The following is a 111658-nucleotide window of genomic DNA, read 5'->3' as shown; positions in this document are numbered from 1 at the left end:
ATCGCCCTGGGCTACAACCTCCCCGGTGTGCCGGAGCTGACGCTGGACGCGGCCACCCTGGCCCAGATCTTCGACTCCAGGATCACCCGCTGGGACGACCCCGCCGTCGCGGCGCTCAACCCGGGCGTCGACCTCCCCGACCTGGCGATCACCCCGTTCCACCGTTCGGACGGCTCCGGCACGACCGAGAACCTCACCAGCTATCTGAACGAGAGCGCGCCGGAGGACTGGCCGCACGAGCCCAACAAGAGCTGGCGCGGCCGAGGCGGCCAGTCGGCGGACGGCTCCTCCGGCCTGGTCGGCATGGTGCAGCAGAACGAGGGCGCGATCAGCTACTTCGAGCTGTCCTACGCGCACCAGAACAACCTGGACACCGTGCGGATCGACACCGGCGCCGAGGAGCCGGTCGAGGCCACCGTGGAGAACTCCTCCAACGCCATCGCCGAGGCCGAGGTGATCGGCGAGGACGGGGATCTGGCGCTCCAGCTGGACTACGGGAGCACCGCCGAGGGCGTCTACCCGATCGTCCTGGTCACCTACGAGATCGTCTGCGACCGGGGCAACGAGCCCGGCACCCTCGATCTGACCAGGGCCTTTCTCAACTACACCGCCGGCGAAGAGGGGCAGCGGGCGCTGGCCGAGATCGACTACGCGCCCATCTCCGACGACATCGTCGAGCAGGTGCGGCAGCGCGTCGAGGCGATGGACTGAGGGCCGGAGATGACAGCGAAGAGCACGGACGTCGAGCCCGCCCCCCGTCCGCCCGAGGGGTCGGGCGGGAGCACCACCCGCCTGGGTGACCGGGTGTTCAGCAACCTCTCCAAGGGCTCGGGCATCGCCCTGCTGGTGATCATGGGCGCCATCGCGGTGTTCCTCACCATCCGCGCGGTGGTCGCCATCAGGGCCAACGACGGCAACTTCCTGACCACCTTCGCCTGGGAGGCCAACGCCGACCCGCCGTACTTCGGGATCGCCGTGCTGCTCTTCGGCACCGTGGTCAGCTCGGTGATCGCCATGGTGATCGCGGTGCCGATCGCGGTGGGCATCGCGCTGTTCATCTCGCACTACGCGCCGCGCCGGCTCTCCACGCCCATCGGCTATCTGATCGATCTGCTGGCCGCCGTGCCCAGCATCATCTACGGCCTCTGGGGCGCGCTCTATCTGGTGCCTCGGATGACCGGCCTCTACGACTGGCTGGACCAGTTCCTCGGCTGGACCAAGGTCTTCTCCTACGACGGCAGCCCGGCGCGTTCGCTGATGACCGTCGGCATCCTGCTGGCCATCATGATCCTGCCGATCATCACCTCGGTCACCCGTGAGGTGTTCAAGCAGACGCCCAAGGCCAACCAGGAGGCGGCGCTGGCGCTGGGCGCCACCCGCTGGGAGGTGATCCGGGTGACCGTGCTGCCCTTCGGGCGCTCCGGCGTGATCAGCGCCTCGATGCTGGGCCTCGGCCGGGCCCTGGGCGAGACCATGGCGGTGGCCACCGTCCTCTCGCCCAGCTTCCTGATCAACGCCAGCGTGCTGGAGTCCGGCGGCGGCACCTTCGCGCAGAACATCGCCAGCCAGTTCAAGGAGGCCGGATCGATGGGCCGGGACGCGCTGATCGCCTCGGGCCTGGTGCTCTTCCTGCTGACCCTGCTGGTCAACGGCGCGGCGCGGCTGATCATCGCCCGCCGCAAGGAGTACTCGGGGGCCAACGCATGAGCAGCGACCTGTCGAACCCGTCCACCCAGCCGAGCCGGCCCACCGGCGCCCTCGACGTGCGGCCCAAGACGTTGCGCCCGCCGAGGCTGCCGCGCTGGTCGGTGGCGGCGCTGCTGCTCGGCTCGGTGGCGTTCGGCGTGGCCGCCGGGCTGCTCGGCGGCCTGGACAGCCACGTGCAGTGGGGCCTGATCGCCGCGCTGGCCTTCGTGCTCTCCCGCTTCCTGCTGACGTCGGCCGTCGAGGGCCGCCGGCAGGCGGTGGACAAGCTGGCCGCCACGCTGGTGTGGGCCAGCTTCGTGGTCGCCGTGCTGCCGCTGGCCTCGCTGATCTGGGAGACGGTCTCCCGGGGCGCCCCCGGCGTCGACTGGTACTTCCTGACCCACTCGATGAACGGCGTGCTCAGCTGGCAGGACGGCGGCGGGATCTACCACGCGCTGCTCGGCACGGTGCAGCAGGTCGCGCTGGCCTCCGTGCTGGCCATCCCGATCGGCCTGCTCACCGCGGTCTATCTGGTGGAGTACGGCTCGGGCCGGCTGGCGAAGGTGATCACCTTCTTCGTGGACGTGATGACCGGCATCCCGTCGATCGTCGCCGGCCTCTTCGTCCTCAGCCTGTGGATCATGATGCTGGACCTGGGCTACTCCGGGTTCGCCGGGGCGCTGGCGCTGGCCATCCTGATGATGCCGATCGTGGTCCGCTCCACCGAGGAGATGCTCAAGCTGGTCCCCGGCGAGCTGCGCGAGGCGTCGCTCGCGCTCGGCATCCCGAAGTGGCGCACCATCCTCAAGGTGGTGCTGCCCACGGCCATCGGCGGCATCACCACCGGCGTCATGCTGGCGCTGGCCAGGATCGCCGGCGAGACCGCGCCGATCATCCTGCTGGTCTTCGGCAACAACATGATCAACGCCAACGTCTTCGAAGGCGCCCAGTCCTCGCTGCCGCTCTATGTCTACGAGCAGTGGTCGTACGGCACCCAGTCCGCCTACGACCGTGCCTGGTCGGCGGCGCTGGTGCTGATCGCCTTTGTGATGATCCTCAATCTGGTCGCCCGCGGCATCGCCCGCTGGAAGGCCCCCAAGACCGGTCGTTAGGAGAGGTGCCACCATGGCCAAGCGCATCGATGTCAGCGGGCTCAATGCCTACTACGGCGCCCACCGGGCGATCGAGGACATCACCATGCACATCGAGCCGGGCGCGGTGACCGCGTTCATCGGCCCGTCGGGCTGCGGCAAGTCCACGTTCCTGCGCACCCTCAACCGGATGCACGAGGTCACGCCGGGCGGGCGGGTCGAGGGCAAGGTGATGCTGGACAACGAGGACCTCTACGGCCCCGGCGTCGACCCCGTCTCCGTGCGGCGCACCATCGGGATGGTCTTCCAGCGGCCCAACCCGTTCCCCACCATGTCGATCTACGACAACGTCGCCGCCGGCATCAGGCTCAACGGCGGCGCGCGGCGCAAGTCCGATCTCGACGAGCTGGTGGAGCGCAACCTGCGCGCCGCCAACCTGTGGAACGAGGTGAAGGACCGCCTGGCGCGCCCGGGTTCAGGGCTCTCCGGCGGTCAGCAGCAGCGGCTCTGCATCGCGCGTGCGACGGCCGTGGAGCCGGACGTGCTGCTGATGGACGAGCCCTGCTCGGCGCTCGACCCGGTCTCCACGCTGGCGATCGAGGATCTGATCGACAAGCTGAAGTCCGAGTACACCATCGTGATCGTCACCCACAACATGCAGCAGGCCGCCCGGGTCTCGGACCGCACCGCGTTCTTCAACCTGGCGGCGATCGGCCAGCCCGGCCGGCTGATCGAGATCGACCAGACGGAGAAGATCTTCTCCAACCCATCCGTGCAGGCCACCGAGGACTACATCTCGGGCCGCTTCGGCTGAGCGGCGCCCACCACGCGCGGCGGCCCGCACCTCTCCCTGGCTGGAGGGGTGCGGGCCGCCGGTGGTGCGGGGTGGTGTTCAGGTGGTGCGGTAGGCGTCGATGATGGTCTGGGTCAGGGTGTTGCCGTCGTTGTCCTCGACCTCGGCGCGCAGGGAGACGGTGCCGCCGGCGTCGGGGCTGAGGATCTCCACGGCTCCGTCGACGATGTCGGCCTCTTCCCAGGTGTCGCCGCCGTCGAGGGAGGCGGAGACGGTCAGTGAGGCGGGTTCGTCGGCGGCTGAGCCCTGGACGGTGACGGGCACGGTGAGTGTCTCACCGGCGGGGGTGGTGCTGTCGAGGGCCAGTTCCGGGGTGTAGCGGACGGCGCTGAACGGCAGGGCCGTCAGCTCGTCCGTGCTCGCGGAGGTGAAGGTGAACGCGGAGGTGACCTCCGTGCTCACGGTCGAGACCGACGGGCCGCGCGTGATGCTGGTGACCAGCTCGTAGTCGGCCTCGTCCGCCGGCACCTCGAACTCGACCCAGTCCAGCGGCTCGTCCACGACGGCGTACTCCTCGCCGTCCCGGTAGAGCGTGGTCTCGGCCGAGTCGTAGTCGCTGGCGCTGTAGTTGCCGGCGCCGTCGTTGAACGCGTTGGTCCAGCCGTAGAGCGTGTCGCCGTCGCGGAAGATGTTCCCGCCCTCGTCCACGGCCGGGCCGTGCACGCCCACGTTGATCGTCAGGTCATAGACCTCACCCGCGGCGTACTCGGCGAAGTCGACGAAGGTCAGCGTGGCGAACCACACCTCGGGGGTGTCCTGGTACAGATCGAAGCCCCAGGCGACGCCCTCCTGGAGGTACAGCTCCGCGGTGCGCGGCAGCGGGTGCTCCCAGGCCGACGCGAAGAACGAGGTCTCCGGGTAGACGAAGAGCGGGCCGCTTGAGCCCTCGACCGAACTGCCGATGGCGGCGTTGACCTGGGCGGTCTCGGCCAGTTCCAGGTGCTCGGTCAGGCCGGTGTAGAACCCGTCGGGGTTGGAGTGCGCGCCGTAGTACTCCTGGCCTTCCTCGCCGAGCCAGCTGGCGGTGGCGTCACCCCTGACCGAGAAGGACCCGGCCTCGCCCAGCTGGGCGGTGCGCAGGCCCTCGGGCAGCCCGGCGGCGCTCCAGCCGGAGACGAAGAGCAGCTCGCCGTCCTCGTCGAGGAAGCTGACGGTGGGGGAGAGGTCCGTCTGCTCGGCGGTCTCGTCCTCCAGCGTCCAGTCGATCAGCTCGGCGTCGTTGGCGTCGGCGGTGACGGTGGCGTCCTCGTCGACCTGGACGCTGGGCGCGACCAGCCAGTCGACGCCGGCCAGCTCCTCGCCGTCCTCCGACACCTGGTAGAGCGAGACGTCGACGACATACTCGCCCGGGGGCACCCGGACCGTGCCGCTGCCCTCGGTCCCGACCAGCTCGAAGCTCTCCTGCGTCTCCAGGTTGAGCACGCTGGCATAGAACTCGTCGGCCGGGGCGCCGGTCCTGTCGGTGGATTCGACGGTGAGGTCGAACTTCTCCTGCTCGCGTTCCACGGCGCCGGCGGTGGTGACGGTGGTGGTGCCGTCCGTCGCGGTGATGTGGAGGGAGTGGACGCCGAAGAGGGTGCCGGCGGAGGTGTTGGCGGTGACCTCGACGGTGGCGGTGTCGCCGGCGGGGATGGTGACCTCGTCGGCGGAGAGGCTGAAGAGCCCTTCGGGGGCCTGGGCGCCCTCGGGGTCGGTGGCGGTGGCGCTCAGCTGGAGGGTGACGTCCTGGTCGCCGAGGTTGGCGTAGGTCAGTTCCTTGGTGACCGGCTCGGCGTCCTCGTGGGGGAAGGGGACGATGCCGAAGCTGAGGTTGGCCGGTTCGGCGATCACCGTCTGGGAGATGGCGGCGGGTACGTCGATGCGGCCGGAGCCTTGTTGGATGGCGCTGTAGCCGTCGGCGGTGATGGCGGAGCCGGAGAGTACGGCCTTGACCTGCTGGCCTGTCAACTCCGGGTTGGCCTGGGCGACCAGCGCCGCCGCGCCGGCGACGTGGGGGGTGGCCATGGAGGTGCCGGAGATGGCGACGTGGGTGTCGTCGACGGGGGTGCCGTAGTCCCAGATGGCGGCGTTCTCGGCGCCGGCGGCGGCGATGTCGACGCCGGGGGCGGTCACGTCGGGCTTCAGGGCGCCGTCTCGGACGCGGGGGCCGACGGAGGAGAAGTCGGCCAGCTCGTCGGCGTCATCCACGGCGCCCACCGTCAGCGCGGCGTCCGCCGTACCGGGGGTGCCGACGGAGCCGGCGGAGGGGCCGGAGTTGCCGGCGGCGATGACGAAGAGGGCGTCGCTCTCGGCGGAGAGGGTGTTGACGGCTTCTTCCATGGGGTCGATCTCGTTGCCGGCGTAGCCGCCCAGGCTCATCGAGACGATGTCGGCGCCCTCGTCGACGGCCCACTGCATGCCCTCGATGATGTCCGACTCCCAGCCGCTGCCGAAGTCGTCCAACACCTTGCCGTTGAACAACTCCGCACCCGGCGCGACGCCGTTGTACGGGTCACCGACACCGGCGACGGTCGACGCCACATGGGTGCCGTGGCCGTCCCGGTCCGTGGCGGAGTCGGATTCGGAGAAGTTCTGTTCGGCGGTGATCTTGTCGGCGCCGAGGTCCTCGTGTTCCTTGGCGATGCCGGTATCCAGCACGGCGACGGTGATGCCCGTGCCGTCGAAGCCGGCTTCCCAGGCGTCGGGGGCGCCGATCTGCGGCACGCTGACGTCCAGTGACTTGGTGACCAGGCCGTCCAGCGCGATCGAGCCGACGCCGGGTGCCGCGTCCAGGGTGCCGACGCCCTCGGCGGGTCGGGTCAGTTCGGCCCACAGGGCGGGGATGTCCTCGGCCGCGACGGTCAGCGCTTCGCCGTCCACGGCGTCCAGGGTGGCGTCGACGTCCGGGTCGGCGTCGGCGAACAGTTCGGCGGCGCCCTGGTCGGTTCCGGTGTAGGAGACGATCAGCCGCAGGCCGTCGACCTGTCGGTACTGTTCGCGGCTCAGCTCGGTGACATCGAAGAGACGGCGGTCGAGCGTGCCGTCGTGGAGCAGTGGGATCACGTCGGCTGGCAGCACTTGGAGGTTCTCGCCGACCTTGGTGGTGCGTACCGGGATGTTCTCCCGGCCCTCGGCCGGGATCAGCCCGGTGACCTGACCGTCCTGGCCGAGCACCACCTGATCACCCGTGATCAGCGTGATCCGCTCACCGACGGCCTCCCGCTCGGAGACGGTCGGAATCCCACCCCTGGCGCTCTCGTCGGCGCCGGCCGTCGCCGCGAGCCCCGCCGTCATGGCGAGCGCAACGGCCGTGGCCCCGGCTATCCGAAGGCGTGCCCTCTTGGAATCTTTCTTCAACTGTCCCCCATATGACAGAAGTTGACAGGGGGCGTCGTCCATCCCCCCGGTTCGATCATCGGCTGAGAAACAGGCGACAAGTCATGTCGTCAGGGGTGGGGACTGTGAGAGGTTCGTGGCCCGGCCGTGACCGTGGAGGCCATGAGCGGCGCCCACCACGTGCGGCGGCCCGCACCTCTCCCTGGTTGGAGGGGTGCGGGCCGCCGGTGGTGCGGGGTGGTGTTCAGGTGGTGCGGTAGGCGTCGATGATGGTCTGGGTCAGGGTGTTGCCGTGGTTGTCCTCGACCTCGGCGCGCAGGGAGACGGTGCCGCCGGCGTCGGGGCTGAGGATCTCCACGGCTCCGTCGACGATGTCGGCCTCTTCCCAGGTGTCGCCGCCGTCGAGGGAGGCGGAGACGGTCAGTGAGGCGGGTTCGTCGGCGGCTGAGCCCTGGACGGTGACGGGCACGGTGAGTGTCTCACCGGCGGGGGTGGTGCTGTCGAGGGCCAGTTCCGGGGTGTAGCGGACGGCGCTGAACGGCAGGGCCGTCAGCTCGTCCGTGCTCGCGGAGGTGAAGGTGAACGCGGAGGTGACCTCCGTGCTCACGGTGGTGAGGTCGGTGCCGCGCGACACGGTCGTGACCAGCTCGTAGTCGGCCTCGTCGGCCGGCAGCTCGAACTCCAGGTAGTTCAGCGGCGCGTCAGCGGACGCGTACTCCTCGCCGTCGCGGTAGAGCGTGGTCTCGGCCGAGTCGTGGTCACCCCAGGTGGGGTTGTCGGCGCCGTCGTTGAACGCGTTGGTCCAGCCGTAGAGCGTGTCGCCGTCGCGGAAGATGTTCCCGCCCGCGTCCACGGCGGGGCCGTGCACGCCCACGTTGATCGTCAGGTCATAGACCTCACCCGCGGTGTAGGTGGTGAGGCCGACGAGGTTCGACGTGCCCCTGAAGGTGTCCCAGTCCCTCTGGGAGAGTTCCAACTCCCAGGAGACGGTGTCCTGGACGTACACCTCCGCGGTGCGCGGCAGCGGCAGTTCCTCGGCGATGGTGAAGCCCGGGGTCTCCGGAAGGACGAAGAACGCGCCGCTGGCGTCCGCGACCGAGCTGCCCAGGCCGGCGTTGATCCGGGCCAGCTGGGACAGCTCCACATGTTCCGTGAGGCCGGTGTAGAACGCGCCGGGGTTGACGTGTGCCGCGTGGTACTCCTGGCCTTCCGTACCCGCGAAGGCCACGGTGGCGTCGCTGTCGATCGGGACCGACCCGACCTCGCCCAGCTGGGCGGTGCGCAGGCCATCCGGCAGGTCCATCACACTCCAGCCGAGGGAGAGCCTCGTCCTCCCCGACTCGTCGAGGAAGCGGATGGTGGGGGAGAGGATCGTCTGCTCGGCGGTCTCGTCCTCCAGCGTCCAGTCGATCAGCTCGGCGTCGTTGGCGTCGGCGGTGACGGTGGTGTCCTCGTCGACCTGGACGCCGGGGGCGACCAGCCAGTCGACGCCGGCGAGCTCCGCACCGGTCTCGTCCAGGTGGTAGAGCGAGACGTCGACCGCGTACTCGCCCGGGGGCACCCGGACCGTGCCGCTGCCCTCGGTGCCGAGGAACTCGTAGCGCTCCTGGGTCTCCAGGTCGTAGGCGTACCCGTAGAACTCCTGGGTCGGGGCGCCGGTCCTGTCGGTGGATTCGACGGTGAGGTCGAACTTCTCCTGCTCGCGTTCCACGGCGCCGGCGGTGGTGACGGTGGTGGTGCCGTCGGTCGCGGTGATGTGGAGGGAGTGGACGCCGAAGAGGGTGCCGGCCGAAGCATCAGCTGTCACCTCGACGGTGGCGGTGTCGCCGGCGGGGATGGTGACCTCGTCGGCGGAGAGGCTGAAGAGCCCTTCGGGGGCCTGGGCGCCCTCGGGGTCGGTGGCGGTGGCGCTCAGCTGGAGGGTGACGTCCGCATCGCCGAGGTTGGCGTAGGTCAGTTCCCTACTGACCGCGTCCTCGTGCGGGAAGGGCACGATGCCGAAGCTGAGGTTGGCCGGTTCGGCGATCACCGACTGCGCGATCGCGGCGGGTACGTCGATGCGGCCGGAGCCTTGTTGGATGGCGCTGTAGCCGTCGGCGGTGATGGCGGAGCCGGAGAGTACGGCCTTGACCTGCTGGCCGGTCAACTCGGGGTTGGCCTGGGCGACCAGCGCCGCCGCGCCGGCGACGTGGGGGGTGGCCATGGAGGTGCCGGAGATGGCGACGTGGGTGTCGTCGACGGGGGTGCCGTAGTCCCAGATGGCGGCGTTCTCGGCGCCGGCGGCGGCGATGTCGACGCCGGGGGCGGTCACGTCGGGCTTCAGGGCGCCGTCTCGGACGCGGGGGCCGACGGAGGAGAAGTCGGCCAGCTCGTCGGCGTCATCCACGGCGCCCACCGTCAGCGCGGCGTCCGCCGTACCGGGGCTGTCGACGGAGCCGGCGGAGGGGCCGGAGTTGCCGGCGGCGATGACGAAGAGGGCGTCGCTCTCGGCGGAGAGGGTGTTGACGGCTTCTTCCATGGGGTCGATCTCGTTGCCGGCGTAGCCGCCCAGGCTCATCGAGACGATGTCGGCGCCCTCGTCGACGGCCCACTGCATGCCCTCGATGATGTCCGACTCCCAGCCGCTGCCGAAGTCGTCCAACACCTTGCCGTTGAACAACTCCGCGCCGGGAGCCACCCCGTTGTACGGATCGCCGCTCCCGGCGACCGTGGCGGCGACGTGGGTGCCATGGCCGTCGAGGTCGGTCACGACATCCGACTCGGAGAAGTTCTGTTCGGCGGTGATCTTGTCGGCGCCGAGGTCCTCGTGTTCCTTGGCGATGCCGGTGTCCAGCACGGCGACGGTGATGCCCGTGCCGTCGAAGCCGGCTTCCCAGGCGTCGGGGGCGCCGATCTGCGGCACGCTGACGTCCAGTGACTTGGTGACCAGGCCGTCCAGCGCGATCGAGCCGACGCCGGGTGCCGCGTCCAGGGTGCCGACGCCCTCGGCGGGTCGGGTCAGTTCGGCCCACAGGGCGGGGATGTCCTCGGCCGCGACGGTCAGCGCTTCGCCGTCCACGGCGTCCAGGGTGGCGTCGACGTCCGGGTCGGCGTCGGCGAACAGTTCGGCGGCGCCCTGGTCGGTTCCGGTGTAGGAGACGATCAGCCGCAGGCCGTCGACCTGTCGGTACTGTTCGCGGCTCAGCTCGGTGACATCGAAGAGACGGCGGTCGAGCGTGCCGTCGTGGAGCAGTGGGATCACGTCGGCTGGCAGCACTTGGAGGTTCTCGCCGACCTTGGTGGTGCGCACCGGGATGTTCTCCCGGCCCTCGGCCGGGATCAGCCCGGTGACCTGACCGTCCTGGCCGAGCACCACCTGATCACCCGTGATCAGCGTGATCCGCTCACCGACGGCCTCCCGCTCGGAGACGGTCGGGACCTGGCCCGCCGCCCCTTCCTCAGCTCCGGCCGTCGCCGCTAATCCCGCCGTCATGGCGAGCGCAACGGCCGTGGCCCCGGCTATCCGAAGGCGTGCCCTCTTGGAATCTTTCTTCAACTGTCCCCCTGGTGACAGAAGTTGGCAGGAGGCGTCATCCGTCCTCCGCCAACCGATCATCGGTTGGGGAACTGCTGTCAAGCCACACCGTCAAGGGTGGGGACCGTGAGGGAATGGTGGTGTGACCGTGGTGATGGAGGCTCGTGATCCGGCTCCGGGCCCTCCCTAGCCGACCGCGAGACGCACCAGCCAGTAGCTCAGCGCGGCCACCCCACCGGCCGCCGGCATGGTGATGAACCAGCCGCGCACGATGCTCCCCGCCACCCCCCAGCGCACCGCGCTCACCCGACGGGTGGCGCCCACGCCCATGATCGCCGAGGTGATCACATGGGTGGTCGAGATCGGCGCGTGGAAGAAGTACGACGCCGAGTACAGCACCGAGGCCGCCGTGGTCTCCGCCGCGAAACCGCGCGGCGGGTCCAGCTCGATGATCCGCCGGCCCAGGGTGCGCATGATCCGCCAGCCGCCCGCATAGGTGCCGAGCGACAGCATCAACGCACAGGACACCTTCACCCAGATCGGGATGGCGTCGCTCTCGTCCTGCACACCGGCGATCACCAGCGCCATCACCACCACGCCCATGGTCTTCTGGGCGTCCTGTAGCCCGTGGCCCAGGGCCATCCCCGCCGCCGAGACCGTCTGCGCCATCCGGAAACCCCGCTGCGCGCGGTGCGGGTTGGCCTTTCGGAAGGCCCACAGGATGCCGACCATCACCAGATAGCCCAGCACCAGGCCGATCAGCGGCGAAAGGATCATGGGAATCACGATCTTGGTGAGCACGCCGTCCCAGTGCACGGTCGAGCTCCCGGCCAGCGCGGCCCCCACCAGGCCGCCGAAGAGCGCGTGCGAGGAGGACGAGGGGAGACCGTAGTGCCAGGAGACCAGATTCCAGGAGATGGCCCCCACCAGCGCGGCGAACAGGATGACCATGCCCTGTTTGCCCGTCGGGGTGGCGATCAACCCCTCGCTGACGGTCTTGGCCACGCCGGAGCCCAGAAACGCCCCGGCCATGTTCATCAGCGCGGCCATCGCGAGTGCGATACGTGGCGTCAACGCCCGGGTCGAGATCGAGGTGGCGATCGCGTTGGCGGAGTCGTGGAAGCCGTTGGTGTAGGTGAAGAAGAACGCCGCACCGATGACGACGAGCAGAGCGAAGGTGTCCACAGTGGGCTCAGGACTCCTTGACCACAATCGTCTCCACCGTGTTGGCGACCGACTCGAAGGCGTCGGCCGCCTCCTCCAGCACATCCACGATCTGCTTGAGCTTCATCACCTCGATGGCCTCGAAGCCCCCGCTGAACAGCTGCGCCAAGAGCTTCCGATGCACCTGGTCCGCCTGGTTCTCCAGGCGGTTGACCTCGATCCAGTACTCGTTCAGCTCCCGCATGGTGCGCAGCCTCGGCATCGCCTCGGCGGTCAGCTCGGCCGCCCTGCCGAGCACCTCTATCTGGCTCTCCACGCCCTTGGGCAGTTCGTCGATCTTGTAGAGAACCACCAGGTCGACGGCCTCTTCCATGAAATCCATGATGTCGTCGAGCAGTGAGGCCAGCCGGTAGATGTCCTCGCGGTCGAACGGGGTGACAAACGACGAGTTCAGCTGATGGAAGATGGCATGGGTCACATCGTCACCGGCGTGCTCGGCCGCGCGCATCCGCTCACCGATTTCCACCCGCGCCGCCGCATCGGCGCCCAGCAGCTCCATCAGCAGTTTCGAGCCACTGAGCACATTGTCGGCCGCGGTGGCGAACAGCTCGTAAAAGCTGGTCTCCCTCGGCGTCAGGCGAAAGCGCACGGCAGTTCCTCTGGCATTCAGCGGCTGTTGTCCCGACGATGCTAAGGGCAGAAACCAGCCACGGCTAACCTCTCTGGGAGAGCCTCGCTCAGCGGTTGCCGTTGTAGGGACCGTAGGGGCCGTCGCTGCTGCTCCAGCCGCCGCCACGGCCGCCGCCGCGCGTCACGGAGGTGACCGCGGGCTTCACATCCACCAGATAGACGACGGTCGCCACCGTGCCGGCGAGCACCAGCAGCAGATGCGGGATGGCCAGCTGTACCGCCACCGTGACGCCGAGGATCACCAGCCAGAACGGCTTGGTCTGCTTGTTGGCCGCGCGGAACGCGTCCTCCCGCTGGAGCGCCGCGTGCACCAGCGCGTAGACGCTGAGGACGAGCAGCGCGAGGAAGAGATAGAACCACAGCGACATGAACTTCTCGAGAAACATGCTCGCCACCCACTATGTCCGTTTGCTGAAGGTCGCCTTCCACGCTACCCGCCGAAAGCCCACGTCGGTAATGCCTGCTCCCGCCCGGGGTTGCCGAAACCATGCCCGGGCCGGCCCGGCCCGGCCGGGCCAGCGGCTGCGCCGTGGCCGTGGCCGGTCGTCGGCGGTCAGTCCTTCGGGGGCATCTTCTTCGGTGCGCGGGGGGCGGCCTTGCGGGCGCTGGGGGAGCGCCGCGCCCGGGGGGCCGCCTTGGCCTTGTCGGCCGGTGCGGGGGCCTCGGCCTCGGCCGGCTCGGTCGCGGGCTCGGGCTCGGTCACCGGCTCCGTGATCGATTCACCGGCCGGGTCGGTCACCGGCTCCGTGACCGGCTCCGTCACAGGCTCCGTCACCGGCTCGCGTTCGACGCGGACCTCTGACCAGGGCTCGCCGTCCTGGTCGGCCTCGTCCGCCGCGCGGCGACGTTCGACGGCGGTCTTGCCGCGTTCGGCCAGCTCGTCGTACGTCTCGCGCGCCTTCACCGCGTACTCAAGGGCGAGGCCCACGCCGGTGAACGCCACATGCTGGGCCTTCTCGCGCAGCTTGGGCAGCCGCTCGGGCGCCTCGGCGCGCAGCCGCTCCAGCGCGGCGGGCAGCTCACGCAGCTTCTCCGCCGCGAGATCGGCCGTGCCGGCCGCGACATAGAGCGGCGTCGACTCGCTCAGGGTCTTCCGCAGGTCATCGGTGATGGTCATGGTCGTTCCTCCCCTTGTTGGTGCTCGCCACGGAACGAGGCGTAGATCTGGAGCAGGGCCTCCTTCTGCCGGTCGGAGAGGTCCGGATCGGCGAGGATCGCCTCCCGCACCCCGACCGGCGGGGCCTCCTCCGCCTCGTCCCGCACGCGTTCGTCGAGAAAACCGGCCTGGACGTACAGCGTCTCGGCTGAGATCCGCAGCGCCTTGGCCAGCTGTTGCAGGATCTCCGCGCTCGGTCTGCGCAGTCCGCGCTCGATCTGGCTGAGATAGGGGTTGGACACCCCGGCGGCGTCGGCCAGCTGTCGCAGGGACAGCTTGGCCTGCTGCCGCTGCTCCCGCAGGAACGCCCCCAGATCTCCCACACCGAGTGAAGCCATGGCCCCAGCGTGCCCCAGCTTGCTAACTATTGCAAGCGAGGTGCTTGCTCCAGGCTGTCGGGTGTGTCACACAGCGCGCGGTCGACGAGGTCGCTGGCGGCCCGCTCCTGGCTGAGCATGCTCTCGAACGAGTCGCCCAGGGCGGTGGACATGGAGACGGTGACGGTGCGGCTGCCGTCGTCGGTGGCGCCGTTCAGGGTGATGTAGCCGCTCTCGCCGCCCTCGTGGCCCCAGTAGTGGCCGCCGCAGGACAGCGGCCGGTTGACCAGGCCCAGGCCATAGCCTCCGCCCGGCCAGAACGTCCGCATCTCCTCGTCGACCGGGACGGTCTCCCGCATCTCCGCCAGCCGTGCCCCGGACAGCAGTTCGCCGCCGAGCAGGGCCTGGAAGAAGCGGTTGACGTCCTCGGTCGTGGAGACATAGCCGCCCGGGTCGGGGACGATCACGCTGGTGACGTCGACCCGTTCGCCGGACGGGAAGACCTCGTAGCTGTTGGCGTGGGGCTCGCGGATGGTGGGCGTGCCGTCCGGCAGATAGGTGTGGTCCATGCCCAGCGGGTCCAGGATCCGGTCCGCCACCTCCTCGTGCCAGGGGCGGTCGGTGATCTCCTCGATGATCAGGGTGAGCAGGACATAGCCGGCGTTGGAGTAGCCCCAGCCGGTGCCGGGCGGGAAGTCCGGGCCGTGCTCCATCGCCCGCGCGACGATCTCCCGGGGGGTGTGGGTGTCGTGTCGGTGCTCCAGGTACTCCTCCGGGGTGGCGTGGCCGGGGAGGTCGTCGTGGATGCCGCTGGTGTGCTGGAGGAGGTGGCGGACGGTGATCAGCCGTCCGTCGTTGCCGTTGCCGTCCACCAGGCCCGGCAGCCAGTGGTCCACCGTGTCGTCGAGCGTCAGCTCGCCCTCGTCGACCAGCCCTAGGACCACGGCCGCCACCAGCGTCTTGCCGGTGCTGGCCATCCGGAAGTAGCCGTCGTCCGGCACCGGGAGGTCCGTGTCCACCTCGGCGACGCCGCTGGTCGCGACCAGGTCAGGCCCGTTGCCCGTGGTCACCCGGGCCTGGACGCCGGTGACGCCCAGCGCCGTGATGGCGTCGGCGTCCCGGCGCAGGTCGTCCTGCCCGTACTCGGGCGCGCTCGACTGCCGCGCGTCGGCCGGCAGTTGGACGGCGACGGCGACGCCGGTGAGGACGAGGGCGGCCGTCGCTGTGGCGAGCCACCGTTTGCGCATGCGGGTGATGGGGTTTCTCATGACCGGAACGCTAGGTAGGCGGTCGGTCGCTGGTCGCTACCACAGGCTGCCGAACGAAAGCTACAGCTGCCTGTAGTGCCGGTGGATCGCCCGCTCCCTAGGGTGAATCACGTGAAAGATGTGTCTGGCGTGCTCGGCGCGGTCCGTGCGCGGTCGTTCGGGGCCTGGCGCGGCGGACGCTATCTGCTGGGCACCCTGCTGGCCGCGACGGTGACGCTGTTCGCGGCGCCCCTGCTGTGCGTTCCCACGCTGGCCCAGCCCTGGGCGGAACGGCAGCGCCAGCGCGCCGGGGCGCTGCTCGGGCGGCCGGTCGAGCAGCGTCGGCGCGCCACCCGCCGCAACCTCCTCGGGCTGCTGACCCAGGTGGCCACCGGTCTGCCGGCCGGTGGCCTCGCGCTGATCTGTCTGGGCAACCTGCTGCTCGCCCCCTTCATCGTGGCGTTCTGGTGGGCCTTCGACACGGCGCCCTGGCTGCCCGTGATCAGCGTTCCCCTCACCGGCTGGGGCACCGCGCTCTGGCTCGGACTGGTCAACGTCGTGCTGCTGGCGGCGCTGTGCGTCATCGTTCTCCCGCCGCTCGCCCGGCTGCACGCCCGCTGCTGCCTCGCGGTGCTGGCGCCCTCGCCCGCGGAACAGCTGGTCGAACGCGTCAGCGAGCTCACTCGCACCCGCACCGATGTCCTCCAGGCGCACAGCGCCGAGCTCCGCCGGATCGAGCGGGATCTGCACGACGGCACCCAGGCCCGGCTGGTGGCCATCGCGATGCGGCTCGCCGTGGTCGGGCAGCGCCTCCCCGGCGATCCGGACGATCCGGACGATCCCAACGGCGCCGCCGCGCTGGTGCGGCAGGCCCAGGCCGAGACGGAGGAGGCGATGACCGAGCTGCGCTCCGTCATCCGCACCATCTATCCCCCGGTGCTCGCCGACCAGGGCCTGGCCGGCGCGCTCACCACCCTGGCCACCAGGGCGGGGGTGCCGACCCGCATCGATGTCGGCCCGCTCGGGGCGGTGCCGGCCGCGGTCGAGGCGGTCGCCTACTTCGCCGTGACCGAGGCCCTGGCGAACGTCGCCCGCCACAGCCGGGCCACCGAGGCATCCGTCCTGGTCACCCGCGACGGTGAGCTGCTCCGCGCGCGGATCACGGACGACGGGGCCGGCGGGGCGGACGCCGTCCGGGGTTCGGGGCTGGACGGAATGCGCCGCCGCGCCGCCGCGCTGGACGGCACCATGGGGATCAGCAGCCCGCCGGGCGGGCCGACCGTCATCACCGTGGAGCTGCCGTGCGCGTAGTGCTCGCCGAGGACAACGTCCTGCTGTCGTCCGGGCTCGAACTCCTGCTGAACTCGCAGGGGTTCGAGGTCGTCGCGATCGCGGCCGACGCCCCCGCGTTCCTCGCGGCGGTCGAGACCCACCGGCCCGACGTCACCATCGTGGACGTGCGGCTGCCCCCGACCTTCCGCGACGAGGGCATCCGGGCCGCGATCCGGGCGCGCGGCGACCATCCGGGGCTTCCCGTGCTGGTGCTGTCGCAGTATGTGGAGCAGGAGTACGCCGGCCGGCTGCTCGCGGACGCCAGGGGCGGCATCGGCTATCTGCTCAAGGACCGGGTGAGCCGCATCGCCGAGTTCACCGACGCGCTGCGCCGGGTGGCCGGCGGCGGCACCGCGATGGATCCGGAGGTCGTCGCCCAACTCCTCGCCGCGCGCGCCGATCCCGTCGCCTCCCTGACCGCGCGGGAACGCGAGGTCCTGACGCTGATGGCCGAGGGCCACGACAACGCGACCATCGCCGGGCGGCTCGTCATCACCGACAACGCCGTCCACAAGCACATCGGCAACGTCTTCCTCAAACTGGGCCTCTCCGTGGGCGACAGCGGCCACCGCCGCGTCCGCGCCGTCCTCGCCCACCTCCGTCACCACGCCACCGGCGCCGAGGGGCCCATGCCCCCCGGCGCCGGCGGTCGCCAGGTCAGAGGGGCAGGTTGGTGAGGATGGCGGTCAGGGCGGTCGGGTCGAGGAGGAAGCCGGTGTGGCTGGTGCGGAGGGTGTGGACGTCGTACGGGTTGTCCGGGGTGAGGGCGTCGGACTCGGCGATGAGGCGGTCCTGCATGGCCACCGGGAGTGAACGGTCCTCGCTGAGGCGGACATAGCTGCGCGGGATCGTGCCCCAGGTGTCGGCGTGGCCGCGCGCGTCGGCCGTCATCACCGCGAGGGACTCGTCCGGCTGGAGGATGTTGAGGAAGGCCAGGAACTGCTCGTCGGTGCCGTCGGCCATGACGGCCGCCTTGAGGGCGGCGAGCAACTCCGGGTCCGCCGTGCGGTAGTTGGCCCGGCCGACGCCGAGCGCCGCGGGGTCGCCGACGTTCAGCGCGGCCAGTTCGCCCAGCAGGCTCGCGCCGAACTCCGGCTCGGTCATGTACTCGACGGGGCTCGCCTTCCGCACACAGGACCAGGCGGAGACATAGACGAGCCGGTCCACCAGCTGGGGCACCGCGTTGCCCACCCCGGTGATGGTGGTGCCGCCGAGGCTGGCGCCCACCAGCACCACGGGGCCGTGCTCGGCGACCTTCCGGACGACGCCGACGACATGGTCGACGTTGTCCCGCAGGGTGACCCCGGCCAGGGGTGAGGGGACGGCCGCCCAGGCGTCGAGGTCCTGCGGGGCCTGGTAGGCGACGGGGTAGTGCGCGTCGAAGCCGTGCCCTGGCAGGTCGACGGCGTAGCTGCGGTGGCCGAGCAACGCCAGCTCACGCTGGACGGGCGCCCACATGAACGCGTTGGAGCCCGAGCCGTGCACCAGGACGAAGGTGGCGCTCCGGCCTTGGGAGTTGACAGAAACGGATGACATACGGATGTGATCCCATGCTTGAGTGGCGGCGCGGCGCGCCGCAGGGGGGGAGAAGCGGAAACAGGCGGGCCCGTCTCAGCTGGCTCGACACCGCACAAACATGAAACACATGCTCTCGACCGTACCGTAGGGCCTCGGGCGTCAGACTTCGGGTCTCAGACGTCGGGCTTCGGGCCTCAGGCGAGGGCGCCCGCCAACAGGTCGGCGAGGAGGGCCGCGCCGGAGGCGTCCGGGTCGAGATCCGGGTCGTAGATGGTCAGGTTGAGGCCGACGCAGCGGGGGGAACGGGTCAACGCGCCGAGCAGCGCGGCGAGTTCGTCGGGCAGCAGGCCGCCGGGGTCGGGGCTGTCCACGGCGGGCATCACGGTCGGGTCCAGCACGTCCGCGTCCAGATGCACCCAGAACCCGTCCGTCGCCGGCTGCTCCAGGGACGCCACCACGGCCGCCAACTCCGTGTCCCCCCAGGCCCTGATCTCACCGGCCGTCGCATGGGAGATGCCCAGCGCGGTGAGTTCCGCGCGGTCGGTGTCGTAGTCCCGCATGCCGAAGAGCCTGATGTCCTCGTCGCGGAGGTAGGGGCCGAGCCCCTCCAGGTCGGTGAGGTCCGACTGGCCCCGGCCGGTGCTCAGGGCGAGTTCCTCGCCGCCGGCCGCGCCGATCCTCTCCCGGTCGGTGTTGCCCGGATGCCGGAAGTCAGCCGAGCCGTCGATCGCGGCGAGCCCGTAGCGGCCGATGCGGCGCAGGGCCAGCGAGGAGCCCAGCTGGATGGAGCAGTCGCCGCCCAGCACGAGCGGGAACTCCCCGGCCCGCAGATGGTGTTCGATCCGGTCGGCGAGTGTCCGGGTGTAGCCGGCGATGGCCGCCGCGTGGAAGACGCCGTCCCCCGGCCGCCATTCGCCCCTGTCGTAGCGGGGCGGGACGACGACACCGCCCTCCCGCGCGCCGAGCCGCGCCGGCAGCCGCTGCTCGCGGAGTGCGCCGGCGAGCTTGTGACAGCCGGGCACCGCGCCTTCGACGGGTGGGCGAAGGCCCAGGTTGGATGGGGCGTCCAGAACCACGATGTCTCGCATCGGGCCATTGTCGCCCGGCCGCCGGGGACGGGGTCAGGCGCCGCCGAAGTGCGGGCCGCGCCGGTGGCGGGCGCGGTCGCCGCGTGGCCGGGCGAGGTCCGGGCGGTCGCCGGGCGAACCACGGGCCGCCAGGGCCTGGAGCCGGGCCAGGCCGGCGAGCAACTCGTCCCGGTTCCCCGCCCGTTTCATCCAGACCGGGAGGCGGGCGAACATCGACGTGGTGGGCCGCACCGGACCGCGTTCGCGCAGCCGCGCGCCGACATAGGCGGTCAACTCCACGACATGCGACTGGTTGTAGGCCCAGAGGACCTCGCCGGCGCAGCGGGTCTGGAGCCAGAGGGGGTGGCGGAAGAACGGGTCCTCCGTGCCGCCGAGGCTCACGCCGATCAGCGCCCCGCCGATCCGCTCGGGCTGCCAGGCGGCCACGGCGCCGCAGCCGGCGCAGCTCAACCGGCGTTCGGCGACGAGGAGTTGACCGGCGTAGGCGGCCGGGGGCAGATCGGGCGCCGGGGTCACCAGGGCGCGTCCGGCGCAGCGCGGGCAGACCACCAGCACCCGGTCGACGAACCGGCCCAGCCAGCCGCCCTCGTCGCGGTGACGTGACCCGTCGTGCCCGCCCATGGTCCCCCCCGGTGCCGGGCACCAGGGTAACCGGGCGCCGGGCGGCCTCAGCTGTCGTCTCCCGCACCGCGCTCGGGCGCGCTCATGTCCCCCGTGCCCGGGGTGCCGTCGGCGAGCCCGTAGCGCAGGTAGACGGTGCCCTTCGGGCTGGCCACCGGCGGTTCGAGAAGGGTGACGTTCGTGGGCACCGCGCCCCCGTCGAACACCTTCTTCCCGACGCCGAGCACGACCGGGTGCACCCAGAGGTCGAGGCGGTCGAAGAGCCGCTCGCGCAGCAGGGTCTGCACCAGGTTCAGGCTGCCGACGACCCTCACCCGCTCGTGCCGGTCGCGGAGCTCGCGGACCGCGCCGGCCAGGTCGGGGCCGAGCTGGCTTGAGCCGGCCCAGGAGAGGTCGGGCCGGCCCCGCGACGCCACGTACTTGGGGACGCTGTTGAAGAGCGTGGCGATCTCGTCGTCCTCGCCGCCCTCGTGGTGCGGCCAGTAGGCGGCGAAGATGTCGTAGGTCCGCCGGCCGAGCAGCAGGGCGTCCGTGCCCTCGTACGCGGCGCTGATCTGCGCCCCGGCGACCTCGTCCAGCAGGGGCGCCTGCCAGCCGCCGAACGGGAACCCGGCCGGGTCCTCCTCGGGGCCGCCGGGCGCCTGCCCGACGAGGTCGAGGGTTGCGAAGAGTTCGATCTGGATGAGGCCCATCGCCTTGGCTCCCGCCGTTCTGGTCGTCTCGGTCGGGAGGTAGACCAGCGGGCGCCGCCGGACTCATCGCTGCTCCGGCGGTCGGTTCATCGGCGGTCGGTTCTTCGGCGCCGGCGGTCAGGGGCCTTCGGGCGGCGCGTCCCGGCCGAAGGCGCCGGCGTGGGCGGCCAGCGCGGTGGCCCGCGCCGCCCGGGCGGGCAGCGCGGGGTCGGGGGCGGTGCGCAGCAGGGTGAGGTGGTGGTAGACGGGTGCGGAGGCGGCGATCAGCAGCTCCCTGGCGTTGGTGCGGGCCGGGAGTTCGCCGCGCTGGACGGCGCGGTCGACGACGGTGGCGCAGCGGTCGTAGCGGTCGTCCCAGAAGTGGGTCAGGGCGCGGGCGGCGTCGGGGGAGCGGAACGAGGTGGCGATCAGCGCCATGGCGAGCGGTGGGCTTTCGGTGAGCCCCTGCTGTACCTCCGTGTTGAGCGCGGTGAGGTCGCCGATCAGGGATCCGGTGTCCGGCGGCTGCCAGGAGTCGTCGGCCGCCGCGTGCAGCAGGTCGGCGAGCAGGCCGCCGACGTCGCCCCAGCGGCGGTAGACCGTGGTGCGGTGCACGCCGGAGCGCGCGGCGACCGCGTCCACGGTGAGCCCGTCGTAGCCGTGCTCCAGCAGTTGGGCGCGGACGGCCTCGTGCACCTGGGCCCGCACCCGGGCGCTGCGCCCGCCGGGGCGGCGGGGCGGCTGATCGTCCGCCGGGCCCGCCGAGCCCGTTGGGTCCGCTGCGTTCGTTGCGTTCGTTGACGGGGGGTGCGTGGCCATGGCAGCATGCTAACGCAACTGTTGTCGCTTTAACGAGGTGTCCTGTGCTCTTCCGAGGTGTTCGTCCGGTCTCCCGGGCCCATGCGGCCCGTCCGTCCACGCCATCCTCGGAGGTCGCTTTTGTCCACCCGGAAGTCCACCAGCGAGTCCACCCAGATCACCGCCCTGAACATCACCAAGTCCTACCGGGGGCGGCTCGTCCTCGCCTCGGTCAGCTGCTCGTTCCCCAGGGGTGAGCGCGCCGGGATCGTCGGCGAGAACGGCTCGGGGAAGACCACCCTGCTGCGGCTGCTCGCCGGCCAGGAGCGGCCCGACGAGGGGGAGATCGTGCTGCGGGCCGACGGTGGCGTCGGCTACTTCGCGCAGGCGGTCACGCTGCCGCCCGAGCTGACCGTTCAGCAGGTCATCGACCAGTCGCTCGGCGAACTACGCGCTATCGAGGCCCGGTTGCGTGCCCTGGAGGCCGCGATGGCGGCCGGGGACGCGTCCTCGCTCGTCGCCTATGGCGAGGTGCGAGACGCCTTCGAGCTGCGCGGCGGCTATGCGGCGGAGGCCAGGCTGGAGCGGGCCCTGGCCGGGCTCGGCCTGAGCCGGCTGCCGAGGGGCCGCCGGATCGGCGCGCTCTCCGGCGGCGAGCTGAGCCGGCTGCGGCTGGCCGCGCTGCTGGCCACGGGCCCCGAGGTGCTGCTGCTCGACGAGCCGACCAACCACCTCGACGACGAAGCGCTCGGCTGGCTCCAGGACCAGCTGCGCGCCAGGCGCGGCACCACCCTCGCCGTCTCCCACGACCGGGTCTTCCTCGAACGCGTCGCCGACAGCCTCTGGGAGGTGGACGCCGACCGGCGGCAGCTGGTCAGGTACGGCGACGGCTATGCCGGCTATCTCGCCGAGAAGGCGGCGGCCCGCCGCCGCTGGGCGGCGCGACACGAGGAGTGGCTGGCCGAGACCGCGCGGCTGCGCGAGGCGGCGGCTGTCACCGCGCGCCGGGTCGCCCCAGGTCGGGCCATCAGGGACGGCAACAAGATGGCCTACGACAGGGCCGGCGGCCGGGTGCAGCGCTCCGTCGCCGGCCGGGTCCGCAACGCGGAGGAACGCCTGCGCCGGCTGCTCGCCGAGCCGGTGCCCGCCCCGCCCGAGCCGCTGCGCTTCACCGCCACCCCACCCGGCACCGGGGCCGGCGGAGCCGGCGTGGCGCTGCGCGCCGACGGCGTCGGCGTCACGGGGCGGCTCGCCCCGCTCGACCTGCGGGTCGGCGCCGGCGAGCGGCTGCTGGTGACCGGGCCCAACGGGGTGGGCAAGAGCACCCTGTTGCAGGTGCTCTCCGGTCGACTCGCCCCTGACCAGGGCGTGTTCACCGGGCGGGGGCGCGTCGGGCATCTGCCCCAGGAGCCAGCCCCTGGACGGCCGGGGGTGACGCTGCTGGCCGCCTTCGGCCGGGGCCGCCCCGGCACCCCCGATGAGCACGCTGAACAGCTGCGTTCCCTGGGGCTGTTCGCGCCCGACGTACTGGACGTTCCGGTGGCGAAGCTCTCCATCGGGCAGCGGCAACGCCTGGCATTGGCCCGGTTGGTCAGCTCTCCAGTCGACATTCTGCTGCTCGACGAGCCCAGCAACCATCTCTCGCCCGCCCTGGTCGAGCAGCTGGAGGAGGCGCTGGCCGGCTTCGGGGGGACGCTGCTCGTGGTCAGCCACGATCGCGCGCTGCGCGCCCGTTGGCGCGGCGCCGAGCTGCGCCTCCCCATCCGCTGAACCCCCCGCCCACGCCTGGAGAGGACCCTCGCCATGCCATCTGCCTCCCCTTCCTCCCCGTCTCCCACCTCCCCCACCGCTCTCACCCTGGTCCCGGTCGCCGACGCCGCCGCCGGCCCCTACGCACTCGCCCAGGGGCCCGACGGCGCGCTCTGGTTCACCCTGGTGCACGCCGGCCGGATCGGCCGGCTCGCCGGGGACGGCCGGGTGGAGTTCCACTCGCTGGACTCGCCGGACTGCGGTCCGATGGTGATCACCGAAGGGCCCGACGGCGCCCTCTGGTTCACCCGGGGTCTCGACCATCGGATCGGCCGGATCGACCTCTCGGGGCGGGCCACCTCCTTCCCGCTGCCCACCGAGGACGCGGGGCCTTTCGGCATCGTTGCCGGACCTGACGGTGCCCTGTGGTTCACCGAGACCCGCGGCGACCGGATCGGCAGGATCACGACGGAGGGCGAGGTCACCGAGTTCCCGCTGCCGATGGCCGACGGCTTTCCCTCCGCCATCGCCGTGGGCCAGGACGGCGCGCTGTGGTTCACGCTCAACAAGGCGGACGCCATCGGCCGGATCACGTTGGACGGCACGGTCGACATCCACCCGCTGCCCACCGGGGACGCGGGCCCGGTCGGCATCGCCGCCGGGGCCGACGGCGCGCTCTGGTTCGTCGAGACCGGCGCCGGGCAGATCGGCAGGATCACGACGGAAGGCCAGGTCACGGAGTTCCCGCTGCCCGAAAGGGCAGCGCGCCCGCACGCCATCGTCGCCGGCCCGGACGGGCGTCAGTGGTTCACCGAGTGGGGCAGCGGCGGGCTGGGGGCCGTCGACGGGGAGGGGCGGATGGAGCTGTTTCCGCTGCCGCCCGCGGGCTCTGAACCTCATGGCATCGCGGTGGGCCCTGACGGTGCCCTCTACGCGGCGCTGGAGACCGGCGCCCTGGCCCGGCTGTACCCGGGCGGGGCAGCGTGCCGAGCGGCTCAGCCGGGGGCGCCGGGCAAGAATGACGCCCATGGCGACGATTCAGCTGGATGACCTTCCTCTCTGGTATCACGAGCAGGGCAGCCCGACGGGCGACCCCGTGGTGTTGTTGCACAGCGCCTTTGTCGACTCCCGGATGTTCGATGTCGCGCTGCCCCACTTGGACGTCCACTTCCGCGTCCTGACCTTCGACCGACGGGCCCACGGGCACACGCCGGATGTCGGGGGGCCGCTCTCCTACGAGCTGATGGCGCGGGACACCATCGCCTTCCTGGAGCGGGTGGTGAACGGCCCCGCGCATCTGGTGGGCCACAGCGACGGGGCCAATGTCGCCCTGCTGGTGGCGATGCGACGGCCCGACCTGGTACGGAAGTTGGTCCCCATCAGTGGGAACTTCCACCACGAGGGGCTGCTCCCCGGTGTGCTGGAGGGCTTCGGGGAGGAGGACGCGCTGCGCTATCTCGGCACCAACTACGGCGCGGTCTCGCCCGACGGCGAGCAGCACTTCCCCACGGTGGTCGACAAGGTGCTCCGCATGGCCGGCACCCAGCCGACCCTCACCGAGGCCGATCTCGCCCGGATCACCGCGCGGACCCTGGTGGTCGCCGGCGACGACGACGCGATGTCCCTCGAACACACCGTCGCCCTCTACCGCGCCATCCCGGACGCCGAGTTGGCGATCGTGCCGCGCGCCTCGCATCTGCTGGTGGTGGAGCGGCCGGCCGAGGTCTACGGACTGGTCAACACCTTCCTGACCACGGCCGAGCCGCCCCCGCCCACCAGACAGCCCATCCGCCGCGCGCGTCAGGTCAGCCAGCCTGACCGGTCGGCATCACGGTGAGCTGCTGGATGTTGACGCGCGGCGGCAGCGACGCCAGGAAGCCGACGGTGGTGGCGATGTCGTCGGCGGTGAGCCACTCCATCGTCTCCCGCGTCCCGGCCAACCAGTCGAGGGCGCCCTGATCGGTCACATGGCCCTGCAACTCGGTCTCCACGATGCCGGGTTCGAGCGCGGCGACCCGCACGTCCCGCGGGCCGAGCTCCGCGCGGAGATGGCGGGAGAGATGGGTGACGAACGCCTTGCTCGCCGAGTAGACGGCGAACTTGGGGAACACGTTCTGGGCGGCGATGGACGAGGTGTTGATCAGGTCGGCGACGCCCCGTTCCGCCGCCGCCCGCAGCAGGTGCGGGGTGAAGGCGCCGACGATGTTCATCAGCCCCGTGATGTTGAGGTCGATCTGACGCTGCCACTGGTCGCTGGCGACCTCCTCGACGGGCGCGGCCAGCATCACGCCGGCGTTGTTGAACACCAGGTCGGCGTTGCCGAGTTCGGCGGCCACCTGGTCCGCCGCCACGGACACCGCCGCCCGGTCCGTGGCGTCCACGGCGAGGGCCAGCGCGGTGCCGCCCTTCCCCTGGACGCGCTCGACCAACGCGTCGAGCCGGTCGGCGCGGCGGGCCAGCAGCGCGACGCTGGCGCCAAGGCCCGCCAGGTGTTCGGCCGAGGCGGCGCCGATGCCGCTGGACGCGCCGGTGATCACGGCGACCCGGCCCGCCAGCGGCTGCTGGGAGACGGCCGCTGAGGTTGTTGAGGTGGCTGAGGTGGTTGAGGACACGGTGTGCCCCTTTCCGATACGTGGATGCTGGGTGGGCGGGCCCGGCGGGAGACGCCTCGGCCCGCCCATCCAGCACACCACCGGCGGGCCCGCCCCCGAGCGCCTCAGCGGACCCTGACCAGGCAGGTACCGGCAGGACCACCCTGGGCCCGCCGCGCCGCGCCCGGTTCGCGCACACTGGAACCATGGCGGACGAGACGCGAGGCGGGAACGGAACCGGCGCGGCCCAGGGCGTCCGCGTCGGGATCGCCGACTTCCTGCGCTCCCGCAGGGCCAGGATCACCCCCGAACGGGCCGGGCTGCCCGCCGACGGCCGGATCCGTCGGGTGCCGGGGCTGCGTCGGGACGAGGTGGCCCGGCTGGCCGGGGTGAGCACCGAGTACTACACCCGGCTCGAACAGGGCCGCGCCCGCAACCCGTCGCCCGAGGTGCGGGAGGCGCTGGCCGGCGCGCTCCATCTCGACGCCGCCGAACGGGAGCATCTCGCCGACCTGCTCTCCCGCCACCGGCCGCGCCGCGCGCCCACCGCGCCACAGCGCGTGCGCCCCGGCGTGCGGCTGATGCTGGAGACGCTGGAGCGGGTGCCGGCCTTTGTGCTGGGCCGCCGCACCGATGTGCTGGCCGCCAACGCGCTGGCCAGGGCGGTGCTGACGGACTTCGACGCGCTGCCGGCCAACCGCCGCAACGTCGCTCGTTACTACCTGCTGGACCCGTCGGCGCGGGCCACGGTCGGGGACTGGGAGCTGCTGGCGTCCGAGACCGTGGCGATGCTCAGGCTGGAGGCCGGACGCTACCCGCAGGATCGGCTCCTCGCCGATCTCATCGGCGAACTCACGTTGGGCTGCCCCGAGTTCACCACCTGGTGGAACGACCACCGGGTGGTGCGCCGCACCCATGGCAGCAAGACCTACCACCATCCGCTGGCCGGCGAGCTGAGCTTCTCCTACGAGTCCTTCCTGGTGCCGGGCGACAGCGAGCAGACGCTCTGCGTCTACAACGTCGAACCCGGCTCCCGCACCGAGAAGTCCCTCGCGATGCTGGCCAGTTGGCACGCCCCGGCGCCCATCCGCTGAACGGGTTCCCCTGGGCAGGGGGGCCGGGCGCGGCGGCGCGCCCGGCCCCTGGGACGCGGGGTCAGAGCGTCCCGGTGGCGTAGTACGGCTTGCAGACGTCCCCGTCCCAGTCCGTCGCGATCATGAACAGCTCCCGGCCGTCGGCCGAGGGCAGCAGCGGGGAACTGTAGTTGGGGCAGTAGTTGGGCACGGCGTCCGGCACCTGGACGGGCGCGGGTGCGGCCCGCCAGGGGCCCGCGCCGTTGTCGTTGTTGACCAGCACGATCCGCCCGTTGTCGGCCGATGTGCCGCCGTCGGCGTCGAGCGCCATCTGGCCGACGATCACCAGCTGGCCGTTCGGGTTGCCGTCGGGCGCGGGGGACCAGGCCACGGTGGGCGCGGCCCGCAGGTAGGTGCCGTTCGCCGTCTCCGGACGGAAGCCGAGGTGGGTCGGGTCGCCCCAGTTCCAGCCGTCGGGCGAGGTGCGGTAGTGCACCACGCACTGGTACTGACCGCCCGGGTTGCAGATCTCGAAGATCATGAAGTACTCGCCGCTGGGCAGCTTGCGGACCACCGGCATCCCGGGGCGGTCCGGCTCCCAGGAGCTGGCCACGGTGTTCTGGCGGTCGACCCAGTTGACGCCGTCATAGCTGCGGGCCGCGGCCAGCTTCTGGTTGTGCGCCGGATCGGTCTCGTCCGCGTAGTGGCAGACCAGCGCGCCGTCGGCGGCCACGGAGAACTCCGGTTCCCACAGCCCGCCGGTCCCGCTGGCCACCGCGCAGCTCGACAGGTACGACCAGCTGCGGCCGATGTCCTGGCTGGCCCAGATGCGCAGCGCCATCCGCCGGTCGGCCTCGTCCTGGCCCGCCGACGAGGCCCAGAGCAGGGTGCCGGCCGGCAACGCGCCGACGTCCTGCGGGAGTTCGTAGAGCGTGGCGCAGCAGAGGCCCTGGCCGGCGGCGGAGTCCGGGTCGGCGACCGTGCCGACCTGCTGGAACGTCTGGCCGTTGTCGGTCGACTCGTGGATGGCGCCGAGGCCGTTGTTCTCCTGGAAGGTGACGACGGCGGCCAGGACGCGGCCGTTGGCGTCGCCGTTGTGCTCCAGGCGGATGGCGCGCGGGTAGAGGCCGGTGTCGTCCCGGAGCGGGGTGCCGTTCGCGGCCGGTACCGCCACGCCGGATTCGATGGCCTCCCTGGCGTCCTCGGCCACGGTGGCCTGGGCGGCGGCCCCTGTCCCGGCTTCGGCTGCGGTTCCGGTTCCGGTTCCGGCTTCGGTTTTGGTGAACGTGGCACTGGCCGCCGGGGTGCCCAGCAGCGCGGCCAGCAGCACGCCGACGCCCAGCAGCGTCGAACGTCTGGCCAAGCGCGACGATGTTCGGCTCATGGAGGTTTCGTCCCTGCCTAACTTTCCGTGGGGGGTCTGGGGTTGGTCGGCGGAGACGGCGTCGGGGGCCCCGTCCCTGGGAGGCGCCCCACGCGCACCGCGTCACCCTCAGCACGGTGGCAGCGCGGGCGCTGATCTTCCAGACATCAGGGGGGTTGCCATTCTCGTGTTCATCGATGTAAAAGTCGCGCTCTCCCAGCCCGTCCCAGCCCCACGGCCGGCCCCGCTTCTTCCACCGTTCCACCGCGCCAGCGGTCAGTCCCTGCGCGGCAGATGGATGTGTTGCACGCCCTGCTGGGTCGCGTTGACCGTGCCGTTGCCCAGGGCCAGGTTGATCATCCGGGCCTGGCCCGCCGGGCGTTCGGCGGGCGGGGGCCCGTCCTGGTCGGCCGCGCCGGGCGGCGGGCCGGGCGGGGCGCCGGGGAGGTGCAGCCAGGCGGGGGCGGTGAGTTCCTTCTCCTGGAGCGTGACCGGGTGGAAGGAGTCCGAGGCGATCCCCGGATAGCCGTGCGGCACGGTCTCCTCGTGGAAGTGCTGGGACACCATCAGCGCCACGGTCAGCTCCTGCCGCGCCGCGACCAGCGCGGCGCGCAGCTGCGCCGCGTCCAGCATCCGGCTGAGCACCTCCAACGGGCGCCCGGTGACCTCGCCTTCCGCGCCCAGCCGCACATCGCCGGCGTGCAGCGCGGCGCGCACCCTGACCCGCTGGTTGGGCTCGGCCCCCTCGTTGTGCTCCCGCAACCGGCGCGCCAGCGTGGGCACCAGCGGATGGATCAGCCGGGGCTTCCACACCCCGGACGGCAGCGTCAGCCGCAGCCCGTCGCCCAGGTCGTGGCGGTGGCACGCCGCCCAGTCGACGCCGCTGGCCTCGACGGACGAGTGCAGCGCGCCGAACAGCGCGTCCCTGATCCGCTGCTGTGGAACGTTGCCCCGGCCCGACGAACGCTCGATGTCGACGGCCAGCACGGCCCGGTACTCCCACTGGTTCAATGGACCTCCCTGAACGGTCGCGGGTCTGCCCCGCACATCGTCGACTCCTGTCGCCAACACGAGTCTCCGACAGCGGGGTTGACGAGCGGGGTTGACGAGCGGGGTCGGCGGGCTGTCGGCCGGCGGCACTGCCGGGGGCCGCGTCGCCCATGTCCTAGTGTGCCCAGGACGGGGCGATTCGACAGACCCGACACCCATTCCGCCCCAACGTCTCGCATCCGTGGACGGCGGGCGGTCGTCGGGGGAGTTCGGGGAAGTTCGGGAAAGCCGTGGGAAGGGGAGGGAAGGAGACCGGCATGACGGACGGATCAGGCGCGCGGAACTGGCCGGCGACCACGCTGCTCGGCGGGGTCGCCGAGCCGGCCCGCGCCCAACTCCTCGACCTGGGTGTGCAGATCGGCTACCGCCCGGCGCGGGTGCTGATGCGGGAAGGTGAACGAACCAGTTTCGTACTGCTGCTGTTGGACGGCATCGTCAAGGCGACCGGGCGGGCCGGGGACGGCAGGGAGGCGCTGCTGGCGGTGCGGATGGGCGGCGATCTGGTGGGCGAGCTGGCCGCGTTGGACGACAGCCCCCGGTCGGCCACCGTCACCACCTGCGGCCCCGTCGTGGCCCGCCGCGTCAACCAGGCCGAGTTCCAGGCGGCCATGCGGGACCGGCCGGCGGTGGCGCGGGCGGTCAACGTGGCCGTGGTCCGCAAGCTGCGCGCGGCCACCGCGCACCGTATCGACCTCACCGGCTGCGATGTCACCACCCGGCTGGCCCGGGTGCTCAACCAGATCGCCGGCACCTACGGGGAGCCGCGCGGACGCGGCGTGGAGATCCGTTGGCCCATCACCCAACCGGAGTTGGCCACCCTGGCCGCGGCGGCCGAGCCGTCGGTGCACCGGGCGCTGCGCGGGCTGCGCGAGTCGGGCGTGGTCTCCACCGGCTACCGCTCGATCCGGATCGAGGACCTGGCGCTGCTGCGCCGCATCGCCGTCGCCGGCTGAGTCGCCGACGTTCGTGAAACGGCGGCGAACGGCGGCGAACGGTGAAGTAGTTGCGCGAAAACCGTCATCTGATGGGGTGAGGACCGCGTTCGCTCACTAGCGTGGGGCACACCGTGGGCGTGCGCGATGCCGAGCCCCATGGCCTCGCCCCGGCCGGGGCGCTGGCCCGGGGGTCCTTCGGGGGGAGCATCGCGCCGCGCACGGATCAACGCGTGGCCGTTGTGGTGCGGTTGGGGTCGGGGGAACGGTCACGGGGGACGCGCGGTCGGAAGGAGCGGACGATGACGGATTCCGAGGAGGGCGGCGCCTCGCCCGAGCCGGCGGCGGGCCGCCGGCTCGGCGTCGGCGGGGACGCGACGGGCACGTTCATCGCCGGCGACCACAACGTGGTGATCAACGCGCACCGTTCGAACGTCACCCTGGCCCGCGCCACGCCGCGCCCGACCCGCAGGGAGCGGGTCGCGCTGCTCCCGCGCCGGCCGCTCGAACCCCTGGGCCGTGGCGAGGCGTTGACCGCGCTCGGCCGGGCGGTCGCGGCCGGCGGGGTGGTCCAGCTGTGGGGGCCGGCCGGCGTCGGCAAGAGCACCCTGCTGCGGCACGCGGCGCACCGGCTGCCGCCGGGGGCCGACGGGGTGGTGTTCCTCACCGCGGCCAGCCGCGAGCCGGACGACCTGGCTCAGGAGGTCTTCGAGAGCTGCTACCGCTCCGAGGACTACGCGCCCTCGCGCGCCGAACTCCGCCGGCTGATGGCCGAGGTGCGGGTGACCGTCTATCTCGACGACGCGGAGCTGACCGCCGAACGGGTGGCCGCGCTGGCCAACGCGCTGCCCGACGCGACGCTGGTGCTGGCCGGCGAGGCCCGTTCGCTGTGGGGCGAGGGGACCGCCATCGAACTGGCAGGGCTGGATCGGGAGTCGGCCCTCGACCTGGTCGCCAGGGAGCTGCGGCGCGCGTTGACGCCGGACGAACGGCAGGCCGCCGAGCGGCTGTGGCGGGCCGCGCTCGGCCGGCCGCTGCCGCTGCTCCGCGCCACCGGTCTTGCCCGGCTCGACCCTTCGGGCGAGGCCAGGCTGCCCCGCCCTGGCGATGTCGCCGAGCTGCTGCCGCTGCTCTTCGACGCCCTGGACCCCACCGCGACCGCCGCGCTCCATCTGCTGGCCTCGCTGGGCGACGCCGTGGTCGCCCCCACGCATGTGGGCGCGTTGACCGGCGCTCCCGATCCGGTGGCGCTCTGCGAGGGCCTGGCCGACCTCGGCCTGGTCGTGGCGAGTGACGCGGGCTTCCGCTGCGTCTCGGATGTGCTGCCGGCGCTGCGGGTGCGGCTTCCCGTCCCGTTCCCCGTCGACCGGCTGAGTGAGCACTTCGCCGCCTGGGCGGCGGAGCCGGGGACGGCGCCCGAGGAAGTGGCCGCGCACGGGCGGGCGTTGGAGGCCGTGACGCAGCTGGCGGTGTGGGCGGGGCGTGCGGATCTGGCGGTCGCCGTCGCGCGGGCCGCCTCGCCGGCGATGGCCAGGGGGCTGCGCTTCGGGCTGTGGGGACGGCTGTTGGGCCGTGGCTGGTCGGCCGCCCGGACGACGGGGGACCGTTCGGCGATCGCCTTCTTCACCCATGAGGAGGCCGTCCGGACGCTGTTGATCGGGCAGCGGGTCATCTCGGGCGTGCTGATGACGCAGGCCGTGCTGCTCTGGCGGGAGTTGGGCGAGTCGCCCGAGGGGGCGGGGGCGGCGGCCCAGGCGCAGCAGCCGGGCGCGGAGCCGGGGGTGGCCGAACACGGGGACGGCGCGGACGCGTTGGGCCAGGCGGAGCCGCCCGGCGGCTCCCTCGCCGGCGACCTGCCCCCACCGCCGGACCTGCCCCCGCCGCCCGAGGGTCCCCCGCCGCTCTCCGACCTGCCCACGGTCGCCGATGTGCCCCCGCCGCCGGAGGCGCCGCCCGCGCCCGAGCCGCCGGACTTCTCCGCGGCGCCGGACGCCTCCGCAGCGCCGGACTTCTCGGGGGCTTCGGACGCCGAGGTGGTCGAGCACATGTCGCAGCTGGCCAGCGACGTCGTGCCGGAGCCGGTCGCCGAGCTCGGCCAGTCCGCGCTCTGGAACTGGCCCCCCACCGGCCCGCCCCCGGACGGCTCGGCCGCCGCCGCCCCGGCCACCGGCGCCCCGGACGGCGGCGCTTCGGCCTTCGGCCTCCCGGACGGCGGCCTCTCCAGCGCCGCCACCACGGCGGGCGGCGCCGCCGGCGGCGGCGGACTGTCGACGGGCGCCCTGCTGGTGACCTCGGTGGCCGCGCTCACCGCCCTGACCCTCGGCGTGGTCCTGGTGCAACGCGCGTCGGACGACGGCCCGAACGAGACGACGGGGTCCTCCGACACCTCGGTCGCCGGCAGCTCGTCCGGCACCGACGGAAGCACCGACGGAAGCACCGGAGGCACCGACGGCGGCACGGGCGGCTTGGGCGGGACCGACGACGACCCGATCACCGAGCCGACCGAGGCCCCCGAACCCGAGGAGCCCACCGAACCCCCGCCCGACCCCGAGGACCTGGCCGGGACCTGGCAGGACGCGGACGGGTACATGGTGCGGATCGTCGCGGCCGGCTCCGGCGCCTACCGCTGGCAGGTGCTGGACCACTGCGACGGGCTCACCACCATCGAGGTCAGCGGTTCCGGCGGCGACTTCCAGGGGACCATGCCCGTCCTCGACATCGAGGACGACACCTGTGGGACGGTGGTCTTCAACGCCGACCTCACCATCGACATCGCGGCGGACGGCGAGACGGCCGCCGTCAACGTGTACGTGCCGCCGAGCGATCTCTACGAGTGTTACAACTGCGGCGACGAGCAGTGGACCCGGTTGTCCTACGCCTGACCCGCCGCACCACCACCGTCTTCTCGAAGACTTGACGAAGGGGCCTCGATGACAGCGGCAGGCGACGACAGCTACTCGGTCCACATCGGCGGCAACGCCACGGGCCCCGTGGTGGCCGGCCATGGCAACACGATCGAGACCCGGACCGAACAGCCGGCCGAACAGCCGAACGAGCGGCCGGCCCAGGCGCCGGGCCCGACGCAGACCAACCTGGCCACCGACCACGCCAGCGTCTTCACCGTGATGAACGGCGAACTCCACGTCCACCGGGGCGCGGACGAGCCGGACGAGGGGGCGTGAGAGCCGCCCCCAGGCCGCCGGTCGCCCGGTGGCCCACCTCACCCGCCGAGGCGGTGGCCCCAACCCGGGCCACCGCCTCAGCCATGCGGTCGCACCGGGTTTATCGCGATCCGTACGCGCCACGATTCCTGTGACCGACAGGGCGGAGGGGCGAGCCCCGATGGGCTCGCCCCTCCGCCGCGACCAGCCCAGGACCGGCACCAAACCTTCCGCCCATCGGCGCCGAACGCACCGCGACGCCCCGCCCACCGAACGACGAGCACCCCGCACCAAGCACCCCGCACGGAGGGACCCCAACGTGCCGCACCACCAGCTCACCGACCTCTATCCGCGCGAGAAGCTCGCCACCGCCCTGCCCCCGCCCGGCGGTTGGCGCCCCCTGCCGCCCGCCGCCGACCGCGCCGCCTGGGGACGGCTGCCGGCGTCGACACGCGGTCGCCTGCTCGACCTCACCGCCCGGCACCTCGCCGACGAGCTGCCGCCGCTGCCCCCGGACGGCTTCGCCGACTTCGGCCAGACCGGCGACCGGCAGCGCTACGAGCACGCCTACTTCGCCCGCCGCACCCGGCTCAACGCGGCCGTGCTGCGCACCCTCCTCGTCGGCCCGGGTGCGGCGACGGCCGAGCTCGACGCCGTCGTCCGGCTGATCTGCGCCGAGATCACCTGGTGCCTCCCGGCCCACGAGCTGAGCCACGACATGCGGGGAGATCCGGCGCCCGACCGGGCCCGGCCCACCGTCGACCTGTTCGCCGCCGACACGGCCGCGCTGCTGGCGCACACCCGGCTGCTGGTCGGCGACGAACTCCCCCCGGAGACGGACCGCGTCCTGGTGCGCGAGGTCCGCACCCGGGTGCTGGCGCCGTTCCGGGAGCGCGACGACTGGTGGTGGCTCGGCCGCTCGGGCGAGCGGCTCAACAACTGGACCAGCTGGATCGTCTCCAACGTCCTGCCCGCCGCCCTGCTGCTGGAGGAGAGCGCCGACACCCTGCTGGACAGCGTCGTCCGCGCCGTCGAGACGCTGGACCGCTATCTGGCCTGCGCCCCCGACGACGGCGGCTGCGACGAGGGCATCTGGTACTGGTGGCGTTCGGGCGCCTCCTACTTCGAGTGTCTGGAGAGCCTCGCCGACGCCACCGGCGATCCGTCCGCCCTCGCGCTGCCGAGCACCGCCGCGCTGGCCCGCTACCCGGTCACCGCGCACATCGCCGGCGACTGGTACGTCAACTTCGCCGACGGCCGGCCCCTGTTGGGCCAGGTCGAGCCGGGGCTGCTGCACCGCTACGGCGTCCGCGTCGGCGAGCCCGAGGTCGCCGCGCTGGCCGCCGCCACGCCGCCGGCCGACTCGCTGGCGGCCCCCGACGTCTCCCTCGCGCGGCTCGTCACCCCGCTGCTCGACGCCGACTGGCGGTCGGCCGGCCCCGGCCCGGCGCCGCTGCCCGCGCAGCGCTGGCTGCCCGACACCGAGCTACTGGTCGCGCGGGAACGCGCAGGCGACCCCGAGGGACTCTTCCTGGCCACGAAGGGGGGCCACAACGGCGAGTTCCACAACCACAACGACGTGGGCTCCTTCGTGCTGGCCCACCGGGGCCGCCCGGTCGTCATCGACCTCGGCGTCGGCACCTACAGCCGCAAGACGTTCGGCCCCGACCGCTACGACATCTGGACGATGGGCTCGGCCTGGCACAACCTCCCCCTGGTCGGCGGCCACCAACAGGCCGCGGGCGCCCGGCACTCCGCGCGCGAGGTGGCGGCCACCCTCACCGAGGCGTCCGCCGCCCTCTCCCTCGACCTGGCCGCCACCTGGCCCGAGGAGGCCGGGGTCGAACGCTGGGAACGCACGCTGACGCTGCGCCGCGCCGACGGGACCGACCCCGCCGAGGTCTCCGTCACCGACCGCTGGCGCCTGGCCTGGCCGCCCGAGTCCCTGGCGCTGCACCTGGTGACCACCCACCCGGTGGACGTCGGGCCGACCCCGGGCAGCCTGCTGCTCGGCGCGCCGGGACATCGGGTGCTGCTCGGCTACGACGCCGCCGCCTTCTCCCTCGAAGCGGAGGAACGCGCCGTCGGCGACCCCAGGTTGACGTCCGTGTGGGGGCCCACCGTGCACCGGGTGCGGCTGATCGCCACCACCCCGGCCGCCGAGGGCCACACCCGCCTCACCTTCCGGGCCGCCCCCCGGGCGGACGCCGATGCCTGACCGGCCGGCACGGGGGCCCGCGGCGGGCCCCCGTGCCATCCTCACTTGGGCCGGTGCCCGCAGGGCTTCTTGACCGTGATGGTCGCGGTGTCGGGAGCGGAGCGCAGCGCCCCGTCCTCGGTGCTCGCGACGGCGGTGTTGGTGATCCTGCCGCAGTCGCCCTTGTGCTCGCCGACCAGATACCGGCCGGTGCAGTGGGTGCTCTCGCCGGGCGCCAGCGTGCCGGACGGGCAGGTCACGTCGGCGACCAGATCGTCCGTCACGACCACCCCGGACACCGGCTCGTCGCTGAGGTTGGTGACGGTGTACCGGTAGACCACCGGCTCGCCGTGCTCATAGGGCCTGGAGTCGTCCACCGACTTGCTGAGCCCAAGACCGACCTCGGAGCCCAGATCGAGCGTGACCCGGTCGGGCGGCGAGGTGATCACGGTGTGGTCGACCACGCCGCTGGCCACCGCGGTGTTGGTGACGGTGCCCCGGCCCACGTCGTCCTGGGTGATCACATACTCGCCCGTGCAGGTCATGCTCTCGCCGGGCCACAGCCGCTCCCGGGGACAGACCACGTTCACCGCCCGGTCGTCCAGTACGGCCAGGCCGCTGATCGGGGTGTCCCCGCCGTTGGTCACCAGATAGGTGTAGGGCACCACGGTGCCGGCCGGCAGCACCTCGGGCAGCGGGGGCTCCTCCGCGATCTGCTTCACGACGCTCAGCCGGGGCAGCTCGGCGACCGGGTGCACCGCCACATTGCGGATCAGATGCACATCGGTGAAGAGCCCGGTCGAGCCGGCGAACCCGAACTTGTAGCTGTCGGGCACCGGTTGGGGCGCCGGCGTGGAAAGCACCCGCTGACTGCCGGCGCCGTCGTGGAAGTCCACGGCCACCGTCAGCACGGGGTCGGGCGTCGGCGAGATCTCCACGGTCACGGTCCGCCGCGACGGCTCCAACAGCGTCTCCGCCTCCTCGGGCGTGACATCGGGCGGCAGCGCCGTGGTCGGCCCGTGCAGCTCCCCCGGCAGGGTGGAGTTCCACGGCGGGGTGGTGGTGAGCTGGTCCGCGGTGGCGGTCAGGAAGCAGTAGCCGTCCGTCCCGTTCCCCGGGCCCCGGACCGTCACCATGTTGGGGCCGGGCGGCGGTACCCGGAACTCCGTTCCGGCGGGGGAGCGTTCGGCGCAGCCGTTGCCGCGCTGCTCCCAGTCGCCGAAGAAGTTGCCCAGCACATCGAGGCCCACGCCGAGATAGCCCTGGTTGACGCCGGGCAGGAACTCCTGGCTCGGATCGTCGTCCGGCAGCTTCTGGGCATAGCCGAGGCTGCCTCCGAACGCGCCGGGCGCGTCCAACGTGGCGGCCCCGTCGATCAGGAAGAACGAGATCCCGTCCGCCGGCGGGTCCGTGGTGCCGCCGTACTGCCACTGCTCGAAGGTCACATGGAGCCCGGCGCCGGACGGGATCGCCTGCTCGTAGAGCGCCGCGCCCGCCTGGTCGGTGGCGGCGTCGGTGAGCCGCAGATAGCCGAACGGGGCACCGTCCGGCGGCGGCACCGGGCCCGTCGAGCCGCTCGGGCAGCCACCGAGCGGCTCGGCGCCTGGCCCCGGTGGGGAGTCGTCGATGGGCGCCCCGGTCAGACAGGCGGAGCCGAAGCCCAGGAAGTCCGGGTCCGCGCTCGCCCCGGTGAACGTCTCGTCCACCAACGGCGGCCCGCCGGGTTGGGCCACCGCCGGGCTCGCCAGCAGCGGCGAAGCGCCCAGCATCAGCGCGACCCCGAGTGACCGGAGGTATCGCCCGTTTCGGATAGCGGGGATGTCATGTGCGGAGAACACCTTCACCCTGGTCACCGCAGGTAATCGACCCTCACCCGTCCGCGACGACGCGCCCGCCCGATCCCACGCCGTCGAGGAGACGCGCGTGGTCGGCCCGGTGGCGCCCGGGCCAGCGTCGCCCTTCTTCCGGCTGGGGGCAGGACATACGATGCTCGGTGATTCCGTTGGACATCGGGCGCGACGATGTGGGGGGCGTGATGGCGGACGGCTTAGCCGGGCACGGAGACGCGGCGGCGTGGCAGGCGCCACCCCCCGGGGCGCTGCGCGAGTGGGACCCTCGGGACATCTCCGGCTACCAGCTGCGGGGGCGGCTGGGCTCGGGGGGCATGGGGGCGGTGTATCTCTCGGAGACCCGGGGCGGGCAGCCGATCGCGTTGAAGGTGGTACATCCCGATCTGGCCGAGGACCCGCAGTTCCGGCGGCGGTTCGAGCGGGAGGTCCGGGCGGCGCGACGGGTGCGGGGCCGCTACATAGCGCCCGTGGCGGACAGCAACACCGAGGGCCCGACACCCTGGTTGGCCACCGAGTACGTACCGGGCCCCTCCCTGCACCAGGTCCTGAACGTGGTGGGCGAGCGGCTCGCCCCGCACGTGGTGCTGCGGCTTGTGGCCGGCATCGCCTCGGCGCTGACCACGATCCACGAGGAGGGGATGGTCCACCGGGACCTCAAACCGGGGAACGTGATGCTCGCCGCTGACGGGCCGATCGTCATCGACTTCGGCGTCGCCCGGGCCGCGGACGCCTCCATGCTGACCGGGACCCGAACCCGGATCGGCACCCCCGGCTTCATGGCCCCGGAGCAGGTGCGAGGGGGCGAGATCACCTCCGCCACGGACATCTTCGCGCTCGGGCTGACGGCCCACGTCTCGGCCACCGGCTCGCATCCCTTCGGTGAGGGGACGCCGGACGCGCTGCTCTACCGGATCGCGCACACCCACGCGGACCTGACCGCCTGCCCGCCCGGGCTGCGCCGGCTGATCGAGCCCTGCCTGCGCCACGAGGCGGCTGACCGACCGTCGGCCAGGGAACTGCTTGCGCTATGCCGGGAGTTGGGCGCCGAAATGGGCCTGGACGACGTCCTGCCCACCGCGGGCTGGCTGTCGCACCCGAGCCCCCCGACCCCGCCGACCCCCGCGACCCCGCCGGCCCAGGTGCGGCCCGTAGCGCCCCACCCGCCCGCGCCCGCGCCCGTTCCCGCACCGCAGTACGGCGTGGTGCCGACACCTCCGCCGCCCTCCGCCGGTGCCCGGCGGCGCCGGACCTGGTTGATCGCCATACCGGCGCTGGTCCTCGTCCTCGCCGTGGGCGTCGGCATCGTCGTCGTGAACACCGGGGGCGACGGCTCGGACGAACCCGACTTCCACGTGGGTGACCTCGTGGTGGCCTACGACGAGTTCCAGTACGACGTGGCCTCGGCGACGCTGACCAGCGACACCCGGGCGGAGGTCGACGTGCTCTGGCAGTACCGCGAGGAGGGGGTGGACGAGTGGACGCGCTCCCACGAGGAGACCGTGTCCATCACCCCCAACGAGGAAGTCCAGCTCTCGCACAACTTCGCCGCCAAGGCCTGCGAGACCACCTTCAAGGCCGAGATCAAGCACGAGGGCGTCACCATCGGGTCCCCCGAGGCGATCGAGTGCACCCGGGACGATACGGGGTCGGACGATACGGAGCTGGACGATACGGGGTCGGACGAAGTGTGGCCGGACGATACGGAGCTGGACGATACGGAGCCGGGCGGAGCGGGGTGGGCGCTCCATATAGCTGACTTCGTGGTGGCCTACGACGACGTCCGGTACGACGTGGCCTGGGCGACGCTGACCAGCGACATCTGGACGGAGGTGGACGTGATCTGGCTGTACCACGAGGAAGGGGAGGACGTATGGATGCTCGTCCACGAGGAGACCGTGTCCGTCACCCCCGACGAGGAAGTCCAGCTCTCGTACGCCTTCGAGTCCCTGCCCTGCGGGACCACCTTCAAGGTGGAGATCCAGCACGAGGGCACCACCGTCGACGAGGCCGAGGCGATGGAGAGCGACACCTGCTGATCGTGGTGGTTGGCCGGGCTCAGGGGTCGGGTTGGTTCGGTTCTCCGAGGATCAGGGGGCGGTGGGAGGGCTGGAGGCCGGTGGGGAGGTTGTCGGGGGTGAACCAGGCGGCTTCGAGGATTTCGGTGGGGTCGAGGGTGAGGGTGCCGCCGACCAGGACGGCCTCGTAGGCCGCTTCGGCGCGCAGCCGGTAGCCACTGTTGAGGCGGACCAGGTCGCCGACCTTCACCTCCAGGCCGGTCTCCTCACGCACCTCGCGGACCACCGTGTCCTGGAAGGACTCGTCGCGCTTGGCGTACCCCGTCGGGAGGCCCCAGTCGCGGCCCTCGGCCCAGAAGCGGTGGCGCAGCAGCAGCACCCGCCCCGCGTCGTCGCGGACCACGCCCGTCACACCGACCATGAACTTCGCGTTGAGCAGCCACGACACCCGCCACTGCACCCGGCCCCCCAGCGCGCGCCACACCCGGGCCATCAGCCTCCGCATATCTGCCTCATGCCAACCACCTTACGTAGCCACCCCGTTGCCCCACGACGGCGCAGGGGGTGGACACGGAGTCACGCGACGGTCGACGACACTGAACGTGGAACCCACCCGGCGCGCCCTGGAGCATCGCGCGTCTCGACACCGGACCGCTTTCAACCTCCGCGCCCCGCACCGATCGCCGAATCCGGCGAACCCGCCGGCGGCGCTCAGTGGTAGACGGTCACCCCCCGGTACGCCGCCCAGGATTCGGCCGCGACGGCCATGGCGTCCAGCCAGGGCTCGTCGGGCCGGCGCAACGCGCGGTGCCGGTTCATCCGGGCGGTGGCGACGACAAACGCGTCGATCGCCTCCGGGTCGGCCTCCGTCCACGCTGGGCACCCTCGTGCGAAGGATTCGGCCTCAGCAGGCGTGTACAGGCCACCGATCAGTTGGAGGACCAGCATCGCCGGATCGATAAAGGCCGCTCCCCGCGTGGGCCAGGACCAGTCCACGACCCAGTTGCGGTCGGCCCCGATCAGCAGGTTGCCAGGGTTGATGTCCACGTGCAGGAGTGTGTCGCCGCGAAACAGCTCCGGGGCCCCCCGGTCGGCCCACCAGTCCCAACGGGTCTCTGGCCAGTCCCGAGCGACTCCGGGCAGATCCAATTCGCCGATCGCGTTGACTAGTTCGACAAGCGCCGGCACGTCCGCCGACCCCTTTCCGAACTCCGCGTCTCGCGCATCAACCCTTTCGAACCCGAGAACGATCCAATCCGCGTCCTCCACCGACCACAACAACTCAGGGGCCAGGGTGCGAACAAACGGGTTGATCGCCTTCTCCCGCAGCATCTGATCACGCCGCCCGCCAGGCTGGTTCCGCATCGCCTTGACGAAGAAGGACTGCTGTTGACCTTCGACGATGGCAAGGAAATCGGTGCCATATCCATGTTTGGGTGCCAGAAATCGCTCGACTTTCCCCACGTGCGCCGCAACTAGTGCCCGGATTTCCGGGCTGGGGTTCAGGGCCTCCAAAGCCTTACCTCCGTGGATCACAATGGTTTGAAGTGTAGCCGGGTTCGCACTCGCCATTATCGGGATGACAAGCAGGAGGCAGATCCCCCTTCGGGGTGCAGGGCGTTCTCGCGGGGAAACACGGGGTCTGGTCTGGGTAGCATTTCTTGGGGGCGCATTTCAGTTCGGGTTTGGGCTTTTCGCTCCGGACGGCTTGGCGGATGGCCGCGCTCGCCAGGGCCATGGTGGGGCCGTTCAGAATGGTACCCAGCTCTTCTTGCCGCACGTCTCCCACCTTGATCCAGGTGGCGAACACGCACGGTGTGACCTCGCCGCTCGGGCCGATGGCCGCGGCGTCGGTGCCGCACCGGCCGCAGAGGTGGGCCGGGTTCGGCTCTTGCCTACCCCCTTTCTCTCCCCGGCCGAACGGCCGGACGTCGTCGACGCCGATTCTCGTCACGCCCAGCGATTCAAGATCGGCCCGGGCCTCGGTCACACGTTGGTCATCGCGACCGACGATGATCCCCGCGCGGATCGGGATGCCGAGTTCCACCGCCTTGGCGATGTTGGCCCGGGTGCGGCGATGACTTGGCCTACCGGTCAAGGCGTTGTGTTCACCCGCCTGATCCGAGTAGTAGGACGTGGCGAGCGAAACGCCAGCGCGCCGAAAACGCGCCCAGTTCGTCTCGGAGATGTGCACGAGATTGCTGAATATCTCCGTTTCCAAGCCGAGAGCCAGCGCGTGATCCAGCAGTTCCGCAAAGTGCGGATGCATCGTGGGCTCGCCCCCGATGAACTGGACGCTGCGAATTCCGGTAGTCGCAGCCTGGGTAAGGAGATCAATCCATGCTTCGCGGCTCATGCTGCCGTGATCGCCGCCAGGTCCGGACTCGTTGTAGCAGTGGTCGCATTCCAGCTGGCACTTCCGCGTCAGATCCAACCAGAGGAATCCGACCTTCGCCGAGTTCAGGGGTAATGATCCGGTCGTTGGGGACACCAAGCACCTCCATCAAACCTGTCCACAGGTGAGTCGGTCAACCTACAGGCCAAGTTACTGAACATGTGACTGCGTGCCAACCAGCCTACGGAGCCGTCCCGTTGCTCCGTCCCGGCGCACGGGGTGGGCACGAAAGCACGCACATCTGGGCTTGGACGGTTGCCGCAGGCATGGGTTCTTGGTGTGGCGACGTGGCCGCGCCCGTCGTACCAAGGTGTCGCCGGTTAAACCTCCGCGCAGGCGCGGAATTGGCCGCGGGGCGGTGGAACCTTTGGTTTGGTGACGGAAAGTGAGCGGGGGGCGCGCAAGTGGGGTGGTGGGGACGGGGCTTCGGGGGTGGCGTGGGGAATCGAACACGGGGCTCGACGTGCGGCCCCCGGTGGTGACGGAGGGTGGCGGTCGGCGGGGGCTTGGGAGGGGTGAACGGGGGCTCGGAGGGCGTGAGTTGGGGGCGTTGGGGCCCGGGCGGGCGGGTGGCGGGAGTGGCGGCACCACGCGGTGAGCGCCCCGTTTGGTCACGCTCCGTGTGTCCGAAAAGCGACGGTGGCCGAACATGCGGCGGCCCCCCGTCCGGGAGCGGACGGGGGGCCGGGGAGCGCGCGACGGACTACGGGATGAAGACGCTGGCGCCGTAGATCTCCTGGACGGAGCCCGGGCCGACGAGGTTGGTGAGGCCGCCGGAGCAGTTGGCACCCGAGTGGACGCGGGCGCCGACGTTGGTGTCGTTGGCCACGGTGAAGTAGTCGGGGGCGTCGCTCACCGGGTAGCAGCCGGACGGGTTCTCGCGCTCGACGCCGTCGATGGTGAGCACGCCCTCCGCGGCCTGGGCGGAGGTGGCGCCGGCGACGGTGAGCAGGGCCGCGGCGGCCAGGGAACTCAAGGCGGTGATGGTGGTGCGCATGCTGTGGGGTGCCTCTCTCTCGGCAGCGGAGGGTCCGCTTCCGAGAGCACCAACGACCGGAGCCGTCCAAAGGAACGGCCGGGTCAGAGCCCCGCGAGGAAGCCCGTCCAGGCGGTCCGGGTGGCGGTGAACGAGGGCCCGTCGGGCCGCTTCGAATCACGGATGGCGATGCCGGCGCCGGCCGGGAGCCGGGCCGCCTGAACGCAGTCGCCGCCTTGGTCGTTGCTGTAACTGGACGTGAACCAGCGGAGGTTCGCGGGTGTCGATGTCATGGCAACGAGGGTAGGCGGGCGGGCACCCAGGGTGAAGAGGGCATAGGGAAAGCCCCAACTAGCTACTGGCCGGCAACACAGTTGGGGCTTTCCGTTTATGCAGCCGGGCGGTCAGACGAGGCGACTGACGCCGGCGATATGCCTGGCTCGGCGAGGAAGCCGGACCAGGTGGCAGCGGAGAGACGGGGACGACGGACTGCCTAGGTCCTTCGCATCCCGCATCGCGCTGCCGGATGGAGCCTGGGCCGCCCTCCAGCGCAGCTCCCCACGTAGTAGAGAACTACGACTGGAGGGGGCCCAGTTGAGTTCGTTGGGGACGACCTCATGACCAGAACTCTAGCCCCGTCGCAGCGGGCGAAGCGCCAAATGGCGGACTGTTCACCCGAAGGTGGAACGGAGGGCGCAATAATGCCCCAACCGCCCGCGAATGGCGTCCGGTTGGGGCATCGGTCGCTCAGGCCAGGTCGTTGGACCTCACAGCGGCCAGGAAGCCGGTCCAGGCCGAGGGCCCGAAGCCGAACGCCGGCCCGGCGGGGTTCTTCGAGTCGCGAACGGCCATCCCGCCGTCCGACAGCCGCGCCCCCTGGACGCAGTTCCCGCCCTGGTTGTTGCTGTAGCTGGAGGTGAACCAGTCAAGCTCGGTGGAGGCGATGGTCGCTCGCGTGTTCATCGGTCTTAGAACTCCTTGATTGCTTTCTTGAGCAGGCCCAGGGACTCCTGGTGCCCGGGGGCGAGGGCCTGGAGGTCACGGAAGGTGTCCTCGTAGCGCTGGACGTAGCGCTCCTTACGACTGACCCAACTGTCCGCCAGACTCTCCAGGTAGACGATCGAGGGGGCGACGGTGGGCTCGTCGAACTGGAAGATCACGAAGGAGCCGTTCATCCCGGGGTGGACCCCCATCCCGAACGGCACCACCTGGACCCGGACATGGGCTCGCCCCTCCGCTGTCTTCACGATGTGGGCCAGCTGCTCCCGCATCAGCTCGGCGCTGCCCACCTTACGTCGGAGCACCGACTCGTTGATGATCACGGTGTACCGCAGTGGGTTGGGCTTCCGCAGCAGGTTTTCCTGGCGGGTCAGCCGGATCGCCACATGGCGTTCGACGTCGTCGGGGGTCATCTCCCGATGCGCCTCCTGGTAGATCGCCCGGATATACGCCTCGGTCTGGAGCAGTCCGGGGACAAACTCCGACTCGTAGTTCAGCAGGCCCGAGGTCGAGGACTCCAGGCCCAGAAAGGCCCGGAACACCGGGGTGATCAGGGGGTGATACTCCGGGTTCTGCCACCAGTCCTTCTTTTCCTTGGTGACCCGGGCGAACTCGACCAGCTCCTTCTTCAACGCCGGGCCCGCCCCGTAGATCTCGCAGAGCGCGATCACATCCGCGGGCTCCACCACCGTGTTCTCCGCGCCCTCAAGGCGGGTCAGCTTGGAGGGGCTCCAGATCAGCCGGGCGCAGACCCGGTTGGCCTTCAGCTCGGACGCGACGCGCAACCTCCGCAGCTCGTTGGCCAGTTGGATGCGGCACAGCGCCGGGGTCGCCGACTCGATGTCCGTCCTCATCCGTCAGTCCTCTCTCACTTCAGTCTTGCGCCGCACGTTCTGCGATCACAAGCAATTTTCTGAGCGTCCGTCAATTGTTTTGCGCCGACGTGGAATTACCGGCCGTAATCACCGAAACACTCAATGGATTTTGAGCTCAGAATTACAGGCTCTTCGTGGCTCCGCTACCACTCTGCCTGTCATTCTGGAGCTATGCGCTCACTCTCTGTTTCGAAACAGTGAGCGACGTCGTTCGAGCCCCTGCTCGCGACCACCCGGGGAGGCGTCAAATGACCTTGACGGAAAGGCTTGTTGCAGACGAGGACGCGCGTAACTGGCTGTTAACGGCGCGTGCCCAGGGGATCGGTGCGTGGAGGGGGCGCGTAACGGACGTCATGCGCCGGTGGCATCTGCCGGAGCCGGCGCAGGAGTTGGGTCAGCTCGGCGTCACGGAGCTGCTGACCAATGTGACCCGCCATGTGGCCGACCCGGAGTGCCGGCTGCTGCTGGCCCGGCTTCCGGAGCTGGCGATCGTCCAGGTGCTGGACCGGTCGTCCGCCTTCCCGGTGGTGGGCGCCCGGCCGCCGGACCCGGAGGCGGACGCGGGGCGCGGGCTGTGGCTGCTCAGCCGGATGGCCACCGACTTCGGCTGCTTCCGCCACGTCTGGGACGACGGGACCGTCGGCAAGTCCGTCTGGTTCGCGATCCGTTGTGGCGATGATGCCGAGTGCTGAGCACCTGGATGTTCTTTCACTGGGCATGGTTGACCCTGCTCGGTGCACCGGCATTCGTCTACCTGGTCTACCGGGCGTTGGCGGCGGCGCTGGCCTGGCTGGTGGACCAGATCCGGCGCGCCGAGGAGGCGCCGGACGAACCGCCGCCGCCGGCGCCCGATCCGCTGGACCGCCACGCGGCTCTGCGTGCCCGCATCAAGCAGCTCAACGCGGCCAGTGTGGCCAACTACCGCACCAAGAGCGGCGAACTCCCGTGACCGCCGGGGGACTCCACCGACCATCCGAAGAATCCGTCACCCATCCGCCGTGCATATCGCCGCGAAACGAGGGAACAGCGTTGACCCACCATCGGACCCATGCCTACGGGCACCGTTACCCGTATCCGGTCGCGCGCGGCGCGGACTGGTCGGTGAGCGAGGAACGCGGGCGGGGGGTGCCGCGGGTGATCTACGGCGCCGAGTGCCTGACCTGCGACGCCCGTTCGCCGGTGGTCGAAGACGACGCGCAGCCGGTGACGGTGTGGGTGATAGAGCACACCAGGGAGACGCCGGACCACGGGCGGTTCCTCATCCGTGGCGAGAAGCACTGGCGCGTCGACTGCCCCACCGCTCCGACCCCGCCGGCGCCCGAGCCGCGGCGCGGACCCGTCGCCGCCTTTGTCGACCGCGCGTTCGGGCCCACGTTCGTCGGCCTGATGTGCGTGCTGACCGTGGCCACCGGGCTCCTGATGGCCAGCGCCTGACCACCCCCACGACGAAAGAGACACCATGCACACGACGTTGAGCCGTTCGCCCGTCCCCATCCGCTTCCATGTCCTGGCCACCACCGCCACCCACCACGTGCTGATGGTGCGCGGCTCGGGGGAGAACGCGGCCTGGGTGCTCCCCAACGGCGAGGTGGGGGCGGGTCGTTGTCCGATCCTGGCGGCGCGGGAGAAGATGATCAGGGCGACGGGGTATGACCGCTCCTGCTGTGAGGCCCTCGCGTTCAGCCTCGACACGGACGAGGCGGGCCGACTCACCGCGCTCACCTACGTCCTCGACGGCGGCGAACTCCCCCGCGTCCCGGCCGACGCCAACCGGCTGCCGGAGCGCGTCGGTTGGCTGCCGCTGCGCGAGCTGAACGAGCCGCCGTCCATCGTCCAGTACGCCATCATCGCCACCAACCGCCGCCGCCGCATCCCCCTCCTCATCAACGGCGACCGCCCCGAGGCGGCCTTCCTCTGACTACGGCCCTCGCTGCCGGGGAAGAAGGATCTAGCGTGTCGGCGATCGACGTGCGGTGGGGTGGGTTGGACGCCGTCATGGCGGAGTCGGGGTACTGGCCCGAACGGTCCCCCTGGATCAGGGAGGCCGCGTGGAGCCTGCCTCGCCATGACTTCGCCGCTGACCGCCTGTGGTTCTGGGACGGGTACGCGTACCGGTCCGTGGATCGCGGGGCCGACCCCGACCGTTGGGCGGCTCAGGTCTACGCCGGGCCCCACGATGCCGCGATCACCCAGATCACCGAGGGGCGTCCGTCGTCCAGCCTGTCCGCGCCGGCGGTGGTGGCGGACATGCTGGACTCCCTGCTGGCGGAGCCGGGGCACCGGATCCTCGAACTCGGCGCCGGCACCGGCTGGAACGCCGCGCTGCTGGCCCACCGGGTCGGTCCTGGCCGGGTGACCTCCGTCGAGGTGGACGGCGAACTCGCCGCCACCGCGAGGAACCGACTCGCGCGCGCGGGAGTGCGGGCCACGGTCGAAGTCGGTGACGGCACGGCCGGCTGGCCCGGCGGAGCGCCATTCGATCGGCTGATCGTCTCCTCCTGGGCGACACTCGACGGCCCCAAGGCCACGGCCCACACCGGCGGCCCCCGCGACCTCGCCGCGGAACTCGACCACGCCTGGACCCACTGGACCGAGCGGGGAGCACCCGACATCTACGACTTCGGCATGACGGTCGAGCGTGACACGGGTCAGTTCATCTGGTGCGACGATCCGTCCACGGGCCCCTACTGGCCAGCCACCGGTTAGGAGCGCTCACCGGCGGCGGTGGGGGGGCGGAAAGCCGTGGTCGGTGTGGGGGTCGGCGTGGTAGACGGGATGGGTTCGTCCGCGACCTTCAGGAGTGCCCCATGCGTCGACTCGCCGTCTTTCTCGCCTCGTCCGACGGGCACGACCCGGCGCACGCCGAACTGACCGCCGCCGTGGGCGCGGAGCTGGCGCGGCGGGGCATAGGGATCGTCTACGGCGGCGGTCGCCGGGGGCTGATGGGGGTGCTGGCGGACAGCGCGATGGCGGCCGGCGGCGAGGTCATCGGCGTCATCCCGCGCGACATGGTCGAGCGGGAGTGGGCGCACCGCGAGGTGACCGAGCTGGTGATCTGCGACTCGATGCACGAGCGCAAGGCGCTGATGGCGGAGCGCGCCGACGCGTTCGTCGCGCTGCCGGGTGGCCTGGGCACGCTTGAGGAGCTCTTCGAGGTGTGGTCGTGGCGCCAACTCGGCTTTCACGCCAAGCCCGTTGGCTTCCTCGACGCCGGCGGCTTCTGGACGCCGCTGCTCGGCGCCCTGCGCGGCCTCGTGGACGCGGGCTTCCTCGCGGCGTCCACCCTGGACGACCTGGCCGTCGCCCCCGACCTGCCCGGCCTGCTGACCACCCTGGAGGACCGCCTGCGCGCCGTGCCCCAACCGGCGCGCGGGCGGTAGGCCGCCCGGCGTGGTGGCGGTCAGAGGTATCAGAGGTATCAGAGGTAGGGGGTGGAGGAGCGGCGTTCGAGGGCGATGGCCGTGACGTCGGTGCCGCTCGGGGTCTCGCACCAGGTGAGCAGTTTGAGGCCGGCGCGGTCGACGGTGATCTGGCGGTCGCCGGCGCAGGTGCCGGCCGCCTCGGGCAGTTCGGCGTAGACGCGGAGGGCGGCGTCGCGGTTCTCCTGGTCGAGGGCCAGGACGTCGCCCTCGTCGGTCACCGCGTAGACGATCACGCTCCGCATGACCTCGGTGTCCGGCTGGCCGCCGGCGAACGCGGCCTCCAGGGGCCTGGCCCCGGTGTGGATCTCCCGGTACTCGCGCTCGACGTAGGACGTCCGGCCGTCGGTCAGGACGGGTTCGGGCTCCTCGTCCTCCGTGGGCTCCGCCAACCAGCCGTAGAGCGTGCCGCCGTCGAGCCAGACATGGCTGTAGGGCGTGGCGTCGGTCCTCGTCGGGCGCAGCGGGAGCTCGGTGTCGGGGGGCAGTTCGGCCAGGTGGACGGTGCGGATGTCGCGCTGTTCGAGGAGCAGCGGGCCGGCGAAGTCGTCGCACCAGGTGCCGGCGAACAGGATCCGGTCGTCGCTGGTGTTGTGGTTTCGGAGCTGGTCGTCGTCGTGGACGTCGAAGTCGGTGATGTGGGGGGTGTTCGGGCAGCCCAGGGCATGGATCCTGCCGACGGCCAGCGGCGCCTCGCGGTACAGCGGGCCCTCGTGCGCTTCGAGGCCGCCGCGGAAGTCGTGGTTCTCGGGCAGGGACGGGACGGAGGTGTAGTTCGCGAGGGCGCAGCCCTGGGTGAGCAGGTACTGGGGCTGCTCCTCGTGCAGGGGGTTGGGGCGTTTGGCGGGCATGGCCAGCCGCAGGCACTCGGTCTGGACCCGTTCCACCGACAGCAGGTCACCGTTGCTCTGCCGCACCTCGATCAGGTGGTCGGGGGCCTCCAGGAAGATCTCCGGGGTGCCGGCCAGCGCGACCACGGGGCGCCAGGTGTCCTCGTGGGGGGAGGGGCTGGTGCCGGTGAGGAACGTCCAGGTTCTGGCCGGGTTGTCGAAGCGGTGGGCGGGATCGGGCAGGGCCGTCTCCCGCAGCGGCTCGCCCGAGTTGGCGTCGAGGGTGACCAGGGTGCGGGACTTGGCGACCACCAACACCCGGCAGTCGGGGGAGACCCCCACCTGTCCGAGGCGGCCAGGGTGGTCGGGCGGGCCCTGGAACTCCCCGGTGCCGCCGTGGGGGACGGTGTAGCGCCAGCGTTCGGAGCCGTCGGCCGTGTCGTAGCCGATCACGGAGTCCTCGCCGTCGCCGGCCTCGACGGAGACCAGGGTGCCGTGCAGCACCACCGGATCGCGTTGGTGTTCGCGGGCCACCCGGCCCGCGTCCGCCGGCTGTCCGAACTCGACGGGCGGGGCGGCGACGGCGCACTCGGTCAGCGCGGCGGCGCCGGGCAGGGTCTCCTGCCACCGGACCTCGGTCGGCTTGGCGTAGGGCGTCCACTCCAGGTACTGGTCCAGGGAGAGTTCGACGCCCTGGTCGCGTTCCTCGGCCGGCACCGTCCGGGAGATCGCGTCGACGCGCGGCTCCTCTCCTTCGGCGCGTTGGATCGCCTGGGCGGTGAGGCCGGAGCCGACGGTCGCGGCGCCGGCGAGCAGGGCGCCGGCGAGCGTGGTCGCGATGAGCAGCCGCGCTTTGCGCCCGGAATCGCCGGTGGGGGGCAGCCAGGGGGCGCGCCTCCGGTGCAGCAGCGCGCAGAGCGCCGCCGCCGTGAGGCAGGCGAGGGCGGCGAGCAACGGGACGACGGGGCGGCCGGGTTCGGGCTGGAACGCGAACAGCTGCGTGGCCTCCCTCTCCACCGTGCCGCGTTGGAAGCCGATCGCGCCGAGCGCGGCGGCGAGCGCCGCCAGCGCGCCGGCCAGCGGGAGGCCGCGTCGGTCGCCGAGCAGCACCAGCGCGGCGAGCAGCGCCGGCGTCGCCACCCACCAGGGGGAGGTGCCCAACTCGTCGTCGAACAGGGCGTCCGACCAGGGGGTCAGCGCGGACAGCAGCAGCGCGGCCAGCGCGGCGCCGAACAGCGCGGGGCCCGGCCACCAGCGCCCGGCCGGCTCGGCGGCTTCCTCGGGTGTCGACGGCACCGCGCCCCTCCCTCAACCCTCGCCGGTGTTCGCAATCGCCAACAACCGTAGCGGGCCCGGGGGGCAGGCCACGACCGGGGGCGCTCCGGGGTGGGCGACGACGGAGCGGCAGGCGACGTCAGGGCGTCGTGGCGCGGGTGAACTCCTCGACCAGCGTTACGGGTTCGTCCTCCTTCTCGAAGAACGCGACATGTCCCGCGTCGATCTCGGCATAGCCGCTGTGGGCGATGGCCCGGTGCGGGGCGCTGCTCCGCGTCGTGGGCGACCAGTTCGGCCCCGGGCCGACCTGACCCCTCACAGCCGGTGGTGCACCCACACGCCCGGTTCGACATAGACCGCGACGTCGTGTTCGACATCGCACCGCACCGGCACCAGCGCGCCCGGGACCACGACCTGGCCCGTCTCGTCGAACGGCAGGCCCGTCCAGGCGCGCCACTCCGCCAGCGTGCCGGGGATGACCATCGCGCGTTTGCAGGTGCCGACGATCCGGCCGCCGGCCCTGGCGTGGACCCGCAGCCATGGGTCCTGCGGTAGGCCGTCGTCGCGGACCAGCGCCGCGTACGCGTCGATCGGCATGTCGGGCACGAGGTGCTTGTGGTTCGGCCGCACCGGCGCGACCAGATGCTCGAACCCCAGGCGGGCCGCGTTCTCCCGCATCGCGGCCAGCATCCTGCCGGAGAGCCCGGTGCCCTGGAGATCCGTGGGAATGGAGATCTCCAACGCCGAGACCATGTTCGGCCGCCGGCCGATCTGGCGATCGCGCGCGGAGCGCCAGATCACGCCGTCCCAGCCGTCGGCGGGCAGCTCGCCGAGCGCCGGGTCGCCGTCCCAGGCGAACGGCACGCAGAACGCGCGGGCGACCGCCTGGTCCGGATCGTTGGCGTCATAGGCGATCAGCCCGTACTCGGGGTGGGCGGTCCTGACGTCGCTGTAGTAGAGCATGGCCATGGGGTCCTCCTCCATGAACGCGGGCCAGGGCTCGGTCTCCGCGTTCCTGAAGGAGGACTTGAGGGTGGGCCGCTCGGCGAGCGTGGCGATGCGCAGATCCATCCTCGGACCGTAGGCAACCGGGCATGCTCGGGCACCCGATTTTCGCCCCGCCACGGCTTCGGCCGCCTACCGCAGCACGGTACAGGCCGCCGCGCTGAAGAGGAGGGCACCGATGATGGTGCCGCAGCCGAGGAAGAGAAGCAGGCGTGCGAGGAGCATGGGCTGTCAACTGTCCGCTGGAGATGAGCTGTTGGGCGCGCACGCCGCCCCTCCCGCCAGAGCCCGGTGGTACCGGCGGATGTGGCGACGACGTGCGGACGACGCGGTCCTCGTGAGACGCCAGCGAGGATATCGACGCCAACCCTCCGCCCGCAGCCTTTCTTTCTCCACGAACCGCCGCTGCCGGGGGACGGCCGGTTGGGGATCCGTGACCTGAATATCCGGGATCGTTGCTGAACATCACGGTTCCCGTGCCAACCACTGGCGCCGTTGGGTAGTTTCCAGGCAGGACGAAAGGGCGGAGGCGGCGCCATGACGCAGTGGGGTGACTACAGCACAGGCGAACGAATCAAGTTGCTACGAGGGCCCGAGACCCAGGAACGGCTCGCCGAGGCAACCGGGCTGTCGGTGCACACGATCCGCAAGGCCGAGGGCGATCGGGGGGTCAGCCTCCAGAGTCTGTTGCTTATCTCGGCAGCTCTGCACGCGGACGTGTCGGTGGTCCTGGGACAACAGGCCCCCCGGCGCGCGATGCGGGGGACAGACCGGGCCATGCTGAGGGCGCTGTCGCAGACGGTGCATGACGCCTCGGCCGGGATCGGTGCCGACGTCGAGCCTTCTGGGGCGGCGGCGCTTGCGGCCGGGCTCGGGGCGGCGTGGCAGGTCTACCGGTCTGGGGACTACGTGGGCGCTGGAGTTCGGGCCGCACCGGCGCTGCGGGAGGCGGCGGCGGCGCTGCGCTCGGCCGATGCGGGCAAGGTGTGCGAGGCGCGTGGCACACTCGCGGATGCCTACCGGCTGGCCGCGTACGTGGCCAACCAGTTCGGAGCGCGTGATCTGGCCTACGCCGCGATCGGGCACGCGCAGGATGAGGCCGAGCGGGCGGGCGATGAGGTGCGAGGGGCGTGTACCGCGTCGGGGCGGTCGTGGATCTACCTGCGCGACGCCCGCTTGGAACAGGCGGCGCTGACGGCTCGGCGGTCATACGAGGCGATCGAACCGCGCTTCGGGAACCGGGACTTGGGACTGCTGGCCACTTATGGGTGGCATGTGACGCTGGCAGCCGTGGTGGCGGCACGAAGAGGTCGTGTGGAGGAGGCGGACGACCTGCTGTCGCAGGGACGGGCGGTGGCCGCCCGCATGGGCCGTGACGTGGAAGTGAACGGAACGGCGTTCGGACCGGCCGTGGTCGCGGCACAGGCGGTCGGCATCAGCGTGTCCACCGGCCGGCCGGGCAGGGCGCTGGAGTTGTTCGCCGAGAGGGGAGACACCTCGCCACTGACGGACTCCGCGCGGCAGCGCATGATGCTGGACGTGGCGCTGGCCCAGTCGGACACGCGGCAGTCGGACGCGGCGCTCGACACGCTGCTGGAGGTGTGTTCGTCGGCACCGCAGTGGGCCAGGCACCAGGCCCTGCCGGGGGTCATCGCGCAGAAGGCCAGCGCTGGCAGCGCGACAACCGGCAAGTTGCGCAAGCTGGCCGCGCTGCTCGGGACATCGGTGATCATCAGCTGACAGCAGCCGCTGATACGGGGCGTACCACTCGCGCCGGTGGCGACTTCGGGAAGTGCTACGGACCGCCGATTCACTCTCGGCGACGATGAGATCACCCTGAGGGGTATGTCGTCGGCCCGCGGCCCCCCGGCCGAGAAGTGGATTCGGCGCTCCCGGAGGTACCCGATGTTCTTCCCCTACCCCGTGATCGAGCAGATGACCGAGGACCAGGTCAGCGCCTGGAACGAACACTTCAGCGGAGATGGACACGAGCGCCGCCGCACCATCGAGGAAGGCGTCTGGCGGCGCACCCAGGAACCGGCCAACGCTGAGCAGTCCGGCTGGAGCCCGAACAGCCGGGGACGGCGTCGTGTCGTCCACTACCGCTACGAGTTCGGTATCAACCGTGTCTTCCCGGTGCCGCGCCTCACCCTCGACAACCTCTATCTGACGGTGTCGTTCACCGCTCCGGCGACGGAGATCGTTGCCTACCGCAGGCGGTTGGCGGGCTGGCTCGCCGACGGGCGGTGGCGCCGGCTGGGCAGCTGCTGGGCCAAGGGCGACCTGCGGTTTCTCGTCGCCGAGTACGGCGAACACCCCCAGGACGAGCGGGCCGGCCGACCTACCCCCGAAGGCTTCCGGTCCCTGGATGTCCGGTTCCTCACCGACGAGTTCGAGATCCCTCGCGCCGTGCGCAACCTCCCCTGGGACGTGCTCGCGGGCGGCATGCGCATCAGGGAACGGCGCGGCGACCCGACGATCGCCCCAGACCTGTCCGAGCTGCGCGACCACCTGCCGTTCCAGGTCGAAATCGGGTGCGGCACCAGCATTGAGGCAGGTGTTCCGCCCCTGCACCACCTGCACGAGGTGTACCGGGTCACCGCCCGTAAGGACAACACGGTGGGTCAGTCACACGCGTTCACCCTGAGTCCCCAGGAGGATTCCTTGGTGCGCGAGATGCTGATCAGCGCCGACGTCAAGGCTCCCGACCTGGTGGCGATGTTCCGCGCCTGTTTCTTGGCCAAGCCGACCGGAGCACACCGGGCGTTAAGGGCCTTGCAGGACACCGGCGCGTTCGTCGGCCCGGTGATCACGCACAATTTCGACGCCCTGCCCGCGCGGTCCGGCCTCCAGGAGTGCTTCGTGCGCCGCTACGACCAGAGGATCCCACCGGTGCCACTCCTGTCGGAGTCAAAGGCGCTGCTCGTCATCGGCCTGCACGCGGACCGCCGGGCTGTCCAACAGCGGGCCCGTGCGATGGGAAAGAAGATCTTCTTCGTGGACCCGGAGGGCGTGGACGAGAACGGTGTCTTCAAGGAGTACCTGATCGAGGGGGCCCGCGAAGGCGACATCGTCGTCCGTCAGGGCGCCACCCGGGCGCTGGCCCAGTTCTGTGAGCTTCTCGGTATCAGGGCCTGAGCAGCCATCAGTAAGCGGACGCCCTGACTCCGCCGGAGCGGTAGCGTCGTGGTGCGCCCCCAGGGGTGTGGGCGCTCATGACGACTGAAAGAGGAGCAGGATGCGGGTCTCCGTCATCGGGTGTGGCCATCTCGGTATTCCGCACGCCGCCGGGATGGCGCATCTCGGGCATGAGGTGTTGGGGGTCGACCTCGATCAGGCGAAGGTCGACCAGCTCAACCGGGGGCGGGCGCCCATCTACGAGGAGCAGTTGCCGGAGCTGCTGCTCAAGCACACCGGCACGGGGCAGCTACGCTTCACCACCAGCATCGCCGAGGCCGCAGCGTTCGCCGATGTCCACTTTCTGGCCGTCGGCACCCCGATCGACAGCGATGGCCGCTCCTATGACCCCGGTCAGGTCTTCGGGGCGGTCCGGGCGTTGGCGCCGGGGCTGACGCGGCCCTGCACGATCGTCGGCAAGTCCACGGTCACCGTGGGCACCACCGCCGAACTGACCCGGCTGGTCAGGCGGTTGGCGCCGGCAGGGGACGGTGTCGAGGTGGTGTGGAACCCGGAGTTCCTGCGGGAGGGGCATGCCGTCCACGACACGTTGCGCCCTGACCGGCTGGTCGTCGGCCTCAGCGGAGAGCGGGCGGAGCGGACCGTGCGGGAGGTGTTCGCGCCGATCATCGACGACGGTGTGCCGCTGATCGTCACCACTCCCGAGACAGCCGAGCTGATCAAGGGCGCGGCCAACACCTTCCTCGGGCTGAAGGTGTCCTATATCAACGCCGTCGCCGACATGTGCGCCGCCGCCGGGGCGGATGTCGCCACGCTGGTCGAGGCGTTGGGCATGGATCCGCGCATCGGGGCCGGTGGGATGCGGCCTGGGCTCGGGTACGGCGGCGGCTGCCTGCCCAAGGATGTGCGTGCCTTCACCGCCTCCGCCGCGTCGCTCGGCGCCGACGACGCGGCCACGCTGCTGCGCGCGGCCGAACGGATCAACGAGAACCGGCCCGGCACCGCGCGGCGCATGATTGAGGACGCCCTCGGCGGGCGACCGTTGGCGGGCGCGGCCGTCACCCTCTGGGGCGCCGCCTTCAAGGCGGGAACTAACGACGTCAGGGAGTCTCCCTCGCTGGCCCTGGCCGCCCTGCTCCACCGGAATGGGGCGCGGCTCACCGTGCACGATCCGCATGCCAACGCGGCGGCGCTCGTTCGTCACCCCGAGTTGGACTATGTCGACGACCTGGTCGCTTCCTGTGCGGGGGCCGACGTGTTGGTGGTCGGCACGGAGTGGCCCCACTTCGGAGACGCGGACCCGGCGGCGCTGCGCGGCGAGGTGGCGAACCCGGTGGTCGTCGACCTGCGCAACGTTCTGGACGCGCGGCGCTGGCGCACGGCCGGCTGGACCGTGCACCAACTCGGACGCCCACAGCCGGCTGTGGAGACCCCGGCGGGGGCCCGGGAGTTGGGGTGGGCCTCCGCCGGGGGGTGTTGATCAGGGTGGGGTCAGCAGGACATGGTGAGCTGGCGGCGCTTGGAGACGAAGTGGTCGTCGCCGGCGACCGTGGGGGGCGGTGGGGTGTTGACGCGCTGATCGGTCAGGGGGTGGGCCGGAGGTATGCGGTGGGTGGTGCGGAGTCGTGCTCGTGCCGAACTGGTCCCTGAACAAGAACAAGCTGCCAAGACGAAGGCTCCTTTCTGCCTGCCTCATTGGTACTACGCGGCACTGACAATCCAGCCCGACCGAAGCCGGGGCACGACATGCCCTGAGTCGCGCGAATCGATCACGGAGGTCCGATGAGTCTGTGCCACCCGTATCTCGACGCCGCCGAAGCGGCCACAGCCCTGTTGGCGGCGCCTGAGGTGGCCGCCGCGTGGGAAGGTCCCAGCGTGCTGGCGGAGATGACCGTGCACGGCCTGGCCGGGCATCTGGCCCACCAGGTGTTCAGCGTGGACCGGGCCGTCCGGTCCACCGCCGGGGCCGGGCACCGGCCGGTGCCCGTGCTGGAGCACTACGCCCGCGCCGCTTGGGTCGACGCGCCCGTCGACAGCGAGGTGAACGCGGGCATCAGGGCCAACGGGGAGCGGGTGGCCGCCGAGGGCGCGGCGGAGCTGGTGGCGCGCCTGCGGTCGGCGCTCGCCGAGCAGCGCGTCGCGCTGGCGTCGCCGCGCGGCGAGGAGCCCGTCGAACTGCCCTGGGGCGACTGGACGTTGAACCTCGACGACTTCTTGCTGACCCGGATGGTGGAACTGGCCGTGCATATGGACGACTTGGCGGTCAGCGTGGGCGTGGAGACGCCCGCTCTGCCGCCCGCCGCGTTCGACCCGGTGGCCGCCCTGCTCGCCGGCCTCGCCGCCCGCCGCCACGGCCAGCCCGCCCTCCTGCGCGCCCTGACCCGCGCGGAGCGAGCACCGTCGGCGATCAACGCCTTCTGACGGCCTGTTCCAGGGGCCTGGTCCGGGGGCCGGTGGCGCGATGGCCGTCGGGTAACCCCTCGACCAGTGCGACCATCGAGGTCGAGTGCTCGGTGCGGAGCGGCAGGATCGCCTGATCCTTCAGGTAGGCCAGCACGTACGCGCGCGGTGCCGTCACGCCGGCACCTTGTCCAGGAAGCCGTGTACGTCCTGGATCCGGCCCGACTCGTCCAGCACCAGGACGTCGAATCCGATCACCAGCGGCTCGGCTCCCTCCGGGCCCAGGCCCCAGCGGAAACGCACCTGGCGATGGTGGGCGTCGACCTCACCGACCTGGGTGAACACGAACCCGGGGAACTGCGCCTGGACGCCGTCGACGACCGCCGTGATCCCCTCGTGGCCAGAGACCTCGGCCAGCGGATCGGTGTAGGTCGCCTTGGGCGACCAGTGCTCGGAGAGCAACGTCGCCCGCTCGTCGCCGGTCGCGTTCCAGGTGGCCAGGTACTGCTGAACGACAGCTTTCATGATCAATTCTCTCCCGTTCATCTCGATCGGCTGATGTCCGGCATCCTGGCCCGGGACCGGTCGGCTGATCCATGACCTCACAGGTCATGGCCACCCGGATACGGACCCTTAGGCTCATGGGCATGAGCGTCGCAGTCGAAGCCCTGCCGGTCGGTGCGCTGTTGCGGACCTGGCGTGAACGACGCCGGTTCAGCCAGCAGGAGCTGTCCAACAGATCGCGGGTCTCCACCCGGCACCTCAGCCGGGTGGAGACCGGCAAGGCGCACCCGACGCCGGAGATGCTCATACATCTCTCCGACAACCTGGATGTGCCGCTGCGGGATCGCAACCGACTCCTGTTGGCCGCCGGCTACGCACCGCGCTATCAGGATCGCCGATGGGACGACGCGTCGATCGCGGTGGTGATGGACGGTCTGCGCCGGCTCCTCGACGCCCATCTGCCGTATCCCGCGCTGCTGTTGGACGATCACTGGGATATCGTCGACGCCAACGCCGCCGTCGACCAGCTGCTGACCGGTTGCGCGCCGGAGTTGCTGGAGCCGCCGGTCAACGTGGTCCGGGTCTGCCTCCATCCGGACGGGCTGGCCCGCCGGATCGGCAATCTCGCGGAGTGGGGCAGCCATCTGTCGCAGCAGGTGAGTCACCGTGCCGAGCGCACCCATGATCAGCGCCACCACGAGCTTGCCACGGAAATCGCCGGATACCTCGGCGAACCCGATGTCTCCACTCCCCTCACGGGGCCGGTGATCACTCTCGAAATCGACGTCGACGGCAACCCGCTCCGATTCTTCAGCACCTCCGCCACCCTCAGCACCGCCTCCGATGTCGCCTTGGAAGGGCTACACCTGGAGACATTCCTGCCGGCCGACCACGAGACCCGACGCCGGTTCGATCAGCGGTAGACCATGCCAGAAGGGTCCCGCCGCAGGCCGGGCTCACGGAATCGGCTCACGGAATCGGCGCGCGTGCGGGTCCGCGTGCGGGTCCGCGTCCGGGTCTCCAGGGGCCTGGCCCGGGGCCCGGCCGGTGGGGTCGGTCGGCAAGATCGGCGGGACAGGGCCTAGGGTCGCGGGCACCTGCCCGTGTTCAGCCCCGAGTGACGGAGTGTTCACCCGTGCGTCATCCCCGCCTTGGCGTCGCCATCCTGACCATGGGCACCCGGCCCGTCGAGTTGGCCGATCTTCTCGCCTCCGTCGCCTCGCAGGAGACGCCCGCCACGCGGGTGGTCGTCGTCGGCAACGGCGCGCCGCTGCCGCCGCTGCCCGACGGGGTGACCGGCGTCGAGCTGCCGGAGAACGTGGGCATCTCCGGCGGGCGGAACGTCGCGCTCGCCCGGCTGCGGGAGTTCGGGGACGTCGACGTGGTGGTGGACCTCGACGACGACGGCCTGCTGATCAGCCCCGATGTCTTCACCGGGCTCACCGAACTGTACGCGGCAGACGATCAACTGGGCATCGTCAGCTTCCGCATCGCCGACGAGCGGGGCCGCACCCAACGCCGGCACGTTCCCCGGCTGCGGGCGGGCGACGCGATGCGCGGGGGGCCAGTGACCACGTTCCTCGGTGGCGGGCACGGCCTGTCCATGCGGATGCTGGACCAGACCGGCGGCTGGCCGGACGCCTTCTTCTACGCGCACGAGGAGACCGACCTGGCGTGGCGGGCGTTGGACGCCGGCTGGCGGGTGCGCTACGAACCGGAGTTGGTGCTCCAGCATCCGTGGACGTCGCCCACCCGGCACGCCGTCTTCCATCGCATGGTCGCCCGCAACCGCGTCTGGCTCGCCAAGCGGCGCCTGCCCGCCGTCCTCGTCCCCGTCTATCTGGGCAACTGGGCCGCGATGACGCTGGCGCGCACCCGGTCGCTGACGGGGCTGCGGGCCTGGTTCGGCGGGTTCGTGGAAGGGCTGCGCACCCCCTGCCCGCCGCGCCGGCCGATGCGGTGGTCGACGGTGTGGCGCATGACCCGCCTGGGCCGGCCGCCCGTCATCTGAGCGCCGTCGGCTGTGCGGCGCCGACGATCATCTTGCCGAGGTTCTCGCCGCGCAGCATGCCGAGGAAGGCGTTGACGATCTGGTCGAAGCCGGTGACGAGGGTGGCGTCCAGGGGGAGTCGTCCCGACTGGATGTGCGGGACGGCGAAGTCGTACAGCTCCTGCTGGAGATGCGGGTAGTCGCGGACCAGGAAGCCCTCAAGGCGGATCGACCGGCCGACCAGGTCGAAGAGGTTGCGCGGCGCCGGTGGCGGTTCGGCCGCGTGGTACTGGGCGATCGCGCCGACCCACGCGATCCTGGCATGGTCGCGGGAGGCGGCGATGGCCGCCTCCAGATGCTCGCCGCCCACGTTGTCCACGGTGCGGTGGACGCCGTCCGGCGCCGCGGCGCGCAGCGCGTCGACGACCGGGCCGTCGTGGTAGTCGAACGCGATGTCGTAGCCGACGTGTTCGGTGAGGTGGGCGACCTTGGCCGGCGAGCCGGCGCTGCCGATCAGCCGGCCGGCGCCGAGCAGCCGGCCGATGCGGGCGGTGGCGGTGCCGACGCCGCCGGCGGCGGCCGAGACGAACACGTCCTGGCCCGCCTGGAGTTGGGCGATCCGGGTGAGGGCGACATACGCGGTGAGACCGGTGCCGCCGAGGATGCCCAGATGGGCGGAGAGCGGCACGCCCTCATGGCTGGGCAGCAGACGGGCCTCGTCCGGGCGCAGCACGGCGTGGGTGCGCCAGCCGTGCCGGTGCAGCAGAAGGGCGCCTTCGGGCAGTTCAGGGGCGCGCGATTCGATCACGCGCCCGATGGTGCGCCCCTCCAGGGGCGCGTTCAGCGCGAAGGCGCCGTCCATCATCTCCCGGTGGTAGGGGTCGACCGACCAGTAGACGTTCTCCACCAGCGCCGTTCCCCGGCTCGGCGCCGGCAGCCGGCCCTCGACGAAACGGAAGAGGTCGGCGGTGGGGAACCCGTCGGGGCGGGCCACCTGCTGAACGGTGACGGCGGTGGCGCCGGCGCGGGTGCCGGTGTCGGTGCGGGTGTCGGCGCTGGTGTCGGGGCGCTGGTTCATGGCCGGGACGGTAGGCGGGGAACAGGAACCGACGTCAGACCGTTGGGCTCATGGAACGGATGTGGTCATGAATCGCGCTCATAGTGCGAGGTGAGAGGGCGGCGGAGGTGGGGGCCATGGCGCTGGTGACCGACCGGGATCTGAGTCCGGGCGAGCTGCGGGTGCTGGTCGCCGTGGAGCGGGAGCGCGGATTCTCCGCCGCCGCCCGGGAGTTGGGGCTCACCCAGTCCGCCGTCTCGCACGCGATGCGCGGCATCGAACGGAAGCTCGGCGTGGTGCTCTTCGAGCGCGGGCGCGGGGGCGCGCGCCCCACCCCGGCCGGGGAGCGCGCGGTGGCCCACGCGCGCCGGGTGCTGCGCCTGCTCGATGTGCTGGCGCGGGAGGCGCGCGGCGCCGAGACGGGCGCCGTCTCGGGCCCGCTGCGGATCGCCGCGTTCCGCAGCGCCGCGCTGCATCTGCTGCCGCCCGCGCTCCGGCTGCTCGCCGCCCGCCACGGCGAGATCGAGCCACGGGTGCGGGTGGTGCGCGACATCGGCGCCGGCACCCCCGGCGAGGTCGCGGCCGGCCGCGCCGATATCGCCATCGCCACCATCGGGGACCGTTCCCCCGTTCCCGACGGCATGGTCGGCGGCACCCTGCTGCGGGAGCCCTACGCCATGGTCTCGCCCGCCGGCCATCCCGACCCGCGCGCGCTGCCGCTGGTCGACTGGGCGGAGAACTGCTCCTCCTACACCAGGGACTGGTGGGACACGCAGGACTGGCTGCCCGCGCCCACCGTCGAGACGGAGGACGACGGCGGGGTGTTGACGCTGGTCAGGAACGGCGACGGGATGGCCATCATGCCGGCCCTCTCGCTGCGCGACCTGCCCGAAGGCGTCCAGGTCACCGACCTCGGCCCGAGCCGCCCCAGCCGGGCCATCGGCCATGTGACGACCCCCGAACTCGCCGCGTCCCAGGCCGTCCGCGCCCTGATCCGCGCGCTGCGCGACACGACGGGGCCGCTCAGCGGGTGACGGTCCCTCAGCGCATGACCGGATTTCAGCGGATGACGGGCTTTCAGCGGGTGAAGGCGTCGCAGAAGAAGGTGCGGTTGGAGGTACAGGTCGAACCGCAGCGGGCGACGGCGTGCCGCGCGTCGTCCACGGCGAACGCGATCCCCGCCGCTCCCTGCCCCTTCGCTGGGCCCGCGTCCCTCGGCGCGAACCCGGCGAACGCCTCGGCGACCTGGGGCATGGGGAACTTCGGCACGAGCATGGGGACTTCCGTTCACTAGGCTGCTGGACCGGAAGTAGACCACGCGGCGCGCCCGCCCGAGCCCGACACCGGCGCCGACCACCCGCAGGAGGGATGCGGCGCTTGTGAGAGCGAACGGAAGGCTCACCGCGCGGCAACGGCCGAGCGCCATCGGCCCCGATACGCCGTGGACGACCTGCTCCGACCGCACCAGGGCCCGGGACATGGGCCGCGCGGGTGGACGACGTCCACAAGCGGCTGGCCCACCACCGCGAGACGGGCGGACCCGGTGGGGCGCGGCGGCCTGTCCCACGCCGAGGTGGCGGTCAGGCCCGGGGGCCCTCCTGAGCCCCGTTCGCCGGCGGGCCGTCGCTCCCGTCGCCCCGCTGGTTGATGACGTTGCCCTGCACCCAGTTCTCGATGTGGTACACCGGCGAGGCGCCGGGGCCCTGGGCCGTGGCCGCCGCGATCTCCTGGACCAGCCACTCGATATAGCCCGGGTCCGCGCTCCACACGAAGTACTTCCGGTTGGTCCAGGTGGTCAACTGGAGGCAGAACATGTCCGGATCCGCGCTGGTCTGGTGGTATCGCCAGAAGCCGAACGCGACGAGGGGCGCCCCCAGCACCACGCCCGAGGGGCCGGCGGCGCCCCCGGCGACCGCGCTGACGAGCACGCCGCCCAGCAGATAGGTGAGGAACTCGGCCATGCCCGTGCCCTTCCGGGAGGGCGCGAACCGCTGCACCACCGATGCGATGGTGTGCACCGGGAACATCTCGCCGCCGATCCAGAACATGCCGTTCGCGATGCGGACTTCCATCTGAACCTGACGCGGTGCCACAGCTACCCCCCGTGTGTCGCCGAACGCTGTGCGTCCATCCTAGGAAGGTTCCTCCTCGCGCGCCCCCATCATTCGGCCTGAAGCCGGAAGGCCGGGCTCCGTGGGCGGCGGACCGAGGCGGCGGAGGAAGGTGAGGAGGCCGGCGTCGCCGTGGGCCCAGCTGGGGTCGGCTCCCGGGGTCGCCCGGGGATGGAGCAGAGCGGCGATGTGCCGGGCCGCCGACCGCCATCGGGCGGGGCGGTCGGTGTCCTGGGCCAGGTCGAGAAGGAACGTGCCGAGGCCGGCCAGGCCGCAGCACCGGCCGACCGAGGCCATCCGGGGGGCCAGGCCGAGCGCCGCCTCGCCGGCCGCCAGGGCCAGCTCGGTTGACTCCGGCCGGTCCAACGCGCGCCCGGCGCGCGACAGCGCGCCGCCCATTCCGGCGAGCCCCTGGCACCAGGAGCCCGCCAGCGGGCGGACCAGCGGGCCGCGCGTATCGGCGATCGACCGCACGGTTCGCGCGGCGAGTTGCTCCCACCACTCGTCCAGGGCCAGGTCGAGGCGGGGCCGCCGGCCGAGCGCCGCGCGGGCGGCGAGCGCGAAGTCGAGCAGGCCCGCGGTGCCGTGGGCGAAGCCGTGCACGACGCTGGCCCCGCTCCCCGGCCGGTCGGCGTCGGGCGGTGGCTCCGCGTGGCCGTGGTCGCCGGTGAGCAGGCGGCGCAGGCAGGCGTCCGCCACCTCCAGATGGCGCGGGTCGCCGGTGAGTTCGGCGAGCCGCAGATGGCCGGCGCCGATGCCGGCGAGGCCGTGCGTGTGGTCGGCGACCACCTCGGCGCCCGGCGGCAGCGCGCCCGGGTCCGGCGGCGCCAACCAGCCGACGGCGTCCAGGAGTTCGTCGGCCACGCCTTCGGCCGCTGGCGCGCCGGCGATGGTGGCGAGGACGACGGCGGTGCCGACGCCGCCACCCGCGAGCCCGGGCGGGGGCGCGCCGGCCGGGCCCGGGCGGGCCACGCGCCGGGCGAGGCCGAGCGCGCTCCGGCGGGCGTCCCGGTCCGCCTCCCGCCACAGCGCCAACGCCACGCCGGCCGTTCCCCGGTAGACGCCGGGGGCGGCCGGCGCCGCCTCGGGGTCCACCGGCAGGTCGGCGAAACGGCGGAGGCCGGCGCGGAGCCGGGCGCGGAGCCTGGCCGTCGACGCGTCGTCGTCGGTCGCGGTGGTCGCGGGTGGCGCTCCCGCGCCGGGCGGCGGGCCGGTGACGTGCGGCGGGCCGGTGACGTGTGGCGGACCCGTGCGCAACTGGGCGGCGGCGGACGCCCGTTCGTCGGGACGGGCCGACAACAGCCGGGGCACCAGGGCCAGGACGCCGGTCGCGGAACCGTCCGCCAGGGCCGGGTGCACGGCGCCCAGGCACGCCAACGTCGCCCGCACGTCGGGGCCTTCGCCGTCCGCCAGGACGATCGGCTGGAGGCCGGTCGCGGCGTGGAAGAGGGTCGCGCCCAGGGCGTGGTAGTCGTCCTCGGGGCTGGCCGGCGGGTTCCGCCACTGGTCGGGCGGCGCGTACCCCGGAGTGTGGCCAGGGCACTGCACGCCGGCGTGCGCCGCGATGTCGAAGTCGACCAGCCGGGGCCGCCCGTCCGCACCGACCAGCACGTTCTTCGGCGCCAGATCGCGGACCACCACACCGGCCGCGTGCACCCGGTCCAGCAGCGCGAGCAGCGCGCCGGCGAGCCAGGTGAGCGTGCGCCCGTCCGCGCGCGCCGCCAGCGGCGGCCCGCTGTCCGCCGGATCGACGAACAGGCCCCCGTCCGCCACCACTTCGCCCAGCGTCTCGCCGCCGAGATCCTCGACGACGAGGAACTCGTCCTCGCCATGCCGGAAGTGGTCGACGAACCGGGGCACGTCCGGCAGCCCGTCGAGGGCGTGCAGCACCCGCCGCTCGTTCCGCAGCTGGCCCCGCACGTCATACCCCTCGGGCCGTTCACCGACCCAGGCCAACGCCTCTTTGACGACGACGAGTCGGCCGGTCTCCGTGTCCACGGCGCGGTAGACGTCGCCCCGCGCGGCGCGGCGGATGCCGGACGTCACCGCGTAACGGCCGCCGAGCAGCGGCCCGTTGACGGCGGCGGGCCGGGCCTCCTCGGCGAACGGGTCGCTCGCCCAGGGCGGGGCGTCGAACTCAGGGCCCGCGGCTCCCCGTTGCCACCGCCCGTCGGGCCCGACCATGACCAGCTCCGGCTGCCCGTCGCCGTCGAAACGGTAGCGGGCGCGGAACGGGCCATAGCGGTAGTGGACCGGTGCGTCGCCGCGCACCCGGCGATCGCTGCGGATCACCGGGCCCGTCATCCCCGTCAGCGCGTCCGCGAGCGCGTCGGCGAGCGCCCGCAGCGCGGCCGGCTCCTGCGGCGGGTAGACGGTCAGCGCCTTCCCCACGGCGCCGGGGCTGTCGTTCGACGGGGAGTTCAGCTCGGCGAGACCCGCCTCGTCCGGCACGGTCTTGAAGTCGCAGTCGGCGCGCAGCAGCAGCGGCAGGGCGCGCTCGACCGTCTCGCGCAGCGTGCTGGGGCGGGCGGCGACGTGCAGCTTCCAGCCGTGCTCGGGGAGCGCGGGCGTCTCGGGCGTCACGGGGCGGGTGACATAGAGCCAACGGCTGATCCGGACCCGGCGCCCGGCCGCCCGCGCGGCCCGGCGCACCAGCTCGGCGACGGACCCCGGGGGAGCGGAGGGCGGGGCGGTGGGGGACATCGGGGATCACATCCTGGGCGCTGGCCGGTTCGGCGGTCCCTGGGAGTAGACCCGAGGGCGCACCGAACCAACCCCGCCCGCACCGTGGTTCACCCGGACCGGTGGCGCGGCGCCGGAACCCGGCCGCCGGCCGGCACCCGTCCGCTACCCTCCGCCCCCCGCCGCGTGTTCAGCCGGCGATGGCGGCCAGCTTGCCCGGCTCGTAGGAGCCGCCCTGGTAGTTCAGGATGACGCTGAGCCGGTTGGCCGCGTTGATCATGGCGATCAGCGACACCAGGGCGACGGCCTGGTCGTCGTCGTAGTGCGCGCGCACCGCGTCCCAGGTCGCGTCCGACACCCCAGGGGCGGCGTCCGCGATGCGGGTCGCCTCCTCGGTGAGCGCCAGCGCGGCCCGCTCGGCGGCCGTGAACACCGTCGTGTGCCGCCAGGCGGCGACCAGGTTGAGCCGGTTCGACGTCTCGTCCGCCGCCTCGGCGTTCTTGGTGTGGATATCGACGCAGAAACCGCAGCCGTTGATCTGGCTGGCCCGCAACTGCACCAGCTCCTGGACGGGTTCGGGCAGCGACGACTCCTTGATCGCCGTGTTGGTGGCGTAGATCCGCTTGCCGATGGCGGCACCGAGCGGGTTGGCGAACAGGTTCATCCGGGGTTCCATGAGGTCTCCCTATCCCTATGGCTGACGACTGCTGACGGACATGGAGGCGCCGGCGGCCCCGCCCCCGTGACAGCGCGGCGGTGTGACATGGGCCATAGCCGACGGCTGTCACAGCGCGGGCCAGGCCGGCGTCCTGTGGCTGACGCGCGAACGAGCACGAGCGGCGGGAGCCAGCGATGAACGAACACGGAGAGGGGACGGCGGGCGAGGGCCGTTGGGACCCGGCGACCGAGGCGTTCGTGACCCACCGCAACCTGCTGTTCACCGTCGCCTACGAGATCCTCGGCTCCGCCACCGACGCCGAGGACGTCCTTCAGGAGACCTGGCTCCGCTGGGCGGGCGTCGACCTCGAAACGGTCCGTGACCAGCGCGCCTACCTGGTCCGGATCGCCACGCGCCAGGCGCTGACCCGGCTGCGCGCGCTGCGCCGGCGCAGGGAGTCCTATGTCGGGCCCTGGCTCCCCGAACCCCTGCTGACCGCGCCCGACGTCGCCGAACACGTCGAACTCGCCGAGAACGTCTCGATGGCGATGCTGCTGGTGCTGGAGACACTGGCGCCGACCGAGCGGGCGGTATTCGTCCTGCGCGAGGTGTTCGCGGTGGAGTACGACGAGATCGCCGACGCCGTCGAGAAGACCCCGGCGGCCGTGCGCCAGATCGCGCACCGCGCGCGGCGCCATGTCGCGGCGCGCCGGCCGCGCGGCGGCGCCGTCTCCCCGGCCGAGACGCGCGAGGCGCTGGCGGCGTTCCAACGGGCGATCGCGACGGGCGACCCACGGCGCCTCCTCGACCTGATCGCACCCGACGTCGTCCTGCTCACGGACGGCGGCGGGGCGGTGCGCGCGGCGCTCGCGCCCATCGTGGGCGCCGACCGGGTGGCGCGGGTCCTGGTCGGACTCGACCCCGCACTGTCGGTCGGCCCGACCGACATCAACGGCTCCCCCGGCCTGCTCCTCCGCGCCGACGACAGGATCGACACGGCCCTCGCGGTCCACCTGGCCAACGGCCTGATCACGAGCCTCTACGCCATCCGCAACCCCACCAAACTCCACCACCTACACGGTGCGGTGCCCTGGCCGGGCCGGCTCGGCGGGGCCCCCGGCCGGGGGCCGGGGGCGGGGGCCGATGGGCCCTGACGGGGAGGACGCGGGGCGGGGCTAGCCGGGGGGCGGGGGCTGGGGGCTGTGCCCTTGGGGCGGCGGGGTTCTGGGGCCGGGGGCCCTGAGGGGGAGGACGCGGGGGGCGGGGGGTGGTGGGCAGTTCGCACGGGCTCGGTTGGGGCCGGTGGGTCCTGATCGGAAGGGCGCTCGCCGGATCGGGTTGGTGGGGCGGGTTCCGGACGGGCCGGGGCCCGGCCTGGCCGGGCGAGGTGGGGGCCGAATCCGGCCGGCGCGGGCCCCCGGGCCGGCGGTCCGGCCGACTCTCGGCCCGGGGTGGGGACTTCCGGGTCGGGGCGGGGACTTCCCGGCCGGGGCGGGGCCCGGCGGGGGCCCGGGGCCCGGATGGGCTTCTGGTTGCGGGTCGCCACCGGAACGGCGCCCGCGTCTGACCGGCCGGAGGCGTCCGTCCGGCCGGCGGGGGCCTCAACTGGGCGCGCGGGCCGGCGGGTTGGGGCCGGGCGACCCCCGCCGACCGGGGAGGCCGCGCGGGCCGGGGTCGGGGGCGGAGCCCCCCGGTCCGAGCCACCGTTCCGGCGCCCGGTCCCCCGGTCCGAGCCACCGTTCCGGCGCCCGGCCCGGGGCGCGGGTCAGGGGGTGGTTCCCGGCAGGGGAGGGCGTTTGGCTGTGATGACCACGCCGGGGCCGCTGCGGTCGTCGGCGGGGAGGCGGAGTTCGGCGACCGGCTGGAGCCCGGCCCGCTCTATCAGGTCCGTGAGCTGCTCCGGCCGCCATTTGTGGGTCGTCCACTGGACGGGTACGCCCCCGTAGCACTCGGTGCGCGGCTTGTCCCCGTCGCCGACATGCGTGGCGGTGATGAAGTGGCCGCCCGGCTTCAGCGCGTGGGCGAACAGGGCGAGGACCTGGGGAAGGACGGGGCGGGGGAGGTTGAACAGCGACCACCAGCCGAGCACGCCGCCCAGCGACGCCTCCGCCAGGTCGAGTTCGGTCGCGGAGCCGACGCTGAAACGGCACCGCGGATGCAGGCGGCGCGCGTTCTCGATCATGCGGGGGGAGAGATCGACCCCGGACACGTCGAGTCCGCGTTCGGCGAGGTAGGCGGTCACCGTTCCGGGGCCGCAGCCGACGTCGAGAACGGGGCCGAGCCCGCTCACCGTGTCGGCGAAGGCGTCGATCGACGCCTTGAGCCACGGGTGGCGGCGGATGTCGCCGATTCCCGTCGTCACCACCATCTGGACGTAGTTGTCGGCCACTCGGTCATAGGAGTCCCGGACCGCGTCGAGGTCCGCCGGGCGGTCGATGTGGTGTGCGCGCATCGGCCAACGATAGAGCGCGCGGGGGGACGTGTGAGGAGAGCCACATCGAAACGGCTTCGTTTCGATAAGCGGATGCCCTACCTTCGAGAGAGTTCGTACGAAACGGTTTCGTACACTTAAGGAGATGCCCGTCCATGACCACCGAGAGCACGCGGCGGCGGATCACGCCCGAGCGTGAGGCTCAGCTGTACGAGGCCGTACTCGACCTGCTGCGGGAGGTCGGCTACGAGGCGTTGACCATGGACGCCATAGCCGCCCGCACCCACGCCAGCAAGGCCACGCTCTACCGGCAGTGGGGCAGCAAGCCCGAGTTGGTGGTCAAGGCACTGCACGCCGGGCGCCAAGTCCGCCCGGCCGAGATCAACACCGGCACCCTGCGTGGCGACCTCCGCGCCCTGGTGATGGTCGGCGACGACCAGTCCATGGCCGAGCACTCGGCGCTGATGCGCGGCCTCATCACCGCCACCCACAACAACCCCGACCTGCTGACGGCGTTCAGGGAGCTCGTGATCGGCCCGACCACCGCCGAGTTCGACAGCCTGCTGGAGCGCGCGGTGGCCAGGGGCGAGGTGCCGCCGGACCGGCCCGCGCTGCGCTATATCCCGCATATGGCGATCGGCGCGCTGGCCATGGAGGAGCTGGTCACGGGCGAGCTGCCCACCCGGGAGTTCCTCCTCAGCTATATCGACGCCGTGATCCTGCCGGCCGTCGGCCTCTGAGCCGAACCCCCGCGCCCCGAACCCCCGCGCACCGAACCCCCACGCACCGCAGCCCCACCCCCGCACCGCCCCCGACCCACCCCCACCCCCACTCACGCCCACTCACCCCCCCCGACCCTCCGATCTTGATCGGGAGTTTTCCTCCGTGTCCATATTCCTCAGCAAACTGGGCCGATTCGCCTTTCGGCAACGGCATATCGTCACCCTCCTCTGGCTGGCCCTGCTCGCCCTCGCCGGCGTCGGCGCGGCGACGGCGCCGGCCCCGACCAACGGTTCCTTCTCCATCCCCGGCACCGAGGCCCAGGAGGCGTTCGACCTGCTGGCGGAGCGGGTGCCGGAGGCCAACGCGGACGGTGCCAGCGCCCGGGTGGTCTTCGAGGCGCCCGCTGACAGCGACGTCACCGCGCCCGAGACACGGGCCGAGATCGAGCGGACGCTGGCCGCGCTGGGCGAGAGCTCTCCCGAAGTGGCCGCCGTGACCGACCCGTTCACCACGGGCACGGTCAGCGAGGACGGCCGCGTCGCCTACACCTCGGTGACCTACGACGCCCCGTCGATGGAGCTGGACGACTCCACCCGCGACGCCCTGGAGTCGGTCATCGACGACGCGCGGGAGCGCGGCCTCGCCGTCGAGGTCGGCGGCGACGCGCTACAGACGGTGCCCGAGGTGGCGGCCACGGAGATCATCGGGGTCGGCGTCGCCGCCGTGGTGCTGGTGATCACCTTCGGTTCGATGGTGGCCGCCGGACTGCCGCTGCTGACCGCGCTGATCGGCGTCGGCGTCGGCGTGGGTGGCATCACCGCCCTGGCCAGCGTGCTCGACCTGGGCAGCAACACCACGACCCTGGCCATGATGATCGGCCTCGCGGTGGGTATCGACTACGCGCTGTTCATCGTCTCGCGCTACCGGGGCGAGCTGCGCGAAGGCCGGCAGCGGGAGGACGCGGCCGGGCGGGCCGTCGGCACGGCGGGCTCCGCCGTGGTCTTCGCCGGTCTTACGGTGGTGATCGCCCTGGTGGGCCTGGCCGTCGTCAACATTCCGCTGCTGACCGAGATGGGCCTCGCCGCGGCGGCGACCGTGCTGATCGCGGTGCTGATCGCCCTCACGTTGATCCCGGCCCTGCTCGGCTACGCCGGCGCCCGGGTCCACCCCCGCAGGTCCCGCGAGACATCGCCGTCCGACGAGACCGCGAGCGGCCGGCCGGCGATGGGTGTGCGCTGGGCGAACCTCGTGCTGCGTCGCCCGGTGACGGTGCTGCTGACGGCGGTGGTCGGGCTCGGCGCGATGGCGCTGCCGGTCACCCAGATGGAGATGGGCCTGCCCGACGACGGGACCCAGCCGACCAGCACCACCCAGCGCAAGGCGTATGACACGCTGGCCGACGGTTTCGGCGTGGGCTTCAACGGTCCGCTGCTGACCGTGGTGGACACGGCGGACGCCGCCGACCCGCAGGGCGCGGCGGACCGGGTGACCGCCGAGGTCGGCCGGCTGCCGGGCGTGGCGATGGTCACCCCGGCCGTGTTGAACGAGGCGGGGGACGCGGCGACGATCACCGTGATCCCGGACTCCAAGCCCAGCTCGGCCGAGACCGAGGACCTGGTGCACGGCATCAGGGAGGCCGGCGACGGCATCGCCGCCGACACCGGGGCCGAGGTGTTGGTGACCGGTTCCACGGCCATGAACATCGATGTCTCGGAGAAGCTGAACGACGCGCTGGTGCCCTATCTGGTGCTGGTGGTGGGGCTCGCGTTCCTGCTGCTGACGGTCGTGTTCCGGTCGTTGCTGGTGCCGCTGAAGGCCGCGCTCGGCTTCCTGCTGTCGGTGCTGGCCGCGCTCGGCGCCGTGGTCGCGGTCTTCCAGTGGGGCTGGCTCGGCGGCCTGTTCGGAGTTGAGCAGACCAGCCCGATCATGAGCATGATGCCGCTGTTGATGGTCGGTGTGGTGTTCGGTCTTGCCATGGACTACGAGGTGTTCCTGGTGACCCGGATGCGGGAGGCCCGGCTGCACGGGGAGTCCGCGAGTCAGGCGGTGGTGACCGGCTTCCGGGACGGGGCCCGGGTGGTCACGGCGGCTGCGGTGATCATGATCGCGGTCTTCGCCGGCTTCATCGGCACCTCCGACCAGATGATCAAGATGATCGGCTTCGGCCTCGCGGTCGCCGTTCTCTTCGACGCCTTCGTGGTGCGGATGGCCATCGTGCCGGCGGTGCTGGCGCTGCTGGGCAACTCGGCCTGGTACCTGCCGCGTTGGCTGGACCGCATCCTGCCCAACGTCGATGTCGAGGGCTCGGCCGTCGTCCAGGAGCCGGCCGCCGACGAGGCGCCGGAGAGCGAACCGCGCGAACGGGACGCCGTGACGACCCGTTCCTGACCGAAGGCCGGACGCCGCCCCCGCCCACCCGGGCGGGGGCGGCGTCCCGTCATATGCCCCGCGCCAGCCCCCGGGCCACCCGATCGCCCGTACGATGACCGGATGCCCAGCGGCGGCCACCGCCGAGTCAGGCAGTGAGGGGGACACGCGTGACGGAACCGACGCCAGGCCCGGACCCCGGCCCGCCACTCGCCGACCAGGTCCGGCCGCTCCAGCCGCAGGACCCGCGCGAGGTCGCCGGCCACGCCCTGCACGGCCGCCTCGGCACCGGCGGCATGGGCACCGTCTACCTCTCCACGGACCCGGACGGCCGCCCGGTCGCGCTCAAGCTGGTCCACACCCAGCTGGCCGAAGACCCGCTCTTCCGGCGGCGGTTCGAGCACGAGGTCAAGGCGGCCCGGCGGGTGCGTGGCCGGTTCCTGGTCCCACTGGTCGCCAGCGACACCGACGCCGCCGTGCCCTGGCTGGCCACCGCGTACGTCCCGGGCCCCTCGTTGCTGACGGCCGTGGCCGCGCACGGTCCGCTGCCGCCGGACGCGGTGGTCCGGCTGATCGCCGCGGTCGCCGAGGCGCTGGCGACGATCCACGCGGCCGACGTCGTCCACCGCGACCTCAAGCCGGGCAATGTGCTGCTGGCCGCCGACGGGCCGGCCGTCATCGACTTCGGCATCGCGCGGGCCGCCGACGCCACCTCGCTGACCAGCGCCGAGTCCCGCGTCGGCACCCCGGCGTTCATGGCGCCGGAACAGATCGTGGGCCACGGCTCGGTGACGGCAGCGGTGGACGTGTTCGCGCTGGGCCTGACCGCCGCGTTCGCCGCCGCCGGCAGCCACCCGTTCGGCGAGGGCGCCACGCCCGCGCTCCTCTACCGGATCATCAACGAGGAACCCGATCTGGCCGGCTGCCCGGCCGAGTTGCGCGAACTGATCGGCGCCTGCCTGGCCAAGGACGCCGACGACCGGCCGGACCCGGCCGCCGTCGTCGAGTCCTGCCGGGAGCTGGCCCAGGCGATGGGCCTGCCCGACCACCTCCCTGGCGCCGGCTGGCTCCCCACCCACCTGGTTCCCGCCGCCCCGCCGCCACCGGCCGCCTCGGCCCCCGCCCTGCCGCCGTTCCATCCGCCGCACATCCTGTCCGCGCCGGTCCCCGGGCCGCTCACCACCGCCTCGCCGCACCGGCCGGGCACCAGGCCCGGCGGCTCGGGCCACGGCCCCCGCCGGGCCGCCCTCGCGGCCCTCGGCACCGTGGCCGCCGCCGCGCTGGCCGTCGTCCTGATCGCCGTCCTCTCGGGCGGCGGCGGCTCCGAGGACGACCGCGCCGACGGCGCCGACCCCGGCGACCGGTCGACCAGCTCCTCGCACCCGCCCTGGACCCCGGACCCGGAACCCTCCACCGCCGAGGAGACCACCTCCGAACCCGAGCCCGAGCCCGAACCCACCACCGAGGAACCGGTCGAGGAACCCGTCGAGGAACCACCCCCCACCGAGGACACCAGCGACGCCCCCGACAACGCCTCGGCCGGCATCCAGATCCTCAGCTTCGTCACGCTCTACGACGACTCCTGCGCCTGCGAGGTGGGTTACGCCGAGATCGGCGTGGACGGCATCGACGCGGACTCCTGGGTCGTCGTGGACTGGTACCTGGACGGCGCCTTCCAGGACGTCCGGATCTCCGACGACCTCACCGGACCCAGCGAGTTCATCACCCTGGAATACCCCTACCCGTCCGACGACTGCTTCCTGACCTACTCCATCGAGGCCACCCTCTACCCGTCCGACACCCCCCTCTCCACCACCGCCGACCACAGCGGCTGCGCGGACTTCCCGCCACCCCTCCTGGACTAGGGCCAGAGCAGCGTCCGCCGCCAGGTGCCGTCCGTCGACTGGTGGTAGCCGAGCCGCACATGGCGCCGCCCCGCGTCGCCCTGCCAGAACTCGACCTGGTGCGCGCGGAGCGTGAAGACGGTGTGGCCGGGCGGGTGCGCGTCCTGGTTGTTGTCCAGCTGCCGCCTCGCCGCCTCGGCCGCCGTGTCCCAGGCGGTCAGCGACTCCATCGGGGTGCTCTGCCGGCCGATCAGCCCGGCCACCCGCGAGACGGGCGAACGGTTCCTGAAGTCGGCGACGGAGACCTCGGCCGTGGCCTGGGTGACGTCCCCCCTGATCCGGATCTGCCGGCCCTGCGCCGGCCAGTAGAAGGACAGCGCGGCGGCCGGCCGCTGGGCCAGCTGCACCCCCTTGGGGCTGGCCGTGTCGGCGGCGAACACCCAGCCGGCGTCGGCCTGTTCGACATCGCGCAGCGCCACCACCCGGGCGTCCGGACGACCGTCGGCGCCGGCCGTGGAGAGCAGCGCCGCGCCCGGATCCAGCACGCCGGCGTCGGTCGCCGCGGCGAGCCAGTCGACGAAGAGCCGGCCGGGGGACGCGGGCGCGGCACCGGGGTCGAACGGCGGCAGCGGGCGCGCCATCAGCGGCGCCCGCGCCAACAGCTCCCTGGGCGTGGGCCGGTCCTGCTCGCGCGTCTCGCGCTCGTGTTCGTCGCTGCTCGTCACCCGGCGAACGTAGCCCGCGCGCGGCGGTCACCGCACGCACCCCGGCCGGCCGACCGCGCGTCAGGGAACCGCCGGGCGCCCAGCCGCGTGTCCGCAAGCGTCGCGCCGAGAGTGTCGGATGGTGCGAACGGGGGCATCGGGGGTGCGGGCATGACGGAATCAGCGCGGCAGCGGCGAAGGCGACGCCTGGCGGTGGCCGGCGCGCTGCTGGCCACGGTCGCGGCGACGGCCACGGTGCTGGTGCTCCAGCGCGGCGGCGGGGGGCAGGAGCCGGACGGGGAGACGCCGCCGGAGGCGACCGAATGGGAGAGGTCCTGGCGGGCCGAGGAGGGGTTCGACGTCCGCTCCGGCCAACTCACCACGCTGTGGGCCACATCGGAGCTGCTGGCCCCGGTCGGCAGGGACGCGGTGCTGGCCCTGGACCCGTCGACGGGCGAGCCGCTCTGGACGTTCGAGACACCGGTCGACGCCGGGGCGATCTGCGCGGCGAGCAGCGGGGTCAACGCGGCCGGGCTGGCGGCCGTCGCCTTTGAGGACGCCGAACACAGCGGTGTCTGCGCCGAGTTGGCGATCGTCGACACGGCGGACGGTCAACTCCGCTGGCGCCAGCGGTTGGTGGACACGGCGGGGCTCACGGAGCCGGGGGAGACCGTCGAGGATCCCGTCTCCTGGGTCGGGATCACCCTCGCCGACGACTGGGTCGGCGCCTCCGTCACCCCTTCGGCCGGCACGTCCGTGCCGTACTCCTACCAGCGCCTCGACCTCGCCGACGGTGCCCGACTCCCCGTGCCCTGGCCGCCGGAGGGCTGCCGGGGCCACTCCTGGGCGCCCTCGGTCGAACACACCGCCGTCTCCTACAACTGCGGTGAGACCACCGACGAGCAGCGCAACGAGAACAACCTCCAGACCGTGTTCGACAGCGCGACCGGCGAGGAGCTGTGGACGCGCCCGGTGAGCGAGCTGGGCGGCCGGGCGGTGGAGGTGCTCGGCAGCGACCCGCTGACGCTGCTGATCGACGGCGAGGCGACCACATTCGACCCGTCGGGCGGGATACGGACCCGGAAGCCGGCCGGCGGGCATTTCCTCCACCCGGAACTGGCCGGCGACACGGCGCTTGAGTCGGAGTTCGACGAGGAGGGCCGCTCGCACCTCAGGGGCCATGACCTGACATCCGGCGAACTCGGCTGGCACCACGACTACCCGGGGACGCCGGACGCGGCGTTCGAGCTCGGTGACGGACGGCTGCTGGTCATGCACCAGGGCGGGGAGCTGATCTCCCTCGACCTGGCCGACGGCGCCCAGACGCCCGTCGGCCGTCTTCCCGCCGACTTCGACCACGCCCTGGGCTACGCGCTGACCGACACCACGCTCTACCTGGCGGTGAGGGTGGAGGCCCTGGACCCGACGGTGGCGGTCGACGCCTACCCGCTCCCGTCCGCCCTGGCCGGCACCGTGGGCGACACGACCTGACCCGAACCGGCGCCGGTCGGGGCGGTGTTCACTTCGCCGCCTCGGCCGCGCCGACGCAACTCAGCCCCTGGCCCGGACGCCTGTCACGGGTCACATAGGTGATCCCCTCCCGGGCGGTCCTGCTGTCGAAGAACGCCGGCTCGGGCAGCTCCACCCCGATCTTCGAGGTCGGGTCGACCGACAGCACGAAGGCGAGCGGCGCGAGGACGATGGTCGCCGGGATCGCCAGCACCTGGAAGAGGATGCTGCCGCCGGCGAACCCGACGACCCAGAAGCCCACCATGACCGCCGCGCACACGAAGGCCCAGATCAGGGAACGGGTGATCGGCCGGCGTCGGAGCTGACGCGTCGTGTCCAGGTCCTGGATCACGAAGATCCCCTCCCGGCCGCAGTGCCCGCACGCGAGGGCGACCCGCACCTCACCGCGCTCGGGCCGGGCGACCACCACGCTGGTCAGCCGGACCTGGCTGCGCACCACGCTGGGCCCCTGCCGCATGTCGAGTTGGTGACGCATCGACAGCCTCAGGTTCTGCGGCACGGTCCATGGCATGGTCTCCCCCTCCGACGACGCCCGAATCGCTCGCCCACCCGAGCGCACGGCCGCCGGAATGATATCCACGCGTCCCCCTTGCTGTGGCGAACTTCCGTACAACGTGCGGAAGTTGTCGATCGTGTGGGAGGACCGACAGGTCAGGGGGTGAGGAGGGTCTTGATGGCGCGGCGCTCGTCCATGGCCTGGTAGCCCTCGGCGACCCGCTCCAGGGGCAGGGTCAGGTCGAAGACCCGGCCCGGGTCGATCCGGCCGGCGAGCACCCGGTCGATCAGGTCCGGCAGGTAGCGGCGCACGGGGGCGGGGCCGCCGCGCAGGCCGACGTGGGAGAAGAACAGCTCCTGGCCGTCGATCGCGACCTCGTGGGGGACGCCGACGAAGCCGACGTTGCCCCCTGGCCGGGCCGAGTGCAGCGCCTGGCTCATGGCCTGGGGGGTGCCGACGCACTCCAGCACGGAGTCCGCCCCGATCCCGCCCGTCAGGTCCTTGATCCGGGCGATCCCCTCCTCGCCGCGTTCGGTGACGATGTCGGTGGCGCCGAACTCCCGGGCGAGCCGCTGGCGGGATTCGTGCCGGGACATGGCGATGACGCGCTCCGCGCCCATCTCCTTGGCCGCGATCACCCCGCACAGCCCCACCGCGCCGTCGCCGACGACCACGGCGGTCGAGCCCGGCTCGACCGCGGCGGCGTCGGCGGCCCACCAGCCGGTGCCCAGCACGTCGGACACGGCCAGCAGGCTCGGCCACAACGACTCGTCCGGCACCTCGTCGGTCGCGACCAGGGTGCCCTGGGCGTTGGGGATACGCACGTACTCGGCCTGGCAGGTGGACATGAACTCGCGGTTCAGACAGTTCGACTGGAAGCCGTTCCTACAGTTCGCGCAGGTGTTGTCGGAGGTGGCGAAGGAGCCGACGACGAACTGGCCCGGCCGCGGGTAGGTGACCTCGGAGCCGACCTCCTCCACGAAACCGATGTACTCGTGCCCCATGGGGTGCGCCCGCTCGGTCGGCTCGGCGCCGCGGTAGGGCCACAGGTCCGAGCCGCAGACACAGGTCAGGGCCGTCCGGATGACGGCGTCGGTCGGGTGGATGACCTTCGCGTCGTCCACGGTCTCGAAGCGCACGTCGCCTGGGGCGTGGATCACTGCTCCGCGCATGAGGGTTTCCTTACGTGATGGGGCCTTCCGGTGCTGGCGGGCACCGCCTGCGGTGACGGGCCCGGTGCGCGGCGGCGTCTCCGTCGCGTGTGCCGGGCCGGGCACCCGTTCTCCCGTCGCCGTGACGGCCGGGACGAGTGCCACCACGTCCAGGCAACCGCCTCCGGGCACCGTCTGCCAGTCACCACCGAGAGGTGTACCGGCGGTACATCCCTCCCGCGCCGTGCCGGACGCACCGTCGAGCGGGCGGGCCGTCCGCCTCCCGCCTCAGCGGAGCAGGCGCTCGACCAGGGTCTGCCAGGCGTCGCCGAGGAAGTCGGTGAAGGCCGCCGCCGCGACGGCCGTGTCGGGTTCGGGGCGCGAGAGGTACAGCAGCAGCGGGCCCTCCAGCGCGGCGGTGATCTGGACCGCGACGCCGTCGAGGTTCGGTACCGACCCGGCCTGGACGAGGAGCATCCGGATATGGAGCTGGGTCATCGACTGAGTGCCGGCCGGGACCGGCTGGGTGCGGTCGAGGGCGGCCCGCGCGATGGCGTGGTGCTCCACGAGAAAGGCGATGCGGGCGCGGCCGTAGGCGACCAGGCGGTCGACGGGCTCGGCGCCGGGGCCCAGGGGCGGCGGCCCCGACAGCACCTGCTGCTGGAACCGCCGGTCGTCCGCGTCGATCAGCGCCCGGAAGATGCCGGCCCGGCTGCCGAAGCGGCGGAAGACGGTGCCCTTGCCGAGGCCGGCGCGCTCGGCGAGACCGTCCATCGTGACCCGGTCGGCGCCGTGCTCGGCGAGCATCTCGCGGGCGGTCCGCAGCAGGTGCTCACGGTTGCGCACCGCGTCGGCGCGCTCGCCGCGCGGCTTCCCGAAGGGCACTACAAGGCGGTCCACGGGGCCCAATCTACAGGGCGGAATACTAAACGGGGTGAAGTCCGTTTATGCTGTTCCGAGGTCGCGAAGGGTCGGCACCCCCGACTCCTCGCCGCCCACCGCTGTCCCGCTTGTTCTGTTTGGCCCGCTTGTTCTGCTTGTTCTGCTTGTTCCCACGGTGCGATCAGTCCGTGGGCCACCGGACGCACCAAGTCCCGTTCGAAGGATCACGATCATGAACCTGTTCCGTCTGGACGCCAGCATCCTGCCGGGCACCTCCGCCAGCGCCGAGATCGCCGACATAGCCGAGGCCGAGTGGGTCGCGGCCCACCCCGGCGCCACGGTGACCAGGCGTCACCTCGGCACGGACGCGCTGCCAGCCGACGCGTGGACGCTCGCCACCACGGCGGCCTTCGCCGCCGAGGCGGACCGCACCGAGGCCCAGCGCGATGCGCTGGCGCTGGGCGCGACGCTGGCCGAGGAGGTGCAGAACGCGGACGCCGCGATTCTGGCCGTCCCGCTGTACAACTACGGCATCTCGCAGCACTTCAAGGTGTGGGTGGACCTCGTCATCGCCGGCGCGGGCCCCACCACGCCGCTGCTGAAGGGCACCCCCACCGTGCTGGCCACCACCCTGGGCGGCGGCTACGGCCCCGGCGCCCCGCGCGCGGGCTGGGACCACTCCACCCCCTACCTGGAGCGGATCCTCGCCGACATCTGGGAGGCCGAACTGACCACCATCAAGCGCGAACTCACCCTCGCCGCCGCCACCCCGGGGATGGAGAGCCTGCGGGACGTCGCCAAGGAGCAGCACGCCGAGGCGCTGGCCGCCGCCCGTGAGGCCGGCCGGGCGCTCGCCGAGCGCTGATGTGTGGCAGCCGGTGGCGGGAACGACGGGCCGTCGCCCCGCCACCGGACGGGCACCGCACCGCGCGGCGGCCGGTCGCTCGAAGCGGCTGACCTCGCTCAGCCGGGGGTGGCGGTGAGGCGGTGGCGGAAGGCGTCGATGTCGTCGAGGAACCACGTCTGGCCGCCCGCCTGGCACTCGCGGACGAAGTCCCGCAGGGCCGAACTGGCGGCGGTGTGGCGGGAGATGTCACCGATGACGGCCAGTCCGAGCCGGTAGTTCACAAACTTCTGCACGATGTCGCCGGCCACGCGGGTGCGCAGTTGGAAGAACGCGTCGGCCAGCCGCTCGGCGGGGATCACCACCCACCGCGCGCCCTGGTAGCTCGCGTTGCCGACGATATCCATGATGTCCGCCTCGGCCGCGATGACGGCGCCATCGGCCGGACAGACGGCCACGGCCACGCCGCCGATCGTCTCGAAGCGGAACGGGCCCTCGCTGGCACTGTCGACATCCGTCACGGGACACGAGGTTACCCACGCGCCTCCAAGCCTCTGGGGTCGGGTGGTTCGTTGTGCTGCTCGTCGCGCAGATCTTCGTGGGCGTGGCGCTGGTGGTGTGCTGGCTGATCTGGTTCGCCCGGGTGCGGGTGGCCGCCGAACGGTTCGCGCCCGGCCAGTTGCGCTATGCCCCCGGATGGGGGTGCTCGGCTGGTTCATCCCCGTCGTCAACCTCTACCTGCCCAAGCAGATCGCCAACGACGTCTGGCACGCCTCCAGGCGGCCCGCCAGGGCGGCGCATGAGCCGGATCAGCCGCGTCGGGCACGGGCGAGGATCGCCTCCACCGTGGCGGACTTCGCGTCGGCGTAGTGCTGGGTGTGCGCCCAGGTGCGACGGGCCAGGGCGCGCTTCGTCCGGGCGTAGAGGTCCCGTTCCTCGTCCCGCGCGCGAAGCCGGTCGCGGAAGGTGAGCATCCGCTCCACCTCCGGGCAACCCGACGGGAACACATGCAGGTTCACCCCCTCGGCACCTGGCGCCGGATCCTCCCTGCGGAGCACCCGGTGCTCGAACCAGTCGGGTTCGCGGATCGCCAGCCGGTAGCCCAGCGCTTCGAGTGCCGGCACATAGGCGCCCTCGTCCGCCGGGTCCGGCACGGTCAGCAGCATGTCGACGACCGGCTTGGCCGGCAGCCCGGGTACCGAGGTCGAGCCCACATGCGCCAACCCATGTGGCAACGAGCCGAGTTGACGGCCGACGGCCGCCGCCTCGGCGGCGAAGACCCGAGGCCACTCGGGGTGGGGCTCCATCAGCCGGACGCGCCCTTCGAGCGGGCGCACCGCCCCCACGGTGACCGCCGCGAGCTCCGCTTCGCTCATCCGGGGCGGCCCCACGTCCGGCTCCTCGCCGAGGGAGGGCGGCAACGCGGCCAGGATGTCGTCGACCACCCCGGCCGGCGGACGGTCCGTGGTGTCGACGACGGTCAGGGCCCTCGCCAGCCAGGGGAACGCCCGCTCGTAGTCGTCCCGGCGCGCGAGGCGCCAGGCGTGGGCGGTGGCGCCCTCCGCCTCGTCGCCGGTGATCCGACCGGTCAACGTCTCCCGGTCGGTATGCAGCAGGAACGGGCGCAACGGGACGCCGGCCTCGGCGAACCCGGCGCGCAACTCGTCCCAGTACTCCTCGACCAGCACCGACTGGGGGACGACCAGCACCCCGCCGACATGGTCGAGCAACTCCCGCGCCGTCCCCACCACCAGGCGGCGCCACGGGCGCCACTGCTGGAAGTCCGTGACGGTGGCCGGGTCGAGCACCCGCGCCAGCAGCGCGCCGACCTGCTCCGAGTCGAAGAGCAGCGCGTCGGGCAGCCGCTCCACCAGCGCGCGGGCGGTCGTCGTCTTCCCCGCCCCGAACGCCCCGTTCAACCAGATGATCACCGGTTGAGTCTAGGAGGTGTCGGACCACCCGGTTGGGTGATGGGCTGCTTGCGGCGATGTGGGTGGGCGCGGCAGGGTTTGCCCGCATGGACCACACTCAGCAGGCGATGGCCAGGCTCACCTCGGCGGGCGTGCGGGGCATCGCCCTGACCTGGGTGGACAACGCCGGCATCACCCGGGTCAAGGCGGTGCCGACGGCACGGCTCAAACAGGCCGTGCGCAACGGCGTCGGCATGTCGCCGGTCTTCGACGTCTACCTGGTGGACGACTCGATGACGGACAGCCCGCATATCGGCGGCCCCGACGGCGACCTGCGGCTCGTCCCCGACCTGGACCGGCTGACCGTGCTCGCCGGCCAACCCGGCTGGGCCTGGGCCCCCGTCGACCGCTTCGAATCGTCCCGGGCCCCCTACCCCGCCTGCCAGCGACGGTTCGCCCGCCGTCAAGTGGCCACCGTGGCCGAGGAGTTCGGCATCGAACTGCTGATGGGCTTCGAGACCGAGTGGATGGTCGGCCGGGCGGCGGACGACGCGGGGCAGGTGGCGAACGGGCCGGCCTACGGTATGGCGCGGCTGGTCGAACTCTCCGACTACCTCAGCGCGTTGCTCGACGCGTTCACCGCGCAGGGGCTCGAACCGCTGCAACTCCATCCGGAGTACGCGCTCGGCCAGTTCGAGGTCTCCCTCACCCCGACCGGCCCGCTCGCCGCCGCCGACCTCGCGGTACTCGCCAGGGAGACCGTCCGCGCGGTCTCGGCCCGCCACGGGCTCGCCGCCTCGTTCGCGCCCATGGTGCGCGGCGACGGCCTGGGCAACGGGCGCCATCTGCACCTCAGCCTGTGGCGCGAGGGCAAGAACCTGTGCCGGGGCGGCGACGGCCCGTTCGGCATGACGGCCGACTGTGAGGCGTTCCTGGCCGGCGTGTTCCGCGAACTGCCCGCGCTGCTGGCGCTGGGCGCGCCGTCGCCGGCCAGCTATCTGCGCCTCCGCCCGGGGTACTGGGCCGGCGCCTACCACTCCTGGGGCCTGGAGAACCGGGAGGCCGCGCTGCGCTTCATCGAGGGCTCACCCGACGACCTCGGCGGCGCCAACGCCGAACTCAAGTGCTTCGACGGCGCCGCCAACCCGTATCTGCTGGTCGGCGCGGTGCTGGCCGCCGGAATCGCGGGCCTGCGCGAGGAGTTGACGCTGCCGCTGCCGGTCGTCGGCGACCCGTCGGGCCAGTTGAACCAGAAGCGGCTGCCCGAATCGCTGCCGGCGGCCGTGGACCGACTGGCGGCCTCATCGGTCCTCGCCACCGCGCTGGGCCCCGAACTCCTCGGCGCCGTCCTGGCCGTGCGGCGAGCCGAGGCGGAGCTGTACGAGGCCACCGGACCCGACGAACTCGTCACCGCCACCCGTGACCGCTACTGATCAGGCGGCGAACGCATGAGCGCCGAACGTTTCGAACTGCCGCCGTTGGTTGACCAGCACTGCCATCGAGTGCTGAGCGAAGTCCCATTGAACGTGACCGAGTTCGAACGCTGGCTCTCCGAGTCCCCGCATCCGCCGGCGGCCGGCACCAGCTACTTCGACAGCCAACTGGGCCTCGCGGTCCGCCGCTGGTGCGCCCCGGCGCTCGGCCTCCCCGCCTACGCCACCCCCGCCGACTACCTCGCCACCCGCCGCGCGCTCGGCCCCACCGAGGCCCTCCGCCGCCTCCTCCACGCCGCCGACATCGGCACCCTCCTCGTCGACACCGGCCTGCCCGCCGGTGACCTCCGGTCGGGTCCGGGTGGGGAGCCGGTCCGTGGGTGGGACAGGAGGGGGCGGTCCAGTGGCAGGGGTGGGTGGACGGACGACGGTGCGGGTTATGTCGACCGCCGCCTGGACGACGGCTGGGCAGCCGAAGGCCGCCCCGGCAGTCGCCGCCCAGGCAACCGGGGCCCGTTCGCCGACCCAGCACCCGAACCCGGCACCGGCCCCGGGCGGGCCGGGCGCCATGGGGATGGTTCGGCCGGCGCGGCCGGCACGTGGTTGACACCCGCGGAGTTGGCGCGCGCCGCCGGGGCCGGCGCGTTCGAGGTGACGCGGCTGGAGAGCCTGGCCGAGGACGCCGCCGACCGTGCCGGGCGGGACACCGACGCGTTCCTCGCCGGCCTGGCCCGGGCGATCGGCCGGGCGCGGGCCAGGTCGGTGGCGTTCAAGTCCGTCGTCGCCTACCGGCACGGGCTGCATCTGGCGCCCGCCCCGCCCAGCAGGGCCGAGCTGTGGACCGCGGCCGAACACTGGCTGCTCACCCGTCCGGCCGGCGGCCGGCTGAGCAACCCGGTGCTGGCGCGGCATCTCCTCTGGTCCGCCGTGGAGACGGGGCTCCCGCTCCAACTCCACACCGGCTTCGGTGACCCCGACCTGCGCCTGCACCGCGCGGACCCGGCGCTGCTCACCGACTTCGTGCGGGCCGTGGGACCCACCGGATGCCCGCTGGTGCTGCTGCACTGCTACCCGTTCCACCGCCAGGCCGCCCATCTGGCGGCCGTCCACCCCCATGTCCAGGTGGACCTCGGCCTGACGCTGAGCCATGTCGGCAGCCGCGCCGGCGCGGTCCTCACCGAGACGTTGGAGCTGGCCCCGTTCGGCAAGGTGCTGTTCTCCACGGACGCCTACGGCCTGCCGGAGCTGTATCTGGTCGGCGCGCGGCAGTTCCGGCACGCGCTGACCGAGGCCCTGACCCAGCTGGCGCCGCCGCGCGCCGAGTGGCAGCGGATCGCCGCCCTGCTGGCCGCCGACAACGCCCGCCGCGTCTACCGCCTCACCTGAGGCGGGGAGGCTACCGCGCGCCGAAGAGCGACAGCAGCTCCGTCCGGCCGAACATCCGCGCCGTGTCCACCGCCGACGGCTGTCCCGCCGACGGGTCGGCGCCGGCGGCCAGCAGGACGCGGACCACCGCCGACTCGTTCTTGAAGACCGCGCCGGCGATCGGCGTCTGCCCCTTGTCGTTGCTGCGCGCCGGGTCGGCGCCGCGCTCCAGCAGCGCCTCGACGGTGGCCACATGGCCGTGGTAGGCCGCCAGCATCAGCAGGGTGTCGCCCTTGTCGTTGCTGAGGTTCGGTGGGACGCCCGCGTCCACATAGGCGGCGACGGTGTCCGTGTCCCCGTCCCTGGCCAGGTCGAACACCTTCGCCGCGAGCTGGAGCACCTCGGGGTCGTGGGCGGGCTCGTTGCTCTCCGGTGCCGGGCCGGTCATGGGGACTTCCTCCTCGATGGTGCCGTTTGGGCACAGCCTACGTACTCTGGCTCCCATGCTTGCCCGTTTGGCCTCGGCGTTCCACTGGGACCGCCTGTCGATGGTGGGCGGGGCCGCCCTGCTGGTGGACGGCGCGCTGCTCTTCGGCGCCGCCGCGGGGGGAGATCCGTCCCGCGCCGTGGCCGGCTGGGTGCTGGTGCTGATCGCCACCGTCGCGCTCGGGCTGCGGCACCGCTGGCCGGTCGGCGTGGCGCTGGTGGCGCTGGTGGTGGCCATCGTCTACTACCCGGTCACCCCGGTGGACGGGCCGGCGCCGCTCGCCGTCTACATCATCGCGCTCTACACGGTCGCCCGCAGCGGCCAGCCGACCACCGCCGTCGCGATCGCCGTTTTCACCCTCCTGGTGATCACCTGGGGCGAGATGTTGTTGACCAGCGAGGAACGCCATGTGGACGACATGTCGATGGTGCTCTTCGGCGGCTGGTTCCTGAGCGTGATCGCCCTCGGCCACGCCGTGCGGCTCAGACACGCGCACCAGCACGAGGCGGAGCAGCGGGTGCTCGCCGCCGAACGCGAGCGCGACCTCCGCGCCCAGCAGTCGGCGACGGAGGAACGCCTGCGGCTGGCAAGGGAGTTGCACGATGTGCTGGGCCACAACATCTCCCTGATCCACGTCCGCAGCACGGCCGCGCTGCACCGGGGCGCCAAACGCCCCGGGGAGACGGCGGAGCTGGTCAGCGCCCTGGAGCTGGTGCGCGACACCAGCAAGGAGGCGCTGCGCGAACTCCGCGCCACGCTCGGCGTTCTGCGTCAGGTCGACGAGGCGGCGCCCGTCGAACCGGCGGCCGGTCTCGAACGGCTCGGCGAGCTGGTGCACCGCGCGGCCGACAGCGGCCTCGACATCCGGGTCGAGACCACGGGGGAGGCGCGGGTGCTCTCGCCCGGCATCTCCCTCGCCGCGTACCGGATCGTCCAGGAGTCCATCACCAACATCACCCGGCACGCGCGCGCCAGCGAGGCCGTGGTCCGCGTCGCCTACACGGACCGCGAACTGCGCCTGTGCGTCGAGGACAACGGCGAGGGCGCCGCGCCGGGCGCGGAGGGCAGCGGCATCCTCGGCATGACCACCCGCGCCCGCGCCCTCGGCGGCGACCTCACCGCCCGCAACCGCGCCGACGGCCACGGCTTCCACGTCACCGCCCGCCTGCCCGTCACCACCCCCTGAACGCGCCGCCGAACGGGGCCCCGGGCCGCCGCTGCCTCAGCCGGCGTCGGCGTTCTCAGGGGCGTCGGCGTTCTCGGGGGCGTCGGCGTTCTCGGGGTCGTCGGCCACGAAGAAGCTGGTCACGAAGCCCGTGACGCGGCCCGTCGCGTCGTGGCCGACCCAGGTGGGGTAGGCGCCGTCGCCCCAGCCGGTGGGAAAGCCGACCAGGCCGAATCCGGACTCCCGATCCACCACGGCGCTGGGCAGCGGCGGCGGTGGCACGTCCCGGCCGTAGATGGCGTCGATCAGATCGTCGCCGTCCTCGCCCAGGAGGCGGGTGAGCCGGGGGGCCGCGACGGCGTCCACGAAGCAGCCGGTGCCCGTGTCCACGCCGTACCCGATCCACTCGTCGTCCGCGAGGCCCTTGGTGTCCTGGCCGGCGACCAGCGCCAACGACCAGCTGACCGCCGGCTCGTCGCTGACCCGCAGCCAGGCGGCGGCGGCCCGGTCATGGGCGAACTCCGGGGCGTCCGGCTCCGCCACCTCGACGATCGACAGCACCACCGGGTACGTGCCGGGCGGCACCTCGTCGACGAACGGCTCGACGCCGTCCTCGATCCCGATCAGCGGATCGCAGGCGGCCACCCGCCCCGATGGCAGCGTCAACGGCGCCTCGGGCAGCGCGTTGACGGTGCTGGTCTCGCCACGAGAACCGCGGAAAACACTGCCCAGCGTGAACAGGCGGGCGATATCGGGCGCGGGCAGAGGCATCGAAGGTCATCCCGTCGTGGTTTTCATCGGGTCGAACAGGTCGAGAATCCGGGCGGGAGCCCGAACCGGCTGCGACCGCGCGGCCATCATCGCATGGGTGTGCGGCCCACATCCGGGCGACCGGGTCCGGCGTTGGGTCTGCCGTGTGCGGCCCTTGCGGGGATAGTGTCGAAAGTACGAGAAGTGATGGACGGGGAAGGTGAGTTGGGGATGCGCGGAGCACGACGATGGGTGCTGTCCGTCGCAGTGGGTGCTGTGTTACTCAGTGGCTGCGGCAGCGAGAGCGGTGACGGCGTGACCCCTTCGGAGGGCGGTGGCGGCGTCGAGGAGCCGCCCGGCACCGAGGAAGAGCCCGGCATCGAGGACGAGGCCGGCATCGAGGACGAGGCCGGCACGGTCGACCCCGACGCGGTGTTGGACCAGGCCGAGCAGCTGCTGGGCGTGCTGGTGCCGGCGGAGGATCTCCCCTCGGGCTTCGACCGCACCGAGGAGGGCGCCACCCACGGCGGCGCCACCTGCGCCGATCCCGTCGACCCGGCGCCACCGGTCGGCATCCTCCAGTCCGGCTGGGTGCGCTACGAGGGCCCGGGCGACGAGTCGGTGATCGTCGAACTCTGCTCCTTCGCCGACCAGTCGGCGGCCGAGGCCGCCTTCGCCAGCGCCGCCGGCCATCTGCTGGTGACCACCGGCACGGAGATCGACGGCGCCCCGCTGGGCGACCAGAGCAGCTACATCCATGTCGACGACGGCGGGAACCACTCGGTCACCCTGGAGCTGCGGACGGGCACCGTGCTGCTGCGCGCCGTGCACGCCCAGGAGTCCGACAGCATCCGCCAGCCGGATCTCCTGGAGTCGCTCGGCGCGGCCCAACTCGACCGACTGGACGCGGCCCGCACCTCCTGACGCCGCACCGCCGGGCGGCCGGCGTCCTGACCAGAGGAGATCCCGTTGACGCATCTGTCCTACGAGGTGTTTCACAAGGACGTCCCCACGTTGGTGGAGTTCTACGTCCGGGTCCTGGGCTTCCGAGCGCCCGAGGAGTCCAAGTCATCGGAGGTCTCGGAAACCTCCGCGCCCCTGGAGTATGTCGTCGTCCGCCGGGGGGACGTGCGCGTCGGCTGCTGCCGTCACGACGAGGCGGACCCCACGCCGCGTCGACCGCCGGGCGGCAGCGAGATCGTCCTGCGGGTCGACGACGTCAGGGCCGAACACGCCCGGGTGGTCTCCAGCGGCTGGCCGCTCGCGGACGCGCTGCGGACGCGGCCCTGGGGGCTGACGGACTTCCGCGTCTTCGACCCGGCCGGGCAGTACCTGCGGATCACCAGCGCGACGGCGGAGGGCTGACCCGGGAACGGGGCTTCCGCACACGCGCACGCCTACCCTGGTTGCCATGAACGCGGGGCGCCCGGGGCGGGCCAACGGACAGCGGGTGCGAGTCCTGCTCGCCGACGACCAGATGCTGGTGAGGGCCGGTTTCCGGTCGATCCTCGCGGACGAGGAGGACATCGAGGTCGTGGGCGAGGCCGGCAATGGCGCCGAGGCCGTCGCACTGGCCGAAGAACTGCGCCCCGACGTCGTGTTGATGGACATCAGGATGCCCGAGATGGACGGTCTCGCGGCCACCGAGAAGATCGTCGGCAACGAGCGGCTCTCCGAGGTGCGGGTCGTCATCCTGACCACCTTCGATGTCGACGACTACGTCTACGGCGCGTTGCGCGCCGGCGCCTCCGGGTTCCTGGTGAAGGACACCGAACCGATGGAGCTGCTGCACGCCATCCGGGTCTGCGCGCGCGGCGACGCGTTGATCGCGCCGACGATCACCCGCCGCCTGATCGCCGAGTTCGCCGGCCGCGTCAAACAGCCGGCGCCCAGCCCCCGGCTGAACGCGCTCACCGAGCGGGAACGCGAGGTGATGGTCCTGGTCGGCGCCGGCCTGACCAACGACGAGATCGCCCGCCGGCTGGTCCTCAGCCCGGCCACGGCCAAGACCCACGTCAGCCGGATCATGACCAAGCTGGCCGTCCGCGACCGCGCGCAGCTGGTGATCCTCGCGTACGAGACCGGCATGATCACCCCCGGCTGGATGAGCTGACACCGCCGCACCCCTCAGGGACCGGCCTCGGGGCTTTCCCCGAGACGACCTCGGGGGTCCCGCAACCGCCGTAGTACCCCCCACGGCGACCGTGCGCCCGCCGACGTACCCCCACTGCCCACCCCCAGCCGACGCGCGCACCCCCCACCCCACGCCACCGTTGCCCTGTGACCACCTGCCTTCCCCACCCCCCACCCCCAACGGTCCGGCCTGCGGCGTTGGCCTGCGGCCGGCCGGGGCGGTCGCCTGGCCTCCGGCTGGGTGTACGCCCGTGGCGGTGCCGTCGGCCGGTCACCGGCTGGCGCCCGAGCGGCGCGGTTGCCTGGCCACCGGCTGTGTACGCCCGTGGCGCTGGCCGACTTGGTCACCGGCCTGCGGCCGGCTTGGCCTGCCCCGGCCTCCGGCCGAGTGCGGTGGCCTGCGGCCGGCTGGGCCGGTTGCCCGGCTGGTGCCGGAGCGGCGCTGGCTACTCCGGGGGCCGGCCGGCGCGGCGGCCTGGCCTGCGGCGTTGGCCTGCGTCCGGCCGGGGCCGGTTGGTGGTTCCCGGCTGGGTGTTGGCACGTGGCGGTGCTGTGGCCTGGTCATCGGCTGGTGCCGGAGGGGCGTTGGTCAGTCGGGGGGCCGCCCAATGGGGTGGCCTGCGGCTGGCTGGTGCCGGGGTCTGGCTACCGGCTGGCGTCGGAGTGGGGTTGGCCGGCCACCGGCCTGCGGCTGGCTTGGGCCCGGGGATGGTCACCGGCTGGTGCCGGAGCGGCGTTGGCCACTCCGGGGGCCGGCCAACGGGGTGGCCTGCGGCTGGCTGGTGCCGGGCCCGGTTGCCCGGCTGGGGTCGGAGCGGGGCTGGCCGCTCGGGGGGCCGGCCGGCGCGGCGGCCTGGCCTGCGGCCGGCCGGGGCCGGTTGGTGGTTCCCGGCTGGGTGTTGGCACGTGGCGGTGCTGTGGCCTGGTCATCGGCTGGTGCCGGAGCGGCGTTGGCCAGTCGGAGGGCCACCCAACGGGGTGGCCTGCGGCCGGCTGGTGCCGGGGCCCGGATACCGGCTGGCGTCGGAGTGGGGTTGGCCGGCCACCGGCCTGTGGACGGCGGCGGGTTGTCGTCCCGGCAGTGCCGGGTGCGGGTTCTCGGCACGGGCCCGGTGTGGCGAGCGGGCCGACCACCCCGTCGCGGTCGGGTACTCGTCCTGGCCGGTCCATGCGGTACCGGCCGGTCGCCGGCTGGGGTGGGGTCCGGTCCCACCGCCGCCGTCCGCAGGACGCCCCACCCCCACCAGCGCGGCCCCGCCGGCCCCCCCGGCCTCGCCGGCGAGGCCGGCCCTCGGCTCCACCAGCCCCGGCGGGGCCCCGCCCCGCCGGTGGCCGGCCCCGCCAGGGGCCCCCGTTTCGGGGTTCTCGGCGCGCTCAAGCACCCCGCAGTCCTGAAGTTGTCCACTCTCCCATGAAGGAGCAGCAGTCATGAGGCCCACATCGCACGCCGGTCAGCCGGCCGGTGGCCAACCCCGCGGCGGGGAGCCGCACGGCGGGGAGCCGCCCCGTGTTGGGGCGGCTGAACCCCCGGCGGGGGGAGGCGGGGTGTTCGCCCGGCTCGCCGGGTTCTCGTTCCGGTATCGGAAGGCGTCGCTCGGGCTGTGGCTGCTGGTGCTGGTCGGGGTCTGGGCGTTGGCCTCGGTCGTCGGGGACGACTACCGGGAGGACTACTCGCTGCCGGGCACCGACTCCCAGGCGGCGCTTGAGCTGTTGGCGGAGCACGGCTCCGACCAGGGCGGCGACACCGTCGAGATCGTGTTGCACGCCGAGGGCGGCCTCGCCGACGCCGCCGTCGAGCAGCGGGTCGAGGCGATGTTGGCCGAGGTCGAGGTGCTGCCCCGCGTCGCGGGCGTGCACAGTCTCTATGACGACGGGTCGGCCGTCTCGGCGGACGGCACCGTCGGATACGCCACGGTCGTGCTGGACACCCAGGCCGAACAGATGCCCGTCGAGGACACCGAGCGCATCCTGGACACCGCGCGGGAAGCGCGGAGCGACGCGCTCCAGGTCGAGTTGGGCGGCGACGCCGCCCGCGCGCTGGGGGAGGGGGAGGGCGGCGCGGCCGAGGGCATGGGCATCCTGGCCGCCCTGGTGATCCTGGTGTTGATGTTCGGCTCGGTGCTGGCCGCCGGGCTGCCCGTGATCACCGCGCTGTTCGCGGTCGGTTCCACGCTGGGCGCCATCGTGCTGGCGTCGCATCTGTTCACCATCGCCGACTACACGGTCTACGTGATGATGCTGGTCGGTTTGGGCGTCGGCATCGACTACGCGTTGTTGATCTTCACCCGCTACCGCGCCGAGTTGGTCGCGGGCGCCAGCCCCGAGCGGGCGACGCGCGGCGCGCTGGACGCGGCGGGGCGGACGGTGTTCTTCGCCGGCTGCACGGTGATCGTCGCGCTGCTCGGCCTGGTCGCCCTCGGCCTCGGTTCGCTCCAGGGCATCGCCCTGTCCGTGGCGCTGACCGTGCTGGCCACCATGTTGGCCTCGCTCACGCTGCTGCCCGCGCTGCTCGGTCTCTTCGGCGACCGGTTCGCCCGGCACTTCCCGGCGCGGGCCAGGAAGCGGGCCGAGAAGGGCAAGTCCCCGACCGGCACCGCCTGGCGGCGGCTCGGCGGGGCCGTGCAGCGGCGTCCCGTGGTCGCGCTGACGGCGGCGGTGGTGGCGCTGCTCGCGCTGGCCGCGCCCGCGCTCGACCTGCGCCTCGGCATGGCGGACGCCGGCAACGACCCGGCGGACTCGACGAGTCGGGCCGCCTACGACCTGCTCTCCGACGGCTTCGGCCCCGGCTTCAACGGGCCGCTGGTGATCGTCACCGACGGCGGTGACCAGGGCGCCGAGGCGGCGGCGGGGGAGGCCGCCGAGACGCTCGGGAGCCTCGGCTCGGTGGCGGCCGTCACTCCGCCGCAGCCGACGGAGGACGGGCAGGTCGCGACGTTGATCGTGTTCCCGACGTCGTCGCCGCAGGACGAGGCCACCTCCGATCTGGTGGGCGAGCTGCGCGACACCGTGCTGCCCGCCGTGGGCGAACGCACCGGTGCCGACTACCTGGTCGGGGGTGCCACGGCGGCCACCGAGGACTACTCGGCGAAGGTCGCCGAGCGGATGCCGCTCTTCGTGGCCATCGTGGTCGGCGTCTCGGTGCTGCTGTTGATGGCCGTCTTCCGTTCGGTGCTGATCCCGCTGAAGGCGGCGCTGTTGAACCTGCTGAGCATCGGCGCCGCGCTGGGCGCCATGACGCTGGTCTTCCAGGAGGGCTGGTTCGGGGTGGAGCCGGGGCCGATCGAGGCGTACCTCCCGGTGATGATCTTCGCCATCGTCTTCGGCCTCTCCATGGACTACGAGATCTTCCTGGTCTCGCGGATGCACGAGGAGTGGGAGCGGCACCGGGACCACCAGTTGGCCGTCCGGGAGGGACTGGCCCACACCGGCGCGGTGATCAGCGCGGCCGGCGCGATCATGGTGGTGGTCTTCGGCGCCTTCATGCTCAGCCCCGACCGGCTGTTGCAGCAGATGGGATTCGGGATGGCGGTGGCGATCCTGGTGGACGCCGTGGTCATCCGGTGCCTGATCGTCCCCGCCGCGATGCAGCTGATGGGCCGCCACGCCTGGTGGCTGCCGGCCCCGTTGGCGCGGATTCTGCCGAAGGTGGAACTGGAGCGGCACGAAGACCCGGCGGTCGAGGTGCGGGAGCGGACGCCGGCGCGGTAGCGCTCGCGCCCGCGCTGAACGCGGCGAACGCGCCCTCCACGGCGCTGGGGCTGGGCACCTGGCCCAGCCCCAGCGGTCGTTCGGCCCGTGCGAGGGCGCGGCCCACCATCTCACCGGCCCTGGCGAGGCGTTCCTCCAGCTGTTCAGGGGGCGCCTCGCGGACCTCGATGGCCTGCCTGACCACGTCGGTGAAGACCGACTGCACCCGTTTGTAGGCGAGATAGCGCGGCAGGTCCCTGGCCAGCCCCTCGGCCGCGCCCGGTAGCCGTTCCTCGACGGCGCCCGCCCAGCGCAGCACCATGGACTGCTCCTGGGGGCGCGGGTAGTCCATCAGGTGCAGATGGGTGGCGAGGTCGTAGAGCGGATCGCCAACCAGCGCCAACTCCCAGTCGATGGTCCAGAGTTGACGGTCGGCCTCGGCGACGATCAGGTTGTCGCGGTGCAGGTCCCCGTGGAGCAGGCAGAAGGGCCGGTTGGTCATTCGCGCCGCGCTTCTGGCGAGCGGCCCGGTCACGCTGAGTACCTCGGGGTCGACCCCGAGGGTCTGAAACAGGCCGCCCAGTGCGGCCTGGTGTCGCGCGTGGACACGCCGGCGCGTGAACCGCACCAGCGTGCGGAGGAAGTCCCGGCTGGTGCGCGGCCGGGTCGGCACCGGGCAGCCGTGCACCAGCGCCATGGCGACCGGCGGTATCCACGCCAGGCGGCCGAAGAGCGCGGCGAGTTGGTCGAGTTCGGCCCGGGCCAGCGGGGTGCCGGAGGGGCGGGAGACGGAGAGCGCCTCGCCCTCGATGAAGCCGTGCACCCTGGTCCCGTCGGGGCCGAGTCGGTACACCGGGGCGATGCGCTCGAAGCCGAGCAGCGCCAGTTCGATCAGCACGTCCTCCTCGTCGAGGAAGCAGCGCGGGTCGAAGCGCTCCACGCCCAGCCGGGGCGTGGCGGCCTTGATCCGTCCTTGGATGGGGAGTTGGCTCTGCGCGGGGAGCACCTGCCAGTCGCGGTGGTGCCCGCGAAGGAGGTGCCCGGACAGCGGTTGGCTCATGATGGCGGCTTTCCGGCAGTGGGTTCGTTACGGGTAGCGATACGGTACGCCGCGACGAGTCCACTGTTGATGGCTCAAAAGGGTGCATCTGACTCTGCACCTCACTGACCGAGGGCGGCCAGTACCCATTGCAGGGAGCGCACCACATGCTCCGCGCCCGCCGCACGAAACGCGTCCTCCCCCGCGTCGTCGAGCGCGTAGCCGAGGAACGGCACGCCGGCGGCGTCGGCCGCCGCGTGGTCGGCGAGGCTGTCGCCGATCATGACCGCGCGCGCCGGCAGCGTGCCGGTCGAGCCGAGGGCGCGCAGCACCGAGTCGGGGTGCGGCTTGAGCAGGGAGAGATCCGCGGTGCGGCCGTGCACCCGGCCGCCCACATAGCCGGAGAGCCGCAGCCGTTCCAGATAACGGACGGCCGCCAGGGGGGAGTTGTTGGTGGCGATGGCCACCTGGCGCCCCCTGGTCGCCAACGCGGCGATCAGGGTGGCGGCATAGGGGGTCGGGGCGGCCGAGCCGGCCGCGCGCACTTCCTCGCGGGTGAGTGCCGCCTCCAGCCGGCTCACCACCTCGGGGGCCGGCCGCTGCCGGGCTATCCCCCGCAGCACCCGGTGGGGGTCGGGGGAGGTCCGCAGCTCCGGCGTCAGCAGCGCCGAGACCGCCAACTCGTCGGTCAGTTCCCTGAGCCGCTCGGCGACCGATGCGGCCGAGCGGACCGCGAAGAGTTGGCAGACGGGGCCGTCGAAGTCGAAGAGAACACAGTGTGCGTGACTAATGAGTCCTCTCATCTAACCGAGTGTGAGCGGTTGGGCCAGCGTTGACCAGAGGGACGTGAACCACTGGTGTGACTCTTCAACAAAGGCGGTGTCCTCGGCGGAACGGAAGACTTTGGAGTTAAGTCCCAGAACGTCGTATATATCCAGTTGTTCCTTCTCGAATTCGACCGTTCTGGCCACCACCTGGTAGTAGGCGGTTAGCACTTCTGTCCCGTTGAGGAGATAGACCTTCTGGACGGGAGTGATGGGCACCTCCCGGATCTCCACCGTCACCTGGGGCACAAGGCGCATCTCGGCGAGCGAGGTGAGCTGGTGGCGCAGCGAGGTGGAGAAGGTCTGGGTCAGCTGGCGCAGCCTGGCCCTGGGGCGCTGGTCGTCCGGATCGGAGATCAGCCGCGGGTAGGCGGGCGGCGCGTCCGGGCTCGGCAGCAGCACCCGCACCGTGATCGAGCGCGGCGCCAACTCCCCGGCGGAGATGGCGATCAACGGCCCGGCGAGGGCCGAGTTCAACGTCTCGGTGGTGAGGCAGAACGCGTCGATGGAGATGTCCTTGGACTGGAACGCCACCGCGATCCGGTCCGCCACCTCGACCCCGGCGGGGCGTGGGCTGTCCGCGCCCGGCATCGACACCACGGCCGGCGCGCCCCGCCCCCGCGCGGCGATGTAGCCGTCCCGCTCCAACGTGGCCAGGGCCTGTCTGACGGTGGTCCGGTTGACCCGGAACTCCTCGACCAGGGCCCGTTGGGTGGGCAGCTTGGCTCGCGGCGGCAGCTCGCCGGAACGTATCCGGTCGCGCAGCACACCCGCGACGTGGTCGGGAGAGAGCTGGTCACCGAACGGGTCCGGAAGGTCGCTCTCCGGGACGATCTCCTGACTCACGCCGTCACCATACAACTTTCGGCCAGATACGGAAGGTTGATATGAGGACGTTTCCAAGAGGACGCCAACTGGGGAAAACATTCATATAGTTGGCGAACAACTTGGCCAACTTTTCAGAGTTCACCTGAGTTGACGTGATGTGAGGAGGGGTCATGCTCGTTACCACCATCATCGTGGCTGCCTTCGGCATCGCGATGGAGCAAGCGGTGGAGGTCCAGTACGGACTGCCGGGGCTGATCGGACTGTTGATACTGCGCACGGGGTTGCGGAAGCGCAACTTCACCTGTGCGTGTGTGGGAACCACTGTGCTGGTCACACTGGCCATAGGCGCTCTGTAACAGAGCGCCCACGGACAGCGTGGGGGGTTCGGCTAAACGGCGTGCGAAGTCGGCGAGAGTCAGACCGAAGGCGACACCCAAGCAACACCCAAGCAACACCCAAGCGACACCGAAGGCGAGATCGAAGGCGATCGAAGGCAGGGCCCGCAGGGGAAAGGCATCAGGCGATGTCAGAACATGTCGGGGCACCAAGGGCGGCGGCCCGTGTGGAACAGCAAGTCCACCCGGGCCGCCGCTCCGTCTGTCTCCTCCGCCAGCAGCCCCGCGCTCCGCAGCCGCGCGGCCGACTGGTCGCCCAGGTAGAGCTGCGCGAACGCCCCCACGTCCAACGTGACGTCGGCGTTCCGCGCGGTCGGCGCGCACTCCGCGCCTTCCTTCCCCGCGGACAGCAGGAAGCGGCCGTTGGCCAGGCCCAACGCGTCCCGCACCTCGAACACCACCTCGCCCTCGGTGGCGTAGGAGCGCGCGGCCAGCATCGCCGGCACGTCCAGCGGCCTTAGCCACAGGAAGTCCGCGGTCTGGGAGGCCACCGCGGCCCGGGGGTCGGGCAGCACCAGCGGCAGCACCGAATCCGGCCTGGCCCGGCCGGTCTCCAACCGGCCCGCCCAGTCCAGGGACAGCAACAGCCGCCAGAGCGCCAGCTCCGCCTCGTCGTCCTCGGCGTAGAAGAACGTCGTCCGGGCCGTGCCGTTCGGCTGCCCGTGCGTCCACTCGTCGTCCACCACGTAGCCGACCACGCCTCTGGGCACCCCCGCCGCGTCCCGGTAGATCGCGTAGGTCGCCGGCGGCACGGGCGGGGACGTCGGCGCCAGGCCCGTCATCCGCTCCCAGAAGAGGGCGTTCCGGTCGATGCCGCCGGCCGTCCGCGTCCGGAACCGCTCGTGCAGCGCGGGCGCGGCCTCCCGCACCTCGGCGCCGTCCGCCAGCCGCACCGAACCGTCCAGATCCGCCGGTGACCAGCGCCGATCGAACCCGGAGCGGTGCACATCCACCTTCCAGTTGGTGAACGAGGTGGCCGGGCCGAAGCCGAACCGCCCATAGATCCGGTGCTCGGCGGCGATCAACGTCGCCACCGAAGCGCCCCCTTCCTTCGCCGCCCGCAGATCCGGCTCCATCAGCCGGCTGAGCAGCCCGCGCCGCCGGTGCGTCGCGGTGACCGTCACGGCCGAGACGGCGTGGGCCGCCAACTCGGCGCCCCCCACCGTGGTCAGCCGCTGCGGCCAGCTGTCGAACGTGGCGACGCAGCGGTCCCCGTCGAACACCCCACGCGCCCCACCCAACGGCTGATGCGCCAGCCGGTACTCAAGCTCCTCGTCGGACAGCACGGAGGTGGGTTTGAAGAACCCCGTCACCACCCCGCGCAGCCATGCGACGGAAGCGTCACGATCACCATCGACACCACGAATTTCCAGATCGACCATGGTTGCGAGAGTAGGCAACTCTTTCTGGCCCCGGCCAACGGGTTAATCTCGGCCGGATCGACGGACCGGCCACACCGCTTCCCCCGGCCGAAGACGGCCCAGGACGGGCCGTGTTCCCAGAAGGATCCAGAAGTTTCCCGTAGGTTCGAAAATGTTACAGAACCTTACGGAACGGCCTAGAACGCCGCACGGATCTCGCCCACCGGAGCGCCGCCACCCAGCACCGGGACCACCGGCACCACCGACGTCTCCACGCCGAGCGCCGCCAACACCCGCGCGGTGATCGCGTTCCTGGCCCGGCCCGAACCGTCCTCGATCTTGAAGGCGAACGCCCGCCCGTCGGCCAGCGCCACCGCCTGCACCCCCTCGGCGCCCCCCTTGGCGAGCAGCCCGGGCACCTGCCGCATCAGCAACGTGTCCAGCTGGCCCTCACCCGCCACATACTCCGGATGCGCCCGCATCGCGTCCGCCACCCGCCGCGCCGGCTCGCCGGGATCCGCCACCACCGCCGCCCGGAACGCCCGCGCCAACCCCGTCAACGACAGCGCCTGCAACGGCGCACCACAGCCGTCCACGCCCAGCGCCGTCTCCCGCTCGCCCGACAGCCCCAGCACCGTCTCCCGGATCAGCCGCTGCAACGGATGCGCCGCGTCCAGATAGCTCGCCACCGGCCACTCGTTGACCACGGACGCCGCCAGCCAGGAGGCGTGCTTGCCCGAGCAGTTCATCGCCAACCGCCCACGCGGTCCTGGCCCGGCGCCGAAGGCGGGGGCCGACTCGGGACAGCGCAACGCCGCCTCCGCCAGGCCGTGGTCCGCGAGCATCCGGCCGGCCAACTGCTGGTGGATCTCCGCGCCCACATGGCTGCCGGCCGCCAACGCCAGCCGGGCGCCCGAGAGTTCGAGCCCGGAGCGCAACACGGCCGCCGCCTGCATCGGCTTGTTGCTCGACCGGGGGAAGAAGGGCGCGGCCACCTCGCCCAGCGCCCAGTCCACCCGCCCGTCCGCGTCCAGCGTCACCAGCGACCCACGGTGCCGGCTCTCGGCGAAGCCGGACCGCACCACCTCGGCCAACACCGGAGCGTCCGGCGCCGCCTTCGGCTGGGGTGCGCTGGCAGGGCTGGCTACGGTCATGCTCCGACCTCTCCTGGCGGGGGCCGCCGAGCGGCCGGGGTGCTGTCAGCAGAGCAGGTCATCGACCTGCGCCTCGCCCTCACGGTACCGCCGGGCGATCTCGGCGCCACAGCCGTCCGCCGTGCGGTGCAGCGCCTGCCGGCGCCGCGAGACGCGCTCCTCGGCCTCCGCGAGCCGCACCAGCGCCGTACGCAGCTCCGTATCGTCCAACGCGGACAGATCCGACAGCTCCACCTCGGCCAGCACCTCCTCGGCCAACCGCCGGTAGCGCTCGCTGGCCGGCGTGCCCAAGGTCACATGGCGAGCGGACGAACGATGCCGCGAGGGGCCGTCAGCGAGAATCCTCGGCAACTGGTCGAGCAGGCCCGTGGCACACCCGCCGCGCCGGCGCCCCTCCGCCTGGAGGATGTCGATCCGCCCCTGCAACAGCCGCCGTACGAAGCTGAGATCGGCCTCCTCGCTGCGCGCCGCCCGCCGCAGGTCACGCAGCTCCGAAAGGCACAGCGCCCGCAGCCGCGCCGCGCCGATATCGCCCGGAACGTCGACGAGCTGCCCCCGCCCCTGGGCCGGCTCGGGCTCCGGACGCGGCTCCCGAGCACTCGGTACGGTGGCGGGCTGCGACCCAGGACCCGGTGTGATCATGCGCAATTGTCCCCTCGTCCCCTTTTCGGTGCCGTGGTGCGGTACGTACCCCGTGCACGCATCGTGTCACTGTGTACCCACCGGGCGCAGCGTGTTGGCACCCATCCGGCGCTGCCCATCCAACGGCGGAACGTTCCGCCTCGGCTTCCGGCATGATGGCCCCATGCGAGCGGTGGTACAGCGCGTCGACGGCGCCTCGGTGACGGTGGACGGCGAAACAGTCGGTGAGATCGTGGGCCAGGGGCTGTGTGTGCTGGTCGGCGCCACACACCAGGACACCCCGGAGACCGCGGCCAGGCTCGCCCGCAAGCTGTGGGGCCTTCGCGTCCTGGACGGCGAGAAGTCCTGCTCCGACATCGACGCCCCCCTGCTCGTCGTGTCGCAGTTCACTCTCTACGGTGACGCGCGCAAGGGACGCCGCCCCACCTGGGCCGCCGCCGCGCCCGGCGAGATCGCCGAGCCGCTGGTCGACGCCGTCGTCGCCGACCTCCGCGCGCTCGGCGCCACCGTGGCCACCGGCCGGTTCGGCGCCCAGATGCGGGTCCACCTGACCAACGACGGCCCGTTCACCGTGCTGCTGGACGCCTGACCGCCCCTGCCCTCCTGGCTGTTCGGGCTCTCAGGGCTCTCAGGGCTCTCAGGGCGCTTCAGGGCGCTCAGGGCTCGACGATCAGCTCCTGCGCCGCCGGCGTCGCCTCGGCCAGCAGCGGCGCGTCCGCCGGCACGTTCCGCTTGATCACGGCCAGCGCGATCGGACCGAGCTCGTGGTGCCGCGCCGAGGTGGTGATCCGCCCCAACTGCCGGCCCTCAGGCCCGTCGGCGGCCAACCGCACCGGGGCGCCCGGCTCCGGCAGCGTCACCTCGCTGCCGTCCAGATGCAGAAAGACCAGCCGCCTCGGCGGCTTGCCCAGATTCTCCACCCGGGCCACCGTCTCCTGCCCGCGATAGCAGCCCTTGTGCAGATGCACCGCGCGCTCCAGCCACCCCAGCTCGTGCGGGATGGTGCGGTGGTCCGTCTCCAACCCCAGCCGGGGACGATGCCCCTCCACCCGCAGCGCCTCATACGCCAACACCCCGGCCGCTGGGCCGTGCTCGGCCGCGAACCCGGGCAGCGCGGCGCGCGGCAGGAACACATCACGGCCGTGCGGCGTCTCCCGCACCACCGCGCCCGCCGGCGGCTCCGCGATCGAGCCGGCCGGCAGATACACCAGGGCGAACTCCTCGGTGCGGTCCGCCACTTCGACGCGGTAGAAGAACCTCATGCTCTCCAGATAGGCGATCAACGCCCCGGCCGCGCCCGGCTCCGTATGCGCCCACGTCGTCTCGCCGTCGTCCACCAGATAGAGAACGTGCTCGATATGGCCCTTGGCCGAGAGGATCAACGCCTCCGTCGCCTGCCCGGGGGCCAGCCCCTCCACATGCTGTGTGATCAGCAGATGCAGCCAACTCAGCCGGTCGGCGCCGGTGACCGAGACCACGTCCCGATGCGACAGGTCCACCAGACCCTCGCCTCTGGCCAACGCGCGCTGTTCCTTGAAGAGATCCCCGTAGTGCGCGGCGACTCCGACATCCGGCTCCCGCGCGGCGACCGCACCAGGAAGATCGAGCAGTGGACTGGCATACGACGACATGCGCTCCAGCCTACGGCGTCGCCCCCGCGTCCGGCTCCCCGCTCCGAGCCGCGCCCGCGCAGCTCTCACACCGGCCGAAGATCGCGAAATGCCGCAGATCCGTCTCGAAGCCGAAGCGCCGGCGCAGCTCCTCCGTGAACGGCTCGGCCACGGCCAGCTCCGCCTCGATCACCTGCTCGCAGTCCCGGCACATCAGATGCAGATGATCGTGCCGCTCCGCCAGGTGGTACGTGGGTGCGCCATGGCCCAGATGCGCGTGCGAGACCAGGCCGAGCTCCTCCAACAGCTCCAGCGTGCGGTAGACCGTGGAGATGTTGACCCCGCCGGCCGTCCTGCGGACCTCGACCAGGATGTCCTCCGGCGTGGAGTGCTCCAGCCGATCCACAGCCTCCAGCACCAGCTGACGCTGCGGCGTCAGCCGGTAACCGCGGTTGCGCAGATCGTCCTGCCAGTCAGTGCTCACCACATGGCCCAGTGTAGAAGGCGGAGAGGAGCACGGACCCCGCCCGAGGGGATCCGACGGGGTCCGTGCGTAAGGAGGCACCTCCATCCTGCGGGTCCCCACGTCAAACCGCCGTAAGGACGCGGGCCGATACTGTCCTTCCGGAAGTGGCGAGCCTTCTGGGAAGCAGCGGAAGAGGGTGGTGTACCGGTGGAGCTGAACCTCACCGACCGGGTCTTCGTGGTCACCGGCGGCAGCAAGGGCCTGGGGCGTGCGACGGCGGACGCGCTGGTCGCCGACGGGGCGCGGGTCGTGGTCTCGGCGCGCGGCCAGGAGGCCGTCGAAGCGGCCGTCGCCGGCCTCGGCGCCGACCGCGCGGCGGGACTCACCGCCGACCTGGCCGAACCGGAGGCCGCCGCCCGGCTGGTCGCGCTGGCGCGGGAACGGTTCGGCCGTTTCGACGGGGCGCTGGTCTCGGTCGGCGGACCGCCGTCGAGCACGGCGGCCGGCGCCACCGACGAACAGTGGCGCGCGGCGTTCGAGACGGTCTTCCTCGGCGCGGTCCGCGCCGCCAGGACCTTCGCCGCCGACCTCGCGGCGGCCGGCGGCGGCGCGATCGGCCTTGTGCTCTCCAGCTCGGCCCGCTCGCCGATCACCGGGCTCGGCATCTCCAACGGGCTGCGCCCCGGGCTCGCCATGGTCGCCAAGGACCTGGCCGACGAGTTCGGCCCGCGCGGCGTACGCGTCCTCGGCCTGATGCCGGGCCGCATCGCCACCGACCGGCTGCGGCAGCTGGACGCCGCCAGCGACGCGGCGGCCCGGCAGCGGACCCTCGACGGCATTCCGCTCGGCCGCTACGGCGAACCGGCGGAGTTCGGCGGCGTCGCGGCCTTCCTCCTCTCCCCGGCCGCCGCCTATGTCACCGGCACCACCATCCCGGTCGACGGCGGCGCCCTGCGGATGCCCTGAGGTCCGCGACGGTGGCCCGGCCGCAGCGGCGTGGGTTGTCCAGCACGATGTGGTGCCCCCCCGTCGGGGACGGGCACCACGGACACCCCGGCGGCGGCGAGGGCGTCGGCCGATCGCTGATGCCGTGCCCCAGCAGGTCGATGACCAGCGCCCGGTGGCCGGCCAACAGCGGGTCGACCGCGACCTCGGCGAAGCAGGCGCGCGACGTCGCCCCCAACCGAAAGCGGGCCCCGAGCCCGGGGTCGGCTGTCCGTTCCGGGCCAGACCGGTGGGGTTTCCCGTCCCCTGGCCGGGGGCCCCGGTGCCCGGCGCCCGGTGGCCGGCCGATCGGCTCGTTCCGTTGCTGGGGTTCTCCGGGCCCGTCCCGGCCGTTGGTCGGACAGCCCACCTCGAAGCCGGCGCCTTCCGGAGGCATGTCCCCGCTCGGCGTATCCCGAGGCCGAGGGCCTGGCCGTCGCGGCCCTCCGGCCGGGGCAGCCCGTTCCGGGGCCCCGAGCCCGGGGTCGGCTGTCCGTTCCGGGCCAGACCGGTGGGGTTTCCCGTCCCCTGGCCGGGGCCCGGGGGCCCCGGCGCCCGGTGGCCGGTCGGTCAGGCCGTTTTGGGGCGGGTGGGTGGGGCGGGTGGGCCCTGCCGGGGCTCGGGCTCAGCGGAAGAAGGCGATGCCGTCGTCCGGGAGGTCCTTGATGTCGTCGATCCACTCGCGGGGGTCGACGGCCTTCTTGAGGTGGGCCGACATGTAGGGGCGCAGCGGGACCTCGGGGGTGGCCTTCTCGCCGACCCACATCAGGTCGCCGTTGACATAGCCGTAGAGCCGCTTGCCGCCGGAGTACGGTGGCGACGCCTCGGTGCGCGCGATCGCGTCCGTCGCGAGGTCGATCTGCGGTTTCCCCTCGGCCAGTTCGCCGTACCAGACCTCCACGACGCCCTGGTCGCGGACCAGGACGGCCTCGACCTGGCGGCTGTCGTCGATACGCCAGAAGCCGTGCTCGGTCTCCAGGGGCGTGGTCCGCTGGCCGGCGTCGTCCAGGCGCCAGGAGCGTGCGGTGAACTCCACGAAGTCACGGCCGTCGTGCGAGAACGTGACCTGCTGGCCGAAGTTGCTCGCCTCCTCGCCGGGGAAGTCAGCGACGCCGGCGCCCTGCCAGGTGCCGAGGAGGAACGCGAGGGGGACCAGCCGGGGGTTGAGGTCCTCCGGGATCTCGATCATGGTCAGCGCTGGCCCTGGTAGAGCTTCACCACGACGAGGCCCGTGAACGCGGCGGTGCCGACGGCCACCAGGGCCATCAGGGTGATGAAGAATGCCTCAAGCACGGGAAAGCTCCTTGCGCGCGGCCCGAATGTGAAGAACGGTCGCGGCCGAGTCTAGTGGCCCCGGTCCGGGGAATCTCCCTGAGGTGGGCCGCCCGAGGCGCACCCGTCGGGCCGCCTTGACCGTTTTGTGATCACCCGGACTGAACGTGTCTGGTCACTATCGCGTCTAAGCGCGTGGAAAGGATGTGATCATGAGTTGTCCAAATTGTGGCGGGACGATGTATCAGGGACCGCAGGGCGACTGGGTCTGCGCTACCTGCGGCACGACTCGCTAGCCGACTAGCCCACACGGCTACGGTGGTCTTATGGCTCAAACGGCACACAAGCTGGTGATCAAGGTAACGGCGGGGGCCGACGCCCCCGAGCGCTGCTCGCAGGCGTTCACGGTGGCCTCGGTGGCGGTGGCCAGCGGAGTGGACGTCTCGCTGTGGCTGACCGGAGAGTCCGCCTGGTTCGCACTGCCGGGACGGGCCGCGGAGTTCCAACTCCCGCACGCCGCACCGCTGCCGGAGCTGATCGAGGCCATCTCGACCGGGGGGACCATCACCCTGTGCACGCAGTGCGCGGCGCGCAGGGGAATCAAGGAGGAGGACGTGATCGACGGTGTACGCATCGCCGGGGCGCAGGTCTTCGTGAGCGAGATCCTGCCCGACGGCGTGCGGTCCCTGGTCTACTGACCCCTCACCGGTCGAGGCCCATCCACGGACAAGGACCGTCAGCTACCGACACGGGGAAACAGTCAACGGGGAACGAAAAGGCCGCGCCCGTCAGGGGCGCGGCCTTCTGTCGCTGGTCAGGTGCGGGGCGGTCCTAGACGGCGATGCTGACCTCGGTCAGGCCGCCCTGCTGGGCGACCACCCGACGGTCCGCCGTGCCGCCCGGCACCAGCGCGCGCACCGTCCAGGTGCCCTCGGCGGCGTAGAACCGGAACTGTCCGGTCGCCGAGGTGGGGACCTCGGCGGTGAACTCACCGGTGCTGTCGAGGAGTCGGACATAGCCGGTCACCGGCTCGCCGCCCCTGGTGACCGACCCCTGGATGGTGGTCTCGCCGGCCTTGACGCCGGCGGCGTCCGGGCCGCCCGCCTTCGCTCCGCACATGCCCTGCTCCCTTTTCGTTCAGAGATACCGCTCAGAGATACCGCTCGGAGATACCGCTCAGAGAAACCGCTCGGAGATTCCCGTCGGCGGAATCGGTGTCGACTACTTGGCCGGGCCGGTCTCGACCGGGACGCCCACCAGCGAGCCGTACTCGGTCCAGGAGCCGTCGTAGTTCTTGACGTTGGCCTGGCCGAGCAGCTCGTGCAGCACGAACCAGCTGTGCGCCGAGCGCTCGCCGATGCGGCAGTAGGCGATGGTGTCCTTCTCCAGATCCACGCCCTCGCCCTGGTACAGCTCCGTCAGCTCCTCCTCGGAGCGGAAGGTGCCGTCGTCGTTGGCCGACTTGGACCAGGGGATGTTGCGGGCGCTGGGGATGTGGCCGCCGACCTGGGACTGCTCCTGCGGCAGGTGCGCCGGGGCGAGCAGCTTGCCGCTGAACTCGTCGGGGGAGCGCACGTCGACCAGGTTCTTGGTGCCGATGGCCGCCACGACCTCGTCGCGGAAGGCGCGGATCGAGGTGTCCTGCGGCTTGGCGCTGTACTGGGTGGCCGCGCGGGTGGGCACCTCGACGACCAGGTCGCGGGAGTCCAGCTCCCACTTCTTGCGCCCGCCGTCCAGCAGCCGGACGTCCTCGTGGCCGTACAGCTTGAAGTACCAGTAGGCGTAGGCGGCGAACCAGTTGTTGTTGCCGCCGTAGAGAACCACCGTGTCGTCGTTGGCGATGCCCCTGGCGGAGAGCAGCTTCTCGAAGCCCTCCTGGTCCACGAAGTCGCGGCGCACCGGGTCCTGGAGGTCCTGCTTCCAGTCGATCCGGACGGCGTTCTTGATGTGGTTCTTCTCGTAGGCCGAGGTGTCCTCGTCCACTTCCACGAGCACCACCTTGGGGTCGTCGATGTGGGCCTGGACCCAGTCGGCGTCCACCAGGACGTCACTGCGGCTCATGCTGATGTCTCCTTGAGCGAATTCAGGCGGGAACGGTGCGAGAACGGGCGGGAAGGGGGCGTACCGCAGGGCGACGCACGCGCGCTTCTTCGGGTAGCCGGGCACGAGAGGGCGCGCCGCGCGGCGGGAGGGGCGTGGGATCAGCCGAGGCTGCGACAGAGACTGGCGGCGACGCGGCAGAGATCGACTGCCCGCCGTTTGGTGAGGCCCCCGGCCGGGGTGCCCGTCGCCTGCCGCATCATGACCGCGATCGTACGGACGCCGCCTCGCTCATGTCACCGGTGTTCCGTATTCTGAGATGGGAGTGACCGTAACGTGGGACCGCTGGGCTTCGCCCCCTCAGCCCCGCCCGTCCGCCCGGCTCCCGTTCCGCTCAGTCGCTCAGCGACATGTTCTCGCCGTCCACGATCACCTTCAGGCCCCGTTCGGTGGGTTCGAGGGAGGTCAGGTCGAGGCCCTCGGGCAGCCCGGAGATGGCGCGCTCCTGGTCCAGCTGCTCCCGGATGGTCTCCTGCACCCGATCGCCGCCGATGTCGGGGATGTCCTCCTCGGCGACCGACAGGGTGAGCGTGCCGTCCTCCAGCACCAGATCGCCCGCGGCCTCGCCGACGTCCAGCGTCTGGCCCATCGCGCTGGCCTGGAGCACCAGCAGCAGCCGGCCGTCGCCCGCGTACTCGAACTCCACGCCGAAGCCGTTCCCCTGGAGCGCGAGCAGCTCGCCGTAGGCCCGGGTCAGCTCGTCGTAGGTGATCATGCCCTCGCCGTGGGCCTCGCTGGCCACCGCGTTGGTGTAGCCGCCGGTCAGCTTGACGTCGGTCAGCTGGACGTCCAGATCGTGGATGTTGAGCTGCTGGCCGTCCACCGACGCCTCGTAGTCGTCGATGCCCAGATCCACCCGGTCCAGCTGGCTGCCCAGCACCTGGTTCAGAAAGGGGAAGCCCTTGATGGATATGGACGGCTCGGACGCGAGACCCAGCCGGTCCTGGGCGCGGGAGGCGACCTCACTCTGGGTGACATAGAGCGCGACGCGGTCGGCGACCACGGCCAGCACGGCCAGGACGCCGATGACGATCAGGCTTATTCGCAGTGCGCGCATCGGGTTGCGAACCCCCAGGTGAAGTGTGGCGGGACGCCACGGTGCCAGGTGACCGAAAAACCACGTGAGCCTAACCCGCCCCGTTCGCCCACCGGGAGCGGGCACAGCTCCTTGCAGCAGGGCCGTTACAGCCCTGTCTCTCAACACCTGCTCAACCCCTGGGAGCGCGCCGAGGTTCCTGCCCCCACCCACGTCACCCGGATGGCCGTACCCGGGTGGGCTCGGGCCGGCTCGGGTCCCGCTCGGCTCGGGTCAGAGCAGCGCCACCGTCAACGGGTAGACGGCCGGCGCCGCCGCCGTCAGCGGCAGCGCGACGCCCGCCGTGAAGTGCACGAACCTGGACGGGAAGTCGTAGGAGGCGACCCGCAGCCCCACCAGGGCACACGCCCCCGCCGCCGCGCCCAGCGCGAGCGCCGGCTGGCCGATGTCCTGGCCGCTGGCCACCGCGCCGACGGCGCAGCCAGCCGCCAGGCCGAGCACCGAGGTCACCACCTCGGGCCCCGGCAGCGCCCGCAGCAGCGTGGCCGCCGCCACGGCGCCGGCCGCCACGGCCACCGCCTCGCCCGACACCTCCGTCGCCGCCAGCAGCGCGGTGGCCACCACGGTCAGCAGGGTGGCGGCCGAGGTCGCCGTCAACGAGTCGAGGCGCTCGTCCGCCGAGCCGCGGTGCCGCAGCTGGAGGACCACCACCAGCAGGAACCAGACGCCCAGCACGCCGAGCAGCGCGGCGGGCGCGTCGTCCCCGTCCACCGTCAGCAGCGTCACATCGGCGGCGAGGCCGCCGGCGAAGGCCAGCGCGATGCCCTGCCTGGCCGGCCACATCCCGTTCAGCCGGAACCAGCCGGCCGCCGTCACCGCCTGGAGCACCACCACGGCCGGCAGCGCCGCCCAGGGGCCGATCGGCGCGGTGGCGGCGAGCAGCCCGGCCAGCAGCGCCGTCCCGAGCGCGGGCTGCCAGCCCGGGCTGATGATCGGCGACCTGGCCCGGTGCCTGGCGCCCCCGGCCACGGGCCGCTGTCCCGTTCCCGCGTTCTCCGTCATGCCCCGCCGCCCTTCTCCGCTGTCTCCACGCGGTCCACTCCGCGCTCGCCCCCCGGCGCGCCCGATCGGCGCGGCCGGTCCCCGCCGTTCGATCCGCCGGCCGAACCGTTCACGCGGCACCGCCGGCGAACGGGGGCAGCACCTCGACCGTGCCGCCGTCGGCCAGCGGCACACTCGCGTGGTCCCGCGAGCCGACCTGCGCGCCGTCCACCAGGAAGGCGCAGCGCGCCAGGACCAGGTGGAAATCGGCGCGCTCCGCGTGCCGCCGCCTGGCCGCGTCGAGCGCGTCGGCCAGGGTGGCCGCCTCGTAGGGTTCCTCCGCGGTGCCGGCCGCGGCCTTGGCCGCCGCCCAGTACCGGATCGTGCCGCTCGCCATGGTCTCCGCGATCTCCGCTCTCCGCCTCGGGGGCCGGCAGGGCCCGTCTCCTGGCCCGCTGGTGGTGCCGCCCCATGATGACGCCTCCCGCGCTCCGCTACGCGCCCCGGCCCACTCGGAAGGCGCGGACGGAGTGACGCACGCCCCTGCGCACCCGGAAATGTTTCGGCTATGCTGCTGAACAAGCAGGACCCGGGCAGCGACGCCATATCGGGTCCTTTCGTGCTTTCTGGGCAGAGCCGCTCGCATGGTCCATACCAGGACTGAGGAAGGAACGCCCCCCGACATGAGCTCGCTGCTACTCCTTACGAACGCCCTTCAGCCGTCCTCGCAAGTGCTCCCCGCGCTCGAACTCCTCCTGCACAACGTGCGCGTCGCCCCCGCCGAGGGCCCCGCGCTGGTGGACGCGCCCAGCGCCGACGTGATCCTGATCGACGGCCGCAAGGACCTGCCGCAGGTGCGTTCGCTCTGCCAGCTGCTCCGTTCCACTGGGCCCGGCTGCCCGCTGGTGCTGATCGTCACCGAGGGCGGCCTCGCCGCGGTGACCGCCGACTGGGGCGTGGACGACGTGGTGTTGGACACCGCGGGCCCCGCCGAGGTCGAGGCCAGGCTGCGGCTGGCCACCGGCCGCCAGCAGTTGACCGCCGACGACAGCCCGATGGAGATCCGCAACGGCGATCTGTCGGTCGACGAGGCCACCTACAGCGCCAAGCTCAAGGGCCGGGTGCTCGACCTCACCTTCAAGGAGTTCGAGCTGCTCAAGTACCTGGCGCAGCACCCGGGCCGGGTGTTCACCAGGGCCCAGCTGCTCCAGGAGGTCTGGGGCTACGACTACTTCGGCGGCACCCGCACCGTGGACGTCCATGTGCGGCGGCTGCGCGCCAAGCTCGGCCCCGAGCACGAGTCGCTCATCGGCACGGTGCGCAACGTCGGTTACCGCTTCGTGGTGCCGGAGAAGGAGAAGAACGCCGAGCAGGAGCAGGCCCGCGCGGTCACCCGCGAGGCCGAGCAGGTCATCAAGCGGGCAGCCGCACGCCGCGACTGAGGTCGTCCTGTATGACGACTGTGTGAACTCTGTGGTAACCCGCGCAACCGCCCCTTCGGATACGACATCCGTATCCGGAGGGGCGGTGGCGCGCGTAGACTCCTCCCGTGGCCAAGGTGACGCGGGACGATGTGGCACGGCTGGCGGGGACGTCGACCGCCGTGGTCAGCTATGTCATCAACAACGGCCCGCGCCCGGTGGCCGCGGCCACCAGGGAGCGTGTGCTCGCCGCGATCAAGGAGTTGGGCTACCGGCCCGACCGGGTCGCCCAGGCCATGGCCTCCCAACGCACCGATCTGATCGGGCTGATCGTGCCCGACGCCCGCCAGCCGTTCTTCGCCGAGATGGCGCACGCCGTCGAGCAGGCGGCGGCCGAGCGCGGCAAGATGGTCCTGGTCGGGAACTCCGACTACCTGGACGAGCGCGAGGTCCACTATCTGCGGGCGTTCCTCGGCATGCGGGTCTCCGGGCTGATCCTGATCAGCCAGGGCCCAAGTGAGCACGCCGCCACGGAGATCGACGCCTGGGACGCCCGGGTGGTGCTGCTGCACCGCAGGCCCGAGGCGATCGACGACGTGGCGGTGGTCCTCGACGACGTGGGCGGCGCCGAGCGGCTCACCCGCCATCTGCTGGACCACGGACACCCCTACGTCGCCTGCCTCGGCGGCGTCGACTCGACGCCCGAGCACGGCGACCCCGTCACCGACCATGTCACCGGCTGGCGCCGGGCGATGGCCGTCGCCGGGCTCGACACCGAGGGCCGGCTCTTCAAGGCCCCCTACAACCGCTATGACGCCTACCGCATCGCGTTGCGGCTGCTGGCCGGTCCCGACCGGCCGCCGGCCCTGGTCTGCGCCACGGACGACCAGGCCATCGGCGTGCTGCGGGCCGCGCGCGAGCTGCGCATCGACGTGCCAGGGGAGTTGGCGGTCGCCGGCTTCGACGACGTCAAGGAAGCCGGCCTGACCGACCCGCCGTTGACGACGGTCGGCTCCGACCGGGAGGCCATGGCGCGGGCCGCCGTGGATCTCGCCATCGGCGACACGACGGGGGCGCCGATCGACCGGCTGCGGCAGTTCCCCGTGGCGCTGCGGCTGCGCGCCTCCTGCGGCTGCGACGCCGGCGTCTGAGCCGCTGGCCGGTCAGCAGGTGGTCCGGCCCTCGTCCCCCAGCAGCCGGCGCGGGCCGCTGCCCTCGCGGGCGCAGATGTCGTACGGGTTGGCCAGCATGCAGCTCTCCAGGGAGAGGCAGCCACAGCCGATGCATTCCGTGAGGTCATCCCGCAGCCGCGTCAACTGACCGATCCTGGCGTCCAGATCGGCGCGCCAGAAGGCGGACAGATCGGCCCAGTCGGCCCGGTCGGGCGTGCGCCCCTCGGGCAGCCGGTCGAGCGCGTCGTGGATCGCCTGCAACGACATGCCGACGTTCTGCGAAACGCGGATGAACGCGACCCGACGCAGTGTGTCGCGGTGGTAACGACGCTGGTTGCCGGTGGTGCGCCGGCTGCTGATCAGCCCCTGCTCCTCGTAGAAACGCAGGGCTGACGTGGCCACACCGCTGCGCTCGGCCAGCTGGCCGATGGTGAGTTCCTTGGTGATGCGGGGAGAGTTCTCCTGGACCATGCCGGTCATCCTAGACAAAGACCTCAAGTGCTCTTGAGATTGCATGGGGTAGCGTAGATCGGCGGCCTGAACAACGGCGCGCCGAAGGAGGGGAGTTGCCGATGGGGCAGCTGGTGGGCATCAGTGACCTGCATGTGCGGTACCCGGAGAACCGGGAGATCGTCGCGGGGCTGAAACCTGAGCGTGAGGACGACTGGCTGCTGGTGGCCGGCGATGTGGGGGAGGTGATGGAGGACATCGAGTGGGCGCTGACGCTGCTGAGCCAGCGCTTCGCCAAGGTGGTCTGGACACCGGGCAACCACGAGCTGTGGACGCCCAAGGAGGATCCGGTCCGGCTGACCGGCGAGGCCCGCTACCAGCATCTGGTGGCGCTCTGCCGCCGGTTGGGCGTGCTCACCCCCGAGGACCCCTACCCGGTGTGGGAGGGCGAGGGCGGTCCCGCGGTGATCGTGCCGCTGTTCCTGCACTACGACTACTCGTTCCGGCCCCCGGGGACCCGCGACAAGCGCGAGGCGCTCGCCGTCGCCGAGGCGGCCGGCGTGGTCTGCACCGACGAGTACATGATCACGCCCGACCCGTACCCCAACTCCGAGAGCTGGTGCCGGCAGCGGGTCGCCGCCACGGAGGCCAGGCTGGACGCGGAGCTGCCCGACGGGCTGCCCACCGTGCTGGTCAACCACTATCCGCTGGTGCGCGAGCCCACCCGGGTGCTGCGCTACCCCGAGTTCGCGCTCTGGTGCGGCACCGACCGCACCCAGGACTGGGCGCGTCGCTACCGGGCGGCCTGCGTGGTCTACGGCCATCTGCACATCCCCCGGCTGATCCGCCACGAGGGCATCCCGCACCAGGAGGTCTCCCTCGGCTACCCCAGGGAGTGGAAGCCCCGCTCGCTGGCGCCCGGGCGCCTGGTGTCGATCCTGCCGGGGCTGGTGGGGAAGAAGTGATCGAGGAACTGCTGCCGCCCGCCGTCGCCTCGGCCGAGTCCCTCGGCGACCCGGCCGAGCCGCCGCCCCTCTTCCCCGAGGAGGAGGCCCACATAGCGCGCGCCGTGGCGAGCCGCCGCCAGGAGTTCACCACCGTGCGGCACTGCGCCCGCACCGCGCTGGCCGAACTGGGCGGCCCGCGTGTCCCGTTGCTGCCGGGCGAACGCGGCGCGCCCGGCTGGCCCGACGGGTTCCTCGGCAGCATGACCCACTGCAAGGGCTACCGCGCCGCCGTGGTGGCCAGGGTCGGCGAGCTGGCGGGCCTCGGCATCGACGCCGAGCCCAACGAACCGCTGCGCGACCGGGGCGTCGTCGATCTGATCGCGCTGCCCGACGAACGGGTGCGGCTGGCCGAGCTGTCCGCGCGGCGCCCCGAGGTCACCTGGGAGCGGCTGCTCTTCAGCGCCAAGGAGAGCGTCTACAAGGTCTGGTACCCGCTGACCGGAAAATGGCTGGACTTCGAGGAGGCCAGGCTGACCATCGACCCGGACCAGGGCACGTTCTCAGCCGAGCTGCTGGTCCCGGGACCTGTGGTCGACGGCGTCAAGGTGGGAACGTTCCACGGGCGTTGGCTGGCGCGGGACGGACTGCTGGTTACGGCCATTTCACTGGCGCACAGCCCTCAGGAGTGATTGCGCCGGTACCCTGCCGCTGACTTCTCCACCAACTGGGGGTACCAGCATGAGAAGAGCACGGAGACGGGCGGCCGGCGGCAGACGGTCGACGCGGTCGACGCGGTGGGGCACAGCCCTGGCCGTGGCGGCGCTGACCGGAGGGTTGGCCGCCTGCGGCAGCGAGGAGGGCACGGGCGGCACGGCCGACGCGGGCTCGGCCGGGCCCGCGTCCGCCAACGGGCCGACCTCGGCCGAGCTCGACGGCGTCTGGCTGACCGGGGACGAGGAGGTGGACTCGATCCTGGCCTTCGAGGGCGACTCGGTGCACTTCACGGAGAACCAGACGAGCGAGGGCGACAACTGCGAGGGCACGGTCGCCAACGGGGTGATCACCCTGGAGAGCTGCACCCAGCGGGGCGAGGAGGAGTGGGCCGACCGCTCCGCCGAGGTGGCGATCACGGGTGAACAGCTCGACGTGGTCTGGGAGTCGGGGCGGCAGGAGAACTACGTCTCCATGTTCCACGAGAACTTCGAGGACTGAGCACGCGGGCGGGCCGCCCTCACCCGCGCGTCAACGCGCGGGTGAGGGCGGCCCGTTCCGGTGTTCGTACGGGTGCCTGCTCGACGCCTACTCGACGACGGTGATCCGGTCGGCCGTCGGGGGCGCCAGCGGCGCCTGGGCCGTGGAGTTGGCGGTCAGATAGGCGGCCAGCGCCGCCATGTCGTCCTGCCCGACCAGCGGGTTCCCGCCCTCGGCCAGGGTGGCGAAGCCGTCGCCGCCGCCGGCCAGGAACGAGTTGACCGCGACCCGGTAGGTCGCCGCCGGGTCCAACGGCTCACCGTTGACCGTCACCGAGTCGGCAACGATCCGATCCGCGCCCGACTCGGTCAGATCCAGGGTGTAGGCGAAACCCTCCGAGGGCTGAAGGATCTTGGGCACCTCCTCGTTGGCGCCCGTCACCTGCTCCGCCAGCACCGCCAGCAGCT

At 72.2% G+C, this 111658-nt stretch carries 109 protein-coding genes and 3 pseudogenes (2 of these 112 only partly in view); 51 read left to right on the top strand and 61 right to left on the bottom strand.

All coding sequences use genetic code 11. The features are described from left to right. The 4 genes in view from pstS to pstB are tightly spaced (at most 13 nt apart) and all read left to right on the top strand, a layout consistent with a single transcriptional unit that may run on beyond the window. Nucleotides 1-711: the 3' portion of a phosphate ABC transporter substrate-binding protein PstS gene (gene pstS / locus K4G22_RS12540; RefSeq protein WP_228080201.1), read on the top strand. It extends 420 nt beyond the left edge of the window; only the last 711 of its 1131 coding nucleotides appear in the window; the start codon falls outside the window, past its left edge; it ends in the stop codon at nucleotides 709-711. 9 nt (nucleotides 712-720) lie between these two features. Beyond that, nucleotides 721-1707 carry a phosphate ABC transporter permease subunit PstC gene (pstC, locus tag K4G22_RS12535; protein ID WP_228080199.1) on the top strand — a complete coding sequence of 329 codons (987 nt, stop codon included), beginning with the start codon at nucleotides 721-723 and terminating at the stop codon, nucleotides 1705-1707. Beyond that, on the top strand, nucleotides 1704-2798 hold the full coding sequence (gene pstA, locus K4G22_RS12530) for a phosphate ABC transporter permease PstA (RefSeq protein WP_228080197.1): 1095 nt from the start codon (nucleotides 1704-1706) through the stop codon (nucleotides 2796-2798). Before pstC ends, pstA begins: the two co-directional genes overlap by 4 nt. 13 nt (nucleotides 2799-2811) lie before the next feature. After that, on the top strand, nucleotides 2812-3591 hold the full coding sequence (gene pstB / locus K4G22_RS12525) for a phosphate ABC transporter ATP-binding protein PstB (protein WP_228080195.1): 780 nt from the start codon (nucleotides 2812-2814) through the stop codon (nucleotides 3589-3591). Nucleotides 3592-3669: 78 nt separating this feature from the next. Here the strand turns inward: pstB and K4G22_RS12520 are convergent, their stop codons facing one another. From K4G22_RS12520 to K4G22_RS12485, 8 genes are all read right to left on the bottom strand, one after another. Continuing rightward, a complete protein-coding gene (locus K4G22_RS12520; protein WP_228080193.1) occupies nucleotides 3670-6903 on the bottom strand; it encodes a S8 family peptidase in 3234 nt (1077 codons plus the stop codon). A 286-nt stretch (nucleotides 6904-7189) separates the two neighbouring features. After that, nucleotides 7190-10417 (bottom strand): S8 family peptidase, encoded by a 3228-nt coding sequence (locus tag K4G22_RS12515; protein WP_228080191.1) that lies wholly within the window; start codon nucleotides 10415-10417, stop codon nucleotides 7190-7192. A 228-nt stretch (nucleotides 10418-10645) separates the two neighbouring features. After that, entirely contained in the window at nucleotides 10646-11644 is a 999-nt protein-coding gene (locus tag K4G22_RS12510; RefSeq protein WP_228080189.1) for an inorganic phosphate transporter, read from the bottom strand. A gap of 7 nt (nucleotides 11645-11651) precedes the next feature. Beyond that, nucleotides 11652-12272, bottom strand: coding sequence for a DUF47 domain-containing protein (locus K4G22_RS12505; RefSeq protein WP_228080187.1), 621 nt, complete (start codon nucleotides 12270-12272; stop codon nucleotides 11652-11654). 88 nt (nucleotides 12273-12360) lie between these two features. Beyond that, nucleotides 12361-12699: a DUF2516 family protein gene (locus K4G22_RS12500; RefSeq protein ID WP_228080185.1), complete on the bottom strand. Its 339-nt coding sequence runs from the start codon at nucleotides 12697-12699 to the stop codon at nucleotides 12361-12363. Nucleotides 12700-12866: 167 nt separating this feature from the next. Next, complete coding sequence (locus K4G22_RS12495) at nucleotides 12867-13430, bottom strand: hypothetical protein (protein WP_228080184.1); 564 nt, start codon at nucleotides 13428-13430, stop codon at nucleotides 12867-12869. Next, complete coding sequence (locus tag K4G22_RS12490) at nucleotides 13427-13807, bottom strand: helix-turn-helix domain-containing protein (protein WP_228080181.1); 381 nt, start codon at nucleotides 13805-13807, stop codon at nucleotides 13427-13429. The genes K4G22_RS12495 and K4G22_RS12490 overlap by 4 nt, the downstream gene beginning before the upstream one ends. A 26-nt stretch (nucleotides 13808-13833) precedes the next feature. Then, nucleotides 13834-15054, bottom strand: a complete 1221-nt coding sequence (locus K4G22_RS12485) for a serine hydrolase domain-containing protein (RefSeq protein WP_228080179.1) — start codon at nucleotides 15052-15054, stop codon at nucleotides 13834-13836. 111 nt (nucleotides 15055-15165) lie between these two features. On the opposite strand from K4G22_RS12485, the gene K4G22_RS12480 reads away from it, so the two are divergent. Both K4G22_RS12480 and K4G22_RS12475 read left to right on the top strand, forming a co-directional pair. After that, the gene (locus K4G22_RS12480) at nucleotides 15166-16344 is read left to right on the top strand and encodes a sensor histidine kinase (RefSeq protein WP_228080177.1); all 1179 of its coding nucleotides are present in this window, start codon (nucleotides 15166-15168) and stop codon (nucleotides 16342-16344) included. Then, the gene (locus K4G22_RS12475) at nucleotides 16335-17042 is read left to right on the top strand and encodes a response regulator (RefSeq protein WP_228080175.1); all 708 of its coding nucleotides are present in this window, start codon (nucleotides 16335-16337) and stop codon (nucleotides 17040-17042) included. The genes K4G22_RS12480 and K4G22_RS12475 overlap by 10 nt, the downstream gene beginning before the upstream one ends. Here the strand turns inward: K4G22_RS12475 and K4G22_RS12470 are convergent. From K4G22_RS12470 to K4G22_RS12450, 5 genes are all read right to left on the bottom strand, one after another. After that, the gene (locus K4G22_RS12470) at nucleotides 17023-17901 is read right to left on the bottom strand and encodes an alpha/beta fold hydrolase (protein WP_228080173.1); all 879 of its coding nucleotides are present in this window, start codon (nucleotides 17899-17901) and stop codon (nucleotides 17023-17025) included. The genes K4G22_RS12475 and K4G22_RS12470 overlap by 20 nt on opposite strands. Before the next feature lie 176 nt (nucleotides 17902-18077). Next, a complete protein-coding gene (locus K4G22_RS12465) occupies nucleotides 18078-18971 on the bottom strand; it encodes an arginase family protein (protein ID WP_228080171.1) in 894 nt (297 codons plus the stop codon). 33 nt (nucleotides 18972-19004) lie between these two features. Next, a complete protein-coding gene (locus K4G22_RS12460) occupies nucleotides 19005-19592 on the bottom strand; it encodes a hypothetical protein (RefSeq protein WP_228080169.1) in 588 nt (195 codons plus the stop codon). Between the two features lie 47 nt (nucleotides 19593-19639). After that, nucleotides 19640-20284, bottom strand: a complete 645-nt coding sequence (locus K4G22_RS12455; protein WP_228080167.1) for a dihydrofolate reductase family protein — start codon at nucleotides 20282-20284, stop codon at nucleotides 19640-19642. A gap of 117 nt (nucleotides 20285-20401) precedes the next feature. Then, a complete protein-coding gene (locus K4G22_RS12450) occupies nucleotides 20402-21082 on the bottom strand; it encodes a TetR/AcrR family transcriptional regulator (RefSeq protein WP_228080165.1) in 681 nt (226 codons plus the stop codon). 120 nt (nucleotides 21083-21202) lie between these two features. Between K4G22_RS12450 and K4G22_RS12445 the strand changes: the two genes are divergently transcribed. From K4G22_RS12445 to K4G22_RS12435, 3 genes are read left to right on the top strand one after another with little or no spacing between them, the layout of a single operon-like run. Next, nucleotides 21203-22831, top strand: coding sequence for an ABC-F family ATP-binding cassette domain-containing protein (locus K4G22_RS12445; RefSeq protein ID WP_228080163.1), 1629 nt, complete (start codon nucleotides 21203-21205; stop codon nucleotides 22829-22831). Between the two features lie 33 nt (nucleotides 22832-22864). After that, on the top strand, nucleotides 22865-23860 hold the full coding sequence (locus K4G22_RS12440) for a Vgb family protein (protein ID WP_228080161.1): 996 nt from the start codon (nucleotides 22865-22867) through the stop codon (nucleotides 23858-23860). Further along, nucleotides 23838-24647: an alpha/beta fold hydrolase gene (locus K4G22_RS12435; RefSeq protein ID WP_228080159.1), complete on the top strand. Its 810-nt coding sequence runs from the start codon at nucleotides 23838-23840 to the stop codon at nucleotides 24645-24647. The genes K4G22_RS12440 and K4G22_RS12435 overlap by 23 nt, the downstream gene beginning before the upstream one ends. Here the strand turns inward: K4G22_RS12435 and K4G22_RS12430 are convergent. Further along, nucleotides 24616-25422: an SDR family oxidoreductase gene (locus K4G22_RS12430; RefSeq protein ID WP_228080157.1), complete on the bottom strand. Its 807-nt coding sequence runs from the start codon at nucleotides 25420-25422 to the stop codon at nucleotides 24616-24618. The genes K4G22_RS12435 and K4G22_RS12430 overlap by 32 nt on opposite strands. 185 nt (nucleotides 25423-25607) lie before the next feature. Here K4G22_RS12430 and K4G22_RS12425 point away from each other — a divergent pair, with 185 nt between their 5' ends. Beyond that, a complete protein-coding gene (locus K4G22_RS12425; RefSeq protein WP_228080155.1) occupies nucleotides 25608-26495 on the top strand; it encodes a helix-turn-helix domain-containing protein in 888 nt (295 codons plus the stop codon). A 61-nt stretch (nucleotides 26496-26556) separates the two neighbouring features. On the opposite strand, the gene K4G22_RS12420 is transcribed toward K4G22_RS12425, so the two are convergent. After that, nucleotides 26557-27837, bottom strand: coding sequence for an exo-alpha-sialidase (locus K4G22_RS12420; protein ID WP_228080154.1), 1281 nt, complete (start codon nucleotides 27835-27837; stop codon nucleotides 26557-26559). Nucleotides 27838-28113: 276 nt separating this feature from the next. After that, on the bottom strand, nucleotides 28114-28848 hold the full coding sequence (locus tag K4G22_RS12415) for a hypothetical protein (RefSeq protein ID WP_228080151.1): 735 nt from the start codon (nucleotides 28846-28848) through the stop codon (nucleotides 28114-28116). Between the two features lie 296 nt (nucleotides 28849-29144). On the opposite strand from K4G22_RS12415, the gene K4G22_RS12410 reads away from it, so the two are divergent. The 4 genes from K4G22_RS12410 to K4G22_RS12395 all read left to right on the top strand — a co-directional run bounded on the left by K4G22_RS12410 (nucleotide 29145) and on the right by K4G22_RS12395 (nucleotide 35198). Further along, nucleotides 29145-29840 carry a Crp/Fnr family transcriptional regulator gene (locus K4G22_RS12410; RefSeq protein ID WP_228080150.1) on the top strand — a complete coding sequence of 232 codons (696 nt, stop codon included), beginning with the start codon at nucleotides 29145-29147 and terminating at the stop codon, nucleotides 29838-29840. Between the two features lie 281 nt (nucleotides 29841-30121). Continuing rightward, nucleotides 30122-32701, top strand: a complete 2580-nt coding sequence (locus K4G22_RS12405; protein WP_228080148.1) for an ATP-binding protein — start codon at nucleotides 30122-30124, stop codon at nucleotides 32699-32701. 48 nt (nucleotides 32702-32749) lie between these two features. Continuing rightward, nucleotides 32750-33001: a hypothetical protein gene (locus K4G22_RS12400; protein ID WP_228080146.1), complete on the top strand. Its 252-nt coding sequence runs from the start codon at nucleotides 32750-32752 to the stop codon at nucleotides 32999-33001. Between the two features lie 298 nt (nucleotides 33002-33299). Next, nucleotides 33300-35198 carry a heparinase II/III domain-containing protein gene (locus K4G22_RS12395; protein WP_228080144.1) on the top strand — a complete coding sequence of 633 codons (1899 nt, stop codon included), beginning with the start codon at nucleotides 33300-33302 and terminating at the stop codon, nucleotides 35196-35198. Nucleotides 35199-35239: 41 nt separating this feature from the next. Here K4G22_RS12395 and K4G22_RS12390 read toward each other — a convergent pair whose 3' ends face one another. After that, nucleotides 35240-36946, bottom strand: a complete 1707-nt coding sequence (locus tag K4G22_RS12390) for a DUF7507 domain-containing protein (protein WP_228080142.1) — start codon at nucleotides 36944-36946, stop codon at nucleotides 35240-35242. A 266-nt stretch (nucleotides 36947-37212) separates the two neighbouring features. Between K4G22_RS12390 and K4G22_RS12385 the strand changes: the two genes are divergently transcribed. Next, nucleotides 37213-39063: a serine/threonine protein kinase gene (locus K4G22_RS12385; RefSeq protein ID WP_228080140.1), complete on the top strand. Its 1851-nt coding sequence runs from the start codon at nucleotides 37213-37215 to the stop codon at nucleotides 39061-39063. Nucleotides 39064-39082: 19 nt separating this feature from the next. Here K4G22_RS12385 and K4G22_RS12380 read toward each other — a convergent pair whose 3' ends face one another. The 7 genes from K4G22_RS12380 to K4G22_RS12350 form a co-directional block, all read right to left on the bottom strand. Next, entirely contained in the window at nucleotides 39083-39547 is a 465-nt protein-coding gene (locus K4G22_RS12380) for an NUDIX domain-containing protein (protein WP_228080138.1), read from the bottom strand. Nucleotides 39548-39753: 206 nt separating this feature from the next. Further along, on the bottom strand, nucleotides 39754-40557 hold the full coding sequence (locus K4G22_RS12375; protein ID WP_228080136.1) for a hypothetical protein: 804 nt from the start codon (nucleotides 40555-40557) through the stop codon (nucleotides 39754-39756). A 4-nt stretch (nucleotides 40558-40561) separates the two neighbouring features. Then, nucleotides 40562-41533 carry a radical SAM/SPASM domain-containing protein gene (locus K4G22_RS12370; protein WP_228080133.1) on the bottom strand — a complete coding sequence of 324 codons (972 nt, stop codon included), beginning with the start codon at nucleotides 41531-41533 and terminating at the stop codon, nucleotides 40562-40564. Nucleotides 41534-42140: 607 nt separating this feature from the next. After that, nucleotides 42141-42434, bottom strand: a complete 294-nt coding sequence (locus K4G22_RS12365) for a hypothetical protein (RefSeq protein WP_228080131.1) — start codon at nucleotides 42432-42434, stop codon at nucleotides 42141-42143. An 83-nt stretch (nucleotides 42435-42517) separates the two neighbouring features. Next, nucleotides 42518-42706 carry a DUF397 domain-containing protein gene (locus K4G22_RS12360; protein ID WP_228080129.1) on the bottom strand — a complete coding sequence of 63 codons (189 nt, stop codon included), beginning with the start codon at nucleotides 42704-42706 and terminating at the stop codon, nucleotides 42518-42520. 454 nt (nucleotides 42707-43160) lie between these two features. Then, on the bottom strand, nucleotides 43161-43376 hold the full coding sequence (locus tag K4G22_RS12355; protein ID WP_228080127.1) for a DUF397 domain-containing protein: 216 nt from the start codon (nucleotides 43374-43376) through the stop codon (nucleotides 43161-43163). Nucleotides 43377-43381: 5 nt separating this feature from the next. Continuing rightward, nucleotides 43382-44266, bottom strand: coding sequence for a helix-turn-helix domain-containing protein (locus tag K4G22_RS12350; protein WP_228080125.1), 885 nt, complete (start codon nucleotides 44264-44266; stop codon nucleotides 43382-43384). 269 nt (nucleotides 44267-44535) lie between these two features. Between K4G22_RS12350 and K4G22_RS12345 the strand changes: the two genes are divergently transcribed. The 6 genes from K4G22_RS12345 to K4G22_RS12320 all read left to right on the top strand — a co-directional run bounded on the left by K4G22_RS12345 (nucleotide 44536) and on the right by K4G22_RS12320 (nucleotide 47667). After that, complete coding sequence (locus tag K4G22_RS12345; protein WP_228080123.1) at nucleotides 44536-44979, top strand: ATP-binding protein; 444 nt, start codon at nucleotides 44536-44538, stop codon at nucleotides 44977-44979. Between the two features lie 29 nt (nucleotides 44980-45008). Then, nucleotides 45009-45236 carry a hypothetical protein gene (locus K4G22_RS12340; RefSeq protein WP_228080121.1) on the top strand — a complete coding sequence of 76 codons (228 nt, stop codon included), beginning with the start codon at nucleotides 45009-45011 and terminating at the stop codon, nucleotides 45234-45236. Between the two features lie 80 nt (nucleotides 45237-45316). Next, nucleotides 45317-45721, top strand: coding sequence for a DUF7848 domain-containing protein (locus K4G22_RS12335; protein WP_228080119.1), 405 nt, complete (start codon nucleotides 45317-45319; stop codon nucleotides 45719-45721). Between the two features lie 25 nt (nucleotides 45722-45746). Beyond that, nucleotides 45747-46205 (top strand): NUDIX hydrolase, encoded by a 459-nt coding sequence (locus K4G22_RS12330; protein ID WP_228080118.1) that lies wholly within the window; start codon nucleotides 45747-45749, stop codon nucleotides 46203-46205. A gap of 35 nt (nucleotides 46206-46240) precedes the next feature. Then, nucleotides 46241-46993: a protein-L-isoaspartate O-methyltransferase family protein gene (locus K4G22_RS12325; protein WP_228080117.1), complete on the top strand. Its 753-nt coding sequence runs from the start codon at nucleotides 46241-46243 to the stop codon at nucleotides 46991-46993. Nucleotides 46994-47094: 101 nt separating this feature from the next. Further along, a complete protein-coding gene (locus K4G22_RS12320; protein WP_228080116.1) occupies nucleotides 47095-47667 on the top strand; it encodes an LOG family protein in 573 nt (190 codons plus the stop codon). A 38-nt stretch (nucleotides 47668-47705) separates the two neighbouring features. Here the strand turns inward: K4G22_RS12320 and K4G22_RS12315 are convergent, their stop codons facing one another. The 3 genes from K4G22_RS12315 to K4G22_RS12305 form a co-directional block, all read right to left on the bottom strand. Continuing rightward, the gene (locus K4G22_RS12315) at nucleotides 47706-49832 is read right to left on the bottom strand and encodes an outer membrane protein assembly factor BamB family protein (RefSeq protein WP_228080115.1); all 2127 of its coding nucleotides are present in this window, start codon (nucleotides 49830-49832) and stop codon (nucleotides 47706-47708) included. 118 nt (nucleotides 49833-49950) lie between these two features. After that, a complete protein-coding gene (locus K4G22_RS12310) occupies nucleotides 49951-50130 on the bottom strand; it encodes a hypothetical protein (RefSeq protein ID WP_228080113.1) in 180 nt (59 codons plus the stop codon). After that, nucleotides 50127-50882 (bottom strand): N-acetyltransferase, encoded by a 756-nt coding sequence (locus K4G22_RS12305; protein WP_228080111.1) that lies wholly within the window; start codon nucleotides 50880-50882, stop codon nucleotides 50127-50129. Before K4G22_RS12305 ends, K4G22_RS12310 begins: the two co-directional genes overlap by 4 nt. Nucleotides 50883-51353: 471 nt before the next feature. Here K4G22_RS12305 and K4G22_RS12300 point away from each other — a divergent pair, with 471 nt between their 5' ends. From K4G22_RS12300 to K4G22_RS12285, 4 genes are all read left to right on the top strand, one after another. After that, on the top strand, nucleotides 51354-52556 hold the full coding sequence (locus K4G22_RS12300) for a helix-turn-helix domain-containing protein (protein ID WP_228080109.1): 1203 nt from the start codon (nucleotides 51354-51356) through the stop codon (nucleotides 52554-52556). A 165-nt stretch (nucleotides 52557-52721) separates the two neighbouring features. Further along, nucleotides 52722-53954 carry an SIR2 family protein gene (locus K4G22_RS12295; RefSeq protein WP_228080107.1) on the top strand — a complete coding sequence of 411 codons (1233 nt, stop codon included), beginning with the start codon at nucleotides 52722-52724 and terminating at the stop codon, nucleotides 53952-53954. A gap of 100 nt (nucleotides 53955-54054) precedes the next feature. Next, a complete protein-coding gene (locus K4G22_RS12290) occupies nucleotides 54055-55434 on the top strand; it encodes a UDP-glucose dehydrogenase family protein (RefSeq protein ID WP_228080105.1) in 1380 nt (459 codons plus the stop codon). A gap of 302 nt (nucleotides 55435-55736) precedes the next feature. Next, on the top strand, nucleotides 55737-56375 hold the full coding sequence (locus tag K4G22_RS12285) for a maleylpyruvate isomerase N-terminal domain-containing protein (RefSeq protein ID WP_228080103.1): 639 nt from the start codon (nucleotides 55737-55739) through the stop codon (nucleotides 56373-56375). Here K4G22_RS12285 and K4G22_RS12280 read toward each other — a convergent pair. Both K4G22_RS12280 and K4G22_RS12275 read right to left on the bottom strand, forming a co-directional pair. Next, nucleotides 56362-56532, bottom strand: a complete 171-nt coding sequence (locus K4G22_RS12280) for a hypothetical protein (RefSeq protein WP_228080101.1) — start codon at nucleotides 56530-56532, stop codon at nucleotides 56362-56364. The genes K4G22_RS12285 and K4G22_RS12280 overlap by 14 nt on opposite strands. Continuing rightward, nucleotides 56529-56879: a nuclear transport factor 2 family protein gene (locus K4G22_RS12275; protein WP_228080098.1), complete on the bottom strand. Its 351-nt coding sequence runs from the start codon at nucleotides 56877-56879 to the stop codon at nucleotides 56529-56531. The genes K4G22_RS12280 and K4G22_RS12275 overlap by 4 nt, the downstream gene beginning before the upstream one ends. A gap of 122 nt (nucleotides 56880-57001) precedes the next feature. Between K4G22_RS12275 and K4G22_RS12270 the strand changes: the two genes are divergently transcribed. Both K4G22_RS12270 and K4G22_RS12265 read left to right on the top strand, forming a co-directional pair. Then, on the top strand, nucleotides 57002-57781 hold the full coding sequence (locus K4G22_RS12270; RefSeq protein WP_228080096.1) for a helix-turn-helix domain-containing protein: 780 nt from the start codon (nucleotides 57002-57004) through the stop codon (nucleotides 57779-57781). A gap of 212 nt (nucleotides 57782-57993) precedes the next feature. Further along, nucleotides 57994-58869, top strand: coding sequence for a glycosyltransferase family 2 protein (locus K4G22_RS12265; protein WP_228080094.1), 876 nt, complete (start codon nucleotides 57994-57996; stop codon nucleotides 58867-58869). Here the strand turns inward: K4G22_RS12265 and K4G22_RS12260 are convergent. Beyond that, entirely contained in the window at nucleotides 58862-59926 is a 1065-nt protein-coding gene (locus K4G22_RS12260; protein WP_228080092.1) for an NADP-dependent oxidoreductase, read from the bottom strand. The two genes, K4G22_RS12265 and K4G22_RS12260, sit on opposite strands and share 8 nt — an antisense overlap. 116 nt (nucleotides 59927-60042) lie before the next feature. On the opposite strand from K4G22_RS12260, the gene K4G22_RS12255 reads away from it, so the two are divergent. Beyond that, nucleotides 60043-60939: a LysR family transcriptional regulator gene (locus K4G22_RS12255; RefSeq protein WP_228080090.1), complete on the top strand. Its 897-nt coding sequence runs from the start codon at nucleotides 60043-60045 to the stop codon at nucleotides 60937-60939. A 43-nt stretch (nucleotides 60940-60982) separates the two neighbouring features. On the opposite strand, the gene K4G22_RS12250 is transcribed toward K4G22_RS12255, so the two are convergent. The 4 genes from K4G22_RS12250 to K4G22_RS12235 form a co-directional block, all read right to left on the bottom strand. Beyond that, on the bottom strand, nucleotides 60983-61180 hold the full coding sequence (locus K4G22_RS12250; RefSeq protein ID WP_228080088.1) for a hypothetical protein: 198 nt from the start codon (nucleotides 61178-61180) through the stop codon (nucleotides 60983-60985). A gap of 305 nt (nucleotides 61181-61485) precedes the next feature. Continuing rightward, nucleotides 61486-61977: a DUF6232 family protein gene (locus tag K4G22_RS12245; RefSeq protein WP_228080086.1), complete on the bottom strand. Its 492-nt coding sequence runs from the start codon at nucleotides 61975-61977 to the stop codon at nucleotides 61486-61488. Nucleotides 61978-62037: 60 nt separating this feature from the next. After that, on the bottom strand, nucleotides 62038-64719 hold the full coding sequence (locus K4G22_RS12240; RefSeq protein WP_228080085.1) for a class III lanthionine synthetase LanKC N-terminal domain-containing protein: 2682 nt from the start codon (nucleotides 64717-64719) through the stop codon (nucleotides 62038-62040). A gap of 169 nt (nucleotides 64720-64888) precedes the next feature. Continuing rightward, entirely contained in the window at nucleotides 64889-65374 is a 486-nt protein-coding gene (locus K4G22_RS12235) for a carboxymuconolactone decarboxylase family protein (protein ID WP_228080083.1), read from the bottom strand. A gap of 176 nt (nucleotides 65375-65550) precedes the next feature. Here K4G22_RS12235 and K4G22_RS12230 point away from each other — a divergent pair, with 176 nt between their 5' ends. Next, nucleotides 65551-66510, top strand: a complete 960-nt coding sequence (locus K4G22_RS12230) for an RNA polymerase sigma-70 factor (RefSeq protein WP_228080081.1) — start codon at nucleotides 65551-65553, stop codon at nucleotides 66508-66510. A gap of 611 nt (nucleotides 66511-67121) precedes the next feature. On the opposite strand, the gene K4G22_RS12225 is transcribed toward K4G22_RS12230, so the two are convergent. Beyond that, complete coding sequence (locus K4G22_RS12225) at nucleotides 67122-67808, bottom strand: class I SAM-dependent methyltransferase (protein ID WP_228080079.1); 687 nt, start codon at nucleotides 67806-67808, stop codon at nucleotides 67122-67124. Nucleotides 67809-67942: 134 nt separating this feature from the next. Here K4G22_RS12225 and K4G22_RS12220 point away from each other — a divergent pair, with 134 nt between their 5' ends. The 3 genes from K4G22_RS12220 (at nucleotide 67943) to K4G22_RS12210 (ending at nucleotide 72742) form a co-directional block, all read left to right on the top strand. Then, on the top strand, nucleotides 67943-68527 hold the full coding sequence (locus K4G22_RS12220; protein ID WP_228080077.1) for a TetR/AcrR family transcriptional regulator: 585 nt from the start codon (nucleotides 67943-67945) through the stop codon (nucleotides 68525-68527). Between the two features lie 145 nt (nucleotides 68528-68672). Further along, nucleotides 68673-70898 (top strand): MMPL family transporter, encoded by a 2226-nt coding sequence (locus K4G22_RS12215; RefSeq protein WP_228080075.1) that lies wholly within the window; start codon nucleotides 68673-68675, stop codon nucleotides 70896-70898. A 149-nt stretch (nucleotides 70899-71047) separates the two neighbouring features. Beyond that, nucleotides 71048-72742 (top strand): serine/threonine-protein kinase, encoded by a 1695-nt coding sequence (locus K4G22_RS12210; RefSeq protein ID WP_228080073.1) that lies wholly within the window; start codon nucleotides 71048-71050, stop codon nucleotides 72740-72742. Here K4G22_RS12210 and K4G22_RS12205 read toward each other — a convergent pair. After that, on the bottom strand, nucleotides 72739-73446 hold the full coding sequence (locus tag K4G22_RS12205) for a pyridoxine/pyridoxamine 5'-phosphate oxidase (protein ID WP_228080072.1): 708 nt from the start codon (nucleotides 73444-73446) through the stop codon (nucleotides 72739-72741). The genes K4G22_RS12210 and K4G22_RS12205 overlap by 4 nt on opposite strands. A 150-nt stretch (nucleotides 73447-73596) precedes the next feature. Here K4G22_RS12205 and K4G22_RS12200 point away from each other — a divergent pair, with 150 nt between their 5' ends. After that, the gene (locus K4G22_RS12200; protein ID WP_228080070.1) at nucleotides 73597-74916 is read left to right on the top strand and encodes an outer membrane protein assembly factor BamB family protein; all 1320 of its coding nucleotides are present in this window, start codon (nucleotides 73597-73599) and stop codon (nucleotides 74914-74916) included. Between the two features lie 28 nt (nucleotides 74917-74944). Here the strand turns inward: K4G22_RS12200 and K4G22_RS12195 are convergent, their stop codons facing one another. The 3 genes from K4G22_RS12195 to K4G22_RS12185 form a co-directional block, all read right to left on the bottom strand. After that, complete coding sequence (locus K4G22_RS12195; protein WP_228080069.1) at nucleotides 74945-75466, bottom strand: hypothetical protein; 522 nt, start codon at nucleotides 75464-75466, stop codon at nucleotides 74945-74947. 140 nt (nucleotides 75467-75606) lie between these two features. Next, complete coding sequence (locus K4G22_RS12190) at nucleotides 75607-76623, bottom strand: zinc-dependent alcohol dehydrogenase family protein (RefSeq protein WP_228080067.1); 1017 nt, start codon at nucleotides 76621-76623, stop codon at nucleotides 75607-75609. A gap of 267 nt (nucleotides 76624-76890) precedes the next feature. Then, nucleotides 76891-77502, bottom strand: coding sequence for a TetR/AcrR family transcriptional regulator (locus K4G22_RS12185; protein ID WP_228080066.1), 612 nt, complete (start codon nucleotides 77500-77502; stop codon nucleotides 76891-76893). A 214-nt stretch (nucleotides 77503-77716) separates the two neighbouring features. Between K4G22_RS12185 and K4G22_RS12180 the strand changes: the two genes are divergently transcribed. Continuing rightward, nucleotides 77717-78349, top strand: coding sequence for an FMN-dependent NADH-azoreductase (locus K4G22_RS12180; protein ID WP_228080064.1), 633 nt, complete (start codon nucleotides 77717-77719; stop codon nucleotides 78347-78349). 98 nt (nucleotides 78350-78447) lie between these two features. Here the strand turns inward: K4G22_RS12180 and K4G22_RS12175 are convergent, their stop codons facing one another. Further along, nucleotides 78448-78849 carry a DUF4180 domain-containing protein gene (locus tag K4G22_RS12175; protein WP_228080062.1) on the bottom strand — a complete coding sequence of 134 codons (402 nt, stop codon included), beginning with the start codon at nucleotides 78847-78849 and terminating at the stop codon, nucleotides 78448-78450. On the opposite strand from K4G22_RS12175, the gene K4G22_RS31960 reads away from it, so the two are divergent. Beyond that, entirely contained in the window at nucleotides 78734-79198 is a 465-nt protein-coding gene (locus K4G22_RS31960) for a DUF4328 domain-containing protein (RefSeq protein WP_425336658.1), read from the top strand. The genes K4G22_RS12175 and K4G22_RS31960 overlap by 116 nt on opposite strands. Here K4G22_RS31960 and K4G22_RS31955 read toward each other — a convergent pair. Both K4G22_RS31955 and K4G22_RS31950 read right to left on the bottom strand, forming a co-directional pair. After that, a pseudogene (locus K4G22_RS31955) lies at nucleotides 79138-79632 on the bottom strand (GrpB family protein); the annotation flags it as partial. The gene K4G22_RS31960 and the pseudogene K4G22_RS31955 sit on opposite strands and share 61 nt — an antisense overlap. A 123-nt stretch (nucleotides 79633-79755) precedes the next feature. Then, a pseudogene (locus K4G22_RS31950) lies at nucleotides 79756-80259 on the bottom strand (P-loop nucleotide/nucleoside kinase family protein); the annotation flags it as partial. A gap of 86 nt (nucleotides 80260-80345) precedes the next feature. Here K4G22_RS31950 and K4G22_RS12160 point away from each other — a divergent pair. Together K4G22_RS12160 and K4G22_RS12155 are read left to right on the top strand one after the other, a co-directional pair. After that, nucleotides 80346-81671: a type I glutamate--ammonia ligase gene (locus K4G22_RS12160; RefSeq protein WP_228080061.1), complete on the top strand. Its 1326-nt coding sequence runs from the start codon at nucleotides 80346-80348 to the stop codon at nucleotides 81669-81671. Between the two features lie 15 nt (nucleotides 81672-81686). Further along, nucleotides 81687-83057, top strand: a complete 1371-nt coding sequence (locus K4G22_RS12155; protein ID WP_228080060.1) for an amidohydrolase family protein — start codon at nucleotides 81687-81689, stop codon at nucleotides 83055-83057. 10 nt (nucleotides 83058-83067) lie between these two features. Here K4G22_RS12155 and K4G22_RS12150 read toward each other — a convergent pair whose 3' ends face one another. Further along, nucleotides 83068-83484 carry an ankyrin repeat domain-containing protein gene (locus K4G22_RS12150; RefSeq protein ID WP_228080059.1) on the bottom strand — a complete coding sequence of 139 codons (417 nt, stop codon included), beginning with the start codon at nucleotides 83482-83484 and terminating at the stop codon, nucleotides 83068-83070. A 55-nt stretch (nucleotides 83485-83539) separates the two neighbouring features. On the opposite strand from K4G22_RS12150, the gene K4G22_RS12145 reads away from it, so the two are divergent. Next, nucleotides 83540-84709: a sensor histidine kinase gene (locus K4G22_RS12145; RefSeq protein ID WP_228080058.1), complete on the top strand. Its 1170-nt coding sequence runs from the start codon at nucleotides 83540-83542 to the stop codon at nucleotides 84707-84709. Between the two features lie 36 nt (nucleotides 84710-84745). Here the strand turns inward: K4G22_RS12145 and K4G22_RS12140 are convergent, their stop codons facing one another. Beyond that, complete coding sequence (locus K4G22_RS12140) at nucleotides 84746-85459, bottom strand: DUF4241 domain-containing protein (RefSeq protein ID WP_228080057.1); 714 nt, start codon at nucleotides 85457-85459, stop codon at nucleotides 84746-84748. A 294-nt stretch (nucleotides 85460-85753) separates the two neighbouring features. Here K4G22_RS12140 and K4G22_RS12135 point away from each other — a divergent pair, with 294 nt between their 5' ends. The 4 genes from K4G22_RS12135 to K4G22_RS12120 all read left to right on the top strand — a co-directional run bounded on the left by K4G22_RS12135 (nucleotide 85754) and on the right by K4G22_RS12120 (nucleotide 91279). Next, nucleotides 85754-86362, top strand: a complete 609-nt coding sequence (locus tag K4G22_RS12135) for a hypothetical protein (protein WP_228080056.1) — start codon at nucleotides 85754-85756, stop codon at nucleotides 86360-86362. 45 nt (nucleotides 86363-86407) lie between these two features. After that, nucleotides 86408-86803, top strand: a complete 396-nt coding sequence (locus K4G22_RS12130) for a VOC family protein (protein WP_228080055.1) — start codon at nucleotides 86408-86410, stop codon at nucleotides 86801-86803. Between the two features lie 46 nt (nucleotides 86804-86849). Next, nucleotides 86850-87551 (top strand): response regulator, encoded by a 702-nt coding sequence (locus K4G22_RS12125; RefSeq protein WP_228080054.1) that lies wholly within the window; start codon nucleotides 86850-86852, stop codon nucleotides 87549-87551. 1448 nt (nucleotides 87552-88999) lie between these two features. Further along, nucleotides 89000-91279: an MMPL family transporter gene (locus K4G22_RS12120; RefSeq protein WP_425336657.1), complete on the top strand. Its 2280-nt coding sequence runs from the start codon at nucleotides 89000-89002 to the stop codon at nucleotides 91277-91279. 289 nt (nucleotides 91280-91568) lie between these two features. Here K4G22_RS12120 and K4G22_RS12115 read toward each other — a convergent pair. The 3 genes and pseudogenes from K4G22_RS12115 to K4G22_RS12105 all read right to left on the bottom strand — a co-directional run. Then, nucleotides 91569-92318 (bottom strand): annotated as a pseudogene (locus K4G22_RS12115) (aminoglycoside phosphotransferase family protein); the annotation flags it as partial. 101 nt (nucleotides 92319-92419) lie between these two features. After that, entirely contained in the window at nucleotides 92420-93100 is a 681-nt protein-coding gene (locus tag K4G22_RS12110) for an HAD family hydrolase (RefSeq protein WP_228080053.1), read from the bottom strand. Beyond that, the gene (locus K4G22_RS12105) at nucleotides 93101-93967 is read right to left on the bottom strand and encodes a winged helix-turn-helix domain-containing protein (RefSeq protein ID WP_228080051.1); all 867 of its coding nucleotides are present in this window, start codon (nucleotides 93965-93967) and stop codon (nucleotides 93101-93103) included. A gap of 152 nt (nucleotides 93968-94119) precedes the next feature. On the opposite strand from K4G22_RS12105, the gene K4G22_RS12100 reads away from it, so the two are divergent. Further along, on the top strand, nucleotides 94120-94305 hold the full coding sequence (locus K4G22_RS12100) for a hypothetical protein (protein ID WP_062208166.1): 186 nt from the start codon (nucleotides 94120-94122) through the stop codon (nucleotides 94303-94305). Nucleotides 94306-94475: 170 nt separating this feature from the next. Here K4G22_RS12100 and K4G22_RS12095 read toward each other — a convergent pair whose 3' ends face one another. The 3 genes from K4G22_RS12095 to K4G22_RS12085 form a co-directional block, all read right to left on the bottom strand. Beyond that, entirely contained in the window at nucleotides 94476-95726 is a 1251-nt protein-coding gene (locus tag K4G22_RS12095) for a GNAT family N-acetyltransferase (protein WP_228080049.1), read from the bottom strand. A 176-nt stretch (nucleotides 95727-95902) separates the two neighbouring features. Beyond that, entirely contained in the window at nucleotides 95903-96859 is a 957-nt protein-coding gene (locus tag K4G22_RS12090; protein ID WP_228080047.1) for an asparaginase, read from the bottom strand. A 45-nt stretch (nucleotides 96860-96904) separates the two neighbouring features. Next, entirely contained in the window at nucleotides 96905-97501 is a 597-nt protein-coding gene (locus K4G22_RS12085) for an RsiG family protein (RefSeq protein ID WP_228080045.1), read from the bottom strand. Between the two features lie 163 nt (nucleotides 97502-97664). Here K4G22_RS12085 and dtd point away from each other — a divergent pair, with 163 nt between their 5' ends. Beyond that, nucleotides 97665-98090 carry a D-aminoacyl-tRNA deacylase gene (gene dtd / locus K4G22_RS12080; protein WP_228080044.1) on the top strand — a complete coding sequence of 142 codons (426 nt, stop codon included), beginning with the start codon at nucleotides 97665-97667 and terminating at the stop codon, nucleotides 98088-98090. Nucleotides 98091-98157: 67 nt separating this feature from the next. Here dtd and ygfZ read toward each other — a convergent pair whose 3' ends face one another. Then, nucleotides 98158-99132: a CAF17-like 4Fe-4S cluster assembly/insertion protein YgfZ gene (gene ygfZ / locus K4G22_RS12075; protein ID WP_228080043.1), complete on the bottom strand. Its 975-nt coding sequence runs from the start codon at nucleotides 99130-99132 to the stop codon at nucleotides 98158-98160. A gap of 10 nt (nucleotides 99133-99142) precedes the next feature. Further along, a complete protein-coding gene (locus K4G22_RS12070; protein WP_228080042.1) occupies nucleotides 99143-99598 on the bottom strand; it encodes a Fur family transcriptional regulator in 456 nt (151 codons plus the stop codon). Nucleotides 99599-99784: 186 nt separating this feature from the next. Between K4G22_RS12070 and K4G22_RS12065 the strand changes: the two genes are divergently transcribed. Next, nucleotides 99785-100543, top strand: a complete 759-nt coding sequence (locus K4G22_RS12065) for an SDR family oxidoreductase (RefSeq protein ID WP_228080041.1) — start codon at nucleotides 99785-99787, stop codon at nucleotides 100541-100543. Nucleotides 100544-101186: 643 nt separating this feature from the next. On the opposite strand, the gene K4G22_RS12060 is transcribed toward K4G22_RS12065, so the two are convergent. Beyond that, complete coding sequence (locus tag K4G22_RS12060; RefSeq protein ID WP_228080040.1) at nucleotides 101187-101750, bottom strand: heme-binding beta-barrel domain-containing protein; 564 nt, start codon at nucleotides 101748-101750, stop codon at nucleotides 101187-101189. Between the two features lie 409 nt (nucleotides 101751-102159). Between K4G22_RS12060 and K4G22_RS12055 the strand changes: the two genes are divergently transcribed. After that, nucleotides 102160-102531, top strand: a complete 372-nt coding sequence (locus K4G22_RS12055) for a DsrE family protein (RefSeq protein ID WP_228080039.1) — start codon at nucleotides 102160-102162, stop codon at nucleotides 102529-102531. Between the two features lie 133 nt (nucleotides 102532-102664). On the opposite strand, the gene K4G22_RS12050 is transcribed toward K4G22_RS12055, so the two are convergent. The 6 genes from K4G22_RS12050 to K4G22_RS12030 form a co-directional block, all read right to left on the bottom strand. Then, the gene (locus K4G22_RS12050) at nucleotides 102665-102952 is read right to left on the bottom strand and encodes a DUF1416 domain-containing protein (protein WP_228080038.1); all 288 of its coding nucleotides are present in this window, start codon (nucleotides 102950-102952) and stop codon (nucleotides 102665-102667) included. 102 nt (nucleotides 102953-103054) lie between these two features. Beyond that, on the bottom strand, nucleotides 103055-103894 hold the full coding sequence (locus K4G22_RS12045; protein WP_228080036.1) for a sulfurtransferase: 840 nt from the start codon (nucleotides 103892-103894) through the stop codon (nucleotides 103055-103057). Between the two features lie 140 nt (nucleotides 103895-104034). Next, a complete protein-coding gene (locus K4G22_RS31945; protein ID WP_370592674.1) occupies nucleotides 104035-104133 on the bottom strand; it encodes a putative leader peptide in 99 nt (32 codons plus the stop codon). Between the two features lie 134 nt (nucleotides 104134-104267). Next, complete coding sequence (locus tag K4G22_RS12040; RefSeq protein WP_228080034.1) at nucleotides 104268-104990, bottom strand: LmeA family phospholipid-binding protein; 723 nt, start codon at nucleotides 104988-104990, stop codon at nucleotides 104268-104270. A gap of 252 nt (nucleotides 104991-105242) precedes the next feature. After that, nucleotides 105243-106031: a hypothetical protein gene (locus tag K4G22_RS12035; protein ID WP_228084294.1), complete on the bottom strand. Its 789-nt coding sequence runs from the start codon at nucleotides 106029-106031 to the stop codon at nucleotides 105243-105245. 109 nt (nucleotides 106032-106140) lie between these two features. Continuing rightward, nucleotides 106141-106407 (bottom strand): MoaD/ThiS family protein, encoded by a 267-nt coding sequence (locus K4G22_RS12030; protein ID WP_228080032.1) that lies wholly within the window; start codon nucleotides 106405-106407, stop codon nucleotides 106141-106143. 286 nt (nucleotides 106408-106693) lie between these two features. Here K4G22_RS12030 and K4G22_RS12025 point away from each other — a divergent pair, with 286 nt between their 5' ends. Together K4G22_RS12025 and K4G22_RS12020 are read left to right on the top strand one after the other, a co-directional pair. Further along, a complete protein-coding gene (locus K4G22_RS12025; protein WP_228080030.1) occupies nucleotides 106694-107452 on the top strand; it encodes a winged helix-turn-helix transcriptional regulator in 759 nt (252 codons plus the stop codon). A gap of 107 nt (nucleotides 107453-107559) precedes the next feature. Further along, complete coding sequence (locus K4G22_RS12020; RefSeq protein WP_228080028.1) at nucleotides 107560-108582, top strand: LacI family DNA-binding transcriptional regulator; 1023 nt, start codon at nucleotides 107560-107562, stop codon at nucleotides 108580-108582. Nucleotides 108583-108594: 12 nt separating this feature from the next. On the opposite strand, the gene soxR is transcribed toward K4G22_RS12020, so the two are convergent. Continuing rightward, nucleotides 108595-109074 (bottom strand): redox-sensitive transcriptional activator SoxR, encoded by a 480-nt coding sequence (gene soxR / locus K4G22_RS12015; protein WP_228080026.1) that lies wholly within the window; start codon nucleotides 109072-109074, stop codon nucleotides 108595-108597. A 101-nt stretch (nucleotides 109075-109175) separates the two neighbouring features. Here soxR and K4G22_RS12010 point away from each other — a divergent pair, with 101 nt between their 5' ends. From K4G22_RS12010 to K4G22_RS12000, 3 genes are read left to right on the top strand one after another with little or no spacing between them, the layout of a single operon-like run. Continuing rightward, nucleotides 109176-110018 carry a metallophosphoesterase family protein gene (locus tag K4G22_RS12010; RefSeq protein WP_228080024.1) on the top strand — a complete coding sequence of 281 codons (843 nt, stop codon included), beginning with the start codon at nucleotides 109176-109178 and terminating at the stop codon, nucleotides 110016-110018. Beyond that, complete coding sequence (locus tag K4G22_RS12005) at nucleotides 110015-110689, top strand: 4'-phosphopantetheinyl transferase family protein (protein WP_228080021.1); 675 nt, start codon at nucleotides 110015-110017, stop codon at nucleotides 110687-110689. Before K4G22_RS12010 ends, K4G22_RS12005 begins: the two co-directional genes overlap by 4 nt. Before the next feature lie 49 nt (nucleotides 110690-110738). Beyond that, nucleotides 110739-111212 (top strand): hypothetical protein, encoded by a 474-nt coding sequence (locus K4G22_RS12000; protein WP_228080017.1) that lies wholly within the window; start codon nucleotides 110739-110741, stop codon nucleotides 111210-111212. 87 nt (nucleotides 111213-111299) lie between these two features. On the opposite strand, the gene K4G22_RS11995 is transcribed toward K4G22_RS12000, so the two are convergent. After that, a protein-coding gene (locus K4G22_RS11995) for a bifunctional metallophosphatase/5'-nucleotidase (RefSeq protein WP_228080016.1) crosses the window boundary here: on the bottom strand, nucleotides 111300-111658 show its 3' end. 1417 nt of this gene lie beyond the right edge of the window; only the last 359 of its 1776 coding nucleotides appear in the window; its start codon lies beyond the right edge, outside the window — the gene reads right to left on this strand; it ends in the stop codon at nucleotides 111300-111302.

Source organism: Streptomyces profundus (genome assembly GCF_020740535.1).
In the GTDB taxonomy this organism is placed as follows: Bacteria; Actinomycetota; Actinomycetes; order Streptomycetales; family Streptomycetaceae; genus Streptomyces; species Streptomyces profundus.
This window is presented reverse-complemented; position numbering and strand designations above follow the sequence as displayed.

Coding starts and splice junctions, on each gene's coding strand:
- pstC (WP_228080199.1), top strand. CDS start 721: ATGACAGCGAAGAGCACGGACGTCGAGCCCGCCCCCCGTCCGCCCGAG.
- pstA (WP_228080197.1), top strand. CDS start 1,704: ATGAGCAGCGACCTGTCGAACCCGTCCACCCAGCCGAGCCGGCCCACC.
- pstB (WP_228080195.1), top strand. CDS start 2,812: ATGGCCAAGCGCATCGATGTCAGCGGGCTCAATGCCTACTACGGCGCC.
- K4G22_RS12520 (WP_228080193.1), bottom strand. CDS start 6,903: ATGACGGCGGGGCTCGCGGCGACGGCCGGCGCCGACGAGAGCGCCAGG.
- K4G22_RS12515 (WP_228080191.1), bottom strand. CDS start 10,417: ATGACGGCGGGATTAGCGGCGACGGCCGGAGCTGAGGAAGGGGCGGCG.
- K4G22_RS12500 (WP_228080185.1), bottom strand. CDS start 12,699: ATGTTTCTCGAGAAGTTCATGTCGCTGTGGTTCTATCTCTTCCTCGCG.
- K4G22_RS12495 (WP_228080184.1), bottom strand. CDS start 13,430: ATGACCATCACCGATGACCTGCGGAAGACCCTGAGCGAGTCGACGCCG.
- K4G22_RS12490 (WP_228080181.1), bottom strand. CDS start 13,807: ATGGCTTCACTCGGTGTGGGAGATCTGGGGGCGTTCCTGCGGGAGCAG.
- K4G22_RS12485 (WP_228080179.1), bottom strand. CDS start 15,054: ATGAGAAACCCCATCACCCGCATGCGCAAACGGTGGCTCGCCACAGCG.
- K4G22_RS12470 (WP_228080173.1), bottom strand. CDS start 17,901: ATGTCATCCGTTTCTGTCAACTCCCAAGGCCGGAGCGCCACCTTCGTC.
- K4G22_RS12465 (WP_228080171.1), bottom strand. CDS start 18,971: ATGCGAGACATCGTGGTTCTGGACGCCCCATCCAACCTGGGCCTTCGC.
- K4G22_RS12460 (WP_228080169.1), bottom strand. CDS start 19,592: ATGGGCGGGCACGACGGGTCACGTCACCGCGACGAGGGCGGCTGGCTG.
- K4G22_RS12455 (WP_228080167.1), bottom strand. CDS start 20,284: ATGGGCCTCATCCAGATCGAACTCTTCGCAACCCTCGACCTCGTCGGG.
- K4G22_RS12450 (WP_228080165.1), bottom strand. CDS start 21,082: ATGGCCACGCACCCCCCGTCAACGAACGCAACGAACGCAGCGGACCCA.
- K4G22_RS12440 (WP_228080161.1), top strand. CDS start 22,865: ATGCCATCTGCCTCCCCTTCCTCCCCGTCTCCCACCTCCCCCACCGCT.
- K4G22_RS12435 (WP_228080159.1), top strand. CDS start 23,838: ATGGCGACGATTCAGCTGGATGACCTTCCTCTCTGGTATCACGAGCAG.
- K4G22_RS12425 (WP_228080155.1), top strand. CDS start 25,608: ATGGCGGACGAGACGCGAGGCGGGAACGGAACCGGCGCGGCCCAGGGC.
- K4G22_RS12410 (WP_228080150.1), top strand. CDS start 29,145: ATGACGGACGGATCAGGCGCGCGGAACTGGCCGGCGACCACGCTGCTC.
- K4G22_RS12405 (WP_228080148.1), top strand. CDS start 30,122: ATGACGGATTCCGAGGAGGGCGGCGCCTCGCCCGAGCCGGCGGCGGGC.
- K4G22_RS12400 (WP_228080146.1), top strand. CDS start 32,750: ATGACAGCGGCAGGCGACGACAGCTACTCGGTCCACATCGGCGGCAAC.
- K4G22_RS12390 (WP_228080142.1), bottom strand. CDS start 36,946: ATGCTGGGCGCTTCGCCGCTGCTGGCGAGCCCGGCGGTGGCCCAACCC.
- K4G22_RS12385 (WP_228080140.1), top strand. CDS start 37,213: ATGGCGGACGGCTTAGCCGGGCACGGAGACGCGGCGGCGTGGCAGGCG.
- K4G22_RS12380 (WP_228080138.1), bottom strand. CDS start 39,547: ATGCGGAGGCTGATGGCCCGGGTGTGGCGCGCGCTGGGGGGCCGGGTG.
- K4G22_RS12365 (WP_228080131.1), bottom strand. CDS start 42,434: ATGCGCACCACCATCACCGCCTTGAGTTCCCTGGCCGCCGCGGCCCTG.
- K4G22_RS12360 (WP_228080129.1), bottom strand. CDS start 42,706: ATGACATCGACACCCGCGAACCTCCGCTGGTTCACGTCCAGTTACAGC.
- K4G22_RS12355 (WP_228080127.1), bottom strand. CDS start 43,376: ATGAACACGCGAGCGACCATCGCCTCCACCGAGCTTGACTGGTTCACC.
- K4G22_RS12350 (WP_228080125.1), bottom strand. CDS start 44,266: ATGAGGACGGACATCGAGTCGGCGACCCCGGCGCTGTGCCGCATCCAA.
- K4G22_RS12345 (WP_228080123.1), top strand. CDS start 44,536: ATGACCTTGACGGAAAGGCTTGTTGCAGACGAGGACGCGCGTAACTGG.
- K4G22_RS12330 (WP_228080118.1), top strand. CDS start 45,747: ATGCACACGACGTTGAGCCGTTCGCCCGTCCCCATCCGCTTCCATGTC.
- K4G22_RS12320 (WP_228080116.1), top strand. CDS start 47,095: ATGCGTCGACTCGCCGTCTTTCTCGCCTCGTCCGACGGGCACGACCCG.
- K4G22_RS12305 (WP_228080111.1), bottom strand. CDS start 50,882: ATGGATCTGCGCATCGCCACGCTCGCCGAGCGGCCCACCCTCAAGTCC.
- K4G22_RS12300 (WP_228080109.1), top strand. CDS start 51,354: ATGACGCAGTGGGGTGACTACAGCACAGGCGAACGAATCAAGTTGCTA.
- K4G22_RS12295 (WP_228080107.1), top strand. CDS start 52,722: ATGTTCTTCCCCTACCCCGTGATCGAGCAGATGACCGAGGACCAGGTC.
- K4G22_RS12290 (WP_228080105.1), top strand. CDS start 54,055: ATGCGGGTCTCCGTCATCGGGTGTGGCCATCTCGGTATTCCGCACGCC.
- K4G22_RS12285 (WP_228080103.1), top strand. CDS start 55,737: ATGAGTCTGTGCCACCCGTATCTCGACGCCGCCGAAGCGGCCACAGCC.
- K4G22_RS12275 (WP_228080098.1), bottom strand. CDS start 56,879: ATGAAAGCTGTCGTTCAGCAGTACCTGGCCACCTGGAACGCGACCGGC.
- K4G22_RS12270 (WP_228080096.1), top strand. CDS start 57,002: ATGAGCGTCGCAGTCGAAGCCCTGCCGGTCGGTGCGCTGTTGCGGACC.
- K4G22_RS12260 (WP_228080092.1), bottom strand. CDS start 59,926: ATGAACCAGCGCCCCGACACCAGCGCCGACACCCGCACCGACACCGGC.
- K4G22_RS12255 (WP_228080090.1), top strand. CDS start 60,043: ATGGCGCTGGTGACCGACCGGGATCTGAGTCCGGGCGAGCTGCGGGTG.
- K4G22_RS12250 (WP_228080088.1), bottom strand. CDS start 61,180: ATGCTCGTGCCGAAGTTCCCCATGCCCCAGGTCGCCGAGGCGTTCGCC.
- K4G22_RS12245 (WP_228080086.1), bottom strand. CDS start 61,977: ATGGAAGTCCGCATCGCGAACGGCATGTTCTGGATCGGCGGCGAGATG.
- K4G22_RS12240 (WP_228080085.1), bottom strand. CDS start 64,719: ATGTCCCCCACCGCCCCGCCCTCCGCTCCCCCGGGGTCCGTCGCCGAG.
- K4G22_RS12235 (WP_228080083.1), bottom strand. CDS start 65,374: ATGGAACCCCGGATGAACCTGTTCGCCAACCCGCTCGGTGCCGCCATC.
- K4G22_RS12230 (WP_228080081.1), top strand. CDS start 65,551: ATGAACGAACACGGAGAGGGGACGGCGGGCGAGGGCCGTTGGGACCCG.
- K4G22_RS12225 (WP_228080079.1), bottom strand. CDS start 67,808: ATGCGCGCACACCACATCGACCGCCCGGCGGACCTCGACGCGGTCCGG.
- K4G22_RS12220 (WP_228080077.1), top strand. CDS start 67,943: ATGACCACCGAGAGCACGCGGCGGCGGATCACGCCCGAGCGTGAGGCT.
- K4G22_RS12200 (WP_228080070.1), top strand. CDS start 73,597: ATGACGGAATCAGCGCGGCAGCGGCGAAGGCGACGCCTGGCGGTGGCC.
- K4G22_RS12195 (WP_228080069.1), bottom strand. CDS start 75,466: ATGCCATGGACCGTGCCGCAGAACCTGAGGCTGTCGATGCGTCACCAA.
- K4G22_RS12190 (WP_228080067.1), bottom strand. CDS start 76,623: ATGCGCGGAGCAGTGATCCACGCCCCAGGCGACGTGCGCTTCGAGACC.
- K4G22_RS12180 (WP_228080064.1), top strand. CDS start 77,717: ATGAACCTGTTCCGTCTGGACGCCAGCATCCTGCCGGGCACCTCCGCC.
- K4G22_RS31960 (WP_425336658.1), top strand. CDS start 78,734: ATGATGTCCGCCTCGGCCGCGATGACGGCGCCATCGGCCGGACAGACG.
- K4G22_RS12160 (WP_228080061.1), top strand. CDS start 80,346: ATGGACCACACTCAGCAGGCGATGGCCAGGCTCACCTCGGCGGGCGTG.
- K4G22_RS12155 (WP_228080060.1), top strand. CDS start 81,687: ATGAGCGCCGAACGTTTCGAACTGCCGCCGTTGGTTGACCAGCACTGC.
- K4G22_RS12150 (WP_228080059.1), bottom strand. CDS start 83,484: ATGACCGGCCCGGCACCGGAGAGCAACGAGCCCGCCCACGACCCCGAG.
- K4G22_RS12145 (WP_228080058.1), top strand. CDS start 83,540: ATGCTTGCCCGTTTGGCCTCGGCGTTCCACTGGGACCGCCTGTCGATG.
- K4G22_RS12140 (WP_228080057.1), bottom strand. CDS start 85,459: ATGCCTCTGCCCGCGCCCGATATCGCCCGCCTGTTCACGCTGGGCAGT.
- K4G22_RS12125 (WP_228080054.1), top strand. CDS start 86,850: ATGAACGCGGGGCGCCCGGGGCGGGCCAACGGACAGCGGGTGCGAGTC.
- K4G22_RS12120 (WP_425336657.1), top strand. CDS start 89,000: ATGAGGCCCACATCGCACGCCGGTCAGCCGGCCGGTGGCCAACCCCGC.
- K4G22_RS12110 (WP_228080053.1), bottom strand. CDS start 93,100: ATGAGAGGACTCATTAGTCACGCACACTGTGTTCTCTTCGACTTCGAC.
- K4G22_RS12100 (WP_062208166.1), top strand. CDS start 94,120: ATGCTCGTTACCACCATCATCGTGGCTGCCTTCGGCATCGCGATGGAG.
- K4G22_RS12095 (WP_228080049.1), bottom strand. CDS start 95,726: ATGGTCGATCTGGAAATTCGTGGTGTCGATGGTGATCGTGACGCTTCC.
- K4G22_RS12090 (WP_228080047.1), bottom strand. CDS start 96,859: ATGACCGTAGCCAGCCCTGCCAGCGCACCCCAGCCGAAGGCGGCGCCG.
- K4G22_RS12085 (WP_228080045.1), bottom strand. CDS start 97,501: ATGATCACACCGGGTCCTGGGTCGCAGCCCGCCACCGTACCGAGTGCT.
- dtd (WP_228080044.1), top strand. CDS start 97,665: ATGCGAGCGGTGGTACAGCGCGTCGACGGCGCCTCGGTGACGGTGGAC.
- ygfZ (WP_228080043.1), bottom strand. CDS start 99,132: ATGTCGTCGTATGCCAGTCCACTGCTCGATCTTCCTGGTGCGGTCGCC.
- K4G22_RS12060 (WP_228080040.1), bottom strand. CDS start 101,750: ATGATCGAGATCCCGGAGGACCTCAACCCCCGGCTGGTCCCCCTCGCG.
- K4G22_RS12055 (WP_228080039.1), top strand. CDS start 102,160: ATGGCTCAAACGGCACACAAGCTGGTGATCAAGGTAACGGCGGGGGCC.
- K4G22_RS12050 (WP_228080038.1), bottom strand. CDS start 102,952: ATGTGCGGAGCGAAGGCGGGCGGCCCGGACGCCGCCGGCGTCAAGGCC.
- K4G22_RS12045 (WP_228080036.1), bottom strand. CDS start 103,894: ATGAGCCGCAGTGACGTCCTGGTGGACGCCGACTGGGTCCAGGCCCAC.
- K4G22_RS31945 (WP_370592674.1), bottom strand. CDS start 104,133: ATGCGGCAGGCGACGGGCACCCCGGCCGGGGGCCTCACCAAACGGCGG.
- K4G22_RS12040 (WP_228080034.1), bottom strand. CDS start 104,990: ATGCGCGCACTGCGAATAAGCCTGATCGTCATCGGCGTCCTGGCCGTG.
- K4G22_RS12035 (WP_228084294.1), bottom strand. CDS start 106,031: ATGACGGAGAACGCGGGAACGGGACAGCGGCCCGTGGCCGGGGGCGCC.
- K4G22_RS12030 (WP_228080032.1), bottom strand. CDS start 106,407: ATGGCGAGCGGCACGATCCGGTACTGGGCGGCGGCCAAGGCCGCGGCC.
- K4G22_RS12025 (WP_228080030.1), top strand. CDS start 106,694: ATGAGCTCGCTGCTACTCCTTACGAACGCCCTTCAGCCGTCCTCGCAA.
- soxR (WP_228080026.1), bottom strand. CDS start 109,074: ATGGTCCAGGAGAACTCTCCCCGCATCACCAAGGAACTCACCATCGGC.
- K4G22_RS12010 (WP_228080024.1), top strand. CDS start 109,176: ATGGGGCAGCTGGTGGGCATCAGTGACCTGCATGTGCGGTACCCGGAG.
- K4G22_RS12000 (WP_228080017.1), top strand. CDS start 110,739: ATGAGAAGAGCACGGAGACGGGCGGCCGGCGGCAGACGGTCGACGCGG.